The following is a 108,404-nucleotide window of genomic DNA, read 5'->3' as shown; positions in this document are numbered from 1 at the left end:
GCGACGCTGCAGGTGATCGCCACCGTGACCATCGCCTCGTACGCCGGTCTCGGCGGTCTCGGACAGATCATCAGCAACGGCATCGGCCTCAACGACTACGACCGCATCCTCGGCGGTGCCCTGCTCGTCATCGTCCTCGCCCTCGGCGTCGACGCACTGTTCGCGCTCGCCCAGCGGCTCACCGCCACCCAAGGACTCACCGACCACCGCCCCGCGACCTCAGGTCGCTCCTCAAGCCGGTCCGCCGGACCGCACGCGTCCACCGGCGCGTGACTCGAAAGGGAAAACCATGTCAACCACTCCACGCCTCATCCGCCTGAGCGCGGCCGCACTCGGCCTGGGCCTGTCCTTCGCCACCCTGGCCGCCTGCGGGTCCAGCGACCCCACCGCCTCTGAAGGCTCGAAGAGCGGCGACACGGTCGTCGTCGGCTCGTTCGCCTTCCCCGAGAGCGAGATCCTCGGCGAGATCTACGTCCAGGCCCTCGAGGCCAAGGGCGTCAAGGCTGAGAAGAAGTTCAACATCGGCCCGCGCCAGCAGACGATCCCCGCCCTCCGCGACGGCTCGATCAACCTGATCCCCGAGTACAACGGCAACCTGCTCGCGTACTACAACGAGAAGTACACCGAGCGGACCACCGACGACGTCGACGCCGCCCTGGTCGACGCGGTGGCCAAGGACAAGCTCAAGGTCCTCGACTCGGCCGAGGCCGAGGACAAGGACGCCTACGTCGTCACCCGCAAGACCGCGGAGGCCGAGGGACTGAAGACGATCGGCGACCTGTCCAAGCTGGTGCCCTTCTCGCTGGGCGCCAACCCGCAGTTCGGTGACCTCGGCTACGGGATCCCCGGGCTCGAGAAGGTCTACGGCGTCAAGGCCAGCGACGTGAAGTTCAAGCCCATCGAGGACTTCGGTGGCCCGGACACCGTCAAGGCGCTCGTCGACGACTCGGTGCAGGTGGCTGACATCTACACGACCTCGCCCGCGATCAAGACCGAGGATCTCGTGGTGCTCGAGGACCCGAAGAACATGATCTCCTCGCAGAACATCATCCCGCTCATCTCCGACGCGGTGGACAGCGCGAAGATCAACGACGTGCTGAACGCCATCTCGGCCGAGCTCACGACCGACGACCTGATCGCCCTGCGCGACCGGGTCGAGGGCAAGGAGAAGGCCTCGGCCGCCGAGGCGGCCAAGGACTGGCTCGCGGACAAGGGCCTCAGCTGACCTGCTGAACCGACTCCCGAAGGGCCCCGAGCAGCAGAAGCGCTGCTCGGGGCCCTTCGTCATGGGGCCGAGCCGGCCACGGAGTGGTGTCGTGCGGACGGTCTCACTCCCGACGACGGCGAAGGACCGGCGGTGGGGCGCTGCGGTACGTGTGACCGGTGGGTGTGGTCCAGGTGCCGTCGCGTCGGACCGACCACCCAGGAAGGTGCTTCATGAGGTGGTTGGTGACGCAGAGACCCTGACCGTTCTCCTCGGTGGTGGCGCCGCCGTGCTCGTGGGCCTGGACGTGGTCGATCTCGGCGATGGGCGCGTCGCAGGCCGGGGTGCGGCACCGGCCGTCGCGGTAGCGGACGTGACGGGCGAGCGGGCCGGTGAAGAGGCGGCGCCGCGGGTCGCTGTGGAGCAGGGTCCCGTTCACCGGGTCGGTGATGAGGCGGCGGTAGAAGACCTGGTCGGCGTCGTCGATGAGCTGGTCGACGACGACAGGGGCGACGGGTCCGTGGCCGACGAGCTCGGCCGGGGTGTCGTCGAGGCCGAGCAGGTTGTCGGCGGTGAGGACGATCCCGAGCTCCAGGACCCGCTTCACCGGCAAGGAACGGTCCGGACCGGCGACCACGGACGCGTGGAGCGACTGGAACATGACCTGCCCGCGGGTGCGGTGGTCGGTGGGGTCGTTCTTGGCGCGTCGGGCGTGCCCGAGGAGGAGCTCGCGGATCTCGTGGATCCTCTCGGCCGGGCCGCGGGAGACGAGGGTGGCCACGCCGTCGGTCTCGTCGACGACGAGCACGTACTGGTCGTCACGGACCTCGACGGCCTTGCGGTCGGCCTCGTCGGGGTCGATCTCCAGGGTCAGGGACCGGGTGAGCTCGGCGGCGGCACGAGGGGTCAGGCCTGGGAGGTGCGGGGCGATCTCGGTCTCGAACAGCGCCATGGACTCGGCATCCAGGCTGGGCAGGTTCTTGACGATGGCTCGGACGGTCACGCCCGAGACCAGCCCATCGGCCCAGGCGGCCTGGACGGCCGGGAGCCGGCTCAAGGTGATGGCGGTCTCCAGCTGGGTGATGCCCGCGCTCGGCGACATCCCACGCGCCAGTGCCGTCTCCCCGGCCGCCGACAGGAACGCCTGGCGGCCCTCCATGAGGGGCTCGCGCTCGGCGAGCAGCATCCCCGCGTGCTGGGCCTGGATGGCCTCGGCGGCGCGGATGACCTGCTCGCAGGCGCTGATGGTCTCGATGAGATGGGCACCGGGCAGCTCGTCGGGGTCGGGCTCGACCACGACCACGGACCGGACGACGTCGGCGAACGAATACGCTGGCGTTCCAGGGATATCGGTGAGCTCTGCTGCCATGTCCCTGAACCTAGGGGCACCCTCTGACAGCCCGGAAAGTACCGATTCGTGACCGAGTACGGGTCAGGAAGCGAAGCGGTCCGTGGCCTCGATGATGGCGTCGAGGATGCCCGGCTCGGTGAAGGCGTGTCCGGCGTCGGGGATCATCCTGAGCTCGGCCTCCGGCCACGCGCGGTGCAGGTCCCAGGCCGTCACGGCAGGGGTGCACATGTCGTAGCGGCCCTGGACGATCACGGCCGGCACGTCCTTGAGGGACGAGGCGTCGCGGATGAGCTGGCCGTCCTCGAACCAGCCGCCGTGCATGAAGAAGTGGTTCTCGATCCGGGCGAACGCCACGGCGAAGGCGTCCTCGGTGAAGTGCTCCACGAGGCTCTCGTCGGGGAGCAGCGTGATGGCCGAGGACTCCCAGCGCGACCACGCCTTGGCCGCCGGCACATGCACGGCGGGGTCGGGGTCGTTCAGCAACCGGCTGTAGGCCTCGACGAGGCGTCCGCGCTGCTCGGGCGGCACGGGGGCGACGAAACCCTCCCACAGGTCGGGGTAGACGGACGCGGCACCGCCTTCGTAGAACCAGTCGAGCTCGCTCGGGCGGAGCGTGAAGATGCCGCGCAGGACCAGCTCGCTGACGGCCGCGGGGTGCTTCTCGGCATAGGCGAGGGCGAGCGCCGACCCCCACGACCCGCCGCAGACCAGCCAGGCCTCGACATCGAGGTGTCGGCGGAGGGACTCGATGTCCTCCACGATGTGCCACGTCGTGATGCTGGTCAGGTCCGCCTCCGGCGCGCTCGCGTGCGGCAGGCTCTGGCCGCACCCTCGCTGGTCGAGCAGGACGATGCGGTACTTCTCGGGGTCGAACACGCGCCTCTGGTCGGGGCTCGAGGCACCACCGGGACCTCCGTGGAGGTACACCGCGGGCTTGCCGGCGGGGTTGCCCGAGACCTCGTAGTAGATCTGGTGACCGTCGCCGACGTCGAGGAGTCCGGTCTCGTGGGGCTCGACCTCGGGGTAGAAGGAACGCATGCTGCCAGCCTAGGAGGCGGTCCGGGCGGTCCTCAACGGGTGTGCTCGGCGTAGCCCTCGCGGTAGGTGGGGAAGCGCGGGGCCCAGCCGGTGGCGCGGAGCCTGGCGTTGGACAGCCGCTTGCCTCGTCCCTGCGCCGGGTTCGCGGCCTGGGGGGCAGGCGCGCCGAGACGCGCGGCGACGAAGGCTGCGACGTCGCCCAGCTGCGACGGCTCGTCGTCGGTGCCGAGGTAGAGCGGCTCGGGCTCCTGCTCCATCGTGAGGAGGTGCAGGATCGCGTCGGCCGCGTCGTCGCGGTGGATGCGGTTGGTCCAGCGGTCGGGGTCCCCGACCGCTCCGCGTCGCACCTGGTCGACGAGTCGTGGCTCGCCGTGGCCGTAGAGGCCGGACAACCGAAGGACCGTTCCGTGGGGGAGGCGCTCGGCGAACAGCTGTTCGCTCTGCAGCAGCATCTCGGCGGGTGGGTCACGAGGGTCCGGAGCGGTGGTCTCGTCGAGGAGGGCCTCGACCGGCCCGTCGGCCATGACGCCGGTGGACGAGACCAGCACGGCGCGGCGCGGGCTCAGACCCGCTGCGGCGACCGCGTCGAGGGCCCGTCCGAGGCCGTCGACGTACGTGGCGCGGTACGAGTCCTCGCTGCGCGGGCGGGCGGTGAGGGCCACGACGAGCAGGTCGAGGTCGAGCGAGGGCAGCATGGGCGTCTGGCTGGTGAGGTCGGCCGACAGCCCCTCGATCGGGGCCGGAACCAGCTCGGCGCGGCGTCGGATCCCCACGACCCGTCGGCCCTGCTCGGCCAGCCGGAGACCCACGGCGGCGTTGAGGTCGCCGCATCCCACCAGCAGCACGTCGGAACCCATGAAAGGAGCGTACGCACCAGGGGCCACGCCTTGGCAGCAGCCCGAGGGGATGTCAGGGTGGCCAGATGGACCACGAGGGAGAAGCAGGCAACGACAGCGGCGACGCGGCCGAGCCCCGGCGCTATCCCGCCCAGGCCCGACCCGAGCAGCCCATGCACGTGCCGCAGTCGCCGTGGCCGTGGGTCGTGGGGCTCCTCGTGGTGGCCGGGGTGGTCTTCGGCGGCCTCCTGCTCTGGGTGATGTACGAGATCGGCTCCAACGCCGGTTGAGCCGCACCTGCCGCCGAGCAGGTCGGACCGAACGGGCCTAGCGTGACGTCACATCCAACATCCGGAGGAAGCATGAGCATCCACGTCGTCGCCGTCATCACCGCCAAGCCGGGCTCGGAGGACGCCGTCCGCGAAGCCATGCAGGGACTCGTGGAGCCCACGCGGGCCGAGGACGGCTGCATCGCCTACGACCTCTCGGAGTCCGCAGCCGCCGCCGGCACCTTCATCACGGTGGAGGAGTGGAACGACCCGGCCGACCTCGACCTCCACATGGCCACGCCGCACATCCAGTCCGCGCTGTCCGTGCTGGGCACCGAGCTCGCCGCCCCGCCGGCCATCCACCCGCTGAAGCCCCTGATCGTCGGCTAGTCCGTCAGGCGCGGAGGCGCTCGGGCAGCCCGAACCTGGGCAGCTGGTCGGCGTGGAAGGTCGTGATCTCGGCGATCTCACCGCCGACGACCCGCAGGACGTCGAGAGTGAGCGGCAGGTACGCGCCCTCCTGCTCGTTCCAGAGGTAGAAGGCCGCGGCGGGCTGCCGGTTCGCCGACGTCGCGATGCTGCGCATCGCGCCCAGCCCCTCGAAGCCGTCGGCCTGCCAGTCGCCGACGACGTTCTCACGGCCCACGAAGAGTCCGGGGGTGGGCGGCATCGAGAAGCGGACGTCGTGCCGCAGCATGGCTGCGAGTCCGCCGAGGTCCTTGTTCACGCTCGCCTCGGTGAAGCGCCGCACCACCTCGCGGGTCTCGGCGTCCTCCGACCCGGACACCCAGTCCTGCCGCTCCGCCGGGAGGTGCTCACGCATGCCGGCGCGCGCCCGTTGCAGGGCGCTGTTGACCGAGGCGACCGAGTCGCCGAGGAGGTCGGCGACGTCCTTGGCGGGCCAGCCGACGACGTCACGCAGGATCAGCGCGGCCCGTTGGCGCGGCGCGAGGTGCTGCACCGCGACGAGGTAGGCCAGCTCGATGGTCTCCCGCGCCTCGGCGACGGCCTCGGGCTCGTCCTCGGCGTCGGTGGACAGCTCGTCGAGCATCCGGTCGGGGTACGGCTGGAGCCAGAGGACCTCGCCGGAGGCAGCCTTGGGGCGCTTCTTGTCGAGCAGGTCGAGGCTGGCGTTGGTGGCTATCCGGTACAACCAGGCGCGGAAGGTGGAGCGTCCTTCGAAGGTCTCGCGACGCCGCCAGGCGCGGAGGAACGTCTCCTGCACGGTGTCCTCGGCGTCCTCGAACGAGCCGAGCATCCGGTAGCAGTGCACGTGCAGCTCGCGTCGGTGCCGCTCGGCCAGCACTGAGAAGTCAGCCTCGTCGATCTCCAGCAGGCTGCTCATGCTGCACCCCTCCAGTCCCGTGTCCACGCTCATCACATCATCCCTTCGTCGTCTGGTGGCCCTTCTCCACGTATGACGTCCAGGAGGAAGGAACCTCATCGGTCTGAGGCCCGGAAGGCGGCTCGTGCCAGAGTGGACCCGACCCGAAGGAGACCCTGTGAGCCAGAGCCTGACGCTCGCCAACCTCGACTACGCCGTCGCGGACCACGTCGCAGAGATCCGGTTCAACCGGCCTGACAAGCGCAACACCTTCACGCGTCAGATGGCCGTCGACATCGTGACGGCGATGGAGGCCGCCGATGCCGATGACGACGTGCGCGTCGTCGTCGTGACCGGGAGCGGCGGCCACTTCTGCGCCGGAGCTGACCTCGAGGCAGCCATGTCGGGGCCGCCCGACCTCGGCGACGCCTACGGCGTGGCGGCGGGCGACATCCAGGGTGTCGAGCGCGACTCCGGCGGGTACGCAGCGCTCGCCTTCGCCCAGTCACGCAAGCCGGTGATCGGTGCCGTCCAGGGCTCGGCCGTGGGCGTCGGCGCGACCATGACCCTGCCCATGGACGTCCGCGTGATCGGGGAGTCCACGCGCTACGGCTTCGTGTTCAACCGCCGCGCGCTCGTGCCCGAGGCCGCCTCCACCTGGTTCCTGCCGCGTGTCGTCTCGCCCGGCAAGGCGCTCGAGTGGGTGCTCACCGGCCGACTCATCGACGCCTCGGAAGCACTCGCGGCCGGACTGGCCAACCACGTCGTCCCCGACGACGAGGTGGAGTCCAGAGCGCGTGGGATAGCCCGGGAGATCGCCGACACGACGGCCGCGGTCTCCGCCTCGCTGGCTCGCCAGATGATCTGGAGTGGGCTCGAGGCCGGCTCGCCGTGGCAGGCGCACGCCGCCGAGTCGCGGGCTCTCGCGGAGCGGTTCACGAGCGCGGACCTGCTGGAGGGCATCACCTCGTTCTTCGAGAAGCGTCCACCGTCGTTCCCCATGAACGTTCCCGGCGACGTCGCCGACGGTCTCGTCGAGCGTCCGGCCCAGCGCCCCGAGGGGCTCTAGGCCTGCTCATCCGGTGGATCGTCCGAGTCGCCGAAGGATCCACCGGGTGGCCACGGGGACGGACATCTGCGCGGAGTTGGTCTGCGAGTGGCCGGCGAGCCAGCGGCCCACCTCGACGTCGAGGCCCTGCTTCTCATAGCTCCGGACGAGCAGCTCGGTGAAGGGCAGCGGGGCGACCTCGTCGAGGAGTCCCTCCTCGATCCGCACGGGAACCGGGCGGAGCCGCAGGGCACGGACGTCGTCGTCAGCGAGCGAGTCGAGGACGGTGCTCAGGAGCTCGTCGCCGCGTCCGCCCAGGAGCTGCGCCGGAGCGAGCCCACCCCAGGAGTCCTGGAGTGCGAGGTCGCCGAGGCAGCGTTGCTCCAGGTGCGCCCACAGTGCGGCGGCGCGAGGGCTCAGCCCGCCCTCCAGCGCGAGCCTCTCGACCTCCGGGTCCTCCACCGCGATCCCCTTCACGATGAGTCCCGCGAGGGCCACGAGGGTGCCGGTGACCGGCTGGACCGGCACGGGGACCGGGCGGAGCAGCCGGATCAGGACGTCCATGCGTGTCACAGGGGTGATGGCGTGGACGCCACGAAGGCTCATCCCCTTGACGAGCGCCTGCCCTCGATCAGCGACGTTCAGCGCGGCCACACCGCCCTCGGAGTGTCCGGACGCGACCCACCGGCCGTTCAGAGGGATGACCTTGCGGGCGGCAGCGGCCATGTCGATCATCGACCGCCCCAGCGAGGCACCTCGCAGATAAGGGTGTCCGCCGGGGGAGCCGAGCCCTTCGTAGTCGGGCCTCGCGACGGCGACCCCGGCGGCCAGCAGGCTGCGGGCGAGGTCGTCCCCCTGCTGCATGCGTCGTAGCTCCGTGCTCCGCGGCGTACCGCGCGTGGGAGCGCAGACGTCGGCCGCACCCGTGGTCATGTGTCCGTAGACGACGAGGGGCCAGCCGGCGCGCGGCGCGCGCCCCTGAGGGACCAGGACGAGTCCCGTCGCGGGGACGATCCGGCCGCCCCCGGTGCTGGTCCGGTAACGCACGAGGACCGACCTGGCCGCCCCGTCCACGCGGCTCGTGGCACCTGCGGCTCCGGTCGAGATCACGTCTCCGCGCCGCTCGGAGGTCGACGAGGTTCCCGCCGCCTGCGCCGGTGCACCGGTCAGGAGCCCCGTCGTGATCGCGACGCCCACCAGGCCGCTCACCGGCCGCAGGCCGAGGTGGCGCCTCACTTCTTGAGCCCGAGGAGCGAGCCCTGACCGATCGTGGTGCTGGCCGTGGCGTCCAGCTTGTCGAGCATGTCGGCGAAGAACAGGGCGACGGGACGGAGCTGGGTCTGGTCGATCTTGTCGATCGTGTCGGCATCGTCGTACATGTACAGCGGCCCGGCGATGAGGCTGATCGTGGGGACGCCTGCCTGGAGCACGAACGACGCGTCGGTGGGGATGCCGCCGAGGAGCTTGGACGGCAGGGTCGAGTTCAGGACGGCCGTCGTGTGAAGGTTCCGCCGCACGATCGCAGCGTCGAGAGCGATCTTGAGCGGCACGCTCAGGTTCTCGAAGATGCCGCGCGGCTCGTGGTCGTCGTGGACCCTCAACCGGCCGTCCTTGTCGACGGTGGCCCGCTTGCCCACGTGCTCGATCGTGGCGTTGGCGACGATGTTGTAGGGCGTGGCGCGGTCGGTGATGTACTTCTTCACGAAGGCCTGGTGCTGTTGGTATCCGGTGAAGTGCGTGTCGAAGGTCGCGAACATCATGGTCTTCTGGCGGGCCTTGTAGCCGCGCTTCTTGGCCTGGGCGCCGTAGTAGTCGGCCAGCGCGATGACCTCCGACGTGCCCGTGGCGTCCTCGACGGCGCCCGGACCCTGCGAGTCGTGGTGCGACTGGACCATGAGCGTGTCCTTCGAGCGACCGGGCAGGAAGCCGACCACCGTGCGCGCGGTGACGGCCGATCGCGTCGTGGTCAGCCTCATCGTCGCCTTCGAGCTCGTCGTGAGGCGGGAACGGACCTCGGCGCCGGCCTTCCTGGTGATCCACATGCCGGGGATCTTCATGGGTGAGCGTCGGTAGTACTCGTTGCGGTACCGGTTGGAGTCGAAGTAGTCCGACAGCACGCCGATGACGCCGACCGCGCCGGCCTTCGTGGCCTGGTCGGTCACGGTGGCCTGGTTGGTCAGGTACGGGTTGGCTGCGAACAGCGCCTCCGTGTTCAGGATCCGGAAGTACGGGTCCCACAGGAAGGTCGTGAAGGGGATCAGCGCGGCCAGCGGGAGCTCGAACTTCAGGTCGAACAGGACCCACTTGCCCCGGACGTCCGTCGACCCGATGCCTCGTCCGCCGACGTCGACGATCCCGGCCGTGCGTCCCTTCGGACCCAGCGTGCGGGTGCCGGTGGCCGTCGGACCCGCGATGAGGGAGTGGGAGACCGGGAACGAGGGAACCGTGCGCCCTGCGACGCTCAGCGAACTGTCCTTCGCGGCCCAGGCGTAGGAGGTCGCCGTCTCGAAGTGGACGTTGCTGAGTCCCGCGGCCCGGAAGCGGCGTGCCACGTAGTCGGCGGTCCGTCGGCCGCCGACAGAACCGGTCGAGCGAGGAGCGAAGCCGATGACGTCCCGGATCGTGTTCATGAGCTGAGTCGTCGACGCCAGGCCCGGCCGCGGGTCTGCCGACTCGGCGGAGGCCGCCGTGGGCGAGATCGCCGTGAGGACGAGCGCTGTCGCGAGCGCCACGGTCCGTCGTCGAACGGTGCGGGGTCGGTCGTGGGCGGTGTGGTGCATGGTTGCTCCTGCTGTCTCGTAGTGAGGTAACGCACGTTACTCCACTCGTGACCCGCGGTGGTCGAGATCGCCGAGATCGGTTCGGCTGACATGATGAGGCGATGACGACCGACGACGACGCAGGCCTGGTGCTGAGCGTCGCCCCGACCGTCGACGGCGTCTTCTTCACCCGTCCCGGGCCGTTCCCGCGGGGCAAGCACGGGCTGACCCGCGACGACGTCCTCGCGATGCAGCGGGAGCGGCTGATGATCGCCTCGACCGAGCTGCTCGCGGGCCGGGGCTATGCCGGTGTCCGGGTCCGTCAGGTGTGCGAACGCGCCGGGATGTCGCTGTCGGCGTTCTACGAGTGCTTCGACTCGCGCGAGGACGTCATCCACGCGGCGTACGACCGGTTCATCGACGTGCTGCTGCGGCGGCTGCTCGCGGTGCCGGGACAGGACACCACGTGGGAGGCCTACGTCGAGGACGTCATGACCGCCTACTTCGGCGCGCTCCAGGTCGACCTGGTCGTGGCACGGGCCTTCCAGGTCGAGATGGACGCCATGGGCTGGGCCGCGCGCGACCGCCGCCGGGAGTCGCTCGGGATCCTGGCCGAGATCCTCCGTCAGAAGCACGTCGAGTGGGACCCTGCGGCCTCGGAGCGGATCCCTGCACCCGTCTACCTGACGGCCGTCTACGGTGTGCGGCAGCTGGCCTCGGACGCTCTCGACCGAGTCCCGGGCTCGCCGGACGAGGACGACGAGGCCGTGCGCTCGAGCATCGAGCGCGTCCGGCTCGACGCGATCGGCTGGGTCACGCTGCTCTTCGCGAGCCCAGCCGACCCCTAGACCGTCGGCGTCACGGTCACACGCTGATGACGAGGTCGTCGATCAGTCCGTCGGGACCGAGGGTGAAGGTGTTCCGCAGATCGACCTGACCACCCGGGAAGCTCCCGGTGAGGCGGACGACCACCGTGGTGACCGGACCGTCCTGATCGACCGACAGCTGCGTCGACGTCGTCTCGTACTGGCTGGCCGGCCCGGTCAGCCACGCCAGGATCTCGTCGTGTCCGCGGTGGGTGTGTCCGTCGTCGGTGACCTGGGCGTCGGCGCTGAACGCGCGGATCGCCTGAGCCGCGTCGTCGTCGATCAGGGCGAGGTAGTCGCGCACGGCGGTGGGCAGGACAGGTGTGCTCATGGGAATTCCTCTCGTGGGGGTGGTTCCCTCCACGCTGGGCCTTCCCCCCAGGTCAAGGTCAAGCCTGTCTCGTCCGCGGGCCGATGGCCTGGACCTTCCCCCTGGGGCAGGGGTGAGGATGGAGCGGTGACGACCATGACCATCGGTGACTTCAGCCGGGCCACGCTTCTCAGCGCCAAGGCACTTCGGCACTACCACCGGCTCGGCCTCCTCGAGCCGGCGACGGTGGACCCGGGCACGGGCTACCGGACCTATGGCGTCGAGCAGGTCCCCGACGCTCAGCTGATCCGGCACTTCCGGTCGCTCGAGATGCCGCTCGACGTCATCGGGCAGCTGCTCCGCGCCGAGGACGCCGAGCGGACCGCGCTGATCGCTGCGCACCTGCAGCGCATGGAGGATCGTCTGGCCGAGACGCGCGACGCGGTGACGGCGCTCCGCGGCCTGCTGGCGTCGGAGGGTCCGACGGTCGTCGTCCGGCGCACGGTCGAGGCGACGCCGGCGCTCGTGCTGCGAGACGTGATCGCCCTCGACGACCTGGGGGAGTGGTTCGCTGCGGCCCAGGCGGAGATCGACGAGGCGCTCACGGCGAGCGGAGCCACCCCGTCCGGGCCGCTGGGTGGGCTCTGGTCGTCCGAGCTCATCCTCGACGAGGGCGGCGAGGTGGCGCTGTTCCGCCCTGTCGCGGCCGCCGACGGGCTGCCCGGGCTCAGGCGGGTCAGGTACGAGGTCCTGCCGTCGGCGACCTTCGCGGTGGCCACGCACCGAGGCCCTGAGGCGACGGTCGCGCAGGTGTACGCCGAGCTGGGCCAGCACGTCGCGCGGCACGAGACCGGCCTCGCGGGGCCGGTCCGAGAGAGCTATCTCTCCGGGGTGCCCGGGGTGGAGGGGGTCACGGAGATCGGCTGGCCGATCGCCTAGCGGCTCAGCGGCGCAGGCCGTCGACCAGGAGGTCGATCATGGCGGGACGTCCGGCGAGGGCGCGGGCGGCGTCGATCAGCTCGTCGGCGCCGACGTCGTCGCGGATCTCGCCCGACGCGACCGCGGTGTCGAGCAGACCGGAGAGGGCGGGCTTGAGCCGATCGGAGAAGTAGGCCGGTAGGGGAGCGAGGGCGGGGTCGCCGGAGTAAAGGACTGCGCTCAGGCCCTGCTTCGTGGCCACGAACTGCTCGAAGCGGTGCAGCCATGCGGCCACTGCCTCGACGGGCGGGTGCGCGGCGGCCAGCTCCTCGGCAGCGTCGGCGCAGGCGTCGACGGCGTCGCGGAAGACGGCGACCACGAGGTCGACCCGCTGGGGGAAGTGGCGATAGAGGGTGCCGACACCCACGCCGGCTCGCGCTGCGACCTCGCGCACCGGCGCGTCGACGCCCTGCTCGGCGAAGACCAGGGCGGCAGCCTCGCGCACGCGCTCGACGTTGCGCAGCGCGTCGGCACGGAGCGGGCGGACCTCGGTCTCGGCCATGACTGGCCCTCCTCGCACGTCGGGTTGATAAGTGGAACGATGTTCCGTATGGTCGAAGTGGAACAGCGTTCCGTTCAAGACTACCCTCTCCAGGAGACGACATGCAGCACCGACCGCTGGGTCGCACCGGCATCCACGTATCGCCCTATGCCTTGGGCACCATGATGTTCGGCGCGATGGGCAACCCCGACCACGACGAGTCGATCGCGATGATCCACCGCGCGCTCGACGCCGGGATCAACTTCGTCGACACGGCCGACATGTACTCCGCCGGCGAGTCCGAGGAGATCGTCGGCAAGGCGTTCAAGGGGCGACGCGACGACGTCGTGCTCGCGACCAAGTTCTTCAACCCCATGGGCGACGACCCCAACCGTCGCGGCGGCTCGCGCCGCTGGATCACCCGGTCGGTCGAGGACTCGCTCCGACGTCTGCAGACCGACCACATCGACCTCTTCCAGATCCACCGTCCGGACCCGCACACCGACATCGACGAGACGCTCTCGGCGCTGAGCGACCTCGTGCGCAGCGGCAAGGTCCGGGCCATCGGCTCGTCGACGTTCTCGGCGTCGCAGATGGTCGAGGCCAACACGGTGAGCGACCTGCGCGGACACGAGCGGTTCCGCACCGAGCAGCCGCCGTACTCGATCCTCGACCGAGGAGTCGAGAAGGACGTCCTGCCGACGGCACAGCGTCTCGGCATGGGCACGCTCGTCTGGAGCCCGCTGTCCGGCGGCATGCTCACGGGCCGGTACCGCAAGGGCGATGTCCCCGACACGATGCGGGCCAACCGCTTCGCGCACATGCGCGACGAGCGACGCCTGGACGCCGTCGAGGGGCTCGTCCAGCTGGCCGACGAGAGCGGTCTGCGGCTTCCGCACCTCGCCCTCGCGTTCGTCATCGCGCACCCGGGCGTCACGTCGGCCATCATCGGGCCGCGCACGCCCGAGCAGCTCGACGACCTGCTGGCCGGCGCCGACGTCACCCTGTCCGACGACGTCCTCGACCGCATCGACGAGATCGTCCCGCCGGGCGTCGACGTCTCGCCCTTGCCGCACGCGTACCAGGAGTTCTCGCCGGCGGACCGCCGACGTCGTCCCCTGGCGGAGCGCGTCGCCTCCGCAGGCTGAGGCCGACCCGGTCGGCAGGACGGCTCAGCGGGCCGTGCTGTCGACCGGGTGCACCCGGCCCGTCTCGTCGATCCGGTGACCCTCGGCCCGCAGGAGCGGCGCGGCCACCTCGCGGTGCTGGTGGTAGAGCCGTCCGCCCTCGGGCAGGACCCGCCACCAGGGCAGGCCCGGGACCCGGCGCAGCACGTTGGCCACGGCCTGGGCGGCGCCCGGGTGGCCCGCCTCCAGAGCCACCTCGCCGTACGTGACGAGCTCGCCGGGGGCGATGGCCTCGACCACCTCGACCACGTGCTGCTGGAAGGGGGAGAGCCGGTCGGGTGGCTCGGCGTGCCCGCCGCCGGGCAACGGCAGGGTGGAGGACTCGTCGGGCACGAGTCCAGTCAACACGGGCCCGCGAGTGGCGCAAGGCGGGTCCCGAGTGGCGCAGATTGGTCCGACACGCCGTCTCGGAAGTGCCGATCTGCGCCACCCGCGGGATCGCGAGGACGGGGGAGGTGGGTCAGTCGGCCAGCGCTGCGGCAGGCGCACCCGTGGGCGGGGCGACCTTGTTGACGCGGATGAGGCTCAGCGATGCCACGAGGGCCAGGACCATGACCACGAGAGCCGCGTGGAAGGCGTGCTCCTGGCCGACCACGAAGACGTCGGCCTGACCGGCCTTGCTCGCCGCGCCGGCTCCGAGCTCGGCGGCCCGGTCCTTCGCGGCGTGCGAGAAGACGGTGCCGAAGACGGCGAGACCGATTGCGCCGCCGACCTGCTGGCCGGTGTTCAGCAGCGCCGAGGCGATGCCGGTCTCGTGCGGGGCGACGCCGTTGACCGCGGTCATGGTGAGCGGCACGAAGCTGCAGCCCATGCCCAGGCCCAGCAGGAGCAGCGAGCCGAAGAACGGCCAGTAGCTGCTGCTCGCGTCGAGCTGGGAGAAGCTGAACATGGCCGCGATGGCCAGGATCGGACCCGCCGTCAGGAACGGACGGATGCCGATCTTGGGGATGAGGCGACGGACCACGACGATCGACATGAACATGATCGTGACGGGCATGGGGAGGAAGCCGACACCGGTGCGGAGCGGGCTCCAGCCGTGCACGTTCTGCTGGTACTGCGCCAGGAAGTAGAACGTGACGAAGAGGCCGCCCGCGAGGAACAGCATGATCAGGTAGGCGCCGGTGCGGTTGCGGTCCTTGAAGATGCGGAACGGCATGAGTGGGTGCTCGGAGCGGAGCTCGATGAGCACGAAGGCCACGAGCAGCGCCACCGCGACGCCCAGGGTCACGATGGTCGTGGTGGACGTCCAGCTGTCCTCGGCCGCCTTGGTGAGGCCGTACACGAGCGTCGACATGCCGGCGGTGACCGTGATGGCACCGGGGAGGTCCAGCTTGGTGCGGTTGCCCTGCGACTCGTCGAGCACGCGGGGAGCGAGGAACAGCACGAGCGCGCCGATGGGCACGTTGATGAAGAGGGCCCAGCGCCAGCTGGCGTAGTCGGTGAGCACGCCACCGAGCAGCAGGCCGAGGGCGCCTCCGGAGGCGGCCATGGCTGCGAACAGGCCGAAGGCTCGGGAGCGGGCCGCGGGCTCGGTGAACGTCGTGGCGAGCAGGGCCAGCGCGGTGGGCGCGGCGATGGCGCCACCAGCACCCTGGGCGGCGCGAGCCGCGATGAGCATCGCCTCGTTCTGTGCGAAGCCGCCGACGAGCGAGGCCGCCGCGAAGAGCCCGATGCCGATCATGAACATGCGACGTCGGCCGAAGAGGTCGCCCGTGCGGCCACCGAAGAGCAGGAGCCCGCCGAAGGCGAGGGAGTAGGCCGTGACGACCCAGGTGAGGTTGTCGAGCGAGAAGTCGAGGTCGCGGCGGATGCTCGGCAGCGCGACGTTCACGACGGTGGCGTCGAGGACGACCATGAGCTGCGCCACGCAGATCACGGCCAGGGCGAGCCCTCCGTTGCGCTCGGCGTGCGGGTGCGCCGCCTCCGCGTGGGGGTGGGTGGCTTCGTCAGTCATGAGGGGTTCTCCGTGTCAGCGTCGGTCGTGGGGGTCGAGAGGTTGCGTGGGGGACGTCCGAGGACGGGGAGCAGCACGGTGCCCACCACCTTCTGGGCGTAGGCGAGGCCAGCGGGCTGGCCCGTCATGAGGGCGCGTTGGAGCATGAGCGACGGCACGAGGCTCGCGGCCATGGCCACGTCGACCTCGGGGCCGAGCTCGTCGCGGGACCGGGCCCGCTCGAGCATGGCCGTGATGCGCGCGATGCGGGGCTCGGTGAAGCGGGTCTTGAAGGCCTCGAGCAGCTCCGGCTCGCGGGGCAGTGCGGAGCAGACGCTCACCATCACCTGGGCGAGTCGCTGCGTGTGCGGGCTGCACGACGACGCGATCATGAGCTCCAGGTCGCCGTCGAGCGACCCGCTGTCGATCGTGTCGATGGCCGGCTTGAGCGTGGCCATGGCGTCGATGACGAGCTCGGCCTTGCTGCCCCAGCGGCGGTAGACGGTGGCCTTGCCGACGCCGGCCGCAGTGGCCACGCCCTCCATCGAGAGGCGGTCGTAGCCCTCGAGCACGAGCAGGTCGATCGTCGCGTCGATGATCGCCTCGTCGCGCGCGGGGTCGCGAGGACGGCCCCGGCGGGGCTCCTCGGCGAGAACAGGATCGTTGCTTGACACAACGAGAACGCTAGCACGAAACGGAACAGGTCCGTTTCGTAATGTGGATCACGTGGCGCCGTCGGAGCATCCGTAGACGCGGGGCGTCGCGCGCCGGACCTGAGGGGAGGTGTCGCTCAGGTGGTGGCCTCGGCCCGCGCGGCGCGCGTGGCGGTGTTGATCTGCTCCATGAGCACGGCGGTGCGGGCCAGCTCGGCCTCGTCCTGGTCGTCGAGGACGGCGCGCAGGTGGCGGGCGAGGATGGCGAACATCGAGCCGCCCACCTCGAGGGCCTTCTGTGTGATCTCCACGCGGACGCCACGGCGGTCGGCCTCCGAGCGCTCACGGCGCACGTGCCCGGCCCGCTCGAGGCGCTCGAGCATGGCGCTGGTGGCCGAGGGGCTGAGGCCCAGGCCTTCGCTGATGTCCTTGGGGGACGTGTCCTCGCGGTCCATGACGAACGCGATCGCGGCGAGGTCGGTGCGGTGCATGGAGTGCTCGTGGCTCATCTGCAGGACGTAGCGCTCGATCTCGCCCGCGAAGATGCGCAGCTCGCGCACGAGGTCGTCGGACGCCGCGGAGCCCCGGTCGGCCCGATTGGCGTTGGTCATGACGACATCGTACTGTTTCCATCGTGGAATCATTCGATGATGGAACTAAAAGCTCCCGCGGACGCAAGAACCGCCTGACCGCCCTGGCCGTGACGCTGCTGTTCGTCCTGCTCTCGGGCGCCGTGTTCGCCCTGGCACCCGAGGCCAAGGAGTCGAACGCACCCACGGCTGGGCTTCCCGACTCGGCCGACTCGACCACGGTGGCACGGATCCAGGCCACGCTGCCCTCGAGCGACGTCTCGCCCGCCATCGTCGTGCTGACCGCCGACTCCGGCACCCTCTCCAGTCAGGACGAGAAGGCCGTCGACCGCCTTGCCGAGGGGCTGCAGCGGTTCTCCGTCAGCGACCGCGCCCTCACCCCTGTGTTCTCCCAGGACAGGACCACCGGCCTGGTCGCGGTCCCCCTCGAGGCCGCGACGGGATCGTCCGACGTCGACGACATCCGGTCCGCGGTCGAGGACGCCTCGATCGACGGGCTCTCCGCCGAGGTCACCGGCGGACCCGCGTTCCAGTCCGACATCGAGGACGTCTTCGCCGGCGCCGACGTCCGGCTGCTGGTCTCCACGGCGCTCGTCGTGGCCCTCCTCCTGCTCATCACCTACCGCAGCCCGTGGCTGTGGCTCGTCCCGCTCGTGGTGGTGGCCCTCGGCGACCGCGTCGCAGCACTCGCCGTCGCGACGGCGACCCAGGTCTTCGGCTACAGCGTGGACGGCTCCACGACCGGCATCACCTCGGTCCTGGTGTTCGGCGCCGGGACCAACTACGCCCTCCTGCTCATCGCCCGGTACCGCGAAGAGCTGCGGCGTCACGAGGACCGGTTCGTGGCCATGCGCGCTGCGTGGCGTCAGGCCGCCCCGGCGATCCTGGCCAGCTCCGGCACGGTGGCGCTCGCGCTCCTCACTCTGTCGTTCGCCGACACGCCCTCCAACCGCGCGCTGGGCTGGTCTGCCGCGATCGGCATCGTCGTGGCCGTCCTGTTCGGGCTCGTGGCCCTGCCGGCCGCCATGCTGCTCTTCGGGCGGGGGCTCTTCTGGCCGTTCGTCCCGAGGGCGGGACAGGACGACCCGTCCAGGACCGGCATCTGGGCCAAGGTCGGTCGCACGGTCGTGGGTCGGCCCACGTCCTTCGCCGCCGGCGCGCTCGCGCTCCTGGCCCTGCTCGCCGTGGGCGCGTCCGGCCTGCAGGTGGGACTCACGCAGAACGAGCGCTTCCGCGAGGTCCCGGAGTCGGTCTACGGCCAGGAGGCTCTCGCCAAGGCGTTCCCGGCCGGCTTCGCCGAGCCCACCGTCGTCCTCGCCGAGCCCGACGAGGCCAAGGCCGTGGCGGCGCGCATCAAGGACGTCGAGGGCGTGTCGTCGGTGACCACCGGTCCGGCCTCGGACTCCTGGGCCGAGCTCGACCTCGTGCTCGACAGCGACCGGGGTTCCGACCGTGCCGCAGCGACGATCGAGCGGCTCCGTGACGACGTGGGGTCCAAGGCCCTGGTCGGTGGGCCCGACGCCCAGGACCTCGACGCGAGCGCCGCCGCCTCCCACGACCGGCTGCTGATCATCCCGCTCGTGCTGGTCATCGTGCTCGCGATCCTCCTCGTCCTGCTGAGGTCCGTGGTGGCTGCCGTGGTGCTCGTCCTCACCGTGGTGGCGACGTACCTGACGGCGCTGGGCGCGGGCTGGTTCGTGTTCACGCACTGGTTCGACTTCCCGGCACTCGACCTCCCTGTGCCTCTGTTCGCCTTCATCTTCCTGGTGGCGCTGGGCGTGGACTACAACATCTTCCTCGCGACGCGAGCCCGGGAGGAGGCGGCGGACCAGCCGGTGGCAGGTGCCATGGCGACGGCCGTCGCCGTGACGGGCGGCGTCATCACGAGTGCCGGAGTGGTCCTGGCGGCGGTCTTCGCGGTGCTCGGGGTGCTGCCCCTGGTCACCCTCACGCAGATCGGCGTCGTGGTGGGGATCGGCGTGCTGCTCGACACCCTGGTGGTGCGCAGCGTGCTGGTGCCGGCCCTGGCCACGCTCATCGGCGAGCGGTTCTGGTGGCCGAGCCACCCCGGCGAGGGGCGACACGCTGGGTAGATGATCCGGATAGGGTCGACGCGTCGAGGAGGGAGCAGCAGGTGCCGGACGTGAGCAAGGGCTCCCCGGTCCGGGTCGACCGCCGGAAGGCGCGCACCCGGGCCGCTCTCATCGCTGCTGCGCGCACGCTCATCGTCGAGGGGCGCTCGGAGACGGCCAGCATCCAGGAGATCGCCGACCGCGCGGACGTGGGCTTCGGCTCGTTCTACAACCACTTCTCGAGCAAGGTCGAGCTCTTCCGGGAGGCCACGACGGCCGTCCTCGACGAGTGGGCCGCGATCATCGAGCACGCCGTCGAGGGCACGGTCGACCCGGCAGAGCGCTTCGCCACGTCGTTCCGCATCTCGGCCCGGCTGGCCTGGAGCCACCCCGAGCTGGCCGGGGTGCTGAACGGCTTCGGTCTCGACCTCCTCGACCTCGACGAGGGGTTCGGGCCGCGGGCCGTCCGCGACGTCACGGCCGGGATCGACCAGAGCCGCTTCACCGTCACCCACCTCCCGGTGGCCATGAGCACGATCGGCGGATCGCTCCTGGGCTTCCTGCGCCTCAAGGTCGGCCGCCCCGACCTGGTCGAGCCGGAGGCCGTCGAGGACCTGACCGCTCAGCTGCTGCGCATGCTCGGCGTCGACGAGGCGGAGGCCCGCCGCCTGTGCTCGCTGCCGGTTCCCACGCTGTGACCTGAAGGGCGTCCGGGCGCTTGACACGTCCGCGCACAAAACTGATGATGTTATCCAATAACGCATTAAATCATCAGGAGAGACGTGAAGGTCCACGACGTCCGCTACGAGCACGACCTCTACTCCGACGCCGCCATCGGCGACCCCTACCCGCACTACGCCGCCCTGCGCGAGCTGGGTCCGGCCGTCTGGCTCACCGCGCACCGGTGCTTCGCCGTGGCCCGGTACGCGGACGCCCGGGAGGTGCTGACGGACGACGTGACGTTCGCGTCGGGGGAGGGCGTCGGGCTGAACCCGGTCGTCAACCGGTTGTCCCGCGGGACCACGCTCAACAGCGACGGCGACGAGCACGCGGCGCGCCGACGCCTCCTCGCCCACCGTCTGACGCCTCGGGCCCTGCGCTCGATGGCCGACGACGTGGCGTCACAGGCCGAGGCCGTGGTCGCGGCGGCCGTGGCGACGGGGGAGGTCGACGGCGTCAGGGACCTGGCGCAGGCCCTGCCCCTGTCGATCGTCCCTGACCTCGTTGGGTGGCCTGAGTCGGGTCGCCAGCACCTGCTGCGCTGGGCGGGCGCCACGTTCGACGCGCTCGGTCCACTCAACGCGCGCTCGGCGCGGGCCACGCCGGCGGCCCTCGGCATGATGCGGTTCTCGCGGAAGGTCGTCCGGGAGCGCTCGACACTGCCGGGCAGCATGGGATCCGACGTCCTGGCCGCCGCGGACCGAGGCGAGCTCGACCGCTCCGCGTGTCCGGCGCTCATGATCGACTACCTCGCGCCCTCGCTCGACACCACGATCAGTGCCATCTCCAGCGCCCTGGTCCTGCTGGCCCGCCATCCGCAGCAGTGGGACCTGCTCCGAGCGGATCCCTCGCTCGTCCCCAACGCGGTCAACGAGGTCGTGCGGCTCGAGTCGCCGTTGCGAGCCTTCTCGCGGGTCGCCACGACGAGCACCAAGGTCGGTGGCCAGCCCGTCCCGGCCGGGTCACGGGTCCTCGTGCTCTACGCCTCGGCCAACCGGGACGAGCGTGAGTGGGACAGGCCGACCGAGCTGGACGTGACGCGGGATGCTTCCCGCCAGCTCGGCTTCGGGTACGGCACGCACGGCTGTGCCGGTCAGGGACTGGCCCGCCTGGAGACGCAGTCGCTGCTCACGGCGCTCCTGCGCCGGGTGGAGCGGCTGGAGCTGACGGGTGATCCCGTGCCCGCCATGAACAACATCATCAAGGGCTGGTCGAGCGTGCCGCTGCGGCTGGTCCCCGACGAGAGGAGGACGGACGCATGAGGATCGACATCGACGAGGCCCGCTGCGAGGGGCACGGACTGTGCGAGGAGGCGGCACCCGAGGTGTTCAGCCTCGACGACGACGCGATGGTCGTGGACGCCTTCGGGGGCGGAGAGGTCCCGGACGGGCTGGCTGCCGCCGCGCGGGCGGCGATCGCCTCGTGCCCGGTGGCGGCCCTGCGCGAGCGGACGTGAGCCGGCCGCGGTCCGTGGTCGTGGTCGGTGCGTCCACGGCCGGGCTGGCAGCGGCTCGCGAGCTGCGGCGTCGAGGCCACACCGACGCCATCACGGTGATCGGCGGTGGGGAGGAGCCGTGCTCGCGTCCGCCCCTCTCCAAGCAGGTCCTCAAGGACGGCTCGGCCGACGGCACGGTCAGCATCCCGACCGCGGACCTCGGGCTCGAGGTCGTCCGGTCCCCGGCGGCGCACCTCGACCCCGAGCGTCGGCGCGTCACCACGCGGGACGGGCACGACGTCCCCTACGACGCGTTGGTCGTGGCGACCGGCTCGGCTGCGCGCAGGATCGCTGCCCCTGGCCAGTCGGGTGAGCTCGTGCTTCGCACCCTCGACGACGCACGCACCCTGAGGACGAGGCTCGGACGGGCCGACACCGCGGTCGTCGTCGGAGCCGGGTTCCTGGGGATGGAGGTGGCGAGTGCCTGCGTGCACCACGGCGTCTCGGTGACTGTCGTGGACGTCGCTCCTCCCCTCGAGCGGGTCGTGGGGACGTTCGTGTCCGCCGTGCTCGTCCGACGGGCCAGGTCCGTCGGGGTCGAGCTGGTGCAGAGCGAGGGTCCGGTGTCCCTCGACGGCGACCCCGTGACGGGGGTCCGGCTGGGCGAAGGGACCGTCCTGAGGGCCGACCTCGTCGTGACCTGCGCCGGGGACGTGCCCGTCACGGACTGGCTCGACGGCCACGCCTGGGCCGGGCCCCAGGGGGTCGAGATCGATCATGGCGGTCGCACGCCGCTGGAGGGGGTGCTCGCGGCCGGCGACGTGGCCGCCGTGCGCGAGGAGGCATGGCTGCGGCGCAGGCCGTTCTGGTCCAACGCGGTGGCCCAGGGCAGGCTGGCGGCCGCCACGCTGCTGGGTGACGAGCCCGGCGGTCCGGTGTGGGACGACTACTTCTGGTCCGAGGTCTGCGGGCACTCCCTGAAGATGGTCGGGCCGGTGCCGCGCGGTGAGCCCGAGGTCCTCGCGGGTGACCCCTGCACGGGATCGGCCCTGCTGAGGTGGTGGGACAGTGACGTCGCGACCGTCGTGGCCGTCGACCACCGCATCCCGGTGCCGCGTCTGCGCGCCCTGGCACTGGAGCGCGAACGGGCCTGACCGCGGGCGGCTCGCGCGTCGATCTGCCGCGGGTCCCGACGTGCAGGAGGCCGCGTCAGGCCTACCGTGGGCGGGTGAGCGCCGGCCGTCCGACATCCGTGGGCAGAGCACTCGTCCGTGCGTGCCACCCGGAGCCCAGCGGCGCCGTGACGGTGGCCGTCGTGCTGCTCGCGCTCCACTGGGGTGCTTCGGCCGGAACCGCTGTGCTCGTCGGGGTCGCCGCCCTCACGGGCCAGCTGTCGGTGGGGTGGAGCAACGACTACCTCGACCGGGAGCGTGACCGCATCTCGGGTCGCCGGGACAAGCCCCTCGCGACCGGCGCGCTGGGCGTCGGGACGGTCCGTGTCGCGATCGTCGCGGCTGCTCTGGTGACGGTGGCAGCCTCCCTCTGCCTCGGGGTCCGGGCGGGAGCGCTGCACCTCGCGCTCGTGGCCATGGCCTGGGGGTACAACCTGGGGCTCAAGAGCACGATCCTGTCGTGGATGCCGTACGCCGTGTGCTTCGGCGGGCTGCCCGCGGTGGTGTCCCTCGCCGTCCGCGACGACGCGGGACCCCCGTGGCTGGTGGTGGCGGGGGTGCTGCTCGGCACGGGCGCCCATCTCGTCAATGCCGTGCCGGACCTCGAGGACGACCGGCGGACCGGGGTCCACGGTCTGCCACACCGCCTCGGTGCCCGCGGTTCCGTGGACCTCGCGACCGCCCTGCTGCTGGCCGGCACGGTCGTGACGGCCGTGGTCCCCGCCGACGGGCTCGACCTCGTGGCAGTCGTCGCTCTCTCGGCGTGCGCGGTGCTGCTCGTCGTCGGCCGCGTCGCCCCGGGACGTGGCCCTTTCCTGGCCGCCGTCGGCATCGCGCTCGTGAACGTGGTCTCGGTCGTGGTCCGCACCTGAGGGATCGTCGTCTCGACGACCAGCCTTCAGCCGAGCATCACCACAGCACCTCGTTGACGGGGGCGACGGCGTCGGGTGCGTCGGTGCCGATCATCTCGAGGAGATCGATCTCGATGGTGCGGCTGATCGCCGTCATGGGGACGTCGTGCACGCCGTCACGGAACGGCTCGGCGAGGTCGCGACCGACCTGGACGGCGAGGAGGAACATCATGCCCACGAGCCCCGACCCGATGGGCGTGAACCACATGAGGTCCTTGTAGATCGCGAACGGCAGGATGACGCAGAAGACCCGGGCGAAGAACGAGGGCAGGAAGCGGTACTGCACCGGCAGCGGGGTGCGCTTGATGCGCTCCAGCCCGCCCTGGGCGTCGGTCAGGACGCCGAGCGTGGAGCTCACCTGGACGCGGGCGATGTCATCGACCATGCCGCGTCGATGGGCCTCGCGCACGAGCTGACCGATGTGCACCAGGATCGCGGCCGGCGTGTTGGTCGCCGCCGTCACGCGGCGCAGGGCGGCGTCGTCGAGGTAGACGTCGATCTCCGTGGGGTCGGCCTGCTCTCGCAGCGACGTCCGGAGAGCATGGACGTAGGCGATCTGGGCCCGGACGATGGCCGGGATGATCGCGGGCCGGGCGTCGGGCACCGAGTCGTCGAGCAGTGTCGTGGCCTCCCGCGCGAGGTTGCGCGAGTGGTTGACGATGCTGCCCCAGAGGGTCCGCGCCTCCCACCAGCGCGCGTAGGAGGCATTGACCATGAAGCCCAGGAACAGCGCGATGGCAGTGCCGTAGAGCGTGTACTGGATCGTGATGCCGCGGAACTCGACCCACCCCAGCTGGAAGGCCAGCGTGACGCCGACGTCCCACGCCAGCAGCACCACGAGGGGCACGAGGAGGGGGCGCCAGGCGGACGCGGTGCGTGGCAGGCGCGAGGTGATCATGGGTCAAGAGTGACGGGTGATCCGGCTCAGCGCCCAGGACGTGAAGCACCTCACGTCGCCCGGGCCACGGCGCGCCTGAGATAGGGCGCGGTGATGCTCTCGGCGACGTCGAGCAGACCGGTCGGCGTGGTCTCAGCCACCACGGTCCCGCCGCGGTCGCCGCCGCCCGGGCCCAGCTCGACGACCCAGTCCGACGCGGCGACCACCTGCATGTCGTGCTCGACCACCACGACGGTGTCGCCGGCGTCGACGAGTCGCCCGAGCACCCGGACGAGGTCCCGGACGTTGACGGGGTGGAGGCCGCCGGTGGGCTCGTCGAGGACGAAGACCGTGCTGCCGCGCCGCGGACGCTGCAGCTCGGTGGCGAGCTTGATGCGCTGCGCCTCGCCGCCGGAGAGCTCGGTCGCGGGCTGGCCGAGGGTCAGGTAGCCGAGACCGACGTCGAGCAGGGTCGTGAGGGCGCGGTGCACGGCCGGGACGTCGTCGAAGAACGTCGCGGCCTCCTGGACGGTCATGGACAGCACCTGGCCGACGTCGCGCTCGCGGTAGAGGACCTCGAGCGTCTCGGGGTTGTACCTCGACCCGCGGCACGTCGGGCACGTGGAGTAGCTCGTGGGGAGGAAGACCAGCTCGACGGCGATGAACCCCTCGCCCTCGCACGTGGGGCAGCGCCCTGCTGCCACGTTGAAGGAGAACCGCCCGGCGGCCCAGCCTCGCGCCTTCGCCTCGTCGGTGGACGCGAAGAGCCGGCGGACGGCGTCGAAGAGACCCGTGTACGTGGCGAGGTTGGAGCGGGGGGAGCGGCCGATGGGTCGCTGGTCGATCGAGACGAGGCGGTGCTCCGCGGTGTCGTCGGTCTCGAGCCGCTCGACGACGGCGGTGAGGAGGGAGGACTTCCCCGAGCCGGAGACCCCCGTGATGGCCGTCATGACGCCCATCGGCAGGCGGATGCTCACGTCCTGCAGGTTGTGGAGGGTGAGGTGCTCGAGGTGGGTCCAGGAAGCCGGCTCGCGCGCCTCGAGTGCGGGGCGGTCGACCCGGTCGAACATGAAGTCGGCCGTGACGGAGTCCGTGACATCGGTCAGCTCGTCCGGGGGTCCGCTGTGGACCACCCGTCCGCCCAGGACTCCGGCGCTGGGTCCGACGTCGACCACCCAGTCGGCGTTGCGGGCGATGGAGAGGTCGTGCTCGACCACGAACAGGGAGTTGCCCGCAGCGACCAGCTCGCGCAGCGCCGCGTACAGGGCCTCCGAGTCGGCCGGGTGCAGGCCGGCCGACGGCTCGTCGAGCACGTAGAGGACGCCGAACAGGCCGGCCCGCAGCTGACCGGCGAGCCGGACGCGTTGCAGCTCGCCGGGGGAGAGGGCCGTGCTGGAGCGGTCCATGGAGAGGTAGCCCAGCCCGAGCGCGATGATCGACTCGACCCGCGCCGCGAAGTCCTTCACGAGCGAGCGCGCCGCCGAGGACGCGGCCGCTCCGTGCCGGTCGGTGCCCCGGGCCTGCTGCTCCAGCCCGCTGTCGAGCAGGGCGCAGACCTCGGAGAGCGGCAGCGCGGACATGGTGGCGATGTCGACGTCGGCGAACCGCACGGCGAGGGCCGCGGGACGCAACCGCTTGCCGTCGCACGTGGGACAGGGGCCCTCGGCGATGAACGCCTCGAGCTTCTCGCGCTGCGTGGGCGACTGGGTCTTGGCGAGGTTGCGCAGCAGGAACTTCTCGGCTGACGACCAGTGCCCGTGGTACTGGCTGGCCTCACCCTGCTTGTTGCCCTGCAGCAGCATGCGGGGCTCCTCGTCGGTGAAGAGGAGCCAGGTCCGGTCGGCCTGCGGCAGCGTGTGCCACGGGGCATGGATGTCGATCCCCAGCTTGGTCACCATGCGACGCACGTTGAGACCCACCCACGCCTTGTTGGCCCACACGCCGATCGCGCCCTCGTCGATGGACAGGCCGGGGTCGGGCACGAGGAGCGCCTCGGTGGTGCGGCGTGCCACTCCGCTGCCGTGGCAGGTGGGGCAGGCGCCGACCGCCGTGTTGGGGGAGAAGGCCGATGCCGGCAGGTGCTCGGCGCCCTCGGGGTAGGTGCCCGCCCGGCTGTAGAGGAGGCGCAGCACGTCGGAGAGTGAGCTGAGGGTCCCGAGGGTCGAGCGCGCGGTCGCACCGCCTCGGGCCTGCTGGAGGGCCACGGCCGGCGGCAGACCATCGATCGTGTCGATGGCGGGCGCTCCGACCTGGGCCATGAGGCGCCGCGCGTACGGGGCCACCGACTCGAAGTAGCGGCGCTGCGACTCCGCGAAGATCGTCCCGAAGGCGAGCGAGGACTTGCCGGAGCCGGAGACACCTGTGAAGACGACGAAGCAGTCGCGGGGGAGGTCGAGGTCGACGTCGAGCAGGTTGTGCTCACGCGCCCCACGGACCCGGATCCACCCCGACGAGCCCTCGGGGGGTGCGTGGCCGAGGAGGTCGGTCCCGGCGCTGGAGGTCATCCCCTCAACCTAGTGGCGGCGCCCGCCGGCTGCCTGTCCGCGAGCGTCGGCGTCGGTCCGCTGTCCGTGGCTGTCACGGGTGGCAGCGCCGTGACAGCGCCGTGCCAGCGCGCGGGAGAAGCATGGCCGTCATGACCCCACCTTCTTCCGCTGCGACCGCGCGGCACACGTACACGTCGGTGCGCGCGGCGTGGATCCCCATGACGGCGCTCTGCCTCGCCTTCTTCGTCGAGATGGTCGACAACACCCTGCTCTCCGTCGCTCTGCCGACCATCGGTCGCGACCTGGGCAGCGGCACCACGGCCCTGCAGTGGGTCACGGGTGCCTACTCGCTCACCTTCGGCGGACTGCTCCTGACCGCCGGCTCGATGGCCGACCGGCTCGGCCGCCGCCGGGTGCTGCTCGTGGGCCTCACGGTGTTCGGGGCACTGAGCTTCTGTGCCGTCTGGGTGAGCACGGCGGGCGAGCTGATCGCGTTGCGCGCCGCCCTCGGCCTGGCCGCCGCGGCGATGGCGCCCATCACCAACTCGCTCGTGTTCCGCCTCTTCGACGACAAGGCGCTCCGCATGCGCGCCATGACCGTGATGATCCTCGTGGGGATGTCCGGGTTCGTGCTGGGTCCGTTGCTCGGCGGCACCGCCCTCGCCCACGTCCGCTGGGAGTGGCTGCTCGTGGTGAACGCCCCGATCGCGCTCGTCGCGTTCATCGGCGTGCGCCTCGGGGTGCCGCCCGACCGTCGCGAGGACCTGACCGACGACGTGCTCGACCTGCCCGGCGCGTTGCTGAGCATCGCCACGATCGGCTTCGCCTGCTACGCCATGACGAGCGGCGTCGAGCACGGCTGGCTGTCCGCCGTCACGCTCGGCTCGGTCCTCGCCTCCGTGGCGGCCGGCATCGCGTTCGTCCGGCACGAGCGCCGTGCGGACTCGCCGATGCTCGACCTCGGGCTCTTCTCGAACGGCACGGTCCGCGGCGCCTCGATCGCGCAGGTCGGCACCGCCATCGCGATGGCCAGCGTGATGTTCGGCCTGATCCTGCACTTCCAGTTCGCGTACGGCTGGAGCCCCGTGCGGGCCGGCCTCGCCAACCTGCCGATCATCGTGACGATGATCGCGGCGTCGCCCTTCTCGGAGTGGCTGGCCAAGCAGTTCGGCCACCGCATCGCGTGCCTCGTCGGCGCTGCCTTCCTGGCCGGCTCGCTCGCCGGTCTCTCCTGGGGCGTCGACCACGGCTACGTCGCGATCGCGATCTCGATGGTCGCGATGACGATCGGTCTCCGCACCGTCATGACGATCTGCGCCGTCGCCCTCGTCGACGCGATGCCGGCCAACCGCACGTCCATCGGCACCGCGCTCAACGACACGGCCCAGGAGATCGGCACGAGCGTCGGCACCGCGGTCGTCGGCACGCTGATCGCCGCCATGGTGACGACGCAGCTGCCCGCCGGGACCTGGAGCAGCGACCTCGTCGCGTCGTTCTTCCACGGTGAGCGCGTGACCTACGGGATCCTCGCCGTCGTCGTCGGCGTGGTGGTCGGCTGGGGCGCGCTGACGCTCACCGACTCCCGCTCCGTCGAGGAGCACCCGGAGGAGGAGCTCACGGGTGACCTCGCGGAGCGGACCGCCTGATCGTCCCTCAGTCGGAGGCGGCGCGCCGGAGCTCGGGCAGCTCGCGCGTCGCCTCCGGTCCTGATGTCAGGCGCGACGCGATGGACTGGACCACGGGGAGCGCGGCGATCCTGGTGCCCCACTTGAGGGCCTGGACGCCGACGCGGGTCGAGGGTGCGGCGAGGCGCGGGACGCCGGGCGGCAGGTCCTGGGCCTTCTCCACGAGGGGCCGCATCCACTCCTCGTACCGGGCGAACGCCTCGACGTGGTCGGTGCTCCCGTCGTCGGTGCCCTGCGACAGGAAGGCGGCCAGGACGTAGGCACCCGTGATGGCGAGCGACGTCCCGCCGCCCCCGATCGGGGTGACGCACCAGGCGGCGTCGCCGAGCAGGACGACCCTGCCGCGGTGCCACGTGGGGCAGACGACCTGGCGGAGGTAGTCGACGTAGAGGTCGTCGGAGGCGTCGAGCCCGTCGAGGATCCGCGGGACCTGCCACCCGAGGCCGGCGAACCTCTCCCGCAGCGCGGCGAGGACCTCCGAGTCGTCGAGCCCCTCCAGCACGGGGGAGTCGGCGAGGAAGCTGAGCATGGCGCGGGTGGTGCCCTCGTCGTCGGGGCGCAGACCCACCTGTCGGGCTCCTGGGACGATGAGCCAGCTCCAGAAGTCGTCGTCGTCCGGCGTCCGGTCGATCGTCCCGTACGCGGTGTACATGCCGAGGGGCTTCTCGCGCGGCTCGTCGCCGAGCACGAGAGCCCGCGTGTGGGAGCCGACGCCCTCGGCGACGACGACGAGGTCGTACGCCTCCCGCGAGCCGTCGGAGAGCTCGACCTCCACGTGGTCCTCGTGCTCCTGGACCGAGACGACGTGCTGCCCGAAGACGTACGGCACGTCCTCGGGGCAGGCCTCCACGAGGATCTGCGACAGCGCGCCGCGGAGGATCTCCAGCTCGGCCGTCGGTCCGTCGCGGCCCTCGCCGTCCTGGACGGCGAACTCGGAGACGACGGAGCCGTCCTCCGCGAGGAACCGGGTGCCGATCTCGCCCGTGTTGCGGGCGCGGACGGCGTCCTCCAGGCCCATGAGCCGCAGCACCTCGCGCCCGCTGGCCCGCACGTCGATGTTCTGGCCGCCGGGACGCAGTGCCGGGGCGCGCTCGACGACCGTCACGTCGTAGCCGACCCGGGCGAGCCAGAACGCGGCTGCGGGACCGGCCACGCTCGCGCCGGTGACGAGGACGCGTCGGGTGTCCGTCATGAAGGTCCTTCGATGGGTGGGCAGTCCTTCCTGGGTACCCCGATCGGTCCGGCCGAGCGACTCCGGGTGAGCGACTTCGCGGAACATGGCTCCGGTCGGCCGCCGTGCCGGGCCTCGGACGTCGGGTGCAGGTCTCGATTACCGTGATCCTGAGCAGGGACCTCGGAGTCCCGACTCCCGTGCAGAAGGAGACCCTCATGGCGCGCCCCGAAGATCTCGACACCACCGTCCCACCGAGCGGCGAGGGCTGTGTGGAATGTCTGGCCGACGGCGGCTGGTGGTTCCACCTGCGGCGGTGTGCGCGGTGCGGGCACGTGGGCTGCTGCGACTCGTCGCCGGGACAGCACGGAAGCGGTCACGCCGCGGCGGCCGGGCACCCCCTGGTCCAGAGCTTCGAGCCCGGCGAGGAGTGGTTCTGGGACTACGCGTCCGAGGACTACTACGACGGCCCGGCGCTGGCGCCCCCGCACGAGCACCCTGCAGGTCAGCCCGTCCCCGGCCCGGCCGGTGCCGTGCCGGCCGACTGGCAGGACCACCTGCACTAGGCGTGCCCGGTCGGGATCGGCCGATCGTCCTCGGCGAGCACGGTCCGGCGGGTCGTCATGCTGCTCGGTCGTACTCGTTGATCACCACGCCCGACGCGTAGGGCGTGGAGGCGGTGAGCGTGAAGGTGCGCGGGTCGTACCCGGCGCCGTCGAACAGCGGCTTGCCGGCCCCGAGCACGACGGGATTGACCTTCAGGACGAGTCGGTCGATCTCGTCCCGGAGGGACGAGGCCAGCAGGCCGCCGCCGCACAGCCAGATGTCGCCGCCGTCCTCGCTCTTGAGGCGGGCCGCGACGGCGGCAGGGTCCTCGTCGGTGAGCGTGATGCCGGCAGGCACCGTCCGGGACGGGGCGCTCCGGGAGAAGACGGTCTGCTGCAGGTGCGGGTAGGGGTCATCGGTCGTTCCGAGGCCGGCCGCGTAGGTGTTCCACCCCATGAGGACGGCGTCGAAGCGGGAGCGGTCGGCCTCCAGCCCGAGCGCCTCCAGGCCGACGGCCGGGATGGTGTCGGTCCAGTCCCGCAGGATCATGTCGATGTGGTCGCCCTGCTGAGGGAACATCTCGAACGTGTCGTGGGGTGAGGCGATGTGGCCGTCGAGCGAGACCGCGACGTAGTAGACGAGCTGGCGCACGGGTCCTCCGAGTCATGTACGACGGATGTAGTGGTTTCTTCGAAAGTACTACAGGTGTCGTGATCGCGCTAGGCTGGCGTCATGGCGCGCAACGACGACCGCAGGCGGGACCTGGCCGACGCTGGCCTCGCCGTCCTGGCCCGCGAGGGCGCGCGGGGGCTCACGCACCGCGCCGTCGACCGTGAGGCTGGAGTCCCCACCGGCACGGCCTCCAACTACTTCAGGCGACGCGAGGCTCTCGTAGGGGCTCTCGTCGAGCGGATCGGCCAGCGGCTCGCGCCCGACCCGCGCACGCTCGACGAGCTGGGCAGTCAGCAGCCGAGCCGAACCCTGTTCGCGGAGTACATCCGCGACATCGTGCGACGGCTCACCGCTGAGAAGGAGGTGACCTTGGCCCTGTTCGAGCTGCGGCTCGAGGCCGCACGTCGGCCCGAGGTCGCCGAGGTCATGGGGGAGTGGCTGCGCACCGGGTTCGCGGGCGACGTCGAGTTCAACCGGGCGGCGGGCCTGCCGGGCGGTCGCGAGGAGATCGCGCTCTTCCACTACGCGATCGACGGCCTCCTGCTCGACCGCCTCACGCTCTCGATCGACCCGGCGACCCCCACCGACGACGTGGTGGAGGCCCTGGTGCGGCGGCTGCTCGGCGACTGATCGTCCTTGACGAGCGGGACTAGGGTGAGGGCAAGCCCGCAAGTCGCGCGGCCCCGGCGCGGACTCCGCGCCCCAGGGCTCCAGCACGGCAGCGGCCATCGAAGGCGTGAACGCCATGGGCGACAAGTCACCCCGTCAGAGCATGACCAAGAAGTCCGGCAAGTCCATCAAGGAGAAGCGCGCCGAGAAGCGCAAGGGCGCTGCCGAGCCGCCGTCCATCATCACGGGGAGCAAGAAGAAGGGCTGACCGCCCCGACGCCTCAGACGTCGGAGAGGTCCAGGACGAACCGGTAGCGGACGTCGTTGGCCTGCAGGCGGCTCAGGGCCGTCTCGATCCGGCGCGAGGGGAGCACCTCGACGTCGGCCACGATGCCGTGCTCACCGCAGAAGTCGAGCAGGTCCTGCGTGGCCGGTCGCCCGGCGCTGCCCGAGGACGAGTAGCGCTTGCGACCGATGGCGACCGCCATGGTCTGCAGCTCCACCGGACCGAGGTTGCCCACGGAGCACAGGGTCCCGTCGAGGGCCACCGTGGCGAGGTACGGCTCGAGGGCGTGCGGACCGGAGACGGTGTCGATCACGAGGTCGAGAGTGTCGGCGAGGGCGGCCATGGCGTCGGTGTCGGTCGAGACGACGACGTGGTCGGCGCCGAGCGCGCGGGCGTCGTCGGCCTTGTCGGCCGTGCGGGTGAAGACGGTGACCTGGGCTCCGAGCGCGTGGGCGAGCTTCACGGCGAGGTGACCCAGTCCGCCGAGGCCCACCACGCCGACCGCCGTGCCGGGGCCGACGCCCCACGCGCGCATCGGCTCCCAGACGGTGACCCCGGCGCACATGAGCGGAGCCACGGCGGCAGGATCGAGGTTCGCCGGGCGGTGGTAGACGAAGCCCTCGCGGACCACGTACTCGGTGCTGTACCCGCCGAGGGTGGTGGAGCCGTCGTGCCGGTCGGTCCCGTTGTACGTGAGGGTCGGGACGTCGTTGCAGTAGTTCTCCTGGCCCGCGAGACACATGCGGCACGTGCCGCACGAGTCGACGATGTTGCCCACGGCGACCGGGTCTCCGACAGCGAAGCGCGTGACGTCGGAGCCGATCTCGACGACCTCGCCGACGAACTCGTGGCCGGGGACGACGGGGAAGGCTTCAGGGCCGCCGGCCAGGGCGTGGAGGTCGCTGTGGCAGACGCCGCAGAAGGTGACGCGGACGGCGACGTCGTCGGGGCGCAGGTCGCGTCGCTCGACGTCGACGAGGGTGGGGACGGTTCCGGGGCGGTCGGCGCGGTAGGCCTTCGTGGGGCGCATGGGTCTCCTCAGGCTCGCTGATGCAAACCTACTAGTTGGTCTGTTTGGAGCCTAGACCCTGGCGGCACTCGCGGCAAACCGACTGGTTGGTATTTCTGGTTGATAGTCTGTCGGGCATGACGGAAGGACCGGTGCTCAACGCGCGAGGCGAGGCCACGCGCCGGCGCATGCTCGAGGCGGCCACGGCCGAGTTCGCCGAGCACGGCATCGCGGGGGCCCGGGTCGACCGCATCGTGGCGGCGGCCCAGAGCAACAAGGCCCAGCTCTACGCCTACTTCGGCAGCAAGGACGCGCTGTTCGACACGGTCTTCGACGCGTCGATCGATCGGATCCTCGACGTCGTCCCCATCAGCGCGGACGACCTCGCCGACTGGGCGGTCCGGCTCTACGACGACTACCTGGTGCGCCCGGACCTCATCCGTCTCGCCACGTGGCGCCGGCTGGAGCGCCAGCCCGTGGGGCCTCTCCTCGCCGACGCCGAGGGTCGGCACGGGGCGAAGCTGGAGGCCATCGCCGCAGCGCAGGCGCGCGGCGAGGTCGCTTCGGGCGAGCCGTTCGACATCATGGCGATGGTGATCTCGATGTCGATGGCGTGGTCGCCCGTGAGCAACGTCTACGCCGCGAGCAGCGACGAGGCCGTCGCCGAGCACGAGCGCCGGCGCGCGTTCCTGCGCGACGCGGTGCAGCGGGTGGTCGCGGCGCGCTAGTCGGCCGTGGCCTCGTCGGTGCCCTCGAGGTCGACGACCGCGCCGTCGTTGCGCTGGACGTCCTCGGTCTCGTCGTCGCCGGCCGCGTGGCGGACCTCGTCGGGCAGGGCGTTCACGGCGAGCGCGTCCTCGGGGTTCAGGGACGAGCCGTCCTCGGTGGTCTTGGCGGGGCTCTCGGGCGTGGGTTCGGTCATGCTCGTCAGGTACCCCGCCGGCCGGGCACCAAGCGTCGCGGCTCAGCCGCCGGAGGGATAGGGGCGGTCACGCAGCAGCCGGGCCAGGTGCGCGGCGTTGGCGGCAGCGGCTGAGAGCGCCGAGGCCGTGGCCTCGGGCGTCTCCTCGAGCTCGTCGTAGTCGGTCGTGTGCATGGCCTCGCCGTTCCAGTACGTCCCGCCCTGGGCCGGGACCGTGAAGCCGGCGTCGTCGAGCGCCTGGTAGAGGTCGGCGGTGATCTTGTGGGCGCCGTCCTCGTTCCCGACGACACCCACCACGGCGACCTTGCCGTACATGAGCGGATTGCCGTCCTCACGGGTCTCGGAGATCTCGGCGTCGAGCCGCTCCAGCACGCGCTGGGCGACGCTCGACATGTGACCCATCCAGGTGGGGGTGACGACCACGAGGACTTCGGCGGCGACCACCTGGCTGCGGATCGTGGGCCAGGCGTCGCCGTCACCCATGTCCCTCTCCACGCCGGGCCTCACGTCGTGGTCGACGACGCGGACGAGCGAGCCGGAGACGTCGTGCTCGGCGAGGGCGTCGAGGTACTGCTGCGCCATGAGGTCGCTGCTCGAGGACGAGGGGCTGGGCTTCAGCGTGCAGCTGAGGGCCACGGCGGTCAGAGGTGTCTCGGTCATGTGTTCCTCCCGGAGGTCGTGTGCCAGAGAGGGGTACCCGGCTCGTCAGGCGTCACGCTCCGGGGGGCCGATCGGGGTCGAGGGAAGCGTCGAGCACCGCTCGGCGTTGTGCTGGTCGTGAGCACACCTGAGTTCGGCATCGACACCTTCGGAGGGGTGACCCTCGACGTCGAGGGCCGGCCCGTCCCGCACGCGCAGGTCATCCGCGACCTCGTGGACCAGGCCGTCCTGGCCGACGAGGTCGGGCTCGACTTCTTCGGCCTCGGCGAGCACCACCGCCCCGACTTCGCCGTCTCCAGCCCGGAGATGGTCCTGGCGGCCATCGCGTCGCGCACGAGCCGGATCCGGCTCGGGTCGGCCGTGACGGTGCTCAGCTCGGACGACCCCGTGCGGGTCTTCGAGCGGTTCGCCACGCTCGACGCCGTCTCCGGCGGACGCGCCGAGATCGTGGCAGGGCGCGGATCCTTCATCGAGTCGTTCCCGCTCTTCGGCTTCGACCTCGCGGACTACGAGGTGCTCTTCGAGGAGCGCCTCGAGCTGCTCGCCGCGCTCCTGAAGGAGGAGCCCGTCACCTGGTCGGGAACCACCCGCGCGGCGCTGCAGGACCAGGAGGTCTTCCCCCGCACGGAGAACGGCATCACGGCGTGGGTCGGCGTGGGCGGCAGTCCCGAGTCGGTCGTGCGCGCCGCCCGCCACGGCTTCGGCCTGTTCCTCGCCATCATCGGGGGCCCGGCCGACCGGTTCGCCGGCTACGTCGACCTCTTCGAGCGGGCGCAGGACCAGCTGGGCACGCCGCGCCGACCCGTGGCCGTCCACTCGCCGGGACTCGTGGCCGACTCCGACGAAGAGGCGCGCGACGTGGTGCGCGCGGGCTGGTACGCCATGCGCACCCGCCTCGGCCAGGAGCGGGGCTGGCCCCCGCCGCGCCCGGGCGACTTCGAGCGCGAGATCGCCGGCGGCGCCCTCTACGTCGGCTCGCCGGAGACGGTGGCGCAGAAGATCGCCGGCACGGTCCAGGTGCTGGGGGTCGACCGGTTCGACCTCAAGTACGACCAGGCCCAGGTGCGCTCGCAGGACCTGCTGCGCTCCATCGAGCTGTACGGATCCCAGGTGGTGCCCCGCGTGAAGGAGCTCCTCGCGGGCTGAGTGATGTTCCGTCCCCGCGGTGCGATCAGGCCGTGGTGGCGGCAGCGACGTCGGGGAACAGCGGGAAGACCTCGTGCATGCCGGTGAGCCGGAACACCCGCTCCACGGCCGGGAGAGCGCCGGCTACGCGCAGCTCGCCCGTGTCGCGCAGGATCTGCCAGCCGCCCACCAGCGCGCCCAGGCCGGAGGAGTCCATGAACTCCACGCCGGACATGTCGACGACGACGCGCGACGCCGGGTCGGTCACGTGCTCGATGAAGTGGGCGCGCAGGTCGCGAGCCGTCTCGATGTCGATGTCTCCCGTCAGGGTGATGACGTGGAAGTCGCCGTCGTGGCGGTCGTGGATGCTCAGGCTCACGCGCGAGATCCTTTCGGTCGGAGGGCGACGATGGTGAGGTCGTCGTCAAGAGTGCCAGGAACGGTGGTGAGGAGCGCGTCGACCCAGCCCTCGAGGTCGGCGCCCGCGGTGGTGCCGGCGGCCGACCGCAGCTGCTCGATGGAGACGTCGAGCTCCACGCCCCGACGCTCCACGAGCCCGTCGGTGTAGAGCACGAGGGTGTCACCGGGATCGAGCACGAGCTCGTCGGTGCGGGCCGCGCCGAAGCCGATGCCGAGGAGCGGCCGCCCGGCCTCCGGCAGGACCTCGGCCTGCTCTGGCCGCACGAGCAGCGCAGGGAGGTGCCCCGCACTCGCGAGACGCACGGCGCCGGTGTCGGGAGAGATCGTGAGCACCACGACGGTCGCGGTCTGGCCGGGCAGCAGGGTGCGGGTGAGCACGTCGAGGCGGTCGACGCACGCGGCGGGGGACTGCCCGTCGATCATGTAGGCCCGCAGGCCGGTCCTGATCTGGGCCATCGCGGTGGCGGCGGAGACTCCGTGGCCGGCGACGTCACCGACGGCCATCACGACCGTCCCGTCAGGCAGCGAGAACGCGTCCCACCAGTCGCCGCCCAGCTGGCTGCCCTTCGCGGGACGGTATCGGGCGAGGACCTCGAGGCCGTCGAACGACGGCGCCTCGTCGAGGACGAGCGTGCGCTGGAGCGACTCGGCGAGGGTGGTGTGCTCGTGCGTGCGGCGCAGGAGCTCGGCGGAGAGGTGCTGGCGCAGGTTCTCGACGACCTCGAGCTGCCAGGACTCCCACGGCAGGCTCTGTCCGCGGACCACCTGGCGCCACTTGGCGAAGGACTTGCGCGGGCTGAGCCGCACCGACGGGTCCTCGGTGGCGGCGATGAGCTTGTTGGTGGGGTCGCCGCCCCAGTCGACGGTCTTCTCGATCTCGGGCCGCAGCCAGAGCATCCAGCGGTCGGGCCCGTTGCCGATGTGGAGGGCGCCGGCGGCCAGGTGGGCCCACTCCGCCAGGTCCGGCGAGAGCCCGGCCAGGTGGTTGGTGGCCGTGGCCTTGCCGTCGGCGGCGCCGACCCGGGCAGCGATGTCGTGCAGGACGGACGCCGGCGGGACCTCGCCCAGCGTCAGGAGCTGACCGTCGGCGAACAGCGCCGTCCCGTGCGCCCCGACCAGGGAGAGGAGGCGCTCGTCGGAGTACAGCGCGTCGTAGACGGGGCGCGGATCACCCGCGAGCGAGGTGGTGATGCCGCCGAGCAGTGCGCTGGAGCGTCGCTCGTCGGCGTGGTGGTCGGCGCGCTCGCGGTCGTCGATGAGGTGGGAGGCGGTCTGGCCGAGGAACTCCGCCGCGGAGCGCGCGTCGAACGGCACGCGAAGGGGCCCGGAGTAGTGGTGGCACGCCACGAGTCCCCACAGCGCGCCGTCCTTCACCATGGAGACCGACATGGAGGCCGAGACACCCATGTTGGACAGGTACTCGATGTGGATGGGCGAGACGCTGCGCAGCACGGAGTGCGACAGGTCGAGCGGGGCGCCGCTGGCCGGGTCGAGCACCGGCTCGAGCGGCACCGGCTCGTACGCGATGTCGGCGATGAGGCGCGTCCAGTTGACGGTGTACAGCCGGCGGGCCTGCGCCGGGATGTCGGTGGCGGGGTAGTGCAGACCGAGGAACGGGTTCAGGTCCTCCCGACGGTCCTCGGCCACCACCTCGCCGTTCCAGTGCTCGTCGAACCGGTAGACCATGACGCGGTCGAAGCCGGTGACCTGACGGATCTCGGTGGCGAGGCGCTCGCACAGCTCCGCCGTGGTCTCGGTCTCGGTGAGCCGGGCGACGGCCGTGCGGGCCGAGCGGTACGACACGGTGGCGGACAGCTGGGGGGACTCGACGGGCTCCAGCTCGACGACGGTGCGACCACCGGACCGGTGGACCACGAGGTCGACGTCGCAGGAGCTGAGCGTGCCGTCGTTGGGGTCGAGCCGGATGCGGATGGGGGACAGGAGGTCGCCGTCCTCGAGCGCGAGGTCGAGTGCCGCCGTGGCACTGGGCCCCAGGACGTCGGTCAAGGAAGCGCCCAGGACGTCGGCGGTGCGGTGCCCCACGAGCCGTTCGATGTTGCGCGAGGCGGTGACGATGCGCTGCTCGTCGTCGAGGGCCACGAGCAGACCGTGCGGCTGGATGGCGCCCGGCACGTGGATGGGCTCCTGGTCGCAGCTCTCCAGGTCGGGCGGCGGGTACGCCGGCGTGTGGTTGAACGGGCGAGCGTGGATCGGCGCAGCATCGAACGCCGGGGAGGTGGACGGGAGGACGTCGGACGACTCAGCGGAGTCAGGACTCACGACACACCTTTCCCGTCGATGGCGCCGCCTGACTGCACAACCGGCACCGCCACCCTAGCCGTTGCAGGACGCCCGCACCGACCGGCACGTCGGCGCTCTGGCAGGATTCGAACAGGTTCGAGGATGCGCGCGAGAGGGTTGGACGGATGGACTTCGGGTTGAGGATCGACTGGAGTGACGACACGACGGTCGTGAGCCCGTTCGGGGAGGTCGACATCGACACGGCCCCGCGCGTTCGTGAGGCGGGCGCGACGGAGCTGACGCGCGACGTCGGGCTGCTCGTGCTGGACCTCCTGGGCGTCACGTTCATCGACTCCACCGGGCTGGGTGCGCTCGTGGCCCTGCGCAAGGAGGCGCTGCAGGCCGACGTGCCGTTGCGGCTGGTCTCCGGCCGCCGGACCGACGCGATCCTGAAGATGTCGGGGCTGGCCGAGGCGTTCGAGGTGTACGCGAGCCGCGCGGCGGCCATGGGGCACGTCGACGACATCGCGTAGGGCCACCGCCGGGCCCGGCTCAGTCCCTCGTCTCGAGAGCGGCGGCGAGCCGGCCGGCCACACCGCTGGCACGCGCCGTGCGGTGCTCCACGGCGCGGCGCACCGTCTCGGGCCGGGCCACCACGGTGAGGCTGGACCGCGTCCGGGTGACAGCCGTGTAGAGGAGCTCGCGGGAGAGGACGAGCGACTCCTCGTCGGGGAGCAGGAGCGTGACGTGCTCGAACTCGCTTCCCTGGCTGCGGTGCACGGTGCTGGCGTACGCGCTCTGGACGGACGCGAGACGGGCCGCGGACACCACGAGGCCCGTGTCGAGATGCGCGACGAGACGGTCGGCGTCGTCGAGGGTGACGCCGACGTCGCCGTTGTTGACCCGCAGGGTGGCGTCGTTGCGGGTGACGAGCACGGGCCGGCCGACGTACCAGGGACGCTGGGCGTCGGGGTACGGGCGGACCTCGCGCTCGAGCTGCTCGTTCCAGTGGCTCACGCCGGCCGGTCCGTCGCGGTGGGCGCAGAGCAGCCGGTGCTCGGCCAGCAGCGCGAGGGCCCCCGCCGCGTCGCCCTCGGACGCGGCCCGGGCGATGGCCCTGGCCTGCTGACGGGGCCGGGCGTCGATGACGGTGGAGACGTCCTCCGGCGCGACGAGGCGGACGTGCTCGTCGGGACCGGTGAGCACGGCGAGGGCACGGTCGGCGTCGCCCTCGACCACGGCCTCGGCGAGGTCGCTCACGGCGCCGTCGAAGCGGTGCCCGCGGCTCAGCCGGGTGACCCAGGGGGATGCGAGCCCGCCCAGTCCCTCCACGACGTCGTGCAGGACGGCCCCCGCCTCGACCGAGGCGAGCTGGTCGGCGTCGCCCACCAGGACGAGCCGGCACGAGGCGGGCACGGCCTGCACGAGCCGCTCCATCATGAGCAGCGAGACCATGGACGTCTCGTCGACGACGATGACGTCGTGGGGGAGCTTCTGCCCCGCGTGATGACGGAACGCCGTGCGGTGGTCGGGCCGGGCCCCGAGCAGCCGGTGCAGCGTGACGGTCTGCAGGCCCTGGAGCCAGGCACGCTCCTCGGCGGAGAAGGCTGGAGTGTCGGTGGCCGCGCCCACGAGCGCCTCCCGCATGCGGGCCGAGGCCTTGCCCGTGGGGGTGGCCAGGCCCACGCTCAGGGGTCGGGTGGACCCGGAGGCACGGTGCTGCGACTCCAGGGCGACCAGCAGCCTGGCGATGGTGGTGGTCTTGCCGGTTCCAGGGCCGCCGGTGAGGACCGTGGTCCAGGAGCGGGCCGCTGCGTCGGCTGCCGCGCGCTGCTGCTCGAAGCCCGGCTCGCCGAAGAGCCGGTGGAGGTCGTGGCGCAGCAGCGCCTCGTCGACCTTCGGCGGGGTGGGCGTGAGACGACCGACGAGCCGGTCGCACAGCGAGACCTCCAGCCCGTGGTAGCGCGCGAGGTACAGGAGTGGACCTTCCACCACGAGGACACGGTCGGTCCCGGACGCGACCGGGCTCGACGACACCCGCGCGAGCCAGGCCACGGGGTCGTCGACGAGCGTGGGCCACGTGACGTGGGGCAGCTGGAGGCGCAGGTCGGCCACGACGGAGCCGAGGTGGACGCAGGACGATCCCAGCCGGACCCCCCTGACGGCGAGGGAGATCGCGAGCAGGACGGAGTCGTCCTCGTCCTGGGCCAGACGGCAGATGGTGCGGGCCACGTGGACGTCGGCCGGCTCGAGGACGCCCCAGGTGTTGAGGTGACCGAGCAGCCCGTCGGCTCCGCGGACCGACTGGCGGCTGAACGGGTCGATGGGCTGGGGCTGCTCGGCGGCGAGGTCGGCGGACTCGGCTGTCATGCGGGCCTCCTGGTGGCGGACCCGTCGAGCAGGTCGCTCAGGGCGAGCACGAGGGCGGAGGGCGGACGCCAGGCGAAGACGCCGTACGGCGTTCCGTCGGCGCCGCGAGGGACGTCGGGCCCGGTCATGCCGCGCACGAAGAGGTAGAGCACGCCTGCGAGGTGCTCGTCGGGCTCGTAGCCCCGGAGCCGCCACCGCAGGAAGCGGTGCTGGGCCACGGCGTACAGCAGGGCCTGCAGCGGATAGGTGGTGTGGAGCATGGCGTCGGCGAGGTGCTCGGGTGCGTAGGCCTCCAGCCCGCCGTCCGGTCCCTCGAGGCGGTTGGTCTTGTGGTCGACGACCAGCGAGCGGCCGCCCTCGAGTCTCAGGAGGAGGTCGATGGACCCCGTGAGGTAGCCGCGCAGCGTGCGACCCCGCAGGGTGGGGTCGCGCAGCTGGGAGGCGAACGGCCGCAGCGGGTCGTCGGCGGGCAGGTGCTGCTCCATCAGGTCGGCCACGTGGGCCAGGGTGCCGGCGCGGCGCGCAGGCCCGCCGCCGATGCGGTCGCGATCGCCACCGGCGAGCGGCAGCTCGAAGTCCATCTCACGGAACGGTCGGGCCGCCAGGGCCTCCGCGAGGGTGAGCCCGTCGGCGAGCGGTCCGAGCGGAGTGCGGAGGACGTCGACGAGCGCCGGGACGAGGACGTCGGGCTCCACCGCCAGGGGTCGGCGGGCGAGCTGCTCCTCGAGGCGCTGGTGCACCTCGGCCGCGAGGTCGGGCCGGTCGACGTCGACGTCCTCCAGGACGCCGTGCACGAGGGTGCCCAGCTCGGCGCTTCCCGCGATGCCTCCCCACGGCGAGGGACCCAGACCGGCGTCGGACTCGTCCTGCACGACGACGTCGACCTCGTCGCCGGGGCCGGTCTCGACCGGCTCGCTGCCCACGGACCGGCTCTCGTCGCGACGCACGAGCGAGGTGTAGGAGGTGCGGGTCCACGTGGTGTCGACGGTGCGGGTGAGCGCTCGGGCGGAGAGCTCGACGGTGGGGGCGGGCCGTTCGAGGGGCTCGGTGGGAACGGTCTGCATGCGCTCCACCGCCGGACCCCCACGTGCCTCCCAGGCCCGGGCCCGGGCGACGGCGTCGGTGTCGGTGGGCGGGACCCACTCGTCGGGGACGTGCGCCGCATCCGGCTCAGGTCGGAAGAGCATGCGCGTGAGCGCCGCGTGGCGGCCGTTGGAGGTGGGGACCCAGTGCATGACGAGACGGGACTGGGCCCGGGTCATGGCGACGTAGAGCAGCCGCAGGGCCTCGCCGGCCAGCTCGGCCCGGGCCACCCTGGTGTGGACGTCCCAGGACGGGCCGCTGCCTCCGACGTCGAGCGCGCGCCGGCCATCGGCGTCGTGCAGCCGCGGGTAGGTGGCGCGGCCGACGTAGCGGTCGAACAGGAACGGGGCGTAGACCACGGGGTACTGGAGCCCCTTGCTGACGTACGTGGTGACGATCTGGACGGCGTCGGCGTCGCTGTCGAGCCGGCGGGACCGGTCGCCCACGGGACCGTCGGTCCGGTGCTCGGTGAGCCAGCCCAGGACGCCGACGAGACCGAGACCGGTGTCGTGCGCCGCCTGCTGCAGCACCTGCCCGACGTGCTCGAGGTCGGTGAGCAGCCGACGCCCGCCCTGGACCCGCAGGATGCGCTCGACCACGGCAGCGTCGCCCACGAGGGTCTCCACGAGCTCGGCCGTGCTGCGGTCGCGCTGGATCTCGGTGAGGTCGCGCAGCCGGGCGGCCACGACGTCGGTGACCTGGTCGTCGGAGTCGGAGGCCAGGTCGGCCGCGGAGAATCCCAGGAAGGGGCCCAGGGCGGCTGCCCGCACCAGTCCGCTGCGGTGGGGCGCGGCCATGGCGGCCAGGAGCGTGAGCCAGTGGTCGGCCGCGGGGCTCTGCAGGACGTCGGTCCCGCTGCCGCGCACTGCCGCGACCCCCAGGCGGGCGAGGGCGTCCTGCACGAGCTCGGCGTCGGCGTGGCGCTCGACGAGGACGGCGACGTCGCCGGGACGGACCGGCCGGGCACCGTCGCCGGGGTCGAACGTGGCGCCACCGGCCAGGAGGGCGTTGACGTCGGCGGCCACGTCGGCCGCGACCAGGCCTCGTGCCGTGCCGACGGGGACGTCCTTGCCCGGCGAGGCCTCGGCGTCCTCGCGGGTGAGGACCCGCAGGCGGAACGGCTCCGACGTCCGGGGGTCGTGGAGGCGGGAGCCCTCGCGGGCTGCGCGTGCCGGACGCACCACGATCTCCTCGTCGCCGAGCGCCGCTCCGTGCATGAGGGCGTCGACGCGCGCGACGAGCGGGGCGTCGCTGCGGTGGTTGACGACGAGCGTGCGTCGCGCCTGCGCGACGGCTGCGGCATCGAGGTAGGTGCGGACGTCGCCACCGCGGAAGGCGTAGATGGCCTGCTTCGGGTCGCCGACGAGCACGAGGGTGGAGTGCCCCACGAACGCGCTCTCCAGGATGCGCCACTGCACGGGGTCGGTGTCCTGGAACTCGTCGACGAGGACGATCTTCCAGCGCTCGCGCATGACCGTGCCGGCGGCCGACCCGGGATCCTCGAGCGCCTCGGCCAGGCGCTGCAGGAGGTCGTCGTACGACAGGGTCCTGGCGGCGAGGCGTCGACGCGCGGACTCCTCACGCACGGCGGCGGCGAACCGGCGACGCAGGTCGGGCACGGAGTCGGGCTCGGCATCGGTGGGCAGCAGGTGGGCGGCGGGGTCCTCCACGGCCTTGCGGCCGAGCGTGCGGGCCTCGTCGGGGGTGAACGGAGGCGTCGCTCCCAGGCCGACCGCGCGGAGGTAGAGGTCGGAGACCACCTCGTCGACGATCTGGAGGTCGTCCTCGACGAGCGCCGAGCCCGGCTCGACGTCTCCGGTGGTGCCGAGGCTCCTCAGCACGGCGTGGCAGAACCCGTGGGTGGTGGTGATGGTGGCCTCGTCGAACTGACCGATGGCGCGGCGCAGACGTCGGGTGCGGGCAGCGCGCTCCACGTCGTCGACGCGCACCAGCAGCATCAGCAGCGCGTCGTCGGGCGGAGGGGGCGACTGTCCCGACAGGACGGCCTCGGCCTGGACGAGCCGTTCTCGCACCCGGTCCTGGAGCTCGGCGCTGGCGGCCCGCCCGAACGTGACGACCAGCAGGTCCTCCAGGCGGGCCCGGTCCTCGGCCACGAATCGCGTGACCAGGGCGGCGATGGCCCACGTCTTGCCGGTGCCGGCGCTGGCCTCGAGCAGGAGCGTGCCCGTGGGCAGCGGGTCCTCGATGCGGAACTCCTGAGGAGCCTCGGGCGTGGTCATGCCGGGCTCCCCACGTGGTCGAGCAGGGGGTTCCACAGGCGCGGCGCCAGCTGGTGGAGCCCCAGGCCTGCCACCTCGAGCCGCACGAGCCGGGCGAACGAGGTCCCGGCTCCCAGCACCTGCACGTGGTACGGGTCGGCGTCCTCGCCGTCGATGTCGTGGTTGCGGTTGCCGACCCACTCGGGCTCGGCGATGCGCTCGGCGTTGCCCACGGTGGTGCGCCGCAGGGCCTCGGCGAAGGCGTACGAGGTCTTCACCGGCAGGGGCAGCGGGGCGGTCATGCCCAGCTCCCAGAGGTCGAGGAGGTCGGTGAGGTGCCCGAGGACGTCGGGGGCCTCGGGCGGTCGGAGGCTGCGCACGCCGGCCCGCGTGGTCCGACCCTCGCGGACCCGGCCGACCACGTGGACGGGGACCGCGGCGACGTGGGGGTCGGCCGCCAGGGCGAGGACGTCGATCCAGGCGGCCGCCAGGTGCTTGGGACCGATCCGCGACGGGGTGACCACGAGGCCGTGGCCCTCGTGCTGCCCGGACACCGTGCCCACGAGCCGGCGGCCGTCGGGCAGCGCCAGGTCGACGTCGACGCTGCGGGCCTCGTCGGTGCGCCACGGGTCCGCCACGGCGTAGATCCCGGAGATGGTCTCGCGAGCCGAGCGCAGGACCTCGTCGGCCAGGGCGCCGGGGGGCAGGACGCCGCTGCGTCGGGCGTCTGCCTCGGCCTCGTGGCCCGTGACGCCGCCCAGGACCTCGTCGAGGATCTCGGCGTTGAGCTGCCACTGCTGCAGGTGGTCGAGCCCGAGCGGGATGGCGTCGCTCACGGGCTCGGCCTCGCGCTGGAGGGTCACGCCGAGCACCTCGCGGACGAACGAGCGGACCGGGTGGGCGACGAGGCCGCGGAGCTGGTCGAGGGTGACGACCTCGGTGGACCGCGGCGGCACAGGGGCGGCGAGGAACGGCGGGGCCGGCTCCGGCGGACGTTGCGTGGTCCGGGCTCCCGCCAGGGCGGCGGTGTCGAAGCTGAACGGCCCGGGTCCGAGGACCGCACCGGGGGTGAAGGATCGTGCGTCGAACGACTGCAGGGGATGACGCGTGACGACGTGATGGCGCACGTCGAGGGAGGGCGCCGTGCGGGCGAGCTGGTCGAGCAGCTCCCCGACGGGCGTGGCGGGCGGGAGCTCACGGCCGGTGTGCTCGCTGGCGCCGGTGTAGGTGATGACGAGGTGCTCGGTGGCCGACAGGATGGCGTCGAGGAAGAGCTGACGGTCCTCCGCCGCGGCGTCGCGCTCGCCGACCAGGGGGTGCCTGGCCAGGACGTCGTCGCCCAGGGGCGTGGGGGTGCGGGGGAAGGTGTCGGACTCCAGGCCCAGCAGGCACACGACCCGGTGCGGCACCGAGCGCATGGGCACCATGGTGCAGACCGTGAGCGACCCCGTGCGGAAGCTCGTGCGGGTGGGACGGGGCGCGAGGAGGTGGGCCAGCACGGCCTCGACCTCGACCACGCCCAGGGTGCCGCCCGGGCGTCCGGAGGACTGGTCGGCGACGAGTCCTGCGAGGGCCCGCACGACCTGGTCGACCTGCCAGGACTCCCGGGCCGGGGTGCTGGTGAGCGCCTGGACGGCCTCGGTGAGGAGGGCCACCCACTGGGAGAGGTCGAGCGGGCGGGACGCCGCGTCGAGCACTCTCCCGAGCCGCGAGGTGGCCTCGGTGACCCGTCCGACCAGCTCCACGACGCTGCTGCCGAGGTCGTCGACGGGCAGGACCCCGCCCAGGCGGCTGCCCTCGCCCGGCCGACCCGGCTCGGTGGCCACGCTGAGCGCGAGGCGGTCGAGGCCCGCGGCCCACGTGTTCTGGGCCAGCCCGCCGAGTCCCCACCGGGACCGCGCCTGCGCGTCGACGCCCCACCGCACCCCCGTGGTGGTGACCCACGTGCCCAGCTGGTCGAGGTCGTCGTCGGAGAGCGCGAACCGGTGCCGCACGGGCGCGAGGGACAGGAGGTCGAGCACCTCGGTGGCGGAGGTGCGGCCGCCCGCAGCGATGGACACGAGGCGTTGCAGCACCTCGGCGACCGGGTTGACCGATCCGGTAGCGCGATCGGCGAGCCGCACGCGCAGCTGGTGACCGGGGTGCTCGACGCCCTCGACGTCGTCGAGCCCGAACGCCGCCTGGACGAGCGGTGCGAACGTCTCGACGTCGGGGCACATGACGAGGACGTCGCGCGGCTCGAGGGTGGGGTCGTCCTCGAGGAGCCCGAGCACGACCTCGCGCAGGACGTCGACCTGGCGGGCCGCGCCGTGGCACGCGTGGACCTGGACGGATCGGTCGTCCGCCGCGACCTGGCGCTCGGACGGCTCGCCGGGCTGCGCCGGACGGTCCGCGACGAGGTCGGACTGGAGCAGCCCCAAGAGCGAGGAGGGTCGCGCGGGCGGCTCCAGGTGCTCGACCTCGAGGTCGACCTCGAGGCCCAGGAGGCCGATCTCCAGCTCGGCGGCGTCGCGCGCGCACGTGGTGAGCAGGGTGTTGCCGGTCTCGGGAGGGTCGACCTCGGCGCGGGCCGGCCGGGTGCCCCACGTCGGCACACGGTCCTCGACGAGCTGCCACCGGGGCCGGGACGGGTGGGGGAGCCACAGGTGCACCTGGCGGTGGGTGGACAGGGCGGCCACGACGTCGAGCTCGGCGGCGGGCATCCGGGTGTGCCCGAAGAAGGAGAGGCGCTGCGGCAGGCGCGGCTGGAGGGAGCCCTCGCGCAGCCCCGTGGCGGTGGCGGCAAGCCGGGCGTCGGGGGAGGGGTGGCGATCCAGCGCCGCCTCGACCCGCCGCCAGGTCTCGGCCTGCCACCGGCACTCGGCGGGCAGGTCGTGGCCCTGTCCGTCGACGTCGTGCCCTGCGGACCAGGCCTGCACCATCCAGGGGCGCTGCAGTGCGTAGGCGTGCAGGAGCGAGGCCGTGCGTCGGGCGGTGGAGTACCGGCGGCCGCGCCGGAGGGCCTCCTCCGCGGGCCTCATCCCGTGTCCGACGTGGCGGGCCACGACCTCGAGCCACGGCTCGTGGAGCGCGTCGTCGATGACCTCGAGCACCGTCCACGCCAGACGCTCGGGGGACCAGGGGTCCTGGAGGTCCTTCTCGGTGAGCTCTGCGAGCAGGCGTGGCGGGCGCACGAGCTCGATGCCGGCGCAGATGCCGTCGTCCTGCCCCGGTGCGGTGCCGAGCCGGTGGCTCAGCGTCTGGGCCAGCCAGCGCTGCACGCCCTCGGCCGCGACCACCACGAGATCACGCTCGAACGGGTCGTCCGGCGGCTCCGAGAGCAGCCCGGCCAGGCCGTCGGCGAGCACGTCGGCCCGGTCGGCGCGGTGGACGATGAGAGGCACGGTCCGAACCTAGACGGTCGCGGGGACAGGGTCACGGCGGCCGGGTGCAGCGCCTACTTCGGCTTCTTGCCCTTGCCACCCTTGCCGGGGCCGCCGCCCTTGGTCCTGCCGGAGTCCTCGGGGGTGCTGGGGTCCGCGGTGGCCGCTGCCGTGGGAACCGGCGGGGCCACCGCGACGGAGAGCACGACGGTGCTGCCGTCGGCGACGCGTCCGGACTGGCTCAGGGCCACGACCGTCCCGGCGCCGCCTGTGCGCTGCACGGGGCGACGCTCGACGACGAGGCCGAGGTCCTCCAGCCGCGACGCGGCCTCGTCGTAGGGCGAGCCCAGGACGGAGTCGGCCGAGAAGCGGACCTTGCCGGAGGCGACCTGGACCGTGACCCGGCCGTCCTCGGGCGCAGTGGTCCCGGCTGAGGGTGACTGCTCGACGACGTCGCCGGCAGCCTTTCCCGGCACGTCGACGGTGGACCTCTGGAGCGTCAGGTCCTCTGCGCCGGCCGAGCGCGTGGCCTCGGCCAGGCTCATGCCCACGAGGTCGGGGACGGTCCCGGGACCGCCGGAACGGAGCCGGTCCACCCCGAGCACCACCAGGAGGGCGAGCACCAGACCCAGTGCAGCCAGGAGGGCAAGACGTCGACGGGGCTGGGGCGCCGCGACGGCCGGCGCGAGCGGCAACGCGGTCGTCGGCGGCTGGCTGGTGGCGGGCCCGGTGCTCGAGGAGGCCGGCGCCGCGGGGGCGACCATCGTGGCGAGGGGCGTCTCGAGCGTGGGAGGCAGGTCGATGGTCGGGTCGGCACCGACGGCGGCGGCCAGCCTGGACACCTCGGCGGCGCCCTGCGGCCGGTCCTCGGGCTGCTTCGCCAGGAGGCGGGACACGAGCTCGCGGGCAGCGACCGGGACCGACGGGTCGAGGGCGGGCGGCTCGTCCTGCAGGTGCGCGACGGCGGTGGAGATCTGGCTGTCGCGCCGGAACGGTGAGGTCCCGGTGAGGCAGTGGTGCGCCACGACGCCCAAGGAGTAGAGGTCGGACAGCGGGCCGGCGGTGCGACCGGCGGCCTGCTCGGGACTCAGGTAGTCGGCCGTGCCGATGAGCGTTCCGGTGGCCGTGAGCGGCTCGTTGGCGTCGGACCAGGCGATCCCGAAGTCGACGAGCACGGTCCGACCGGCGGGAGTCAGCATGATGTTGGCGGGCTTGACGTCGCGGTGGACGACGCCGGCGGCGTGGGCGGCCGCGAGCGCGTCGGACACCTGCACGAGCACCGACATCACCTGCTCGACGGGCATCGGACCGGTCTCGCGCAGCAGCTCGGCCAGGCTGTGTCCCTCGACGTGCTCCATGACGATGTAGGCGAGGCCCTCGACCGACTCGCTCGTCTCGACGTAGTCGAAGACCTGCGCCACCCCGACGTGGTGGAGGGAGCCCGCGAGCCGGGCCTCGGTCCGCATGCGGGCCCGCGCCAGGTCGTCGGTGGCGGTGTGGGGGAGGACCTTCACCGCCACGATCCGCTGCAGCCAGGTGTCCTCGGCCCGGTGGACCGCACCCATGCCGCCGGAGCCAAGCACCTCGTGCAGCCGGTAGCGGCCGTCGAGGAGCTGGCCGGTCAGGTCGGCGGCAGGGTGCGGAGCCACGGTCGGGTCAGCGGGGCGGGAGGTCGTCGCGCCGCGTGGTGCGCGAACGGGCCGAGTTGGCCGCGACGAGGCTCAGCACGATGCCGAGTGCACCGGCCGCCATGAGGATGTAGCCGACCATCACGAGGTCGACGCCCGAGATGGAGTCCTGCACGGCAAAGGACAGGATCGCGCCGAGCGCGATGAGGGCGATGGAGCCTCCGAAGTACATGGTGCTGCCTTCCGTCGGGGGGCCCGTGGCAGCTGCCACGGACGGTGTACGTCCGCCATGGTCACACCGAACGGCCGACCCCGCACTGTGGGCGCGGGGTCGGACGGTGGGACGGACGGGACGGCTCAGTCGTCGTCGGAGGTGCTCCGACCCGCCGACTCGCGGAGCTCTCGACCGTCGGCGACGTCCTTCTGGTGCTTCTTCTCCGCCTTGTCGCTCGTGCGCGTGTCACGCGGGGGGAGCTGGATCGTCTCCTCGGCCGCGATGCCGGCCTGGAGCTGGCGCCCACGCTCCAGCTCGGCGTCGAGCTCGGCACCGAACAGCAGCGCCAGGTTGGTGAGCCAGAGCCACAGCAGGAAGACGATGACCCCGGCGAGGGAGCCGTACGTCTGGTCGTAGCTGGAGAACATCGCGACGTAGAGGCCGAAGGCCGCGGACGCGAGGATCCAGACGACGATCGCGAACAGGGCACCCACACTGATCCAGCGGAACTTCGGCTGCTTCACGTTGGGCGTGGCGTAGTAGAGGATCGCGACGATCACCACGACCACGGCGAGGAGGACGGGCCACTTGGCGACGTCCCAGACCAGGATCGCGGTGGACCCCAGCCCGACCTGGTCGCCCACGGCCTCGGCCACCGGCCCGGTGAGGACCAGCGACGCGGCGGCCACCGCCACGAGCAGCAGCGAGACGAGCGTCACCAGGAGCTGCACGGGACGGAGCTTCCAGATCGGCCGTCCCTCGTCGATCTCGTAGACACGGTTCATGGCCCGGCCGAACGCGCCGACGTAGCCCGAGGCGGACCACAGGGCGCCGAGCAGACCGAGCACGAGGGCGAGGCCGGCGCCCTGCGCCGAGCTGAGCCGCTCGATGGTGGGCTGCAGCGTGTCGACGGCCGACGACGGACCGACCTGGTCGACGATCGCCAGGAGGGAGTCCACGGTCTTGGGCCCCTGCCCGAAGACCCCCAGCAGCGACACCAGGGCCACGAGGGCCGGGAACAGGGCCAGCACCGCGTAGTAGGTGAGGGCTGCTGCGAGGTCGGTGCACTGGTCCTGGGAGAACTCCCGGACCGTCTTGCGCACGACGTACGTCCACGACCGCCGGTGCAGGTCGGACGGGGAGTCCGGCTTGCGGTCGTCGTCGGGTGCGGGGGCGTGGCGCCCGCGGATGGAGGTGGACGTCGACATCAGAGCTTCTTCCAGGCGATCACGACCGCCACGGCCGTCGTCACGACGACCGCGATCTCCTGCCAGTGCGACGTGGCCTTGGACTTCACGTCGAGCTTGTGGCCCAACGCGTCGATCGTCTCGGTGAGCTGCTCACGCGTCTGCTCGATGTCGGTCTCGATCTCGGAGATGCTGGGTCCGCTCATGACCGGGCTCCCTTCACGGCGGCGACGTCCTGCTGCACGTTCTCGATGGCCCGCTCGGGTCCTCCGACCTGCGAGACCTGCTTCTTCCCGACGAGTGCGGCGACGCCGGCCACGACGAACAGGCCCACGGCCACGAGGAGCGCGGCGAGCCACGTGTCCACCACGAGGGCGAGGCCCGCCACCGCGGAACCGACGAGCGCGATGACCCCCAGGAGGGCGAAGAAGCCGGCGCTGCCGAACAGTCCGGCCCCGATCCCGGCGTGCTTCACGCTGGCCTGAAGCTCGGCCTTGGCCAGTGCCACCTCGTCGTGGACGAGGCGGCTCGACTGCTCGCTCAGCCGCCCCACCAGCTCGCCGAGGCTCGCCTCGTCGGCGGGCGTGGTCGGTCGCGGGTCAGCCATGCTTGGGCTCCTCCGGGACGTCGGAGGCGGCGGCCACGAGGTCGATGCCCTCGAGGTGGTCGTCGGTGGACTGACCATCCTTCGACGGGGCCTGGCCGCTGTCCGACGACGGTGCCTTCTCCGCGACCTTGGACCGCGCCTGGTCGGCTGCCTCCTTCGCCGTGCCGGTGGCCCGGTGGGCTGCGGCCGTCGCCTTCTCCTTCACGACGGGAGCCTTCTCCGCAGCGAGGTCCTGGGCGTCGGAGGCGACCTTCTGCACGGTGGGGCTGCTCCAGACCTTGTCGGCCTGGGTCTTGATCTGCTCGTAGCGTCCGCGGCCGGCGCGGGTGCCGAGCACGTAGCCGCCTACTCCTGCGGCCAGGACGAGTGCCTTCTTGATCATGGGTCCCCCTCGGTTCGTGGGTGCGACCCGCACGGGCCGCACCGGTGTTCATCGGTTCGGTACCCACGACGCTACGTCGCATTCCCGGGGCCGCACGTCGTGCACGCGGGCGTTCCGACGTGTACGGGAGTCGGATCGGGGTACTTCTCCAGCGAGATCTCTCGTCAGGAGCCCCATGCCGGAAAACTCGCTCCGCGACCGTCTGCGTCACGCGACGGCGGAGCCTCTTCCCCTGCCCGGAAGCGGTCGGACGTGGGCGCGGTGGTCGGCGCTCCTGGAGCTCGGCGCGGACGACCTCGCCCTGGCCAAGGTCGTCGAGCCGCACCACGACGCGCACGCCGTCCTCGTCGACCTCGACGGTCCCTGGGACGCCGACGGCACGTGGGCGGTCTGGGCGGCCGAGCCGCCGTTCGCGGTGACCAGGGCGACGCGTGACGAGGACGGCTGGGTGCTCGAGGGCGTCAAGGCGTTCTGCTCCGGTGCGGACCTCGTCGACCGCGCGCTCGTGACGGCGCTGGACGAGGGCACGAGCCGGCTCTTCGCGATCAGCTTCGAGGTCGGCTCCCTCCCGCCCGTCCTTGACGCCCCGGGGTGGGTGGGCCCTGGCATGGCTGCGGCCGGCACGCGCACGGTGGACCTGCACGGACGGCGCGCGCAGGCCGTGGGGGAGCCGGGCGACTACGTCGACCGTCCCGGGTTCTGGCACGGCGCCATGGGGGTGGCGGCCTGCTGGCTCGGCGGCGCCCGGGCCGTGGCGGCGCCCCTGGAGCGGGCCGGCCGGCTGGACGACCACGGACTGGCCCACCGGGGACAGGTCCGGGTGGCGCTGCACCAGGCCGAGACCGTGCTCCGTGATGCCGCACGGCGGGTCGATGCCGACCCGGTGGCCCCGGCCGAGCACCTCGCGCACTGCGTCCGGGCCACCGTGGCCGACTGCGTCGACACGGTGGTGCGTCACGTGGGCCGTGCCCTGGGCCCCGGCCCCCTGGCCTTCGACGAGGCGCACGCGCGGCGCGTCGCCGACCTGGAGGTCTTCGTGCGCCAGCACCACGCGGAGCGCGACCTCGCCCGGCTCGGCTCGCTGGACGCCCCGTGAGCGGCTCGACGTCGTGGCGCGAGCGGCTCCCGGAGCTGTCCCTGCCACGTGCGGTGGATCCGGGCGGACCGCTCGTCGTGGTCTCGGCCCATCCGGACGACGAGGTCATCGCCCTCGGTGCCTGGCTGTGCGGCCAGACCGATCGCGACGTGCTGTTCGTGACGGCCACGGACGGCGAGAGCTCCCACCCCGGCAGCCCGACCGTGACGCCGGACGACCTGCGCAGGCTCCGGCCGCCGGAGCTCGTGGCCGCCCTGACGCTGCTCGGTCACGTGGGGCCTCGCGTCGAGCGGCTCCGGCTCCGGGACGCCGACCTGCCCGCCGACGCGGCCGCCCTCGCAGCGGCGCTCGAGCCGCTGCTCGCCCACGCCTCCCTGGTGGTGGCACCGTTCCACGAGGACGGCCACGCCGACCACGACGTGGTGGGGGCCGTGGTGCGCGCCGTTGCACCTGCCACCGCGACGGTCTGGCACTACCCGGTGTGGCTCTGGGAGTGGACCGAGCCCGGCGCGGTGCCCTGGCTCGACCGCGCTGCCACGCTGTCCGCCTCGGTCGACGACGACGTGGTGGCGCGGGCCCGCAAGGCGGCCGCGCTGCAGGCCTTCGTCACGCAGGTGGAGGCGCTCTCGCCGGCGCCGGAGGACCAGCCTGTGGTGGGCGCGGGCCTGCTCAGGCACGCCCTCGAGGCGCCCGAGGTGGTGATCACATGACGGACCCCGGCTACTTCGAGGACCTGTACCGGACCGACCCGGACCCGTGGCGGCTCGCGTCGGCGCCCTACGAGACCCGGAAGCGGGCGCTCACGCTCGCGTCACTGCCCCGGGAGTCCTACCGGCGGGGCTTCGAGCCGGCCTGCGCCGGCGGTGAGCTCACCGCGCTCCTGGCCGAGCGGTGCGAGGAGCTGGTCGTCTCCGACCCGGTCGCCGTGGCGCTCGAGCGGGTCCGCTCCCGCGACCTGCCCGGTGTCGAGGTGCGTCCGGGCGCCCTCCCGCACGACTGGCCCGAGGGGCCCCTCGACCTCGTCGTCATCTCCGAGGTCCTCTACTTCCTCGACGAGGCCGACCGTGCCCTGACGTGCCGTGCCGCTGCCGAGCGGCTCGAGCCCGGCGGCCACCTCGTGGCCGTCCACTGGCGGCACGACTTCGAGGAGGCGGCCTCTCGTCCCGACGAGGCCCACGCTGACCTCCCCGCCACGGGACTGCATCGGGTCGTCCTGCACGAGGAGGCCGACTTCCGGCTCGAGGTGCTCGAGCGTGCCTGACGTCCGGCGTGTGTGCGTCGTGGTGCCCGCCCGCGACGAGGAGGACTCGGTCGGTGCGTGCCTGGACCATCTCGCGCGCGCAGCGATGCGCGTCGAGGTCCCTGTCGAGGTGGTCGTCGTCGTGAACGGCTCCCGCGACCGCACGGCCCAGGTGGCCGAGGAACGCGGGGCGCGCGTGGTGACCCTGCGGCCCGCCAACGTCGGGCTCGCCCGGCACGCGGGCGTCCTGGCGCAGGACGAAGCGCACGCCCGGTCGGGATCGGACGCCACCTGGCTCGCGTTCACCGACGCCGACAGCCTCGTCCCCGTCGACTGGCTCGTCACCCAGCTCGCGTGCGCGCGCGACGGCGCTGATGCCGTGGTTGGCACGGTCGTCCTGCCGACCGAGGCCATGGCGGAGCACCCGGACTGGGTCGCCGCGTACCGGCGACGGGTCCACGGGACCACGCACCGGCACGTGCACGGAGCGAACCTCGGCGTGCACGGCTCCGTCTATCGCGACGTCGGCGGGTTCCGACCGCTGAGGCTGCACGAGGACGTCGACCTCGTGGCGCGGCTGGAGGCGCACGGGGTGCGGGTGGTGCGCACCGTGGCGTCCCCCGTGATCACCTCGCCGCGCACGGTGGGCCGGCTCCACGGCGGTGTCGCCACCGACCTCGCAGCCCTCGAGCAGCCGCCGGCCTGAGGCTCAGGCGACCTGCAAGGAGGCCACGTGCCGTCCGGCCACCGAGCGGATGCTGCCGACCTCGAAGCCCGCGTCGCCGGCCACCATCTCGATCGCGTCGAGCCCGACGACGGCCCAGGCGAAGGGCGAGGAGTACCGGCCGTCGACCCAGAGCCGACGCTCGTCGCGGATGATGCCGATGCCGCGCGGCGACACCTCGGCCAGCACGTTGCCACCCGGGCTCAGGAGGTCACGGACCCGACCGAGGAGCCGGACCGGGTCACCACCGATGCCGATGTTGCCGTCGGCGAGGAGCACGTGGTCCCACTGACCGGCACCCGGCACGGGGTCGAAGACGTCGAGCCGCAGCGCCGCCGCGCCCCGGCTCCGGGCCTGGCGCACGGCCTCCCGGGACTCGTCGATCCCGAGGGCTGGGAGGCGGCGGGCCAGGTCGGCCACGAGCCGACCGGGTCCGCAGCCGACGTCGAGGGTGGGGCCGGTGCAGGAGTCGAGGAAGAGCCGCCGGTCGGCGAGGTCGGGGTCGCCGGCCCACTGGTCGACGTCGAGCTGCTCGGTGCGGCCGTCCGGCCGCACGAACCGGCCGGAGCCCACCGTGAACATGTGGTCGAAGACGCTCGGCCGCTCGGGGCTCCGCAGGTCCAGCGCCGGGGGCACGTCGAAGACGCTGCTCATGCGGCCACCTCCGTGACGGCGGCCGACAGGTGCGAGCCGGGGAGGACGGAGGCGACGGCCACGACGTCGGCCCAGGAGTCGAGGTCGGTGAGGGTGCGGAGCGTCTCCACCCGGCCGCCTAGGGCCTCGACCGTGCGATCGGCGGTGTCGGGGCGCGACATCGCGACGTCGGCCAGGGCGGCGGCGTCCGATCCGCGCCGGACCCCGAGAAGCCACCAGCCGCCGTCGCTCGCCGGACCGACGACGGGGAGGCCGTCGGTCATCAGCCGCCACGCCTGGAGGTAGTCGTCGATGGTCACCTGAGGAGTGTCCATGCCCACCTGGACCACGCCGTGGCCGGCGTCGGCGTCGAGGTGGGCGCGGGCGAGCCGCTCGCCGAGTCCGTCGCCGTGCTGAGGGACGACGCGCGTGCCCTCGAGGGCGGCCTCGATCTCCTCGCGCCGGGCCGCGCGGGTGAGGTCGCCGGTCATCGCGACGACCACCGGCCACCCCACGTCCGTGGCGGTGGCGAGGGTGTCGAGGAGGGAGGCCGCAGCGATCTCGGCGGCCTGCTGGTGGCCGCGCTCCATGCCGATGCGGGTCTTGGCGAAGCCCGCGACGGGGGCCTTGGCCACGACGAGGAGGGTCGGGCTCATCGCAGCACCCCTGCGAAGTCGTGGATGACGCGCGCGGTGCCGCGCACCGAGCCCGAGACCTTGGAGCGCGTGCCGGCAGCACGGGGGAGGTAGCGGACGTCGAGCTCGCGGACCGTCCAGCCCGCTGCAGCCGCCTTCAGCATCATCTCCAACGGGTACCCGAAACGGCGGTCCTCGACACCGAGGGCGAGCAGGTCGTCGCGGCGGCAGACCCGCATGGGCGCGAGGTCGTGGATGGGAAACCCGCTGCGGCGCCGGATCATCGTGGCGAGCGCGAGGGTGCCGGCGCGCGCGTGCCAGGGCCAGACGCCGCGCGATACGGGCCGACGTCGGCCGACCGCCATGGTCACCTCGCCGGAGCTCACGAGGTCGAGCATGGGGACGAGGTCGCGCAGGTCCATCGAGGCGTCACCGTCGATCACGGCCACGTGCTCGGCCGTCGCGGCCAGGAGGCCCGTGTGGACGGCGGCGCCGTACCCGGGGAGCGGCTCGTGGACGACGCGGGCGCCGAGGGAGCGGGCCACGTCGGCCGTCCCGTCAGTGGAGCCGTTGTCGACGACGATGACGTCCCAGCCCTCCGGGACGTCGGCGAGGACGATCGGAAGAGCCAGCGCCTCGTCGCGACACGGGATCACGACGTCGCAGCTGCTCACACCCATGGTTCGAAACTAGAGGGCCCGGGTCTTGGTCGCCAGGGCGACCAATCCGAGCAGGCCCGGGTGGCGCCGCTCACGTCGCCGATCGTCCGGCGGCGGTGGGGCCGTCGCCCTAGGGTGGTCGACGTGCCCGACCTCCTGAGCTCCCGTCGCGCCGCAGCCTGGTCGGCCGCCGCAGGAGCCGTGCTCGTGGTGGCCGCGATGGTGGTGCCGAGGGTCTTGGGCGAGGACGTCCAGGTGAACTGGCCGCCGCTGCACGCCGACTGGGACCCCCGCCTGGGCTGGCTCACGCTGCCGGCCGTGCTCCTGGGGGCCGTGCTGGTCCTGGCGCTGCCCCGGCTCCTGGCCACGTGCTCCTGGCGGGCCGTGCTCGCCCTCACGTACGGCACCACCTGGCTCTGGACCATGACGGTGGCGATGACGCAGGGCCGGGACGGGCTGGCCCGGGTCTTCGAGCGCTCGGGCGAGTACGTCCACGACGCCCAGCACGTCAAGGCCGTGGGCCCGATGCTGCGCACCTTCATCGAGCACATCCCGATGGACTCCACCGACAACTGGCACACGCACGTGGCCGGGCATCCTCCGGGAGCGCTGCTGTTCTTCGTGCTGCTCGACCGCCTGGGCATCACCGACCCGTTCACGATCGGTGTCGTGGTGGTCACCCTCGGCAGCTCCGCCGCCGTGGCCGTCGTGCTGACCCTCAAGGTCCTGGCCACCGAACGGCTCGCCCGCGGCGCCGCGCTGTGGATCGTCCTGGCGCCCACCGTGGTGTGGATGGGCGTGAACGGCGACGCCCTCTTCACCGCCGTCGCGGCGTGGGGCTTGTGCCTGCTGGCCGTGGCCACCCGCAGCGGGGGCGTGCGGACCGCCGTCACCGGGGTCGGCGCGGGCCTGCTCCTCGGGCTCTGCGTCTACCTGTCCTACGGGCTGCCGCTGCTCGGCGTCCTGGCCGTGACGATCCTGTGGGTGGGGTCCTCGTGGCGGCCCCTGCCGTGGGCCCTCGGCGGGGCGCTCGTCGTGGTGGCTGCCTTCACGGTGGCGGGGTTCTCGTGGTGGGAGGCCTACCCCGTGCTCCGCGAGCGCTACTACGACGGCATCGCCTCGGAGCGGTCCTTCGCGTACTGGGTGTGGGCCGACGTCGCGGCGTGGACCTTCACCGTGGGCCTCGCCGTGTGGGCCGCGTTCCCCCGGGCGCTCCACGTGGCTCGTCACGCGCCCGACGCCGCTCAGGCCGTCCTGGCGCGGCTCGCCTGCGGCGGGGTGGTCACGATCCTGCTCGCCACCCTCTCTGGCATGAGCAAGGCCGAGGTCGAGCGGATCTGGATGCCGTTCACGATCTGGGTCGTCGCCCTCCCGCTCCTGCTCCCCGAGCGGTGGCACCGCCCCCTGCTCGCGTCCCAGGTCGTGCTGGCCCTGCTCGCGCAGACCCTGCTCCTCACCCGCTGGTGACCCCCCCAGGACGGTTTACCACGGTATCTATGCAAACTTTCCTTCCCTAGGCAACCTGACCCATACCTCTGGAAGCTTCCGTAGGGATGGGTCGGTTTACCAACCCCCCGTGGTAAACCGGGTCAGCGGGTGCGGAGGGGGTCGTGGGCGAGGCGGGCGAGGCCGTCGTGGGGGGCGACCTCGGCGGTGAACCCGAGACCCTCGCGGGCTGCCGCGGGGGAGGCGACGACGTGCCGGACATCGAAGCGGCGGTAGTCGCCCGTGAGCACGGGGGCCTCGCCGCCCGCTGCCCGGGAGAGGGTCGCGGCCATCTCGCCGATCGTGAAGGTGTGGCCCGACGCCACGTTGTACGCCGTGAGACCGACGGGGTGCGAGGTCACCTGCTCGATGGCCAGCACGTTGGCCCGTGCGACGTCGTGCACGTGCACGAAGTCGCGCACCTGCCGGCCGTCCTCGAACACGCGCGGTGCCTCGCCACGCGCGATGGCGGAGCGGAAGATCGCCGCCACCCCCGAGTACGGGGTGTCCGCGGGCATGCCGGGGCCGTAGACGTTGTGGTACCGCAGCGCGACGGCGCGACCGGACTGCAGCGTGCACCATGCGGAGGCGTAGTGCTCCTGCGCCACCTTGGACGCCGCATAGCTCGTGCGCGGCAGGAACGTGGTGTCCTCGTCGATCTCGCGCCACGTGATGTCGCCGCCGCACACGGGGCAGCGCGGGTCGTACCGGCCGGCCTCGAGGTCGTCGTCGCGACGCACCGCCGGGGGGACGTCGCCGTCGGTGGGGCACGTGTAGCGCCCGTCGCCGTAGACGACCATCGACGACGCCATGACGAGGTCGCCCACGCCGGCGCGGGCCATGGCGGCCAGCAGGCGGGCCGTGGCCGCGTCGTTGTTCTCGGCGTAGGCGGGCAGGTCCTGGGCGTCGACGCCGTTGCCCACCATGGCGGCCTGGTGGCACACGACGTCGATGCCCTCGAGCAGGTCGTCGACGTCGTGGGTGCGCAGGTCGCGACGGACGATCGCGGGGTCCGGCGCGACATCGGGACCGTGGGCGGCCTCGAGGTAGGCGTCGAGACCGACGACCTCGTGCCCACGCTCACGGGCGATCCGCCCGATGTGCGTCCCGATGAACCCGGCGGCGCCGGTGAGCAGGATCTTCACGGCAGCTCGAACGGCAGTGTCATGTCGTCGACGGCTGCACCGCACTCGCACGTGCGCTCGCCGAGCCCGCCGACCACGGAGCGCAGTGCGCCCTTGAGCGTGTCGGTGTGGGACGCGAAGACCTTGAACACCTCGTCCATGCTGACCGACGAGTCGGAGTCGACGCCCGCGTCGTGGTCGGTCACCAGCGCGACCGTGGCGTAGCAGAGCGCCAGCTCTCGGGCGAGGACCGCCTCGGGATGCCCCGTCATGTTGATGACGGACCCACCCTGGGCGGCGTACCACTGGGACTCGGCCCGGGTCGAGAAGCGCGGCCCCTCGATGACCACCATGGTGCCGCCGTCGACGGGGTCCTGGCCGGCGAGTCCGTCGACGAGATGGGTGCGCAGGCGGGGGCAGTACGGGTCGGCGAAGGACACGTGTACGGCGCCCTCGTCGTAGAAGGTCTGGGTGCGTCCCGACGTCCGGTCCACGAGCTGGTCGGGCACCACGAAGGTGCCGGGCCCCAGCTCGGGGCGCAGCCCGCCGACCGCGCAGGGCGCGAGCACCTGGCGCACGCCGAGGCTGCGCAACGCCCAGAGGTTGGCGCGGTAGGGCACGCGGTGCGCCGGGAACTGATGGTGCGGCCCGTGCCGGGGCAGGAACGCCACCGTGCGTCCGTCGACCGTGCCCACCGCCACGGGAGCCGACGGCGACCCGTAGGGGGTCTCGACGTCCACGGTCTCGGGATCCTCGAGGAAGGTGTAGAAGCCGGATCCGCCGATCACGGCGACATCGGGACGGTCGTGGCTCGTCATGGCCACGATCCTCTCAGGCGGGCGGCGGCTCGGCAGGTGCGGCGTGCCGCACCCGTCGGCGGCGCCGGGCGGCGATCACGGCCGATCCCGCCAGGACGCCGGTGAGGACGAGCCAGCTGAGCAGGTAGGGACGGCCGAGGATGGTGTCGTTGTCGGGCTTGCCGCCCTGGCCGCTCAGCACGGGCACGAACACGACCGTGAGGGTGGCCCACAGCAGGAACGCCAGGCTGGTGGCGGCGCGGAAGTGACCGGGGAGCAGGCGCGACGCGGCCAGGCCGAGGCCCACCGTCACGGGCGCCAGGATGGCGTCGTGCAGGACGATGCCGCCCGCGAGCCACGTCCCGGTGGAGATGAGCTGCTCCGACGTGAAGTCGCGCATGAGCCACAGGCCCCAGAGGCCGAAGCCGACGCCGACGGCGATGAGCAGTCCACGCAGCGCCGTGGTGGACGACGTGGAGGAGGAGGCGGGCTCGCTCATGCCTTCACCTCCAGGCGCTGGACCCACTTGGTCTGGAACACGCCGGGCCGGTTGGGCGCGATGATGCGGCACGGGTAGCCGTGGTCGAGGCTCAGCGTCTCGCCGTTGAGCTCGAGGGCGAGCAGGGTGCGGTAGTCCTCGACGTACGCGGCGGGGAGTCGCGAGACGCCGAACGCGCCGCGGGTCTGCAGGGAGCGGATGGTCACGTCGGACCCGGGCTCGCCGCCGGCCAGCGCGAGGAGGTCACGGAGGGCCGGGCCGGTCCAGGTGGCGCTGCGGCTCCAGCCCTCGACGCACGCGATGGGCAGGCGGTGGGTGCGCTGCGGCAGGGCCAGCAGCTGGTCCCGGTCGAGGGTGACGGTGCGGTCGCCCACGACGACCTCCAGCACGAACGCGGGGTCCTGGGCGGCCTCGGCGGCGCCGGCGGCCTTGGCGGTGCGGTTGATGGGCAGCCCCTGCGGACCCTGGCCGTCGCGCACGGCGAAGACCGAGAACCGGCGCAGGAACGGGACGGTCTGTCCCGCGGTGAGGACGACGGCGAGGCCTGCGGCGGCGAGTGCGCCGCGCAGCACGGTGCGGCGGCTGATGGCGTCGGGGTCGAGGTGCGCCTCGGGGTGCTCGATGGAGGCGGTGTACGCGCGCTGGATGACCGGGAGCTTCACCGCGATGTGCACGATGAGCGAGCCGATGGCCACCCACGCGACCGCCTCGTGGGTGCGGCGGAAGCTGAACTCCCACGGGTACCACTGGGCGATGTTGAGCAGCCCGCTCGCCAGCATGAAGACCGACGAGCCCACGAGGGCGCCGATGGAGGCCCGCTCCAGCACCTCGATCACGAGCTCGCGGGCCGAGGAGGTGGGGGGCCGGATGAAGAGGCGGGGGAAGACCGACCACAGCTTGACGAGCAGGAGCGGGATGGCCGCGATGCCGGAGAGCACGTGCGTGCCCTGCGTCAGGCGGTAGAGCTGCGTGGGCTGGGGTCCGATGGGCAGCCACCCGGGCTGCGTGTACTGGACGTGGCTCCACATCCCGGTGAGGAAACAGATGCCGAAGGCGATGCCGAGGGCGGTGCCGACGCGAGCCGTGAGCTCCGTGCCCCGGGCGCGGCTCTCGAAGTCCTCAGGACGCGGGATCCGCTTCTCGATGTCCTCGACGGTGGGAAGTCTCATGCTCGACCACCTGTCCTTGCCTCGGGGGAGTCCCGGGGTCAGTGTGACCCCTTCGGCCGCGAGAAGCGACCTGCCGTGCCGGTCGTACGGGGTGGAGCTGGTGGGGTGAGTCGTGGTGCCGGGTGGAACCGGCAGTGCCCCGCTCCTCCCACCGGGAGAGCGGGGCACTGGTCCGTGGGGGTGCAGTGGGCGCGGCGTCGTCCGAGCACCGGTGGGGTGCCACCGCCGCGCCCACTGCGTCAGCCCCGCCGCGGAGGAAGAGTCCTCCGGGGCGGGGCCGACCGCCGGCTCAGGAAGCAGGCGTGGTGTTGACGGTGATCTTCGCGACGCCGACCAGGAGCTGGTCGGTGACGGCGTCGGTGCCGAACGTGTCGTTCAGGAGGCCGGCGGCGACGGGCGAGATGAAGACCTTGGTGCCCTCGAGGATGGCGGTGTCACCCTCGGTCTGGAGCGGCTTCAGCGTGGCGCCACGGAGCTGGAACAGGAAGGCGCTGGTGGCAGCGACCTTGCCGTTGACCGAGACGTCGCCGTAGACCCGCGAGATGCCGGGATCGACGTTGAAGTTGGTCAGCTCGACCTTGGTGTCACCCGCGGTGAGCGACAGGCCCGAGCCCTCGTGCTGGACCTGGCCGATGACGTACGGCTTGGCCGTGCCGGGCTTGAAGTACGTCACGTTGCCGCCCGTGATGGGGAAGACGAGCGAGCCGTCCGTGAGCTTCGCGGTGCCGACGACGCCGGGCGTGAGCTTCAGCGAGGTGAGGGCGTCGGTGAAGCCCTTGTCCAGCGCGATGGCCGTGTCCTCGCCCGAGAGGGCGTTGATGCGAGCCAGCGGCTTCGCGACCTCGGTGCTGCTGCTGTCGGAAGAGGAGTCGTCCGTGGACGAGCAGGCCGCGAGCGGGAGGGCAGCTGCAGCGGCGAGGGCGAGGCCCGCGATGACCTTACGGTGCTTGATGGCGCTCATGTGAAAGTCCTTCGATTTGTTTTCGGTGGGTTTTTGCTTGCACTGGTCATTCGCCACGGGGTGGGAACCGGATGGGTCCGATTGGTGAACGTTTGTTGCAAAACGTCGGAAACCGCTGCGGTCGCAGCGAATAAATAGTGGGAACTTTTTCCCGTCCGAGCGGTATTGCTCCCACCACGGTGCTCGGTCGCCTAGGATCTGGGCATGAATGACAGGATCCTGGCCGAACGGACAGGTCGCGGCTGGTCACAGGCCGAGCTGGCGCGCCAGGCCGGGGTGACCCGACAGCTCGTGGGGGCCATCGAGGCAGGGCGCCACGCCCCGGGCGTCACGGCCGCCCTGGCCCTGGCCCGTGCCCTGGAGACGTCGGTCGAGCAGCTCTTCGGCGCTGCGGGAGGGCAGGAGTCCCGCGACGTCCTGGGTCGGACCGCGCCCCCGGGGACGACGGTGGGCGCCGGACGGGTGGGGGAGCGGCTCGTCACGACTCCGCTCACGTTCGGGGCCGACGGGTCCGACGGATGGGCGGCCGCGGACGCGGTCGTGACGGACGCCGGCCTCGAGTGGCTGCCGGGCTCCAGCGCGGCGGGCCTCGTGCTCACGGGCTGCGACCCCGTGCTCGACCTGGCCGCCGACCTGCTCGCCCGGTCCGGTCGCCGGGTCCTCGCCGTCCACGCCTCCACGGGTCGTTCGGTCGAGGCCCTCGGAGCGGGACTCGTCCACGGCGTGCTCGTGCACGCCCGGCCGGGCGACCTGCCCGAGCCGCCCGTCCCGGTGCGCCGGTGGCACGTGGCTCGTTGGCAGGTGGGACTCACCGCTCCGGCGGGCGCGGTGCCGAGCATCGACGAGCTGGCGTCCCGACGTCCCGACGTCGTCCAGCGCGATGCGGGGGCGGGCGCGCAGAAGGCACTGGTCCGGGCGCTCCGCGCGGCCGGTGCCGACGTCGACCTGCCCGGGCCGGTCGGCCACGGCCACGTCGACGTCGCGCGGAGGGTGGCGCACGGCGGAGGCGCCGCAGGCGTGGTCATGGAGCCTGCCGCGCACTCCCTGGGCCTGGGCTTCGTGGCGCTGGAGGAGCACACGGTCGAGCTGTGGTTCGCCGAGGAGTGGACCGGGCTGCCGGCCGCCCAGGCCTTCGTCGAGCTGCTGGGCAGCCCGGCGCTCGCGCGCCGCTCCACGCTACTGCCCGGCTACGACCCGACCGACTGCGGCACCGAGCTCCGCACGGCATGACCCCGGACCCTCCCTTCCACCCAGATCGTCGAGAGGCACTCATGTCCCACACCTCCGCCGTCGGCCTTCGCCGCAGGCTGGTGGCCCCGCTGGCCCTCACGCTCCTGGCGGTCGCCGCCTGCGGGTCCTCCGGCGACCAGAAGGGCGGCGGGAACGGTTCTGAGCCGGTCACGATCACGGTGCTCGCGGCGGCCTCGCTCACCTCCTCCTTCACCGAGATCGCGCAGGACTTCGAGGCCGAGAACGACGGCGTGACCGTCAGGCTGAGCTTCGGGGGCTCGTCCGACCTCGTCGAGCAGATTCGCTCCGGAGCCCCCGCCGACGTCTTCGCGTCAGCCGACTCCACGACCATGGACCAGCTCGGCGCCGACGCCGTGGATCCCGCGGACTTCGCCACCAACACGCTCGAGATCGCGGTCCCGCCGGGCAACCCGGCGAGGATCTCGGGCTTCGCCGACCTCGCGAAGAAGGGCCTCGACCTCGTCGTCTGTGCACCACAGGTCCCGTGCGGCAGCGCCACCAGGACGGTCGCCGACGTCACGGGCACGAAGCTCTCACCCGTGAGCCAGGAGCAGTCCGTCACCGACGTCCTCGGCAAGGTGACGTCGGGCGAGGCCGACGCCGGACTCGTCTACGTCACCGACGTCGAGGCGGCCGGCGACGACGTCGAGGGCATCACGTTCCCCGAGTCGTCCGAGGCCGTGAACACCTATCCCATCGCGACGCTGAAGGACTCCGACCACACGACCATCGCCCGGGCGTTCGCCGCGTACGTGCTGGGCGCGGAGGGTCAGAAGGTGCTGCGTGCTGCCGGGTTCGGGCGTCCGTGACGGGAGAGGCCTCGTGATCGGGGTTCCGCGCTGGATCTACGCGCCGGCGCTGCTGGGCGTCCTGTTCGTCCTGCTCCCGCTCGTCGCGATGGTGAGTCGGGTCGACTGGGCCGACTTCGTCTCGCTCGTGACGTCGGAGTCGGCCCGAGACGCCCTGTGGCTCAGCCTGCGCACGAGCACGGTGAGCACGGTGCTGTGCGTCGTCCTGGGTGTGCCCATGGCCGTGGTGCTCGCGCGCACGAGCTTCCCGGGCCAGGGGGTCCTGCGCTCCCTCGTGCTGCTGCCGCTCGTGATCCCGCCCGTGGTGAGCGGCATCGCCCTGCTCTACACGTTCGGTCGCAAGGGGCTGCTCGGCCCGACGCTCGACGTGCTCGGCGTTCAGGTGGCGTTCTCCACCGCGGCGGTCGTCATCGCGCAGACGTTCGTGGCGCTGCCGTTCCTCGTCATCTCGCTCGAGGGCGCCCTCCGCACGGCCGGCCACCGCCACGAGCTGGTGGCCTCGACCCTCGGCGCGTCGCCCAGCACGGTGTTCCGTCGCGTGACGGTCCCGCTCGTGCTCCCGGGCCTCGTGAGCGGCGCCGTCCTGGCCTTCGCCCGGGCGCTCGGCGAGTTCGGGGCCACCATCACCTTCGCGGGGTCGCTCCAGGGCACCACCTCCACCCTGCCCATCCAGATCTACCTCGAGCGCGTCACCGATCCCGACGCCGCCGTGGCGCTCTCCCTCGTCCTGGTGGTCGTGGCCGTCGTCGTCATCGGCGTGGCGGGCCCCGGCCAGGGGACTGACCTCGGGGCCCGGCGACGTCGCGGACGTCGCGACGTCCCGCCGTCCGCCGAGCCGGAGCCCGGCTGGACCGATGACGAGGTGCGACTCCCGGGAGGTCACGATGCTCCAGCGTCCGCCCCGGCGACCGGTTCCGCGCCGCTGGCCCTCGACGTGACCGTCGCGGAGCGGGAGGTCGCGGTGCGGCTGTCCGTCGCGGCCGGGGAGACGGTGGCGCTGCTCGGGCCCAACGGCGCCGGGAAGTCGACGGTCCTGGAGGTCGCCGCGGGTCTCCTGCGACCGTCGTCCGGGGCGGTCAGCCTCGGCGACCGTTCCTTGGACGACGTGGCCCCGCACGACCGCCGGGTCGCCCTGCTCGCCCAGGAGCCCCTCCTGTTCCCGCACCTCGACGTCCTCGACAACGTCGCCTTCGGTCCGCGGTCCGCCGGGGCCGGACGCTCGGCGTCGCGAGCGACTGCGCGTCGGTGGCTGCAGCAGGTGGGGGTGGCCGACCTCGCCGAGCGTCGTCCCCAGACGCTGAGCGGTGGCCAGGCGCAGCGCGTGGCGGTGGCACGCGCCCTCGCTGCGGAGCCGGACCTCCTCCTCCTCGACGAGCCCATGGCGGCCCTCGACGTCGCGGTCACCCCGGCCCTGCGGCACACGCTCCGAGCGGTCCTCGCCGACCGCACCGTCCTGCTCGTGACCCACGACGCGCTCGACGCCCTGCTGCTCGCCGACCGGGTGGTGGTCGTCGACGGCGGCCGGGTCGTCGAGGTGGGCCCGACCCGCGAGGTCCTCGCCCGACCGCGCAGCGCGTTCGCCGCCCAGGTGGCCGGCCTCAACCTCGTGAGCGGGACCTGGGAGGGCGCGGCCGTCGTGAACCCCTCGCTCACGGTCCGGGGCCTCCCGACGAGCGCCGTCGCAGCGGGGGCCGAGGTCGTCGCGGTCTTCTCGCCATCGGCCGTCGCGGTCTTCCCGCAGGCTCCCGCAGGCAGTCCCCGCAACAGCTTCGAGGCGACGATCACCGACGTCGAGCCGCTCGGGGACCGGGTGCGGATCAGGACCCTCGCGGGCAGCCAGGCCGTGGCGGCCGAGGTGACGCCCGGTGCTGCCGCCGACCTCGCGCTCGTGCCGGGGTCCCGCGTCCACCTGCTCGTGAAGGCCGTCGAGGTGGCGGTGCACCCCACCGGCTCGTGAGCCCCGCGGCGGTGACGTTCTGAGAGACTCGGGACATGACGTTCACGCACCTCGACGACTCCGGTCACGCCCGCATGGTCGACGTGACGGCCAAGACGCCGACGGTCCGCTCGGCCACCGCGCGCGGCACAGTCACGGTCGCAGCCGACGTCGTGGAGCGGCTCCGGGCCGGCGACGTGCCCAAGGGCGACGTGCTGGCGGTGGCGCGGATCGCCGGCATCCAGGCCGCCAAGCTGACGCCCACGATCCTTCCGCTCGCGCACGTCATCGGCATCCACGGGGCGAGCGTCGACCTCACGGTCACCGACACGGGCGTCGACCTCGAGGCCACGGTGCGCACGGCGGACCGCACGGGGGTGGAGATGGAGGCGCTCACGGCGGTCACGGTCGCCGGCCTCGCCGTCATCGACATGGTGAAGGGGCTCGACCGGGCCGCCACCCTGACCGACGTGCGCGTCGTCGCCAAGTCGGGCGGGCGCTCCGGCGACTGGGAGCGTCCGGGGGAGTCCGCGTGATCGAGGTCCGCTTCTTCGCCGCGGCGCGCGACGCCGCGGGCGTCTCCTCCGAGCGGCGCGACGAGGCCACGGTGGGCGAGCTGCGGTCGGCCCTCGTGCGCGACCATCCCGCCCTCGGTGCGGTGCTGGGCCACTGCGCGCTGCTCGTCGACGGCACCCGTCGTGGCGACGACCACGGCCTGGCCGACGCGGAGCGGGCCGACGTCCTGCCGCCGTTCGCCGGCGGCTGAGCTCAGAGGCCCTTCCAGGCGGCGGTGCCCGAGTCGTCGGTCTGCCGCTTCCACACCGGCAGGTCCGTCTTCACGGTCTCGATGAGCGCGCGGCACACCTCGAAGGCCTCCGCCCGGTGGGCGGAGGAGACCGCCACGACGACGGCGAGGTCGCCCACGCGCAGCGAGCCGGAGCGGTGGCTCACGGCCACCTGCACCGCGTGGTCGGCGGCGACGCGCTCGGCGATCTCGCGCAGCACCGTCCCCGCGTCGGGGTGGGCCTCGTACTCCAGGAGCGTCACCGTGCCGGCGACGTCGGGGTCGTGGTCGCGGACCTGGCCGATGAACGTGGCCACGGCACCGGCGGCCGGGTCGTCGACCGCGGCGAGGTGCGCCGCGACGTCGAGCCGCTCGTCGGTGACGGCCGTGAGGCGGACGTCGGCCATCAGTGGTCGCCGCCCTCGAGCTGGGCGATCACGTGGGTGGCCACCGAGAGCACGATCGGTACGGCCGAGGTGACCGCGGCCGTGGAGCCCGGCAGGTTCACGACGAAGGCGCCACCACCGTCCTCGGGCCCGCCGGTGTCGACCACGCCCGCGACGCCGCGGGAGAGCATCCCGCCGGGCTTCTCGAGCGCCGCGGCTCGGCGGATCTCCTCGACGACGCCGGGCAGGAGTCGGCTGATCACCGGGACGGTGCCCTCGGGTGTCTCGTCGCGGGGACCGACCCCCGTGCCGCCCGTCGTGATGACGAGGCGCGCCCCGGCGTCGATCACCGAGCGCAGGGCGTCCTCCACCGACGCGGCCCCGTCGGGGATCACCACGGCGTCGTCGCACGCGAAGCCCGCTCCGCGCACCAGGTCCACGGCGAGGGGCCCGCTGCGGTCGGCGGCCCGTCCGGACGAGGCGCGGTCGGACACCGTGATGACGGCGGCCCGGAGGTCCGGGTCGGGGACGGGTTCGGTCATGTCACCAGCATGACATCGACGAGCTGGCCGGCCTCGACGGAATCGGCCCCGGCCGGGACCACGGCGTAACCGTCGGCGAGGGCGAGCGAGCCCACCAGGTGGGAGCCGGAGTGCCCCGACGACGCGGGCCGGGCCAGCCACGCCGCAGGGTCGGAGACGTCGAGCGACACCGGCACGTACTGACGGCGGCCCACGGGGGAGCGCCACCCGGTCGCGGCCCTCACGCGGACGACCCGACGGTGGAGGTCGGTGCGACCCTGCAGGGCCAGGAGCGCGGGGCGGACGAAGACCTCCCACGACACGGCCGTGCTCACCGGGTTGCCGGGCAGCCCGAGGAGGAGTGGTCCGGACGCGGGCGCGCCGAAGCCCTGCGGCTTGCCGGGCTGCATCCGGACGTGGAAGAACTGCATGAGGCCGGCTCCTCCGAGCGCGGACTTCACCGCGTCGTACGCGCCTGCACTGACGCCGCCGGTGAGCACCACGAGGTCGGCGTGCGCCAGGCCCCGGACGGTGTCCAGCACTGCTGCGTCGTCGTCGAGGACGGCCTCGACGGAGACCACCTCGGCGCCGGCCTCGACGGCGAGAGCGGCCAGCATCGCGCCGCTTGACTCCGGGACCTGGCCCCGCGTGAGGGGCTCGTCGCCGCGCACCAGCTCGCTGCCGCTCGTGATGATGGCGACGCGGGGACGGCGCACGACCTCGAGGGTGGTCACGCCGGTGGCCAGCGCCGAGGCCACCTGCCGGGGACCCACGACGGTCCCCGCGACGAGGACGCGTTCGCCGACGGCGAGGTCGTCGGCCCTGGCCCGGACGAAGGCGCCCTCGCGGCCGGGGGCCGCGACGACCGTGACGTGCGGCGGCACGTCGGGGGTGAGCCCTTCGAGCGTGTCCTCGAAGGGCACGACGGTGTCGGCCTCGGAGGGCAGGACGGAGCCGGTCATGATGCGGACGGCCTGGCCGGGGGCGAGAGCGGGGTCGAGCGCGGAGCCGGCGGGGACGTCGGCCACGACGACGAGGCGGACCGGGCGCTCTGCCGAGGCCGGGGCGACGTCGGCGTGCCGGACGGCGAACCCGTCCATGCTCGAGTTCTCGAACGCCGGCACGTCGTGGACGGCGGCGGCGTCGGCGGCGAGCGTCCGACCGACGGCGTCGCGCACCGCCACCCGCTCGCTGGCGAGCCGCGGCGTCGCCGCCAGGATCCGCGCCAGGTGCTGCTCGACCTCGATGACGTCCGCCATGGGGCGAGCGTAGTCACCGGTCCGCGGGCCCCCGCCGGAAGTCGGGGACAGGATCCCCCGCACGGCCGATGCGTCCGCCGGCTCGGCCCCGCGAGACTGGCCCCATGGACGTCTCGCCCGCCCAGCTGAGCACTCTTCTCTTCCTCGCTCTCGTGGACTCGACGAGCGTGGGGACCCTCGTGGTCCCGCTGTGGCTCCTTCTGGCACCCGGCGCCACACGCGTGGGCCGGATGGCCGTCTACCTCGGCACCGTCGCCACGTTCTACCTCGGCGTGGGGCTGCTGCTGCTCGCGGGCGTCGACGTCGCGTCCGGCCTCGCTGGTGGTCTGGCCGACCAGCGCTGGCTGCGGTGGGTGCAGCTCGTCGCGGGCGCAGGGCTGCTCGGGTGGGCCGTGCTGTGGACCCGTCGGCCGGACACGGGGTCGCCGGGGCGTCTGCGGCGGTGGCGCGAGCGCGTCTCGGCGGACTCCTCGGCGCGCGGACTCGTGGGTCTCGCGCTCGTGGTCACCGTCATCGAGCTGGCCATGATGCTGCCCTACCTGGCCGCGGTCGGGACCATCTCGGCCACGGACGGGTCCTGGCCGACGAGGGTGCTGCTGCTCGCCGCCTACTGCCTCGTGATGGTGCTGCCCGCCCTGGTGCTCACGGCGGCGCGCGTCGCCGCCCGGAGACGGCTCGACCCGCTCCTGGTCCGCGTCGACGGATGGATCACCCGGGCCGCAGGGGAGACGACGGCCTGGGTGGTCGGGATCGTCGGCTTCCTCCTGCTCGGTGACGCCTACCAGGCCCTTTCCTGATCCTGGACGGGCGTGGGGGAGGGCACGAGCGGTGTGTCCTGGAACGCGCTCCGTGGTGGTGGGCGGGGTGGTCCCTCTCCGCGTAGCCTGAGGACGTCTCGTCGGCACGACGCGGGACCTGCACGATGCCGCACGCTCCTCGATCCTCAGGCGGACGCTGATGACCTCAGAAGCACTTCCCGGCACCTCGGCCCGCCCCGGAGCGCCCGGCTCGCCCTACGTCAGCCACTTCACCGACCTCATGGCCGAGGTCAGGGACGCGGGACTGCTGGAGCGTCGGCACGCCTACTACGCGTTCCAGATCGGCGTGCACGTCGCTGCGTTCCTCGGGATCTGGGTCGGCTTCTTCCTGCTCGGGAACTCCTGGTTACAGCTGGTCCTGGCCGCGGCCCTCGGCGTCGTGGTGACGCAGTTCGGCTTCCTCGGCCACGACGCGGCGCACCGGCAGATCTTCGCCTCGTCCGAGCGCAACGCCTGGACGGCGCGGATCCTCGCCGGCGCCTTCGCCGGCCTGAGCTTCGCCTGGTGGCGCGCGAAGCACAACATGCACCACCGCGGCCCCAACCTCGAGGGCTACGACCCCGACATCGGCCCTGGTGCCATCGCCTTCACGCCGGGCATAGTGGCCGAGCGCCAGACCGGGTTCGCCGGCTGGTTCGTGAAGCGTCAGGGCTGGCTGTTCTTCCCGCTCCTGACGCTCGAGGGCCTGAACCTCCACGCCGAGAGCATCCGTGCGGCGCGCGACAAGACGTCCACCCAGCCGTGGCGACGCACCGAGCTGTTCCTCGTCGTCACCCGGCTCACGGTGTACGTCGCGATCCTCCTGGCGTTCCTGCCGCTCGGCAAGGCGCTGGCGTTCTTCGCGCTGCAGATGGCGGTCTTCGGGTTCTGCCTCGGCGCCTCGTTCGCGCCGGCCCACAAGGGGATGCCAATCATCCCGCCGGACATGAAGCTGGACTTCCTGCGCCGTCAGGTCATGGTCTCGCGCAACGTGCGGGGCAACCCCGTCGTCGACTGGGCCATGGGCGGCCTCAACTACCAGATCGAGCACCATCTCTTCCCGAGCATGCCGCGCTGCAACCTGCGCAAGGCGCAGCCGATGGTCAAGGCGCACTGCGAGCGCGAGGGCATCGACTACATGGAGGTCGGGCTCTTCCACTCCTACGCCATCGTGGTCGACTACCTCAACAACGTCGGCCTGCGGGCGCGCGACCCCTTCGACTGCCCGCTCGCCGCCCAGCTCCGCGACGGCAGCGCCCTCACCCCCCAGCGCTGACCTCCCCGCGCCCCGCGCCCGCGCCCGACCAAGGATGAGGGTTCGTGGTCGTCGGGACGACCCGGATCCCTCGTCGTTGGTGCTGGGCGGACGAAGGATGAGGGTTGGTGGTCGCTGGGACGACCCGGATCCCTCGTCGTTGGTGCTGGACTGACGAAGGATGAGGGTTGGTGGTCGTGCCAGCGACCCCAACCCCTCATTGTTCGTCCTCCGGCGGACGAAACCGGCAGATCAGGCCGTGGCGAGGACCTCGATGCGGCGCAGCGCCGCTGCCAGCACGGGCAGGTAGGCCGGCGCCCACACCGGGGCGCTCATGGTGAGCCGGGTCCCGGACCCCTCGGGCGACACCCCGTGGTCGGTCGCCGGCACGCCCGCCACCGACCACGCCCAGCGTCGGCCCGGCTCGAACGACGTCACGACGAACGGCAGCGGCACGCCGACGGGCGTCCACACCCGTCCGCGCGAGCCGACGCCGAGCTCGCCTCCGTGCTCCAGCTCGGCCCGTCGCACCGTCGGCCCCCAGCGGGGCCACTCGCGCAGGTCCACGAGGAGCCTCCACACGACGTCGGTGGGGGCGTCGACGTGGCGGTGGACGGTCAGCACGTCATAGATTCTCGACCACGTCGTGCTCGCCGCCGTCGTAGGGCTGCCCCGTCACCTTGGACTTCACCAGGCTGATGACGCTGGAGACGCGTCCACCCGGGTTGTCCCAGTACTCGGCCGTCTTCGCGTCGACCTTGATGAGCACCGCGTTCGGGTCCTCGGGGCCCTCGGGGATCCAGGCCTCGGCGAACGTGCTCCACAGCTCGCGGAGCCGGTCGAGGTCGTCCACCACCTCGGCGTGCCCGGCGAGGGAGACCCATGAGGTCTCGCTCGAGAACGTCACCGAGACGCCTGGACGCGCGGCGATGTGGCGGGCCTTGCGGGAGTCCTTCGTGGCGATGAACCACAGCACCACGTCGAGGTCGACGTCCTGCCGGGCCATCGGGCGGCTGACGAGCGTCCCGTCGTCGTCCGTCGTGGTCAGCATGCAGAAGCGGGAGTCCTTGGTCAGGTCGACGAGCTTGGTGATCTCAGAGTCGGTCATGGCGACGGGGTACCCGTGCCGGCCCGGCCGAACCGTCCGGTGCGCGCTTTCGTGCGCGCTTCGGGCCTCGGGCCGGGGCGCAGCGCACGCCCCGCTCGTAGGCTGGGTGCATGAGCGCCGTCGAGAACCTGAGAAGCCAGCTCGGGGCCGCCCTCTTCGAGCGCGTCGCCGGGCCCGACGGGCCCGCCCACCGCGACCGGATCCACGGGCGCGAGGGCGCGCGCTGGTTCGAGCCGGACAGCCCCATCGTGCGGGTCCACGCCGACGCCTCGATGTTCGTCGGCGGACTGCGCGCCCTGCTGCTGCAGACGCTGCACCCCGCAGCGATGATGGCGGTCCACCAGCACTCGGGCTACCGCGGCGACATGTGGGGCCGGCTCAACCGCACGTCCCACTTCCTGGCCGTCACCACCTTCGGCACCGCCGACGACGCCGAGTCCGCCGTCCGCGCCGTCCGTCGCATCCACGAGCGGATCGTCGGCACGATGCCCGACGGTTCCCCCTACGCCGCCTCCGACCCGCACCTGCTGGAGTGGGTGCACGTCGCCGAGGCGGCCTCGTTCCTCAAGGCCCACGAGGTCTACGGCGCCCAGCAGCTCACCGCCGAGGAGCGCGACGAGTACGTGGCCCAGGTGGGCCAGGTGGGGGAGCGGCTCGGCGTGGTCGACCCGCCGCAGACCTTCCAGGAGCTGCAGGACCGGCTGGCCGCGTTCCGACCCGAGCTCCGCGGCACCCCGGAGGCGAGGGAGGCGGTCCGGCACGTCCTGCTCCGACCCCCGCTCCCTCTCCCGGCGCGGCCCGCCTACGGGGTCATCGGCGCTGCGGCCGTGGGACTCATGCCCGCCTGGACGCGGCTGCCGCTGCGCCTCCCGTGGCTGCCCGTCTCGGAGCGCACGACGGTCCGCGTGCTGGGCGGTCTGGCCACCGGCACGATCCGCTGGGCCATGACCCCCGCGCCCTCCGCCACGGCCTGACACCCTCCGGGGCGTGGCGAGGGTCACGTGCTGCGGGCCCGTCATGAAGAGGCCGAGACCCCGTCTCACCGTCATGGTTTCCCACGAGGATCACGTGAGCAGCCAGGCCGAGCGCCTGGTCCGACCCGAGGAGCGCGGCGACGGGGCCGAGGTCCCCGTCGGTCGGCGAGTGGCCACCGGCACGACGAAGGGTCGCTCGTTCTTCCGTCGGCGCGAGGCCCGACCCAGGCACCGGCGCCCCGGCCCGGCGGTCGACTGAGGTCGGCTCGCCGTGGCGGGTCAGGCCTGAGGGATCGTGACGACCACGGCCACGACGTCGTCGTCCATGCCCGCGAAGGTGTCGCGGAGCCGGTCGACGAGAGTCTGTGATCCGCCCGCGCCGTGCACCTGGACGAGCTCCACGAGCCGGTCCGTCTGGTGCTCGGGATCCACCGAGACGGCGTCGGTGACCCCGTCCGTGTAGAGGACCAGCACCGAGCCGGCCTGGAGCACCAGGGCGTGGTCCTCGCGAGGCTCGACCAGCAGGTCGTGATGGCCGAACATCATGTCGTGCTGCCTGAGCACCTGCACCGTCCCGTCGGGACCCACCACGACCGGCGGCGGGTGTCCGGCGTTGGTCCAGGTGAGCTGCCACGTCGAGTCGTCCGGCGACGGCGTGAGCCGGGCCAGCACGGCGGTGCCGGTGGCGGGAAGACCGAACCGCTCGCACGAGCGCTCGAGCCGCCGGAGCAGGGCCGAGGGCTGCTCGTCGGGGTGGTCCGACGCCGTCTGGCGCAGCATGGCTCGTAGCTGACCCATCACGGTGGCCGCCGTGATGTCGTGGCCCGTCACGTCGCCGACGGTGAGCAGGACGGGGGCGCGTCCCCCCGTGGCCTCGTGGAGGACCAGGGCGTCGTACCAGTCGCCGCCCACGCGCTCCTCGGCCTTGGCGGGGACGTAGCAGGCGGCCAGGTCGAGGCCTGAGTCCCGAGGCAGCTCGCTCAGCATCGCGGCCTGCATCTGGTGGGCGACCGAGATGCGGTCCTCGAGGAGGATGGCGCGCTCGAGGGCCTGGGACGCGTAGGCGCTGAGCGCCGCCGCCATGACGTGCTCGTCCTCGTCGAGGCGGCGCGGAGCCTTCCAGAGCAGCTCGATGACGGCGGGGTGCTCGCCCGACCCGTGCACGGGGAGGTAGCCGACCGCCTGCGCGCCCCGCGCCCGCAGCTGCTCGACGGCCCGCGAGGACAGGCCGCCCGTGTCGTGCTCGAGGTCCTCGACGAGGAGGACGTCGCTGGTCCCCGGGGCGGGGCGCGTCGGGAGCGACGGCCGCGACTGCGACGGCAGGTGCAGCACGGCGTCGAAGAGACCGGTGGAGTCGTCGACGAACCCGGCCAGCACCTGGCGCAGGTCGCTGATGGTGCGGCACGTGTTGAGCGCCTCGGCGATCCCCAGCAGCCGGATCGCGCGGGCGGCGGCCAGCTCCAGGCCCGCCTGGGCGGCGTCGCGGCGCTCCCGCTCCCGGTCGGCGTCGAGCCGCGAGAGCCGCAGTCGGATCTCGTGCATGCAGTCGAGCGCGACGTCCTGCAGGAGCGCGATCTCCTCGGGGGTCCAGGAGCGTGGCTCGGTGTCGATCGCGCACAACGAGCCCAGGACGTGGCCGTCGTCGTCGGTGAGCGGCATGCCGGCGTAGGCCACGACGGAGAGCTCGCTGACGGCAAGGTTGTCCTGGACCAGCTCCTCGGAGCGTGCGTCGTCGATGACGAGCGGCTGTCCGGACGTCACGACGTGCTGGCAGAACGAGTGGCTGAGCGGCGTGGCGCGCCGCGAGGCCCACGGGTCGGGGAGCCCGCACATGCCCGGGAACACCTGCTGGTCCGCCTGCACGAGCGAGACGAGGGAGACCGGGACGCCGAGCCGGTCGCGCACGCGTTCGGCGTAGCGCTCCATGCCGGGGTCGGAGGCCTCCGTGAGGCCGAGGTCGGACAGCGCCTGCAGACGAGCCTGGTCGAGGAGGGCCCAGGCGCCCGGGGGACGCATGGGTCGATCCTAGTAGGCCGCATCCCGACGTGCCGGGGTCGCGGTCACCGCCGGACCCGGGTCCGGGACGGAGAGACGGCTCCGCCCGGCCCCCGAGAGGGCCGGGCGGAGCCGCGCGCAGCGGGTCAGGCCGCTGCTGCGACCTCGACGTCCGCCGGAGCGGCCGTCTTGGGCTTGGGCGTCGGGAACGACAGGCGCACGATCTTGCGCGCCACGGAGAAGAGCTGCTTGCTGAGGCGACCGGTGTTGTACTCGATGCCGTAGCGGTTGCAGATCTCCTTGACCTCGACGGCGAGCTCGGGGTAGCGACGCGCCGGGATGTCGGGGAAGAGGTGGTGCTCGATCTGGTGCGAGAGGTTGCCCGACATCGTGTGGAAGAGCTTGCCTCCGGAGATGTTGGCCGAGCCGAGCAGCTGGCGGTAGTACCAGTGCCCGCGCGACTCGTCCTCGCACTCCTCCTCCGTGAAGGTGGCCACGCCCGCGGGGAAGTGTCCGCAGAAGATGATGTTGAAGGCCCACACGTTGCGCACGAGGTTGGCGGCGGCGTTGCCGGCGAACGTGAGCGGGAAGAACGGGCCGGTCAGCGCGGGGAAGATCAGATAGTCCTTGAGCGCCTGACGCTTGACCTTCTTCATGATGCCGGCGTGGAGCTGCTTGTTCTCCTCCATCTTGCGGGTGCCCTTCACGATGTTCTCGACCTCGAGGTCGTGCATCGCCACGCCCCACTCGAAGAACGTCATGAGCAGCAGCGCGTACACCGGGTTGCCCAGGTAGTACGGGTGCCACTTCTGGTCCTCGTCCATGCGCAGGACGCCGTAGCCGATGTCGCGGTCCTTGCCGAGGATGTTGGTGAACGTGTGGTGGATGTAGTTGTGGCTGTACTTCCACTGCTCACCGGGGCACACGTTGTCCCAGTCGTAGATGCGCGAGTTGAGCTTCGGGTCGCCGAGCCAGTCGTACTGGCCGTGCATCACGTTGTGCCCGATCTCCATGTTCTCGAGGATCTTGCTGACGCTCAGGGCGGCGACGGCGAGCGGCCACGCCGGCGGGAAGTAGAACATCGCGCGGCCGGCGACCTCGAACTGCTGCTGCTTCTTCACGACGCCGCGGATGTAGTCGGCGTCGGCCTGGCCGAGGTCGGCGATGACGCGCTGACGGATCGCGTCCATCTCGGCGCCGAACTCCTCGAGCTGCTCGGGCGTCAGGTTGGGGATCTTGGGGTCCGAGGCGCGGACCGTGTTCTTGCGGGGGCGGGCGAACGGGAGCGTGGTCATGGTGTTTCCCTTCGGGAGTCGGTGGAAGCGCTGGTCGGGCAGGGGTGCCGGGCCCTGGGCGGCTGACGGGCTAGAGGTCGACGGAGCAGGAGCCGACGGGGGCGGACACGCAGATGCGGATGTCCTCGTCGGGGAGCGAGGACGTCTCGCCCGTGAGGATGTTGCGGACGGTTCCCTCGGTCTTGCGCGAGGTGCAGGAGAAGCAGATGCCCATGCGGCAGCCGTACTCGGGCTTGAGGCCGGCTGCTTCGGCCTGCTCGAGGATGCTCTCGCCGGTGTTGGCCGCAGCCTCGCCCGAGCGGGCGAACGCCACGGTCCCCTCGGCGTCGCCGTCGACGGCGAACGCCGGCGGCTTGAAGAACTCCACCCGCAGGCGCGGTGAGTCGGCGTAGGCCTCCTGGACGAGCTCCACGAGACCACCGGGACCGCAGACCCAGGTGTCGAGGTCGCGGAAGTCGCCCACGATGCGCTCGAGCTCGTCGGCGTCGAAGAAGTGGTTGCCGTACCGCAGGTGCACCGTCACGCCGTTGTCGGCGGCCGCGATCTCGGCCAGCTCCTCCGCGAAGATCTGGTCCTCGGGCGAGCGGGCGTAGTGCAGGAAGGTCACCTTGCGGTTGGCGTGACCGTCGTACCCGTCGCGCAGCAGCGTGCGCACGTGGGACATGACGGGCGTGATGCCGGAGCCGCCGGAGATCATCAGCAGGTGGTTGTTGGTGGGGGTCGCGGCGCTCTCGTGGAGCGTGAACTCGCCCTCGGCCTGGCTCAGGTGGAGGATCAGGCCGGGCTGGGCCTCGCGGACCAGGTACTTGGAGACGATGCCCTCCTCGTGGGCGCGCACCGTGATGGAGAAGCGCTCGCCGGGCAGGGAGGCGCCCGAGGAGATGGAGAAGCAGCGCGTCGTGCGGCGTCCGCCCTCGAGGTCCACGCCGACCTGCACGTACTGGCCGGAGCGGTGCCCGCGCCACGTGCTCGTGGGCTGGAGGACGAGGGTCGCGACGGGGTGCTCCCCGGTGGTCTCGCGCGTCACGGAGACGACGCGGGCGCGGACCTCGGTGGCGGCCCACATGGGGTTCATCTGCTCGAGGTAGCGGTCGACGCCGTGCGGCGACGCGAGGGCTGCGAGGACCCGGGACCCGAGGACCCGCTGGGTGATCGTCATGACTTCCCCTTCGATGATGGCGGTGGTGAAACGGTGGACACCTGTCCACCAACCATCGGTGCATACTGCCGGTATGGTCAACCCGGAATCACTGTGAGCGCAGCCACGTTCCACGTTTGTGCAGGTCACGCGGTGGTCAGGTGTCCACGAATCGGTAGGGTGTGATCGTGAGCACGCCGGAAGAGCCCGAGCTGACCCGCACGGAGCGCAAGGAGCGCACCCGTCGGGCGATCCTCGACGCCGCCCTCGAGCTGTCGGAGCAGGGTTCGCTGTCGGCCCTCTCGCTGCGGCACGTGGCCCGCGAGGTGGGCATCGCCCCCAACGCGTTCTACCGGCACTTCGCCTCGGCCGACGAGCTGGGTCTGGCGCTCGTCGACGAGCTCTTCGGGACCCTGCGCCAGCTCCTGAGCGACGTCCGCTCCGCCCGGCCCATCTCCGACGGCGCGATCGTCCCGTCCCTCGGGGTGCTCGTCGACCGTGTCCACACCGAGCGGCTGCAGTTCGTGTTCCTGACCCGCGAGCGCGTGGGCGGCTCCGCGGCGGTCCGCACGGCCATCCGCCGCGAGCTCGAGCTGTTCGAGGCCGAGATCGCGCTCGACTTCGCCCGGATGCCCGGTGCGGTCCAGTGGTCGAGCGAGGACCTCCGCGTGTCGGCCAACCTCATCGTGACGGCCCTCGTGGCCGCAGTGGAGCGACTCCTCTACACACAGGACCGCGACGGCGAGCAGGCCATCGTGGCGGCCACCGAGAAGCAGCTGCGGATGCTCACGATCGGTGCTCGCACCTGGAGGTCGCGACCGCGGTAGGGCCGGTGCATGACGCACCAGGACGTGGGTACGACAGGACGGAGTGCAGCCGGTCGCTCGATGAACGTCGTCGAAAGGCCCCCATGACCCTCGCCCCGTCCGCGCGCGCCACGATCCGGGTCGCGTCCGTCCCCTCCTCGCACGTCTACGTGCGGCACCTGGCCGTCGACGGGACGGAGGACGTGGTCCGTCTCCCGGACCCACGGCCGCGGGACGCCGGACCGGCCGCGGCCCGGTGGTGGCCGCCACGGATGCTGGAGGCGCAGTGGGTCCAGGACGAGCGCGAGGCGTTCGACCTCTACCACGTCCACTTCGGGTTCGACGCGCGCTCGGTGGAGCAGCTCGATGAGCTCGTCCAGACGCTGCGGCGCCACGGGAGGCCCCTCGTCCTCACCGTCCACGACCTGCGCAACCCGCACCAGCGGGACCGCGCGGCGCACGACGCGCAGCTCGACGTGCTGGTCCCGGCCGCCGACGACGTCATCACGTTGACACCCGGCGCCGCCCGGGAGGTGGAGGAGCGATGGCACCGCTCCGCCACGGTCCTGCCGCACCCGCACGTGCTCGAGCCGGAGGACATGGCCCGGTGGCAGGAGCGACATGCGGCGCGGCCCCGCGACACGTTCCGGGTGGGACTGCACGCCAAGAGCCTGAGGCCGTCGATGGACCCCGCCGCCATCGTCCCCGCCCTCGCGGAGGCGGTCCGCGAGGTTCCGGGAGGTGTCCTGCAGCTCGACATGCACACCGACGTGGCCGATCCCACGGGTCGTCACCACCACCCCGCGCTGCTCGAGGCGGCGCGGCGCGAGAGCGACGTGGTGGAGCTGCACGTCCACGACTACTTCTCCGACGACGAGCTCTGGGCCTATCTCGCCGGGATCGACGTCTCCGTGCTGCCCTACCGCTTCGGCACGCACTCGGGCTGGCTGGAGGCGTGCCGGGACGTGGGCACGGCCGTGGTCGCGCCCACGTGCGGCTACTACGCCGAGCAGGGGCCCGTGGAGTCCTACGTCATGGACGAGACGGCCTACGACCCGGACTCGCTGGTCGAGGCCGTCCGCCGGGCTCGCCTCGCACCGCCGCCCCCGGTCTCGGTGGCGGAGCGCCAGCGCCAGCGTCACGAGGTGGCCGTGGCCCACCAGGCGATCTACTCCGAGGTGCTGGGCCGATGAGGGTCTGCCTGGTCGCCTCGTCCCGGTTCCCCATCCGCGAGCCGTTCCAGGGTGGCCTGGCGGCGCACACGGCGATGCTCGCCGACCGCCTCCGGCAGCGCGGGCACGACGTGAGCGTGTTCGCCGCCCCCGGCTCGCACCCGAGGTTCGCGGCCGGCGCGCTCGACGTGCAGGGCTTCGAGCCGAGCGAGACCGCCCGCGCCGACGTCGGTGCGATGCCGGCCTCCTGGATGCGCGAGCACCACGCCTACCTGAGCCTCATGCTCGACCTGGCCCGGACCGGGAGGCGTCGGTTCGACCTCGTCCACAACAACTCGCTGCACCACCTCCCCGTGGCCATGGCCTCCATGACCGGTCTTCCCACGGTGACGAGCCTGCACACGCCGCCCATCGCGTGGCTCGAGTCGGCCATCGCCCTGGCCGGCGACTCGGTCCGGTTCACCGCGGTGAGCCGGCACACGGCGGCGGCCTGGAGCCACGTCACCGATGCCACCGTCGTCTCGAACGGCGTGGACACCGACCACTGGCGGGCCGGGCCGGGCGGGGGACCCGTCGTCTGGACCGGTCGTCTGGTCCCGGAGAAGGCGCCGCACCTCGCGGTCCTCGCGGCCCGGGCGGCCGGGCTGCCCATCGTGCTGGCCGGACCCGTCCTGGACACCACGTACTTCCGCGACCAGGTGCAGCCCCTGCTCGGGCCGTCGGCCACGTGGGCCGGGCACCTCGGCGGCCGCGCGCTGGCCGACCTCGTGGGCCGGGCCTCCGTCGCCGCCGTCTCGCCGGTCTGGGACGAGCCCTTCGGCCTGGTGGCCGCGGAGGCCATGGCGTGCGGCACGCCCGTCGCGGCCTTCGCCCGGGGTGGCCTGACCGAGGTGGTCGCTCCGGGGACCGGGGTGCTGGCCGCGCCCGACGACCCCGACGCTCTCGCCGAGGCGCTGCTCGGGGCCAGGCGGCTCGATCGTGCCGACGTCCGCGAGCACGCCGTCCGTCACCTCGGCGTGGACGCCATGGTGGACGGGTACGAGCAGGTCTACGACGAGCTCACCGGCCTGAGGGCCGCAGCATGATCGGCTACTACGTGCACCACCACGGGCGCGGACACCTGCAGCGGACGCTCGCCGTCGCGGCCCGCACCGGCCCCGGCGTCGGGCTCAGCTCGTTGCCCCGCCCCGCCGAGTGGGTGGGTCACTGGATCGAGCTGCCGCGTGACGACGACGAGGACGTCTCGCGGGACCCCACTGCGGGCGGACGCCTGCACTGGGTGCCGGAGCGGCACCGCGGGCTCAGCCGACGCATGGCCGAGATCTCCAGCTGGATCGACGACGTGGACCCCGAGCTCATGGTGGTGGACGTCTCCGTGGAGGTCGCGCTCCTGGCGCGGCTCCACGGCGTCCCGGTGGTCACGATGGCGCAGCCGGGGGACCGGCGGGACGCGCCGCACGCGCTGGCCCACGGGATCGCCCGGTCCGTGGTGGCCCCCTGGCCCGAGCACGCCCACGGCGTCCTGCGCAGCACCGTGGACGACCGGCTGGTCACGGTAGGTGCGTTCTCGAGGTTCGACGACCGCCCGCCGGTGCCACGCCCACGCGGCGACCGGCGACGCGTCCTGCTCATGCTCGGGGCCGGGGGCCACGCCGTGACACCGGCCCAGGCGGAGGCCGCGAGGAACCAGACACCCGACTGGGACTGGCGCGTGCTCGGCGGCGACGAGGGCCCGTGGGTCGAGGACCCGTGGGACGAGCTGTGCGCGGCGGACGTCGTGATCACCCATGCCGGCCAGAACGCCGTCGCCGAGGTGGCCGCGGCCCGTCGGCCGGCGGTGATCGTTCCCCAGGCCAGGCCGTTCGGCGAGCAGGACGCCCTGGCCGCTGCGCTCGCCCTGCTCCAGCCGTCCCCCGCCGTGGTGCGCAGCGCCTTCCCTCAGGACGGCTGGGCCGACCTCCTCGAGGAGGCCGACGCCCACGACGGTGAGGCCTGGATCGCTTGGAACGACGGTCAGGGCGCGGAGCGCGCAGCCAAGGTCCTGCACGAGGAGCTGGCCCGACGAGGTCCGGTGTCGCGGTGAGCGGGGGAGTCGTCGTCGTCACCGTGGTGCACGGCCGACGCGACCACCTCGCCCGCCAGCGCCGGGGCCTCCTGCGCTCGAGCCGCCGGCCCCTTGCCCACGTCGTCGTCGCGATGGACGACCCGCTCACGGTGGACGAGCTCGTGCTGCCCGGGCTGCCGACCGCGCTGGTGCCGGTCTCGCGGGATCCGCTGGGGCTGCCGCTCGCCGCCGCCCGCAACCGGGGTGCCCGGGAGGCGATGGGCCTGCGTCCCGACCTCGTCGTGTTCCTCGACGTGGACTGCATCCCTGGTCCGGGCCTGCTCGAGTGGTACGACCGGGCTGCCCGGCAGCACGCGGGAGCGCTGCTGTCGGGGCCGGTCACGTACCTGCCGCCGGTGGGCGCACAGGGGTACGACCTCGACCGTCTCGCGGACCTGCGATCGCCCCACCCGGCCCGGCCCGACCCCGTCGTCGGTTCCGTCGAGCCGAGCGACGACCACCGCCTGTTCTGGTCCCTGTCCTTCGCCGTCACACCGGCGACCTGGGACCGGATCGGTGGTTTCGACGAGGCCTACGTGGGCTACGGCGGGGAGGACACCGACTTCGGCCAGCGGGCGCGCTCGGCAGGCGTCCCGATGGCCTGGGTGGGCGGCGCGGACGCGTTCCACCAGCACCACCCGGTCAGCCGACCGCCGGTGGAGCACGTCCAGGACGTCGTCCGCAACGCCGAGGTCTTCGCCCGGCGGTGGGGCTGGTGGCCCATGGAGGGCTGGCTCGAGGCCTTCGAGGAGCGCGGACTGGTCGCTCGGAGCGGCGACGGGTGGGCGCTGGTTCCTAGTGGTTCCGCAGCTCCTTGATGAGCTCGGACTTCTTCTTGTCCGAGTAGCCGGAGAGCCCGAGCTCCTTGGCCCGGCCCTTGAGCTCCTTGACGGTCCAGTCCTCGTAGTCCCCGGACTTCCCGCCCTTGCGGCCCACGGAGGACCGGCCTCGGGCGGCGGCGGCGTTGGAGATGCGCGCGGCCTTCTCCTTCGACGCGCCGTCGTCGCGCAGCTCCTCGTAGAGCTCGGGGTCCTTGACGGAGCTGTTCTTCCTCGATGCAGGCATGTTTCCTCCTCGTTCTCACGTGATGGTCGGGGTCATGCGTGGTGGTCGAGCTCCTGCTCACCGACGTCCTGGCCGACCTTGGCGCGGGCGATCGTGCTGCCGACGGCGACGAGCGCCGCCACCAGCGCCAGGGCGGTGAAGGCGATGACGCTGTAGCCCTGGTGCTGGTCGTTCGTGGCCAGGCCCCAGACGGACAGGGCCACCACCAAGGCACAGATCACCAACGTCGCGGCGTAGCGGTGCCGCAGGTGCTGCAGGCGCGATCGGCGCGCCCCTCGAGTCGCCATCAGGCGGCCTCGGCGCCACCGACCGCCTCGCGCAGGCCGGTCAGCAGGGAGGACAACCGACGCGACACCTGCATCTGGCTGATGTGCAGACGATCGGCGATGTCCTGCTGGGTCCTGTCCTCGACGAACCTCCACTGCAGGAGCTGACGCTCCTGCGCGCTGAGGCCCTTGCTCGCGGCGCAGAAGGTGACCCACTCGTCGACCTGCTCGAGGCGCCCGTCGACCTCCCCTCGCTCGTGCCCGGCCTCGAGGGCGAGGTCGAGGGAGTCGGGGGAGTAGCAGCCGCGGGCAGCGGCGGCCTCCTTGACGTCCTTGGGGTCGGCGCCCAGCCGGTCGGCGAGCTGCGTGACGTTCGCCGAGGTCACGTCCCCGCTGTGCTCGGCGCTGAGCTGGGCCTGCAGCTCCTGCAGACGACGAGGCGGACGGACGCCCCAGGCACGGTCACGGAAGTGTCGCTTGATCTCGCCGCGGATGGTCGCGGTCGCGAAGGCAGCGAAGGCCCCACGCGACTCGTCGAAGCCGGCCGCAGCCTTGACGAGCGCGAGGTTGGCGACCTGCTCGAGGTCGTCGTCCTCCACGCCGCGCCCACGAAAACCACGAGCGAGGCGTCGAGCCAGGCCCAGGTGGGTGATGATGAGGTCGTGCTGGATGCTGGTCGCAGCCATGGTTCCCCCCGGTGTTGCTGATGGTGTGCACGGCTGCTGCTCAACCTCTTCCCACGGTCACACTGCATCGCGAGGGACGCAACCGGACGGGAGCATCGATCGTTCGGTATTTTCTCCTCACGGGGGCCTTCCCGGCCTCGTCGCAGAAAGGAACGACCCCATGACGACCCTCCCCCCTCCTCCTGCGCCAGGGCCCACGGGACGTCCAGGACCCCACCAGGGCCTGGACCTCAGCGAGATCGCTCTGGCGCTGCATGAGTCGGCCGACAGCGAGCAGACGGTGGAGCGCGTGGCGGAGTTCGCCCGCTCGGCCGTCGGGTGCGACGACGCCGGGGTGCTCCTGGTCCAGGCACGCAACCGCATCGAGACCGCCGCCGCCACGAGCGGTCCTGTGGCGCGCGCCCACGACCTGCAGGTCGAGCTCGACGAGGGACCATGCCTCGACGCGCTGGAGAACCGCGACACCATCTACCAGATCGAGGACCTGACCTTCGACGACCGCTGGCCCCGGTGGGGTGCCGCCGTGCTCGAGCTGGGCTACCGCAGCGTCGTGAGCGTGCCGCTCGCCACAGCCGCGCGTCGTTACGGCTCGCTCAACGTCTACGCGTCCCGCCCCCACGCGTTCGACGAGGACGACGTCGCGGTGGCGTCGATCCTCGCGCGCCATGCCTCGCTCGCGCTGGCCTCCAACCGCGACCTCGAGGGACTGCGCAAGGCGGCCGACGCCCGCAAGGTCATCGGCATCGCCATGGGCATCGTGATGGAGCGCTACGAGGTCGACTCCGACCGGGCGTTCGAGGTGCTGCGGCGCTACTCCCAGGACCACAACGTGAAGCTGCGCGACGTCGCCCGTCAGGTGGCCGAGATCCGGGGCCTGCCCGAGTAGGCTGACGCGACGGGCCAGCGTCTGATGCTTGGGACCGGGCAGGACCGGGTACCCCCGACCGGCGTGGCCCTGTTGAGCACCCAGCGGGGTCGCGCGCCCCGTGCGACCCGACATCGGCTCCTCCGAGCCCGTCGCTAGGCTGTCGCGCGTACCGCTGAGGCAGTCGGCGGCGCGGACCTCCCCGAAGGACCTCCCGCCGCGTGAGCGACCTCATCAGAAACTGCCCGGAGTGCGGCCAGCACACTGCCATCCGTCTCGGCGAGGGCCAGGGCCTGGCCCTCTACTCGTGCGTGGCCTGCGACGCGGAGTTCACCGAGTCCGAGCCCGAGTCCGACCGAGCCGACGAGTGACAGGACCGGCCGTGGGTACGTGGACGCCATGATGCCCTCGTTCCGTCCTGACCACGGCCCCGGCCGCTCCGGCAACGCCCCCGTCGACCCGTCCGTCTCGCCGGACACGGAGCCTGACACCGACGAGCCGCCCACGGAGCCCTCGCCCTCCGCCCCGGCGCACCAGGACGGTCAGGACGACGAGGGCCCGGCCGAGGCCTGACTCAGGCGAAGGCCCGCCGCGCTGCAGTCCGGTGGACGTCGCGAAGCCGCTCGACCTGGTCCTGACCCTGCGCGAGCAGGCGTCGGACCTTGTCCCGGTCCACTCGCGGGTCATCGACCTCCTGGAGGGCGGACCAGCCGGCGACCAGGCCGCACGCCACGTCGTGCATGGCCTCCAGGTCGACCACGTCGGTGAGCGGCGTGCGGTGCACGAGGCTGCCGTTGGGCTTGAGCCGGCCGAGACGCTCGCCCGCCCTCGCCGCGAGGGCGGGGAGGCGCGGCTCGGAGGCGCCGATGCGCCGCGCCACCAGGCGGAGGGCCTCCCGCTGCTCGACGAGCTGGTGGCGGACGTCCGTCGCGAGCTTCCGGGCCTCCTCGTCCTCGATGCCTTCGCTGCGGCCGAACAGGTCGATGCCGGCGGACATCGCTGTCAGGTGGAGCCGGACGTAGTGCTTCAGCAGGTCCATGGGCCTCCTGTACCCGGGGGTGGTCGTCCCATGCGGGCGCTTGGATCGCCTGCCGTGGGGTACCCATCAGACGGACCTGACCGACCCCGCCGCTCGACCCCGCGGCCCCTCACGACCACGAGACAGGAGACACGATGAGCGACGACAGCTTCCCCGAGCAGCAGCAGGAACCGCCGGGATCCACCGAGGCGATGGACCCCGTCCCCGACCACGGCGAGGAGTCGTACCGCGGCGACGGACGTCTCGAGGGCAAGGTCGCGCTGATCACCGGTGGTGACTCGGGCATCGGCCGCGCCGTCGCTCTCGCCTACGCCCGCGAGGGCGCCGACATCGCCTTCACGTATCTCTCGGAGGAGCGCGAGGACGCCGACACGACGGCCTCGCTGGTGGAGTCGGCCGGACGGCGGGTCGTGGCCCTCGAGGCCGACCTGCGCGAGAGCTCGGTGTGCGACGAGGTGGTCCGGCAGACCGTCGAGCAGCTCGGCGGCCTGGACGTGCTCGTGAACAACGCGGGCTACCAGATGGCACGCCAGGAGAGCATCCAGGACATCACCGACGAGCGCCTCGACCGGACGTTCAAGACGAACCTCTACGCGCTCTTCTGGCTCGTCCGTGCGGCGGAGCCGCACCTCAAGGAGCGCCGCGGCTGCATCATCAACAACGCCTCCATCCAGGCGTACGAGCCCTCCACGTCGCTGCTCGACTACGCCTCGACGAAGGCCGCGATCAACAACGTGACCGTCAACCTCGCCGCCCAGCTGGGTCCGGACGGAGTCCGGGTCAACGCGGTGGCGCCGGGTCCCATCTGGACGCCGCTCCAGCCGGCCACCCAGCCGGCCGAGAAGGTGGCGGCCTTCGGCGAGGACACCCCACTGGGGCGGGCCGGGCAGCCGGCCGAGGTGGCGCCCGCGTTCGTGTTCCTGGCCTCGGAGCGTGACGCGAGCTACGTCTCCGGCACCGTCCTGGGGGTGACCGGTGGCAAGCCTGTCTTCTGACCCGGACGTGGCGCCGTCGCCGACCGAGGTGACGATGCCGTTCGGCCCGATCGACGTCGTGTTCGACGAGCACGTCCTGGTCCCACGTCCCTGGACGCTGGCCCAGTCCGCCTGGGGCACCGAGCTCCTCGGGACGCTTCCGGAAGGACGGGTGCTCGAGCTGTGCAGCGGGGCCGGCCAGATCGGCCTCGCCGCCGTGGTGGGCACCGCACGAGCGATCGTGCAGGTCGACCGCAGCGAGGCCGCGTGCGGGTATGCCCGTCGCAACGCGGCCGCTGCGGGGGTCGAGGCAGACGTCAGGTGCGGGTCCATGGACGAGGCGCTGGCCGACGGGGAACAGTTCATCCTCGTCGTGGCCGATCCGCCGTGGGTGCCCAGCACCGACGTCCCGGGCTTCCCCGAGGACCCCGTGTGGGCCATCGACGGGGGAGGCGACGGGCTCGACGTCGCCCGGCGGTGCCTCCAGGTGGCCGGCACGCACCTCGCGCCCGGGGGTGCCGTCCTGCTCCAGGTCGGGACGTCGGAGCAGGTGGAGCGGCTCGCCTCGGAGGCGCTGGCGTGGGGTCTCGAGATCGCGGAGGTCCGCACCTTCGAGCGCGGAGCCGTCGCCCTCCTGAGGCACGCCGAGGGCTGAGCCGCCGGGCTCGGCCGTGGGAGGGCCTCGACGCCCTACGATCGGGGCATGGCCCACCTCGTCGCCGCCTGTGTCGTGCACCAGATCCTCCCCGACCCCGGGATGGTGGGCACCACGGCCATCGACAAGCGGCCCGTCCAGGGCCCGGTGAAGGTGGGCCCGTACGGCCTCTACGCCGACGTGCAGGCCGACCGAAAGTTCCACGGGGGCCTGGACAAGGCGGTCTACCTCTACGGCGAGGACGATGCGGCGCACTGGAGCCGCGAGCTGGGACGCGACCTCACGCCGGGCTGGTTCGGCGAGAACTTCCGGGTCCAGGGTCTCGACCCGAGCGCCGCGCGTGTCGGCGAGGTGTGGCGTGTGGGCGCGGGTCCCGACGCGGTCGAGATCCAGATCACGGGACCGCGCACACCGTGCCAGACCTTCGCCCGCTGGGTGGGCGGCGACGACACCCGGGGCTGGGTCAGGCGCTTCGCCGTGGAGGGGAGGGTGGGCGCCTATGCCCGCGTGGTGAAGAACGGGCGGGTGAGCGCGCTCGACCCGGTCGAGGTCGTCGTGCCGCGTCCTGAGGCACCCACCGTCCTCGACGTGTTCCGAGGAGCCTGAGCTCAGGCGGGGCGCTGCTCGGGCGGAAGCAGCTTGTGCGTGCCGTCGCACCAGGGCGACGTCGCTGACCGCAGGCACCGGCACACGGCCGACACCGGACGGGTCGTCGCGTGGCCCACGCCGTCGGCGTCCTGCACGACGTGGTCGCCGCGCAGCAGCATGGGGCCGCCGGGGCACAGGATGACGTCGGGCCGGGGCTCGGGTCCCTGGCTCATGCCGACCACTCCTCGAGCAGGTGCTCGGCGAGGTCGGCCTCGAGGGCCACGCAGACCGCCGCACCGAGGAGGACGTCGCCCGCGAGGTGCGGCTCGCCCTCCACGAGCGGGGCGCAGATCTCGCGGATCGCGAGCTGCTCGTGAATGGCGTCGGCCTCCACGTGCTCGAGGTAGTAGTCGGCCATCTCCTGGGGCAGGCCGAGCCGCTGGATGCCGCGGGCCATCCGGCGCGACGGCACTGAGCTGGTCGCCTCGAACGCTGCCAGGTGTCCGAGGGAAGCGCCGCGGAGCCGGCGATGGAGGCCGAACAGGGACAGGGCGTTGTTCTGGCGCAGCACCTGGACGGGCGCCTCGTCGACGAGCCGCCGCGAGGCCGGATCGATGCCGCAGGCCTGCAGCCCCCGGGCGAAGAGGTCCTGGTGGACGCGGTCGGGCCGTCCGGCGCCGAACTCGTCGTACTGCAGCTCCACGAGGGCGGCCCTGGCTCGACCGGTGAGACGCGGCAGCGTCCAGGTGGTGGGGTCGGCCTCCTTGAGGTGGTAGACCGACCGCATGCGCAGGAGCTGGAGCACCTGCTCCTTCGTGGCCTTGCGCTGGACGTGGTGCGCGAGGCTGGGCCCGTCGTCGGACTCGGCGATGTCGAACAGGGCCGTCACGACGTCGTCGGTCTCGGGCTGCGTGCACCGGGCCCGGAGCTCGGCCTCGAAGACCTGCTCCAGGTCGCGTCGGACCCGCAGCAGGTCGGGGTCCCACTCCATGGCGTCGTCCACGTCGTCGAACCCGCGGTACGCGAGCTCGTAGACGGTCCACAACGCGAGCTGGAGGTCCTCGTCGTGGTCCAGGACCTCGAGGGGGTCGGCGGGCAGCGGGGCCCGGTCGACGAGGTGATCGATCACGGCCTCGCTCAGGCGGCCACGGGGCTTGGGAGTCAGCACGTGGGACAGGTACCCCGGCGGGCGGCCTCGAAACGCTTCGGGGCGCTCCCCGGAGGGGGCACGTCTAGTGGGTCGAGGGTGTCCCGAGGAAAAGTCGCCGTTCGACGTCATGAACCCGTTCCTGGGACGTCCCTTTCACACCGCAGACGATCATGCGAAAGCGCGGATCAGCCAGTCACCGCAGTTGGAACGGGGTCGAGTCAGACATGAGCACCACGATGGGTCGTGCACAGGACGCACGTGCACAGGGCGACGGCAGGTCGACCCGACCGCCGGCCTTCACGATCATGAACACGCTGGCCGGTCGTCCGGCGTGGTGGTTGCACGCTGCCGGCGGGTACCTCGTGGCGTGGTCCGGAGCCCCGCTCGACTCCGACGACGCGGCCCGGGAGGCTGCCGAAGCCTTCAGGGCCCGGGCAGAGGAGTCGAGGTTCGAGGTCTACGTCGACGCGGGAGGCAAGTTCCGCTGGCGGGCCTGGAGCCGAGCCGTGCGGGTGGCCGAGTCGGGCGAGTGGTTCGTGAGCCGGTCCGAGGCCGCTCGCGCCGCCGACGAGGTCCGGCTCGGCGTCGCCGTCTCGGAAGGGCTGTGATGGAGCCGCGCTGCAAGCCCGTCGTGGGGGCCCCGAGCCAGCAGGCGCCCCGCGAGGGCCTCTGCACCGATCAGCACCGCTCCACCTACTCGTACACGTGGCGATCGCTCGTGCGCGGCCAGGCGCTCAACGGCCACCGCGACCCGATGGAGCACGACTTCGTCCGCCTCGTCGACTCCCGCCCGTGGGTCGGATCGGTCGGTTGTCGCCGTCACGCGCCCAGCCACCCCGCGGCGCTCCAGCGTCCGTCGGGACGGCGGGACCACGGTCTGACCCGCAGCTGAGGGCTGCAAGGATGACCGTCCACGACGAAGGGACGGTCGATGACCCAGTCCGAGCCCCTGGGCCTGGAGACGCGCGTCGAGGACGGCCTGGGACGGATCGTCCTCGACCGTCCGCGAGCGCTCAACGCGCTGACGCTCGCCATGGTGCGGCACCTGCGCGACGTCCTGACGGACTGGACGTCACTGGGCCTGCGGGCCGTGACGGTGGAGAGCGCCTCCGAGCGGGCCTTCTGTGCGGGTGGTGACATCCGTCAGGTCCGCCAGGACTCGCTCGCGGGTGAGCACGAGGCCAACGAGGCCTTCTTCGCCACCGAGTACGAGGTGAACCACCTCCTCGGCACCTACCCCGTGCCGGTCGTGGCCCTCGTCGACGGGATCTGCATGGGCGGCGGCATCGGGTTGTCGGTCCACGGCCCGTTCCGCGTCGTGACGGAGCGCGCTGTCCTGGCCATGCCAGAGACGGCCATCGGGTTCTTCCCCGACGTCGGCACCACGCACGTCCTGCCGCGCCTGCCCGGCGCGGTCGGGACGTACCTCGGGCTCACGGGCGCGAGGCTCGACGCGGCCGACGCCCTCCACGTCGGCCTCGCCACCCACCTCGTCGGGTCGGAGGACCTCGCCCAGGTTCCGGGGCTCCTGGCCGCCGACCCTCGCCCGGTCGAGCAGGTGCTCCGCTCGGTGGCCCTGCCCGCACCGGGAACCTCTGTCCTGGGCGAGCACCGCGAGGCGATCGACCGGGTGTTCTCCGCCCCCGACGTCCCGGCCGTGCTGGCCCGGCTGCGTGAGGAGACCACGCCCTGGGCCGCCTCGACCCTCGAGCTGCTCGAGTCCGCCTCGCCCCAGAGCCTCTCCGTCACGCACGACCTCCTGCTGTGGGGTCGTCAGCGCGACCTGCGCGCCTGCCTCGACGCCGAGCTGGCCGCCGGACGCCTCGTCAGCACCTCGCCCGACTTCGTCGAGGGCGTGCGCGCCGTGCTCGTGGACAAGGACCGGTCCCCGCGCTGGGGGGAGTCGCTCTACCGCGGCACCGGTCCCGACGGTCGGCTGCTCTGGGCCTGACCTTCGGCTGGGCCGGTCCGGAGCAGCGCCGGAGATCAGCGCTCGACGACGTGACCGGCCTCGGTCAGCGCCGTCACGGCGAGGTCCAGCTGGGCCTCGGCCACGTGGACCAGGTCGGCCCTCGAGGTCGACGTGACGAAGACGCCCACGTCGGCCGCAGCAAGCGGGACGAGGAGCGACGCCGTCATCCCCGCCGTCTCCAGCCCGTGCGCGCTGCCGTGCGAGGAGATCGCGCGCCACGTCTCCTCGCCTGCTCGCGCCTCGCGCACCGTGGTGGGGTCGTCGGGGGCGTCGACGAAGGCGGCCACCTCGTCGCCCTGGCTCGGACGGCCTGCGACGATCGCGTGACGTCCGGGCAGGACGCGCAGGATCTGGGGTGTGATGGTGACGCTGTACTCGCGGGGCACGAGGACAGTCTGGCGCTGCGGAGGCGGTGGCGCGGAGCCGGTGGCAGCATCGGCGTCGTGGGACAGGTGACGTGGGACGTCGACGACCGACCGATGACCCTGGCCGCGCGGCTCTACGTGCTGGGCATGCGCCTGATGCGCGACAAGGAGGCGTTCGAGGGCGAGGAGCGGACGCTCGAGAAGGCGCGCGACCGCCAGCGCTCGGGCAACCGGCCACCCACAGTGTGGACGCGGCGCCGTTGTCGCGTCTCGTCGCGCACGTCCCACGACATGACGGTCTGGACCGTCGGACCGCGTCGTGCGGGTGCCACCTCACGGATCGTCTACCTGCACGGCGGCGGCTACGTCCATCCGTTGACCGTCGACTACTGGCGACTCGTCCGCAGCCTGGCCTCCGCGGGGTCCGAGGTCGTCGTGCCGGCCTACCCGCTGGCGCCCGAGGCCACGGTCGACGACGTGCTGCCGCTCCTCGAAGGCCTGGTGGCCGACGTCGCCACCGCTGGACCGACGGTGCTCATGGGCGACTCCGCGGGTGGTGCGCTCGTGCTCGTCCTGGCCCGGCGGATGCTCGAGCTCCCGGACGCTGAGGTGACCGGCGTGGTGGCGCTCTGCCCCTGGCTCGACGCCACCCTCGACGAGGCCGGTGTCCGCGGGCTGGAGGCCACCGACCCCATGCTGGCCGAGTCCGGCCTCCGCGCCGCGGGGCGATGGTGGGCGGGCGAGCGCGACCCGGCGGACCCCGTCGTGAGCCCCGTCAACGGCTCTCTCGACGGACTGCCGCCGGTCGACGTGCTGATCGGCGACCGCGACATCCTGCGTCCCGCGGTGGACGACCTCGCCGCCCGGGCGGAGCACGCCGACGTGAGCCTGCACGTGCACGAGGTGTCGGCGATGTTCCACGTCTGGATGACCCGGCTCCTCCCGGAGGCGACCCGGACGAGGCGACTGCTGGCCGAGATCGTCGGCGCCCGCGCCTGAGTCTGCGGGGTCGACGCGTTCCGCGGCAGGGCCTGGCCGTGCGGTGGAGCGGCTGACTCGGCATACTGAGCCTCGCGTGCAACAAGCCGCGCGGGTCGTTCGACCTCGCACCACCTCCCGCAACTGCGACAGGGACGTCGATGGAACGCAGCTGGTCGAGCAGCGAGGTCGGTCGAGACCTGTCCGTCGTCGACTGGGCCGCCACGACCCTGGGCCCATCCGAGGGCTGGTCGCAGAGCCTCAAGACGGCGGTGCGGATCCTGCTGTCCTCCAAGTTCTCCATGTGGATGGCCTGGGGTCCCGAGCTGACCTTCTTCTGCAACGACTCCTACCGGCGCGACACCCTCGGCAAGAAGTACCCGTGGGCGCTCGGGCGTCCCGCGAGCGAGGTCTGGTCGGAGATCTGGGACGACATCGCGCCGCGCATCGACACCGTGATGACCACGGGCGAGGCCACGTGGGACGAGTCCCTCCAGCTCCTGCTCGAGCGCAGCGGGTTCGTCGAGGAGACCTACCACACGTTCTCCTACAGCCCCCTCGCCGACGACGACGGCCACGTGGAGGGCATGCTCTGCGTCGTCAGCGAGGTGACGGACCAGGCCATCTCCACACGCCGCATGACGACGCTGCGTGACCTCGCCGCCCGGACGTCGGGCCACCTCACCGAGACCGAGGCGGTCGCTGCGGCGGTCGAGCAGATCGAGACCGACCCGTTGTCCCTCCCGTTCGCCCTCGTCTACCTGCGCGACGGCGACACGGTTCGGCTCGCCGGCACGGCAGGAACGCCCGAGGGGCACCGGCTCGCGCCCGTCCGCATCGCCCTGGACGACCCGGCCTCGCCGTGGCCGCTGGCCGAGCCGCTCGCCGGCCGGACCGTGCTCGTCGACCTGCCGGACGACGCGCCGCCTGGTCCGTGGGACCGTCCGCCCACGCAGGCCGTGGCGGTGCCGCTCGCCGGTGCCGCGTCGGAGGAGCCCTACGGGTTCCTGGTGGCCGGGCTCAGTCGGTACCGTCCGCTCGACGAGACCTACGGGGGGTTCGTCGACCTCGTGGCCGGCCAGATCGCCGGCAGCATCACGGCGGCGCGCACGTTCGAGGGGGAGAAGCGCCGCGCCGAGACGCTCGCCCGGCTCGACCAGGCCAAGACCGACTTCTTCACCAACGTGAGCCACGAGTTCAGGACGCCGCTCACGCTCCTGCTCGGTCCCACCGAGGACGCCCTCCGAGACCCGGCCCTCGACCCGGACGATCCGCAGAGGGGCCGCTTCGAGGTCATCGAGCGCAACGGGCAGCGCCTGCTTCAGCTCGTCAACAGCCTGCTCGACTTCTCCCGGCTCGAGGCCGGCGGCATCACCTCGCACTTCGAGCCGGTCGACCTCGGCCGAGTCACCGAGCCGCTCGTCGCGATGTTCGAGTCTGCCGCCACCCAGGCCGGGCTCACGCTCACGGCCGACCTCGAGCCTCTGCGGGGCGAGGCGTACGTCGACGTCGAGCACTGGGCCAAGATCGTGCTCAACCTGCTGTCCAACGCCTTCAAGTTCACCTTCGAGGGCGGCATCGCCGTGACGTTGCGTGAGGAGGACGGCGAGGCCGTGCTCACCGTCGTCGACACCGGGTGCGGCATCTCGGCCGTCGAGCTGCCGCACCTCTTCGAGCGCTTCCACCGCGTCCGTGGTGCCGTCGCCCGCACGCACGAGGGGTCGGGCGTCGGCCTCGCCCTGGTGGCCGAGCTGGCCGAGCTGCACGGCGGTTCCGCGAGCGTCGAGAGCACGGTCGACGTCGGCACCGCCATGACGGTCCGCATCCCGCTCGGACGGGGCCACCTTCCGTCCGCCGAGGTCGTCGAGAGCCCAGAGCCGCGGACCGACATCGGGGCGGCCCCGGCCGGCATCGTGTCCGAGGTGTGGCGCTGGATCCAGCCGGCGATCGACTCCGCGACGCCCCAGACCGTCGTGGCGGACTCCAGCCGTCCACGCGTCCTGGTCGTCGACGACAACGACGACATGCGCTCCTACGTGGCGGGACTGCTGAGCGACCTCTACTCGGTGTCCTCGGCGGCCGACGGCCTCGACGCGCTGGAGCAGATCCAGCAGTCCCCGCCCGACCTGGTCATCTCCGACGTCACCATGCCGCGGCTCGACGGGTTCGGGCTCCTGGCCCGGCTCCAGGCCGAGCCGCGCACCACGAGCATCCCGGTCATCATGCTGAGCGCGCGCGCCGGCGAGGAGGGCACGGTCGAGGGCCTCGAGGCCGGCGCCGCCGACTACCTCGTCAAGCCCTTCGCAGCCCGCGAGCTCCTGGCCCGGGTCCGGGTCAACCTCGAGCTCGACCGGGTCCGGCGCATCCGTGCCACCCTCGAGCGCAGCGAGGCGCTGCTCGACCAGGCCCAGCGCCTGGCCAAGGTGGGCAGCTGGGAGGTCGACCTCCGACTCCGGACCGTCACCGGGTCCGACGAGCTCCTCCGCGTGCTGGGCTACACCCGTCGCGAGTTCGAGGAGCTGGGCTATCCCGGCGTGCTCACCGGCGTCATCCACCCCGACGACCTCGAGCGGGTCGAGGGGGAGCTGGCGGCCCTCGAGGTGAACGACGTCACGGCGTACGACATGCGGGTGGTCCGTCGCGCCGACGGCGTGGAGCGACACGTCTCGGTGCGTGCTGCCCTCGTGGGCGACGAGGACGGCGAGGCGGTCGTCCTGCAGGGCTCGCTCCAGGACGTCACCGAGCAGCGAGCGGCCGAGCAGGCCCTGGCCGCCGCGCGGGCCCGCGAGGAGGCCGCGCAGCGTGAGCACTCCATCGCCGAGGAGCTCCAGCGCAGCCTGCTGCCCGCCGACACGTTCGACCTCGAGCACCTCGACGTGGCCACGTTCTACCGCGCCGGCGTGGAGGGCACGTACGTCGGAGGCGACTGGTACGACATCATCGAGCTCGCCGACGGCCGCACCGCCTTCGTCATGGGCGACGTCATGGGCCGCGGCGTCCGGGCCGCCTCCGTCATGGGGCAGCTGCGCTCGGCGGCCCGCGCCTACGCGAGCCTCGACCTCGCGCCGCACGAGGTGCTGACCCACCTGGACAAGCTCGTCGAGGAGCTCTCGGGCGATCAGATCGTCACGTGCGTCTATGGGATCTTCGACCCCGCCGAGGAGACGCTCTGCTACGCCAACGCCGGGCACCTGCCGCCTCTCCTCGTGGGGCGCGAAGGCATCGTCCGGCGGCTCACCGAGGGCGGCCCGCCGCTCGGGACGGGGTACGCCGACGGCAGGTCCGAGCCGGTGGCCGTCGACACCGGTTCCCTCATCGTCTTCTACACTGATGGGCTTGTGGAGCACCGCGGAGAGAACATCGACGACGGCATCCGCCGCCTCGAGCGAGAGCTCGACCGCCGCGGGCGCGAGTCGATCGTCGGCCTGCCCGAGGCCGTCGTCGACGCCCTTTTGCCCGACGGACCCGACGACGACGTGGCCATCCTCATGGCCCGCGTGGGCCCGGCCGACCTCGTCGCCACCCTGTCGATGCTGCGCGAGGGGGTCACGCTGAGCGTGGCCGACGCGCGGGCGTTCGTCATGAGCCAGCTCGACGCGTGGGACGTCCCGGAGGACGTCGTGCGCGACCTCGCGCTGGTCTCGAGCGAGCTCGTCACCAATGCCCTCGTGCACGGAGGGGACCACGTCCGGCTCCGGCTGGAGCGGACCGGCGCCCGAGTGGTGGTGCTCGTCGACGACGACGCCGAGGAGCGCCTGCCCACGTCGCGCGACCCGTCCGACGACGACGAGAGCGGACGGGGGCTCCACATCGTGGAGGCGCTGTCCGACGAGTGGGGCATCAGGCCGACCGGCCGAGGCAAGAGCATCTGGAGCGCACGGACCTGGCGGTCCACGGAAGGAGATGGACGATGAGCGACCTGACGTTCGGGAGCGACGTGCAGGAGGACCGCACCGTGCTCACGGTCGCGGGCGAGATCGACATGCAGTCAGCGGTGTCGCTGCGTGCGCAGGTCGACCACCTCGACATCGGTGGGGGAACCCTGGTCCTCGACCTCGAGGGCGTCGGCTTCGTCGACTCCAGCGGGCTCGGTGCGCTGCTCGGCATCAAGAAGCAGCAGGACCGCTCCGGCGGGCGGCTGCAGCTCGGTGCCATCTCGCCGCCGGTCCAGCGCATCTTCGAGATCACCAAGATGCTGCACGTGTTCGAGCGCGCCGAGGCCTGACCGCCTCCCTGCGTCCAGGCGCGCCTCACACTGCGGGGGGCTGCGTCGTCGAAGGAGCATGAACACGTTCCTGCGACGAGCCGTCCTCGTCATCACCGCGGCCCTGGGGCTGTACGTCGGCCTGTGGGCGGCTGCCGCGCCGCGCTCGTTCTACGACTCCTTCCCGGGCCTCGGGCACCTGTGGGTGGCCGTGGACGGGCCGTACAACGAGCACCTCGTGCGCGACGTCGGCTCGCTCTACGTGGCGCTGGCGGCAGCGAGCCTCGTCGCGGCGGCGTGCCGCCGAGCGGAGCCCGGTCGCGTCGTGGGCGTCGCGTGGCTCGTGTTCTCCGTCCCACACCTGGGCTACCACCTGGCGCACCTCGACGGCTTCGACGTCGTCGACGCCGTGGGCCAGGTCGTGTCCCTCAGCCTCACGATCGTGCTGGTGGTGCCGCTGCTGGTCCCGCCGCGTCCACGATCCGGGAGACTGGCCAACGAGAGGAAGAACCCATGAGGATCGCAGTCGCCGGTGGAACCGGCATGGTCGGCCGTCACGTCGTGCAGGTCGCGCAGGAGCGTGGACACGACGTCCTGGTCCTGTCCCGGGGCGAGGGGGTCGACCTCCTCACGGCGGAGGGGCTCGTCGACTCGCTGGCCGGCGTCGAGGTCGTGGTCGACGTGACGTCGGTCCAGACGCAGCGGACCGAGGAGTCGGAGGCGTTCTTCGGGACGGTCACGCGTCACCTCCTCGCGGCCGGTGCCGAGGCCGGGGTGACCCACCACGTGGTCCTCTCGATCGTCGGCGTCGATGCGGCGCCCGAGGGCTACTACGCCGGGAAGGTGCTGCAGGAGCAGCTGGTCCTCGACGGCCCCGTCCCGTCCACGGTCCTGCGGGCCACCCAGTTCCACGAGTTCGCCCAGCAGCTCCACGGCTCGTTCGCCTTCGGCCCGGTCATGGTGGTGCCGCGCATGCGGAGCCAGCCCGTCGCCGCTCGCGAGGTGGCGGAGCGGCTCGTCGACCTCGCCGTCGGGCCGCCGGCCGGCCGGACGACCGACCTCGGCGGCCCGGCCACCCTGCGCATGGTCGACATGGTCAGGGCCTACGGCCGGGCCGTGGGCGACCGGCGCCGCGTCGTCGCCGTACCGCTGCCCGGCCGGTTCGGACGGGCCATGCGCGACGGCTCGCTCGTCGCCGACCAGGACGCCGACCACGGGACGCAGACCTTCGAGCAGTGGCTCGGGGGCGTCGAGTCGCCATGACCGAGCCCGTCCCGTCCATCGGTCAGGCGCTCGAGGAGCGGAGCCGGCTCCTGGCCACCGCGTTCCGTCTCCTCGGCACCACCGCCGAGGCCGAGGACGCCGTGCAGGAGGGCTACGCCCGGTGGTTCCGCCTCAGCGAGCAGGAGCAGGCGGAGATCCGGAACCCGGGGGCCTGGCTCACCACGGTGGTGAGCCGCGTCTGCCTCGACGTGCTGGGATCCGCCCGGGCGCGGCGTGAGCAGTACGTCGGTCCGTGGCTGCCCGAGCCCCGGCCGTCCTCGATGCTGCCGTCCGCCTCGTCACCGGCCGACCCCGCGGAGCGTGTGACGCTCGACGACGAGGTGACGTCGGCCGTGATGGTGGTGCTCGACTCGCTCACGCCGGCCGAGCGGGTCGCGTTCGTGCTGCACGACGTCTTCGGGCTGACGTTCGCCGAGGTCGCACAGGTCGTGGGTCGCACCCCTCAGGCCTGCCGCACGCTGGCCTCCGCCGCCCGGCGGGACGTCCGCGAGCGGCGGAAGCGTGAGGCCGCCACCCCCGCAGACCACCATCGCGTCGTCGAGGGCTTCCTCGCCGCGTGCGCCACAGGAGACCTGCTGGCGTTGCTCCCGCTCCTCGATCCCGACGTCACGGTGAGCAGCGACGGCGGGGGAGTGGTGCGGGCTGCCCGCAACGCCGTGCACGGCGCCGACCGGGTCGGCAGGTTCGTCCTGGGCCTGCTCGCCAAGGATCCTTCGCTCACCTTCGACGACGAGCTCGTGGAGGGGCGGACCGGGCTCGTCCTGCGTCGCGCGGGCGAGGTGGCTGCGGTGGTCACCTTCGGCATCGCGGCAGACACGGTGAAGGACATCTGGATCGTGCTCAACCCCGCCAAGCTCACGGCCTGGCGGTAGCCCCGCTCAGGACAGGGACGTGGGGACCGCGCTGCTCAGGGGGGCGGCGGCGAGTGCGGCGGACTCCTCGGCCGGCAGGCCCAGGGCCACGAGCACGGCAGCGGTGACGTCGTCGACGGTGGCGGCCTCGTCGCGGTCGGGCTGGTCGTGCAGCAGCTGCCCCAGGGCGATCGTGGCCCCGGTGACCATGACCATGGCCACGTCGAGGTCGGCGAACGTGAAGCGCCCCGCGTCGCGGGCCGCCTCCAGGTCGCGGCGGGCCCGCGGGGCGAGCCCCTCGTCGGACGTGGCGATGCGGTGGCCCTGGCGCAGCAGCAGCTGGCTCAGGCTCGGACGCACCCGGTGCAGCCGGCCCATGAGACGGAAGCTCGTGCAGAACACCTCGGCGGGGTCGTCGTGCCGACCGCCGGCGGAGTCCAGGAAGGCGCCGAGCGTCTCCAGGGCGTCCTGGACCGCGGCCTCGAACAGCTCGTCCTTGCTCGCGAAGTGGTTGTAGAAGCTGCCGAGCCCCACGTCGGCGGACTCGGTGACCTCCTGGATGGAGACGTTCGTGAGGCCCTGGGCCAGCAGCTCCTGCGCGGCACCCACCAGCGCGGCGCGGGTGCGGGCCTTGCGACGGTCGAACCGGGTCTCCTGGGTGGTCACGGCTCCGATCATGCCAGGACCTCGTCGCGCGGTGCGGACCTCGTGACCGGGTGGGGCGACGTCGCCGGACGCAGCGTGGAGAGGACGGCCGAGACAGCTTCGGACGGGCTGCCGAACGAGGCCATGACGGCGCCGTCGGGGCGGACCACGGCGGCTGCGACCCCACCCTGGTCGAGCCAGGACCGCAGCCCGCTGGCCTCGGCCTCGACGACGCACACGTCGAGGCTCTGCAGTCGCTCCCGGTCGCTGGGGGCGAGGGGCACGAGCGTGACCAGCGCCCAACGACCGCCGAGGTGGTCGTCGAGCCGTGCCCCCGCCCGGTCGGTGGACGGGAGGGGCAGGTTCGGGACGAGGCTGCCCGCGAGGCGGTCGCCGCGGCGCAGGAGTCCTCGGCCGGCCACGAGCGGCGAGGGCACCAGGGGCGGGGTCGTGCTGTCGCTCACCTGGTGCCTGATGCCCGGCACCAGTCCGAGGGCGGGGATGACGGCCTTGCGGGCCACGTCGCCGACGCGTCCGCCGCTGGTCATGGCCAGCCCGACCCGCAGGGCCAGCTCCACCAGCGCGCGGGCGTGCGCCGACCGCTCCGTCTCGTAGCTGTCGAGCACGTCGGAGGCCAGGCTGCCGGTGAGCACGCCGGAGAGCTTCCACGTGAGGTTGGCGGCGTCGCGCACCCCGGCTCCCAGCCCCTGGCCGATGAACGGCGGCGTGAGGTGTGCGGCGTCGCCGAGGAGGAAGACGGGTCCGGAGCGCCAGCGGTCGGCCAGGGCGGCACGGAACGTGTACGGGGTGACACGCACGAGCCGCAGCTCCTCCACCGGGACGCCGGCGGTCCAGGGGGAGAGGAGCGGCAGGACCTGCTCGATCGTCGCCAGGTCGTCGGGCGACTCGCCCTCGAGGAGCCGGAGCTCCCAGCGGTACCGGGTCGCGCCGATGCGCATGAAGGTGGCGGCCCGTCGGGAGTCACACACCTGCTGCACGCCGTCCCACTGGCGCAGGTCCACCGAGGTCTCGACGTCGAGCACGAGCCAGCGCTGCTCGAAGCCGAGGTCCTTCATCGCGGCGCCCATCGATGTCCGCACGGTGCTGTTGGCGCCGTCGCACCCCAGGACGAACCGCGCCTCCAGCCGCTCGTCGACCTGCGTCGCGACGTCGCGCAGGTGGACCGTGGCGGACCCGGGCGAGGTCGGCTCGACCGTCGTGACCTCCACACCGCCGCGGAGGGTGATGAGGGGGAGTGCAGCCATGCGGGTGCGGAGCACGCGCTCGAGGTCCGGCTGGTCGTACATGTTGGCGCGCGGGTATCCGTTCGTCTCCGAGATCCCCGCGCGCTCGTAGCTGCCCATCACGCGAAGTCGGTGGTCGACGAGCCGGAGCCCGCCGCCGGGGCGGGAGATGGCCGCGAACTCCTGCGCCACGCCCATCGTGGCCAGGATGCGGTGCACCTCGTCGTCGAGGTGGACCGCCCGCGGCTGCGGGTAGATGTCGGCCCACCGGTCGAGCACGACCACCGGCACCCCGCGCTGCGCGAGGAGGATGGCCGCGGAAGCGCCGACGGGGCCGGCGCCCACCACGACGACGGGCCGGTCGGCCAGGCTCACCGGGTCCATCGCACGGTCGTGCGCTGCGTCCCGAGGTCGAGCGACCGGTCGGGCGTGGCGATCTCCAGCTCCATGAGGTCGCCGTCCTGGAGGTAGCGCGGGTTCTTGGCCTGGCCCTTGAAGAACGCCTTCCACTTCAGGGCCGGGGGCAGGAGGTGGCCGATGATCTCGATCGGCTTCGGCGGGGCGCTCAGGGCGGTGCCGACCGGGGTCCCGGTGAGCACCAGGTCGCCGACGTCGAGGTGCTGGAAGCCGCTCAGCGTCTGCAGGGCCTCCAGCGGCTTGTAGATCATGTCGGTCGCGGCCGTGTCCTGGCGGACCTCGCCGTTGACCCACAGCCGGAGGACCAGCTCGCCGAGCCGGTCGAGCTCGTCGTCCTCGAGCAGGACGAGGGCGGGTCCGACGGGGGTGAAGGTCGGGTAGGACTTCGCCTCGTAGAACTGTGTCTTCGGCAGCTGCAGGTCGCGCGCGGAGACGTCGTTGGTGATCACGAGCCCTGCCACGAGCCCGCGGAGGTCGGCGGCCGTGACGGTCGTGCCCACCGGCAGCTCGCGGCCGATCACCAGCCCGATCTCCACCTCGTAGTCGAGCAGGGTCACGTGCGCAGGACGGACGACGTCGTCGAACGGTCCGCTGATGGAGCCCGAGGACTTGCGGAAGAAGGCCAGCGGGAGCGTCGAGGGGTCGAGTCCCGCGTCCTTGGCGTGCGAGACGTAGTTGGCCATCTGCGCCACCACGCGGCACGGTCGCGTGACGGGCGAGACCAGGTTCAGCGACTCGACGGGCACGGTGTCCGTGGACGAACGAGCGGCCTCGACCGCCGACCGGTCGGCCAGGAGCTCGCGGGTGGTCTCGGCCGCGGTCTCGATGCGGGCCGCGGCTCCGTCGACGAGCTGGAGGTACCAGGCGGAGGTCCCGGCGGTGGGGGAGGTGCGGAGGACGGTGAGGCTCATGAGCGGGCCACTTTCATCAGGCCGAGGAGGCGGTTGAGGTCGATCTCGGAGTCGTTGCGGACGGCGGGAATCATGGCGAGGGCCTCGCGCAACGACTCCTTGCCCGGCGCGATGCCGAGGAAGTCGGGCGTGGCGGGCGGTCCCCACTGGGCCAGGTTGGAGGCCGTCATCTCGCCCCAGCCCGGCTCGAGGGAGCAGTCGAACCTGTCGCCGTCGGTGAAGTGCTCCACGAGGAAGCCGTCGGGGTCGCGCCAGTAGTCGAAGATCTGGCTGCCCTGGATGTGCCGGCCGATGCCCCAGGAGTGCTGGTAGCCGAGGTCCCTGAGGTGCTCGCCGCCTGCGGCCAGCGCGTCGAGGTCGCTCACCTGGTAGGCGGAGTGCACGTAACGGTTCCGCGGGCCCAGCGTCAGGGCCAGCGTGTGGTGGTCGGCCGGCTGGTCGCCGCGGTCGCAGCGGATGAAGCTCATGGTGGGGCCGCGCTCGCGCTGGCCGGGGAAGAACAGGAAGTCGCTGACGATGAGCCCGAGGTGCTCGAGGTACCAGTCCAGGGACTCCCGGTACCGCGTGGACTGCAGGACCACGTGGCCCAGGCGCTGGACCACGGCCGGTCGGCGCGGCGGCCGCTGCGGGGCATTCGTGCGGCGGAGGTCGTGCCCGACGTTGAGCGGCAGCGGCTCCTGGGAGGGGAGCGCCTCGTGGTCGAGGGTGTCTGCGACGACCCGTACGAGCGCGCCGGCGGGCTCGCGCACGTCGACGCTGAGTCCGCCCAGGTGCTCGGGCAGCCGGCGCACCGTGCTCCCGGTGGCCGCGGCGAGACGGACGAGGTCGGCGGCGTCGGCCGCGCGGAACGCCGGACCCACGAACCGCGAGCGTCCCTTGCGGATGATCACGCAGGGGGCGCCGGGGTCGGAGCCGCGCAGGTTCAGCTCGCTCGCCGACCGGTAGGTGGTGGTGAAGCCGAAGGCGTGAGCGAACACCTCGGCTCGCGCGAGGTCGGGCTTCTCCAGCTCGAGCCAGGCGATGTCCTGGACCTTGATCACCGGCTGCTGGGCGCGACCGGGGTGCTCGCCGGCCAGGGCGCCTTGCTCGTGATGCAGGTCCTCGTGGACGTCGGTCATCTCGAACACTCCTTCATCTCTGAATCAATCGTCAGACAAGGAGTCGCCGGCGTCAAGGCTTTGATGATTATTTCATCAGTGATGATGCTTTGTGCCATGAAACGTGAGCGGACCCCTCCCGTCGTGGGAGGGGTCCGCCGGAGGTGGTGCTGCGAGAGCTACCGGACGAGCTTGATCGGCTCGAGCGAGTTGCCCGGCGCGATCTTGCCGCAGCTGCTCGGTGCCGGGAGCCCGGCGAAGCGAGCGGTGAGCCAGGCATAGGCGGACGGCAGCCACTGCGCCACCGAGGTGAAGTGCGAGAGCAGGTACTCGTCGTACTTCACGGTGACCCCGCGTGAGCAGTAGGTGCGGGCGAGCGAGCGCACGTCGCCGGCGATCATGACGCCGTCGCCGGCGCCGTACGTGGCGCTGGGCTGGGTGCCCTCGAGGTAGCCGCCGGTGCCCTGACCGATGAACAGAGGAGCCGAGGGCGTGCCGCCCGTGCTCATGATGAGCTGGTTGGCGACGTCGACGTAGGCCTTCACCGACTCAGGGGTCTTGAACTCGGGCTTGGCGATCTTGGCCCACGTGAGTCCGGGGTAGGCGCCCAGGACCTCGGCGATGGAGGCCTTCTGGAGCTTCGTCAGGATGCTCTTGCCGTAGTCGTTGGCGTAGACGGAGAGATCGATCCCGAAGCCTCGTGAGATGCCCACGAGGGCCATGGGCAGCACGCCTGCCCACACCGTGGAGCCCTCGACGTAGTGCAGGTTGTGACCCGGGTGCACGAGGACGCCGCCGATCGCGGTGCCGACGATCCGCTTGCTGACCGCGGGTGCGTAGGAGGCGGCCAGCTCGGCGGCCCACTCCGAGCCGATGGCGCCACCGGAGTACCCCATGAGCCCGATCTTCGACGTGGTGCCCACGCCGGCCGCCGGCGACTGCGAGATGGCGCGGAGCGAGTCGAGCGTCGTGTAGCCGTACTCGGGGCCTGCGGCGAAGTCGGCCGTCTGTCCCTCGGTGTCGGGGATGTTGATGGTGTATCCCGCCAGGAGGGCGGGCGCGAAGACGAGGGTCTCGATGTTCGCGATCGCCTTGCCCAGGCCCTGGCCGCCGGCGATGGCGGCGGACGGCTGGTCCTCGGGATTCAGGGAGTCGTAGAACGACTGGTACGAGAGGACCTTGGGGCGCAGGCTCAGGGACAGCAGCGGACGCACGACGGTGGTGGCGTTCACGACGGCCTCGCCGCGCTGGTTCCGGGTGCGGTACAGGACCTGGACGGCCTTGATCGGCAGGGGCAGCCCCTGGATGGAGTAGGGGACGGTGCGGGTCTTGAGCACCGTCCCGGCCGCGACGTCCTGGAGCGGCGTGCTGCCCGAGTACGTGTAGAAGGGGTCGTCGAGCGGCGACGTCGCGGCGCTGGCTGCCTGAGGTGCGAGGCCGGCCAGCAGGCCGACCAGCATCAGGACGGCCGAGGCCAGGATCGTCGGACGAGCGCGTCGCGCCATGGTTTCTCCCTCGATGGTGGCCGTCTCGGCCGTGGTGGCCGTCACACTGTTGCACAATGTTACGTTCCGTCACAACGAAGAACGGCATCGTGTCAGTGGCACTGTCGGGGTCGGCATACGCGCGAGTAGCCCCAGGTGAGAACGTTGTCCCCATGCGCATCGCGATGCTGTCCTACCGCAGCAAGCCCCACGTGGGAGGGCAGGGCGTCTACGTCCGCCACCTCACGCGCGAGCTCGTGCGGCTGGGCCACTCCGTCGAGGTGTTCTCCGGTCAGCCCTACCCCGTGCTCGACGAGGGCGTCCTGCTCACCGAGGTGCCCAGCCTCGACCTCTACCGCGAGCCCGATCCCTTCCGTGTCCCGCGCCTGAGCGAGTTCCGCGACCTCGTCGACGTCCAGGAGTTCGCCATCATGTGCCTGGCCGGCTTCCCGGAGCCGCGCACGTTCAGCAAGCGCGTCCGCACGGTGCTGGCGGAGCGGGCCGGCGACTTCGACGTGCTCCACGACAACCAGGTGCTGGGGCACGGGATGCTCGACCTCGAGAAGGTCACGGGCGCTCCGCTCATGACCACGATCCACCACCCCATCACGTTCGACCGCCGCATCGACCTCTCGCAGACCCGCAACCTGTGGCGCCGGGTCACGCTCAACCGGTGGTACGGCTTCCTGCGCATGCAGAAGCACGTGGCCCGCCGGGCCCGGTGGATCCTCACGCCGTCGGAGGCCTCCAAGCGCGACATCGCCGCCGACTTCGGCGTCGACCCCGCCCGCATGCAGGTCATCCTGCTCGGCGTGGAGGAGTCGTTCGTGCCGCCCACCGAGCCGCGGGTGCCCGGTCGCATCCTTGCCATGGCCAGCGCCGACGCCCCCATGAAGGGCGTCTCCACGCTCCTGGAGGCGTTCGCCAAGCTGCGCACCGAGCGCGACGTCGAGCTCGTGCTCGTCACCAAGCCGGCCCAGGGCGGCAAGACCGAGCGCCTCATCGAGCGGCTCGGCATCAAGGACTCCGTCCGGTTCGTGAGCGGCATCTCCGACGCCGAGCTCGTCGAGCTCATGGGGTCGGCCGAGGTGGCGTGCGTCCCGTCGCTCTACGAGGGCTTCTCGCTCCCCACCGCCGAGCTCATGGCGTGCGCCACGCCGCTCGTGGTCTCCCGCGCCGGGGCCATCCCCGAGGTCGTGGGCCCCGACGGGCTGTGCGCCGACCAGGTCACGCCCGGCGACGTCGGTGAGCTGCTCACCGCGATCGAGAAGATGCTCGACGACCCCGAGCGCCGCGCCCGCATGGGTGCGGCCGGCCGGGCCCGCGTCGAGGAGCTGTTCAGCTGGCACGCGGTCGCCGTCCAGGTGGCGGGCGCCTACGAGAAGGTCATGGCCGACTTCGCGGCCGAGAGAGGGAACTGATGCTCACCGTTGACTTCGACCGCCTGGGCCTGCGCCCCGGTGACCGTGTCCTCGACATGGGGGCCGGTGCCGGTCGCCACAGCTTCGAGATGTACCGCCGCGGCGCCGACGTCGTCGCGTTCGACCAGGACGCCGAGGAGCTCTCCGGCGTCCAGGACCTCTTCGTCGCGATGCGAGAGGCCGGCGAGGTGCCCGAGGGCGCCGAGGCCGACGTCAAGCAGGGCGACGCCCTGGCGCTTCCCTACCCCGACGGCGAGTTCGACCGCATCGTCGCCGCCGAGGTGCTCGAGCACATCCCCGCCGACATCCAGGCCATCGAGGAGCTCGCCCGCGTGCTGCGCCCTGGAGGCACGCTCGCCGTCTCGGTGCCCCGCTGGTTCCCCGAGGTCGTCAACTGGAAGCTGTCGGAGGACTACCACAACACCCCCGGTGGCCACATCCGCATCTACACGCGCGAGGAGCTCACCGACAAGGTCGTGAAGCGCGGCCTCGAGCACGTCGGCACCGGCTACGCGCACGGCCTGCACTCGCCGTACTGGTGGATCAAGTGCGCCGTCGGGGTCGAGAACGACTCCCACCCGCTCGCCAAGGCGTACCACCAGATCCTGGTCTGGGAGATCATGAAGCAGCCCAAGGCCCTCCAGCTCGCCGGCCGGGTCCTCGACCCCGTCATCGGCAAGAGCATGGTGCTGTACTTCCGCAAGCCCGAGTGAAGCCCGTGACCCAGCAGCTGCCGTTCGTCGACGGCGTCCTGAGCGCGGACCAGGTGGCCGAGACCGCCGCGTCCATCGCGCGCATGCAGGAGCCCCGCGGCGCCATCCCGTGGTCGGTCGGCGAGCACGTCGACATCTGGAACCATGTCGAGGCCGCCATGGCGCTGCTCGTCGGTGATCAGGTCGAGGCGGCCGAGCGCGCCCTCGACTGGGTGCCCACGATGCAGCGCGAGGACGGCTCGTGGCCCATGAAGATCGTCGACGGCGAGGTGGAGGACCCCCGCGGCGAGGTGAACATGTCGGCGTACTTCGCGGTCGGCGTGTGGCACCACTGGCTCGTGCGGCGCGACCTCGACGCGGTGCGTCGGTGGTGGCCCTCGGTGCGGGCCGGGCTCGACTGGGTGGTCTCGCTGCAGGCGCCGTGGGGCGGCATCCGGTGGACGCCCGTCGACGACATCTGCCTGCTGACCGGCTGCTCCAGCATCTACCACTCGCTGCGAGCCGGCGTGGCGCTCGCCGACCTGCTCGACGACCCCCAGCCGGAGTGGGAGCTCGCGGGCGGACGCCTCGGCCACGCCCTGCGGCAGCACCGCGACCTCTTCGCGGACAAGTCGACGTTCTCCATGGACTGGTACTACCCGGTGCTCGGCGGTGCGGTGCGGGGAGCCGAGGCGAACGAGCTGCTGGCCACCCGCTGGACCGACTTCGTGGTGCCGGGTCTCGGGATCCGCTGCGTCGACACCAACCCCTGGGTCACGGGCGCCGAGACGTGCGAGCTGGTCATGGCGCTCGACGTCGCGGGCGACCACGAGCGTGCGCTGCGGCTGCTCACCGACGTCCAGCACCTGCGCCACGAGGACGGCTCGTACTGGACCGGTTGGGTCTACGGAGACCAGGACTTCGAGACCGGACCGTCGGGCGAGGTGGAGCCGCGCAACGTGCACTGGCCCAACGAGCAGACCACGTACACCGCGGCGGCCGTCATTCTGGCGGTCGACGCGCTGGGCGAGATCTACGGCCACGCCACCCCGGGCTCGGGCATCATGCGCGGGACGTCGCTCGCCCCGCACTTCCAGGAGCTCGCCCTCGAGTGCCCCTGCACCAGCACCCTCGTCGACTGACCCCCGCCCGCCCGCCTAGCCCGCGCCCGCGCCCCCGCCCCGCGAGCGGCGCAGATTGGCACTTCCGAGACGGCGTGTCGCGCCAATCTGCGCCACTCGGGAACCGCTTTGCGCCACTCGCAGGCTAGGTCCGCTGCAGCACGCGCACCGAGCCGTGTGCCTCGACCTCGATGAAGAGTCCGCTCCGCAGCGCCGGGAGGTAGATCTCCTCGTACGGGGGGCGGCCTCCATCGGCGGGGTCGGGGAAGACGTCGTGGATCACGAGCATCCCGCCGGGCATCACCCAGGGCGTCCACGACGCGTAGTCGTCGCGCGCCGGCTCCACGCCGTGGCCGCCGTCGATGAAGAGCATCGAGAGCGGCGTGCGCCAGTGCCTGGCCACGGTGGTGGAGGCGCCGATGATCGCGACGACCTGGTCCTCGAGACCGGCCTGGGCGATGGTGCGCCGGAAGCGGGGGAGCGTGTCCATGCGGCCGACCTCGGGGTCGACGAGAGAAGCGTCGTGGTGCTCCCAGCCGGCCTGGTTCTCCTCCGACCCCCGGTGGTGGTCGACGGTGAAGACCGTGCCGCCCACCTCGCGCGCAGCCGCGCCCAGGTAGACCGCGGACTTGCCGCAGTAGGTGCCCACCTCGAGCACCGGACCGTGGGGGAGTCGCTCCCGCGCGACGCGGTGCAGCACCTCGCCCTCCTCGGGCGGCATGAACCCCTCGGCCGTGAGGGCGAGCTCCAGCAGGTCGGGCGGCATCGTCACCCCCCGATCCTGCCAGCCACCCCCGCCGAGCGGTGACCCACCATCCGTGCGCCCCGCCCCGCCTGGTGGGCGGTGACTTGGCGTCCGTTTGATCGGTCGGGCCTGGTGGGCGGTGGGTCCGCGTCCGTTTGAGCCCAGTCCGTGCGGT

The 108,404-nt window shown here is 72.4% G+C and carries 117 protein-coding genes (1 of these 117 running past the window's edge); 58 read left to right on the top strand and 59 right to left on the bottom strand.

The window, feature by feature from the left end:
• Both ASD11_RS10225 and ASD11_RS10220 read left to right on the top strand, forming a co-directional pair.
• Window positions 1-273: the end of an ABC transporter permease gene (locus tag ASD11_RS10225; protein WP_056286675.1), read on the top strand. Its footprint begins 489 nt before the window's first position; the window shows 273 of its 762 coding nt (coding positions 490-762); its start codon lies off the left edge, out of view; its stop codon occupies window positions 271-273.
• A 16-nt stretch (window positions 274-289) separates the two neighbouring features.
• The gene (locus tag ASD11_RS10220) at window positions 290-1,225 is read left to right on the top strand and encodes an ABC transporter substrate-binding protein (RefSeq protein ID WP_056286672.1); all 936 of its coding nucleotides are present in this window, start codon (window positions 290-292) and stop codon (window positions 1,223-1,225) included.
• 103 nt (window positions 1,226-1,328) lie between these two features.
• On the opposite strand, the gene ASD11_RS10215 is transcribed toward ASD11_RS10220, so the two are convergent.
• The 3 genes from ASD11_RS10215 to ASD11_RS10205 form a co-directional block, all read right to left on the bottom strand.
• A complete protein-coding gene (locus ASD11_RS10215) occupies window positions 1,329-2,573 on the bottom strand; it encodes an HNH endonuclease (protein ID WP_082554280.1) in 1,245 nt (414 codons plus the stop codon).
• 63 nt (window positions 2,574-2,636) lie between these two features.
• Window positions 2,637-3,593, bottom strand: coding sequence for a prolyl aminopeptidase (gene pip, locus ASD11_RS10210; protein ID WP_056286667.1), 957 nt, complete (start codon window positions 3,591-3,593; stop codon window positions 2,637-2,639).
• Window positions 3,594-3,625: 32 nt separating this feature from the next.
• Window positions 3,626-4,450, bottom strand: coding sequence for a hypothetical protein (locus tag ASD11_RS10205; protein WP_056286665.1), 825 nt, complete (start codon window positions 4,448-4,450; stop codon window positions 3,626-3,628).
• Window positions 4,451-4,515: 65 nt separating this feature from the next.
• Here ASD11_RS10205 and ASD11_RS10200 point away from each other — a divergent pair, with 65 nt between their 5' ends.
• Entirely contained in the window at window positions 4,516-4,719 is a 204-nt protein-coding gene (locus tag ASD11_RS10200) for a hypothetical protein (protein WP_056286662.1), read from the top strand.
• Window positions 4,720-4,791: 72 nt separating this feature from the next.
• Window positions 4,792-5,088 (top strand): putative quinol monooxygenase, encoded by a 297-nt coding sequence (locus ASD11_RS10195; RefSeq protein WP_056286660.1) that lies wholly within the window; start codon window positions 4,792-4,794, stop codon window positions 5,086-5,088.
• A 4-nt stretch (window positions 5,089-5,092) separates the two neighbouring features.
• Here the strand turns inward: ASD11_RS10195 and ASD11_RS10190 are convergent, their stop codons facing one another.
• The gene (locus tag ASD11_RS10190) at window positions 5,093-6,043 is read right to left on the bottom strand and encodes an RNA polymerase subunit sigma-70 (protein ID WP_200940116.1); all 951 of its coding nucleotides are present in this window, start codon (window positions 6,041-6,043) and stop codon (window positions 5,093-5,095) included.
• Between the two features lie 157 nt (window positions 6,044-6,200).
• Here ASD11_RS10190 and ASD11_RS10185 point away from each other — a divergent pair, with 157 nt between their 5' ends.
• Window positions 6,201-7,091, top strand: a complete 891-nt coding sequence (locus ASD11_RS10185) for an enoyl-CoA hydratase-related protein (protein WP_056286654.1) — start codon at window positions 6,201-6,203, stop codon at window positions 7,089-7,091.
• A 6-nt stretch (window positions 7,092-7,097) separates the two neighbouring features.
• On the opposite strand, the gene ASD11_RS10180 is transcribed toward ASD11_RS10185, so the two are convergent.
• Together ASD11_RS10180 and ASD11_RS10175 are read right to left on the bottom strand one after the other, a co-directional pair.
• Window positions 7,098-8,306 (bottom strand): lipase family protein, encoded by a 1,209-nt coding sequence (locus ASD11_RS10180; RefSeq protein ID WP_056286651.1) that lies wholly within the window; start codon window positions 8,304-8,306, stop codon window positions 7,098-7,100.
• On the bottom strand, window positions 8,303-9,850 hold the full coding sequence (locus ASD11_RS10175; RefSeq protein ID WP_056286650.1) for a M28 family peptidase: 1,548 nt from the start codon (window positions 9,848-9,850) through the stop codon (window positions 8,303-8,305). The genes ASD11_RS10180 and ASD11_RS10175 overlap by 4 nt, the downstream gene beginning before the upstream one ends.
• 101 nt (window positions 9,851-9,951) lie before the next feature.
• Between ASD11_RS10175 and ASD11_RS10170 the strand changes: the two genes are divergently transcribed.
• Window positions 9,952-10,677, top strand: a complete 726-nt coding sequence (locus tag ASD11_RS10170; protein WP_056286647.1) for a TetR/AcrR family transcriptional regulator — start codon at window positions 9,952-9,954, stop codon at window positions 10,675-10,677.
• 16 nt (window positions 10,678-10,693) lie between these two features.
• Here ASD11_RS10170 and ASD11_RS10165 read toward each other — a convergent pair whose 3' ends face one another.
• Entirely contained in the window at window positions 10,694-11,026 is a 333-nt protein-coding gene (locus ASD11_RS10165) for a nuclear transport factor 2 family protein (RefSeq protein WP_056286645.1), read from the bottom strand.
• Window positions 11,027-11,161: 135 nt separating this feature from the next.
• Between ASD11_RS10165 and ASD11_RS10160 the strand changes: the two genes are divergently transcribed.
• Window positions 11,162-11,944, top strand: coding sequence for a MerR family transcriptional regulator (locus ASD11_RS10160; protein WP_056288716.1), 783 nt, complete (start codon window positions 11,162-11,164; stop codon window positions 11,942-11,944).
• A 4-nt stretch (window positions 11,945-11,948) separates the two neighbouring features.
• Here the strand turns inward: ASD11_RS10160 and ASD11_RS10155 are convergent, their stop codons facing one another.
• Window positions 11,949-12,485 carry a TetR/AcrR family transcriptional regulator gene (locus ASD11_RS10155; RefSeq protein WP_056286642.1) on the bottom strand — a complete coding sequence of 179 codons (537 nt, stop codon included), beginning with the start codon at window positions 12,483-12,485 and terminating at the stop codon, window positions 11,949-11,951.
• Window positions 12,486-12,586: 101 nt separating this feature from the next.
• On the opposite strand from ASD11_RS10155, the gene ASD11_RS10150 reads away from it, so the two are divergent.
• Entirely contained in the window at window positions 12,587-13,612 is a 1,026-nt protein-coding gene (locus ASD11_RS10150) for an aldo/keto reductase (protein WP_056286639.1), read from the top strand.
• Window positions 13,613-13,636: 24 nt separating this feature from the next.
• Here ASD11_RS10150 and ASD11_RS10145 read toward each other — a convergent pair whose 3' ends face one another.
• From ASD11_RS10145 to ASD11_RS10130, 4 genes are all read right to left on the bottom strand, one after another.
• Window positions 13,637-13,984: an MGMT family protein gene (locus ASD11_RS10145; protein WP_056286636.1), complete on the bottom strand. Its 348-nt coding sequence runs from the start codon at window positions 13,982-13,984 to the stop codon at window positions 13,637-13,639.
• Window positions 13,985-14,111: 127 nt separating this feature from the next.
• A complete protein-coding gene (locus ASD11_RS10140; protein WP_056286633.1) occupies window positions 14,112-15,605 on the bottom strand; it encodes an MFS transporter in 1,494 nt (497 codons plus the stop codon).
• On the bottom strand, window positions 15,602-16,258 hold the full coding sequence (locus tag ASD11_RS10135; RefSeq protein WP_056286630.1) for a TetR/AcrR family transcriptional regulator: 657 nt from the start codon (window positions 16,256-16,258) through the stop codon (window positions 15,602-15,604). The genes ASD11_RS10140 and ASD11_RS10135 overlap by 4 nt, the downstream gene beginning before the upstream one ends.
• A 116-nt stretch (window positions 16,259-16,374) precedes the next feature.
• Window positions 16,375-16,848 (bottom strand): MarR family winged helix-turn-helix transcriptional regulator, encoded by a 474-nt coding sequence (locus ASD11_RS10130; RefSeq protein WP_056286627.1) that lies wholly within the window; start codon window positions 16,846-16,848, stop codon window positions 16,375-16,377.
• A gap of 23 nt (window positions 16,849-16,871) precedes the next feature.
• Between ASD11_RS10130 and ASD11_RS10125 the strand changes: the two genes are divergently transcribed.
• The 6 genes from ASD11_RS10125 to ASD11_RS10100 all read left to right on the top strand — a co-directional run bounded on the left by ASD11_RS10125 (window position 16,872) and on the right by ASD11_RS10100 (window position 23,098).
• Window positions 16,872-18,920 (top strand): MMPL family transporter, encoded by a 2,049-nt coding sequence (locus ASD11_RS10125; RefSeq protein WP_082554276.1) that lies wholly within the window; start codon window positions 16,872-16,874, stop codon window positions 18,918-18,920.
• Between the two features lie 50 nt (window positions 18,921-18,970).
• Window positions 18,971-19,597: a TetR/AcrR family transcriptional regulator gene (locus ASD11_RS10120; RefSeq protein WP_200940115.1), complete on the top strand. Its 627-nt coding sequence runs from the start codon at window positions 18,971-18,973 to the stop codon at window positions 19,595-19,597.
• Between the two features lie 84 nt (window positions 19,598-19,681).
• Window positions 19,682-20,881 (top strand): cytochrome P450, encoded by a 1,200-nt coding sequence (locus tag ASD11_RS10115; protein ID WP_056286622.1) that lies wholly within the window; start codon window positions 19,682-19,684, stop codon window positions 20,879-20,881.
• The gene (locus ASD11_RS10110; RefSeq protein WP_056286618.1) at window positions 20,878-21,075 is read left to right on the top strand and encodes a ferredoxin; all 198 of its coding nucleotides are present in this window, start codon (window positions 20,878-20,880) and stop codon (window positions 21,073-21,075) included. Before ASD11_RS10115 ends, ASD11_RS10110 begins: the two co-directional genes overlap by 4 nt.
• Entirely contained in the window at window positions 21,072-22,208 is a 1,137-nt protein-coding gene (locus tag ASD11_RS10105) for an NAD(P)/FAD-dependent oxidoreductase (protein WP_056286615.1), read from the top strand. Before ASD11_RS10110 ends, ASD11_RS10105 begins: the two co-directional genes overlap by 4 nt.
• Window positions 22,209-22,282: 74 nt before the next feature.
• Window positions 22,283-23,098, top strand: a complete 816-nt coding sequence (locus ASD11_RS10100) for a UbiA family prenyltransferase (RefSeq protein ID WP_200940114.1) — start codon at window positions 22,283-22,285, stop codon at window positions 23,096-23,098.
• Window positions 23,099-23,135: 37 nt separating this feature from the next.
• On the opposite strand, the gene ASD11_RS10095 is transcribed toward ASD11_RS10100, so the two are convergent.
• Window positions 23,136-24,035, bottom strand: coding sequence for a bestrophin family protein (locus tag ASD11_RS10095; protein WP_082554274.1), 900 nt, complete (start codon window positions 24,033-24,035; stop codon window positions 23,136-23,138).
• Between the two features lie 50 nt (window positions 24,036-24,085).
• Window positions 24,086-26,518 carry an ATP-binding cassette domain-containing protein gene (locus tag ASD11_RS10090; RefSeq protein WP_056286609.1) on the bottom strand — a complete coding sequence of 811 codons (2,433 nt, stop codon included), beginning with the start codon at window positions 26,516-26,518 and terminating at the stop codon, window positions 24,086-24,088.
• Window positions 26,519-26,649: 131 nt separating this feature from the next.
• Here ASD11_RS10090 and ASD11_RS10085 point away from each other — a divergent pair, with 131 nt between their 5' ends.
• On the top strand, window positions 26,650-28,146 hold the full coding sequence (locus tag ASD11_RS10085; RefSeq protein WP_056288709.1) for an MFS transporter: 1,497 nt from the start codon (window positions 26,650-26,652) through the stop codon (window positions 28,144-28,146).
• A 7-nt stretch (window positions 28,147-28,153) separates the two neighbouring features.
• Here ASD11_RS10085 and ASD11_RS10080 read toward each other — a convergent pair whose 3' ends face one another.
• On the bottom strand, window positions 28,154-29,377 hold the full coding sequence (locus ASD11_RS10080; protein WP_056286606.1) for an FAD-dependent monooxygenase: 1,224 nt from the start codon (window positions 29,375-29,377) through the stop codon (window positions 28,154-28,156).
• A gap of 197 nt (window positions 29,378-29,574) precedes the next feature.
• Between ASD11_RS10080 and ASD11_RS10075 the strand changes: the two genes are divergently transcribed.
• The gene (locus tag ASD11_RS10075) at window positions 29,575-29,922 is read left to right on the top strand and encodes a UBP-type zinc finger domain-containing protein (RefSeq protein ID WP_056288707.1); all 348 of its coding nucleotides are present in this window, start codon (window positions 29,575-29,577) and stop codon (window positions 29,920-29,922) included.
• 55 nt (window positions 29,923-29,977) lie between these two features.
• Here ASD11_RS10075 and ASD11_RS10070 read toward each other — a convergent pair whose 3' ends face one another.
• Window positions 29,978-30,553 carry a dihydrofolate reductase family protein gene (locus tag ASD11_RS10070; protein ID WP_056286605.1) on the bottom strand — a complete coding sequence of 192 codons (576 nt, stop codon included), beginning with the start codon at window positions 30,551-30,553 and terminating at the stop codon, window positions 29,978-29,980.
• An 81-nt stretch (window positions 30,554-30,634) separates the two neighbouring features.
• Here ASD11_RS10070 and ASD11_RS10065 point away from each other — a divergent pair, with 81 nt between their 5' ends.
• On the top strand, window positions 30,635-31,204 hold the full coding sequence (locus ASD11_RS10065; protein WP_056286602.1) for a TetR/AcrR family transcriptional regulator: 570 nt from the start codon (window positions 30,635-30,637) through the stop codon (window positions 31,202-31,204).
• Between the two features lie 115 nt (window positions 31,205-31,319).
• Window positions 31,320-31,451, top strand: a complete 132-nt coding sequence (locus ASD11_RS18815) for a hypothetical protein (RefSeq protein WP_268750700.1) — start codon at window positions 31,320-31,322, stop codon at window positions 31,449-31,451.
• 13 nt (window positions 31,452-31,464) lie between these two features.
• Here ASD11_RS18815 and ASD11_RS10060 read toward each other — a convergent pair whose 3' ends face one another.
• Entirely contained in the window at window positions 31,465-32,499 is a 1,035-nt protein-coding gene (locus ASD11_RS10060; RefSeq protein WP_056286597.1) for an NAD(P)-dependent alcohol dehydrogenase, read from the bottom strand.
• A 116-nt stretch (window positions 32,500-32,615) separates the two neighbouring features.
• Here ASD11_RS10060 and ASD11_RS10055 point away from each other — a divergent pair, with 116 nt between their 5' ends.
• The gene (locus ASD11_RS10055) at window positions 32,616-33,206 is read left to right on the top strand and encodes a TetR family transcriptional regulator (RefSeq protein WP_056286595.1); all 591 of its coding nucleotides are present in this window, start codon (window positions 32,616-32,618) and stop codon (window positions 33,204-33,206) included.
• Here the strand turns inward: ASD11_RS10055 and ASD11_RS10050 are convergent.
• Both ASD11_RS10050 and ASD11_RS10045 read right to left on the bottom strand, forming a co-directional pair.
• On the bottom strand, window positions 33,203-33,400 hold the full coding sequence (locus ASD11_RS10050; RefSeq protein ID WP_056286593.1) for a hypothetical protein: 198 nt from the start codon (window positions 33,398-33,400) through the stop codon (window positions 33,203-33,205). The genes ASD11_RS10055 and ASD11_RS10050 overlap by 4 nt on opposite strands.
• Before the next feature lie 42 nt (window positions 33,401-33,442).
• Window positions 33,443-34,060, bottom strand: coding sequence for an NAD(P)H-dependent oxidoreductase (locus ASD11_RS10045; RefSeq protein WP_056286589.1), 618 nt, complete (start codon window positions 34,058-34,060; stop codon window positions 33,443-33,445).
• 117 nt (window positions 34,061-34,177) lie between these two features.
• On the opposite strand from ASD11_RS10045, the gene ASD11_RS10040 reads away from it, so the two are divergent.
• Window positions 34,178-35,206, top strand: a complete 1,029-nt coding sequence (locus ASD11_RS10040) for an Atu2307/SP_0267 family LLM class monooxygenase (RefSeq protein ID WP_056288704.1) — start codon at window positions 34,178-34,180, stop codon at window positions 35,204-35,206.
• A gap of 25 nt (window positions 35,207-35,231) precedes the next feature.
• On the opposite strand, the gene ASD11_RS10035 is transcribed toward ASD11_RS10040, so the two are convergent.
• Complete coding sequence (locus tag ASD11_RS10035) at window positions 35,232-35,564, bottom strand: STAS domain-containing protein (RefSeq protein WP_056286588.1); 333 nt, start codon at window positions 35,562-35,564, stop codon at window positions 35,232-35,234.
• Window positions 35,561-37,885, bottom strand: a complete 2,325-nt coding sequence (locus ASD11_RS10030) for a SpoIIE family protein phosphatase (RefSeq protein WP_056286584.1) — start codon at window positions 37,883-37,885, stop codon at window positions 35,561-35,563. Before ASD11_RS10030 ends, ASD11_RS10035 begins: the two co-directional genes overlap by 4 nt.
• 146 nt (window positions 37,886-38,031) lie before the next feature.
• On the opposite strand from ASD11_RS10030, the gene ASD11_RS10025 reads away from it, so the two are divergent.
• Window positions 38,032-38,379 (top strand): STAS domain-containing protein, encoded by a 348-nt coding sequence (locus tag ASD11_RS10025; protein ID WP_056286581.1) that lies wholly within the window; start codon window positions 38,032-38,034, stop codon window positions 38,377-38,379.
• A gap of 19 nt (window positions 38,380-38,398) precedes the next feature.
• Here the strand turns inward: ASD11_RS10025 and recD are convergent, their stop codons facing one another.
• The 9 genes from recD to ASD11_RS09980 all read right to left on the bottom strand — a co-directional run bounded on the left by recD (window position 38,399) and on the right by ASD11_RS09980 (window position 50,898).
• Window positions 38,399-40,216, bottom strand: coding sequence for an exodeoxyribonuclease V subunit alpha (gene recD / locus ASD11_RS10020; protein ID WP_082554272.1), 1,818 nt, complete (start codon window positions 40,214-40,216; stop codon window positions 38,399-38,401).
• Window positions 40,213-43,539: a UvrD-helicase domain-containing protein gene (locus tag ASD11_RS10015; protein ID WP_056286580.1), complete on the bottom strand. Its 3,327-nt coding sequence runs from the start codon at window positions 43,537-43,539 to the stop codon at window positions 40,213-40,215. Before ASD11_RS10015 ends, recD begins: the two co-directional genes overlap by 4 nt.
• Complete coding sequence (gene recC / locus ASD11_RS10010; protein ID WP_056286577.1) at window positions 43,536-46,901, bottom strand: exodeoxyribonuclease V subunit gamma; 3,366 nt, start codon at window positions 46,899-46,901, stop codon at window positions 43,536-43,538. The genes ASD11_RS10015 and recC overlap by 4 nt, the downstream gene beginning before the upstream one ends.
• A 53-nt stretch (window positions 46,902-46,954) precedes the next feature.
• Window positions 46,955-48,529 (bottom strand): protein kinase domain-containing protein, encoded by a 1,575-nt coding sequence (locus tag ASD11_RS10005; protein ID WP_056286574.1) that lies wholly within the window; start codon window positions 48,527-48,529, stop codon window positions 46,955-46,957.
• Window positions 48,530-48,536: 7 nt separating this feature from the next.
• Complete coding sequence (locus tag ASD11_RS10000; protein WP_056286572.1) at window positions 48,537-48,740, bottom strand: DUF6458 family protein; 204 nt, start codon at window positions 48,738-48,740, stop codon at window positions 48,537-48,539.
• Between the two features lie 125 nt (window positions 48,741-48,865).
• Window positions 48,866-49,930, bottom strand: coding sequence for a YihY/virulence factor BrkB family protein (locus ASD11_RS09995; RefSeq protein ID WP_056286569.1), 1,065 nt, complete (start codon window positions 49,928-49,930; stop codon window positions 48,866-48,868).
• Entirely contained in the window at window positions 49,930-50,115 is a 186-nt protein-coding gene (locus ASD11_RS09990) for a DUF3618 domain-containing protein (RefSeq protein WP_056286568.1), read from the bottom strand. Before ASD11_RS09990 ends, ASD11_RS09995 begins: the two co-directional genes overlap by 1 nt.
• On the bottom strand, window positions 50,112-50,516 hold the full coding sequence (locus ASD11_RS09985) for a phage holin family protein (protein ID WP_056286565.1): 405 nt from the start codon (window positions 50,514-50,516) through the stop codon (window positions 50,112-50,114). Before ASD11_RS09985 ends, ASD11_RS09990 begins: the two co-directional genes overlap by 4 nt.
• A complete protein-coding gene (locus ASD11_RS09980; RefSeq protein ID WP_056286564.1) occupies window positions 50,509-50,898 on the bottom strand; it encodes a hypothetical protein in 390 nt (129 codons plus the stop codon). Before ASD11_RS09980 ends, ASD11_RS09985 begins: the two co-directional genes overlap by 8 nt.
• 175 nt (window positions 50,899-51,073) lie before the next feature.
• Here ASD11_RS09980 and ASD11_RS09975 point away from each other — a divergent pair, with 175 nt between their 5' ends.
• The 4 genes from ASD11_RS09975 to ASD11_RS09960 are packed head-to-tail and all read left to right on the top strand — an operon-like array spanning window position 51,074 to window position 53,940.
• Entirely contained in the window at window positions 51,074-51,994 is a 921-nt protein-coding gene (locus ASD11_RS09975) for a hypothetical protein (protein ID WP_056286561.1), read from the top strand.
• Window positions 51,991-52,704 (top strand): PIG-L deacetylase family protein, encoded by a 714-nt coding sequence (locus tag ASD11_RS09970; RefSeq protein ID WP_056286558.1) that lies wholly within the window; start codon window positions 51,991-51,993, stop codon window positions 52,702-52,704. The genes ASD11_RS09975 and ASD11_RS09970 overlap by 4 nt, the downstream gene beginning before the upstream one ends.
• Window positions 52,701-53,255, top strand: a complete 555-nt coding sequence (locus ASD11_RS09965; protein ID WP_056286555.1) for a class I SAM-dependent methyltransferase — start codon at window positions 52,701-52,703, stop codon at window positions 53,253-53,255. Before ASD11_RS09970 ends, ASD11_RS09965 begins: the two co-directional genes overlap by 4 nt.
• Window positions 53,248-53,940 (top strand): glycosyltransferase, encoded by a 693-nt coding sequence (locus tag ASD11_RS09960; RefSeq protein ID WP_056286554.1) that lies wholly within the window; start codon window positions 53,248-53,250, stop codon window positions 53,938-53,940. Before ASD11_RS09965 ends, ASD11_RS09960 begins: the two co-directional genes overlap by 8 nt.
• Window positions 53,941-53,943: 3 nt before the next feature.
• On the opposite strand, the gene ASD11_RS09955 is transcribed toward ASD11_RS09960, so the two are convergent.
• Genes ASD11_RS09955 through ASD11_RS09945 form a run of 3 tightly spaced genes read right to left on the bottom strand, consistent with a single transcriptional unit; the run spans window position 53,944 to window position 55,906 of the window.
• Window positions 53,944-54,612, bottom strand: coding sequence for a class I SAM-dependent methyltransferase (locus ASD11_RS09955; protein WP_235503292.1), 669 nt, complete (start codon window positions 54,610-54,612; stop codon window positions 53,944-53,946).
• Window positions 54,609-55,247, bottom strand: coding sequence for a TIGR04282 family arsenosugar biosynthesis glycosyltransferase (locus tag ASD11_RS09950; RefSeq protein ID WP_056286551.1), 639 nt, complete (start codon window positions 55,245-55,247; stop codon window positions 54,609-54,611). The genes ASD11_RS09955 and ASD11_RS09950 overlap by 4 nt, the downstream gene beginning before the upstream one ends.
• Window positions 55,244-55,906: a glycosyltransferase family 2 protein gene (locus ASD11_RS09945; RefSeq protein WP_056286548.1), complete on the bottom strand. Its 663-nt coding sequence runs from the start codon at window positions 55,904-55,906 to the stop codon at window positions 55,244-55,246. The genes ASD11_RS09950 and ASD11_RS09945 overlap by 4 nt, the downstream gene beginning before the upstream one ends.
• A 123-nt stretch (window positions 55,907-56,029) precedes the next feature.
• Between ASD11_RS09945 and ASD11_RS09940 the strand changes: the two genes are divergently transcribed.
• Window positions 56,030-57,352: a hypothetical protein gene (locus ASD11_RS09940; RefSeq protein WP_156464676.1), complete on the top strand. Its 1,323-nt coding sequence runs from the start codon at window positions 56,030-56,032 to the stop codon at window positions 57,350-57,352.
• 122 nt (window positions 57,353-57,474) lie between these two features.
• Here ASD11_RS09940 and ASD11_RS09935 read toward each other — a convergent pair whose 3' ends face one another.
• From ASD11_RS09935 to ASD11_RS09915, 5 genes are all read right to left on the bottom strand, one after another.
• A complete protein-coding gene (locus ASD11_RS09935; RefSeq protein ID WP_056286545.1) occupies window positions 57,475-58,515 on the bottom strand; it encodes an NAD-dependent epimerase/dehydratase family protein in 1,041 nt (346 codons plus the stop codon).
• Window positions 58,512-59,312, bottom strand: a complete 801-nt coding sequence (locus tag ASD11_RS09930; RefSeq protein WP_056286542.1) for an S-methyl-5'-thioadenosine phosphorylase — start codon at window positions 59,310-59,312, stop codon at window positions 58,512-58,514. The genes ASD11_RS09935 and ASD11_RS09930 overlap by 4 nt, the downstream gene beginning before the upstream one ends.
• Window positions 59,313-59,325: 13 nt before the next feature.
• The gene (locus tag ASD11_RS09925; protein ID WP_056286539.1) at window positions 59,326-59,790 is read right to left on the bottom strand and encodes a hypothetical protein; all 465 of its coding nucleotides are present in this window, start codon (window positions 59,788-59,790) and stop codon (window positions 59,326-59,328) included.
• Window positions 59,787-60,959 carry a molybdopterin-dependent oxidoreductase gene (locus ASD11_RS09920; RefSeq protein WP_056286537.1) on the bottom strand — a complete coding sequence of 391 codons (1,173 nt, stop codon included), beginning with the start codon at window positions 60,957-60,959 and terminating at the stop codon, window positions 59,787-59,789. Before ASD11_RS09920 ends, ASD11_RS09925 begins: the two co-directional genes overlap by 4 nt.
• Window positions 60,960-61,248: 289 nt before the next feature.
• Window positions 61,249-61,920, bottom strand: a complete 672-nt coding sequence (locus tag ASD11_RS09915; protein WP_056286534.1) for a hypothetical protein — start codon at window positions 61,918-61,920, stop codon at window positions 61,249-61,251.
• 204 nt (window positions 61,921-62,124) lie between these two features.
• Between ASD11_RS09915 and ASD11_RS09910 the strand changes: the two genes are divergently transcribed.
• From ASD11_RS09910 to ASD11_RS09890, 5 genes are read left to right on the top strand one after another with little or no spacing between them, the layout of a single operon-like run.
• Complete coding sequence (locus tag ASD11_RS09910; RefSeq protein WP_056286533.1) at window positions 62,125-63,150, top strand: substrate-binding domain-containing protein; 1,026 nt, start codon at window positions 62,125-62,127, stop codon at window positions 63,148-63,150.
• Between the two features lie 41 nt (window positions 63,151-63,191).
• The gene (modA, locus tag ASD11_RS09905) at window positions 63,192-63,980 is read left to right on the top strand and encodes a molybdate ABC transporter substrate-binding protein (protein WP_056286530.1); all 789 of its coding nucleotides are present in this window, start codon (window positions 63,192-63,194) and stop codon (window positions 63,978-63,980) included.
• Between the two features lie 13 nt (window positions 63,981-63,993).
• Window positions 63,994-65,937, top strand: a complete 1,944-nt coding sequence (locus tag ASD11_RS18660) for an ABC transporter permease (protein ID WP_235503291.1) — start codon at window positions 63,994-63,996, stop codon at window positions 65,935-65,937.
• A 35-nt stretch (window positions 65,938-65,972) separates the two neighbouring features.
• Window positions 65,973-66,452 carry a cyclic pyranopterin monophosphate synthase MoaC gene (gene moaC, locus ASD11_RS09895; protein WP_056286524.1) on the top strand — a complete coding sequence of 160 codons (480 nt, stop codon included), beginning with the start codon at window positions 65,973-65,975 and terminating at the stop codon, window positions 66,450-66,452.
• Window positions 66,449-66,682, top strand: coding sequence for a MoaD/ThiS family protein (locus ASD11_RS09890; protein ID WP_056286521.1), 234 nt, complete (start codon window positions 66,449-66,451; stop codon window positions 66,680-66,682). Before moaC ends, ASD11_RS09890 begins: the two co-directional genes overlap by 4 nt.
• Before the next feature lie 2 nt (window positions 66,683-66,684).
• Here ASD11_RS09890 and ASD11_RS09885 read toward each other — a convergent pair whose 3' ends face one another.
• Genes ASD11_RS09885 through ASD11_RS09875 form a run of 3 tightly spaced genes read right to left on the bottom strand, consistent with a single transcriptional unit; the run spans window position 66,685 to window position 68,866 of the window.
• Window positions 66,685-67,107, bottom strand: a complete 423-nt coding sequence (locus ASD11_RS09885; RefSeq protein ID WP_056286520.1) for a molybdenum cofactor biosynthesis protein MoaE — start codon at window positions 67,105-67,107, stop codon at window positions 66,685-66,687.
• Window positions 67,107-67,628, bottom strand: coding sequence for a MogA/MoaB family molybdenum cofactor biosynthesis protein (locus ASD11_RS09880; protein WP_056286517.1), 522 nt, complete (start codon window positions 67,626-67,628; stop codon window positions 67,107-67,109). The genes ASD11_RS09885 and ASD11_RS09880 overlap by 1 nt, the downstream gene beginning before the upstream one ends.
• Window positions 67,625-68,866: a molybdopterin molybdotransferase MoeA gene (locus tag ASD11_RS09875; protein ID WP_056286513.1), complete on the bottom strand. Its 1,242-nt coding sequence runs from the start codon at window positions 68,864-68,866 to the stop codon at window positions 67,625-67,627. The genes ASD11_RS09880 and ASD11_RS09875 overlap by 4 nt, the downstream gene beginning before the upstream one ends.
• 104 nt (window positions 68,867-68,970) lie before the next feature.
• On the opposite strand from ASD11_RS09875, the gene ASD11_RS09870 reads away from it, so the two are divergent.
• Both ASD11_RS09870 and ASD11_RS09865 read left to right on the top strand, forming a co-directional pair.
• Window positions 68,971-69,663, top strand: coding sequence for a GAP family protein (locus ASD11_RS09870; RefSeq protein WP_162246474.1), 693 nt, complete (start codon window positions 68,971-68,973; stop codon window positions 69,661-69,663).
• A 160-nt stretch (window positions 69,664-69,823) separates the two neighbouring features.
• A complete protein-coding gene (locus ASD11_RS09865; protein WP_056286507.1) occupies window positions 69,824-70,939 on the top strand; it encodes a fatty acid desaturase family protein in 1,116 nt (371 codons plus the stop codon).
• 231 nt (window positions 70,940-71,170) lie between these two features.
• Here ASD11_RS09865 and ASD11_RS09860 read toward each other — a convergent pair whose 3' ends face one another.
• Window positions 71,171-71,542 (bottom strand): SRPBCC family protein, encoded by a 372-nt coding sequence (locus ASD11_RS09860; RefSeq protein WP_056286503.1) that lies wholly within the window; start codon window positions 71,540-71,542, stop codon window positions 71,171-71,173.
• A 1-nt stretch (window position 71,543) separates the two neighbouring features.
• Window positions 71,544-72,026, bottom strand: a complete 483-nt coding sequence (locus ASD11_RS09855; protein ID WP_056286499.1) for a pyridoxamine 5'-phosphate oxidase family protein — start codon at window positions 72,024-72,026, stop codon at window positions 71,544-71,546.
• A gap of 110 nt (window positions 72,027-72,136) precedes the next feature.
• On the opposite strand from ASD11_RS09855, the gene ASD11_RS09850 reads away from it, so the two are divergent.
• Entirely contained in the window at window positions 72,137-73,000 is an 864-nt protein-coding gene (locus ASD11_RS09850; protein ID WP_056286495.1) for an oxygenase MpaB family protein, read from the top strand.
• Window positions 73,001-73,094: 94 nt separating this feature from the next.
• Complete coding sequence (locus tag ASD11_RS18140) at window positions 73,095-73,259, top strand: hypothetical protein (protein WP_156464675.1); 165 nt, start codon at window positions 73,095-73,097, stop codon at window positions 73,257-73,259.
• A gap of 20 nt (window positions 73,260-73,279) precedes the next feature.
• Here ASD11_RS18140 and ASD11_RS09845 read toward each other — a convergent pair whose 3' ends face one another.
• From ASD11_RS09845 to ASD11_RS09835, 3 genes are all read right to left on the bottom strand, one after another.
• Entirely contained in the window at window positions 73,280-75,016 is a 1,737-nt protein-coding gene (locus ASD11_RS09845) for a GAF domain-containing SpoIIE family protein phosphatase (protein ID WP_056286492.1), read from the bottom strand.
• 125 nt (window positions 75,017-75,141) lie between these two features.
• A complete protein-coding gene (locus ASD11_RS09840) occupies window positions 75,142-76,290 on the bottom strand; it encodes a fatty acid desaturase family protein (protein ID WP_082554269.1) in 1,149 nt (382 codons plus the stop codon).
• Window positions 76,291-76,360: 70 nt separating this feature from the next.
• Window positions 76,361-77,449 (bottom strand): ferredoxin reductase, encoded by a 1,089-nt coding sequence (locus ASD11_RS09835; protein ID WP_056286489.1) that lies wholly within the window; start codon window positions 77,447-77,449, stop codon window positions 76,361-76,363.
• Window positions 77,450-77,616: 167 nt separating this feature from the next.
• On the opposite strand from ASD11_RS09835, the gene ASD11_RS09830 reads away from it, so the two are divergent.
• The 5 genes from ASD11_RS09830 to ASD11_RS09810 all read left to right on the top strand — a co-directional run bounded on the left by ASD11_RS09830 (window position 77,617) and on the right by ASD11_RS09810 (window position 82,328).
• The gene (locus ASD11_RS09830) at window positions 77,617-78,255 is read left to right on the top strand and encodes a TetR family transcriptional regulator (protein ID WP_235503290.1); all 639 of its coding nucleotides are present in this window, start codon (window positions 77,617-77,619) and stop codon (window positions 78,253-78,255) included.
• 83 nt (window positions 78,256-78,338) lie between these two features.
• On the top strand, window positions 78,339-79,427 hold the full coding sequence (locus tag ASD11_RS09825) for a glycosyltransferase (protein WP_056286486.1): 1,089 nt from the start codon (window positions 78,339-78,341) through the stop codon (window positions 79,425-79,427).
• The gene (locus tag ASD11_RS09820; RefSeq protein WP_056286484.1) at window positions 79,424-80,491 is read left to right on the top strand and encodes a glycosyltransferase; all 1,068 of its coding nucleotides are present in this window, start codon (window positions 79,424-79,426) and stop codon (window positions 80,489-80,491) included. Before ASD11_RS09825 ends, ASD11_RS09820 begins: the two co-directional genes overlap by 4 nt.
• Window positions 80,488-81,489 (top strand): glycosyltransferase, encoded by a 1,002-nt coding sequence (locus ASD11_RS09815; RefSeq protein ID WP_056286481.1) that lies wholly within the window; start codon window positions 80,488-80,490, stop codon window positions 81,487-81,489. Before ASD11_RS09820 ends, ASD11_RS09815 begins: the two co-directional genes overlap by 4 nt.
• A complete protein-coding gene (locus ASD11_RS09810) occupies window positions 81,486-82,328 on the top strand; it encodes a glycosyltransferase family 2 protein (protein WP_056286480.1) in 843 nt (280 codons plus the stop codon). Before ASD11_RS09815 ends, ASD11_RS09810 begins: the two co-directional genes overlap by 4 nt.
• Here the strand turns inward: ASD11_RS09810 and ASD11_RS09805 are convergent.
• From ASD11_RS09805 to ASD11_RS09800, 3 genes are read right to left on the bottom strand one after another with little or no spacing between them, the layout of a single operon-like run.
• Window positions 82,306-82,575: a DUF7218 family protein gene (locus ASD11_RS09805; RefSeq protein WP_056286477.1), complete on the bottom strand. Its 270-nt coding sequence runs from the start codon at window positions 82,573-82,575 to the stop codon at window positions 82,306-82,308. The two genes, ASD11_RS09810 and ASD11_RS09805, sit on opposite strands and share 23 nt — an antisense overlap.
• 32 nt (window positions 82,576-82,607) lie before the next feature.
• On the bottom strand, window positions 82,608-82,862 hold the full coding sequence (locus ASD11_RS18135; RefSeq protein ID WP_156464674.1) for a hypothetical protein: 255 nt from the start codon (window positions 82,860-82,862) through the stop codon (window positions 82,608-82,610).
• On the bottom strand, window positions 82,862-83,527 hold the full coding sequence (locus ASD11_RS09800; RefSeq protein ID WP_056286474.1) for a sigma-70 family RNA polymerase sigma factor: 666 nt from the start codon (window positions 83,525-83,527) through the stop codon (window positions 82,862-82,864). The genes ASD11_RS18135 and ASD11_RS09800 overlap by 1 nt, the downstream gene beginning before the upstream one ends.
• Window positions 83,528-83,687: 160 nt before the next feature.
• Here ASD11_RS09800 and ASD11_RS09795 point away from each other — a divergent pair, with 160 nt between their 5' ends.
• From ASD11_RS09795 to ASD11_RS09790, 3 genes are all read left to right on the top strand, one after another.
• Window positions 83,688-84,413, top strand: coding sequence for a GAF and ANTAR domain-containing protein (locus ASD11_RS09795; protein ID WP_056286471.1), 726 nt, complete (start codon window positions 83,688-83,690; stop codon window positions 84,411-84,413).
• A 200-nt stretch (window positions 84,414-84,613) separates the two neighbouring features.
• Window positions 84,614-84,763, top strand: a complete 150-nt coding sequence (locus tag ASD11_RS18130; RefSeq protein WP_156464672.1) for a hypothetical protein — start codon at window positions 84,614-84,616, stop codon at window positions 84,761-84,763.
• A gap of 28 nt (window positions 84,764-84,791) precedes the next feature.
• Window positions 84,792-84,965, top strand: a complete 174-nt coding sequence (locus ASD11_RS09790) for a hypothetical protein (RefSeq protein WP_156464671.1) — start codon at window positions 84,792-84,794, stop codon at window positions 84,963-84,965.
• 1 nt (window position 84,966) lies between these two features.
• Here the strand turns inward: ASD11_RS09790 and ASD11_RS09785 are convergent, their stop codons facing one another.
• Complete coding sequence (locus ASD11_RS09785; protein WP_056286466.1) at window positions 84,967-85,431, bottom strand: hypothetical protein; 465 nt, start codon at window positions 85,429-85,431, stop codon at window positions 84,967-84,969.
• Between the two features lie 134 nt (window positions 85,432-85,565).
• On the opposite strand from ASD11_RS09785, the gene ASD11_RS09780 reads away from it, so the two are divergent.
• From ASD11_RS09780 to ASD11_RS09770, 3 genes are read left to right on the top strand one after another with little or no spacing between them, the layout of a single operon-like run.
• Window positions 85,566-86,426, top strand: a complete 861-nt coding sequence (locus ASD11_RS09780; protein ID WP_056286463.1) for a glucose 1-dehydrogenase — start codon at window positions 85,566-85,568, stop codon at window positions 86,424-86,426.
• Between the two features lie 7 nt (window positions 86,427-86,433).
• Entirely contained in the window at window positions 86,434-87,060 is a 627-nt protein-coding gene (locus tag ASD11_RS09775; protein WP_235503289.1) for a methyltransferase, read from the top strand.
• Between the two features lie 48 nt (window positions 87,061-87,108).
• The gene (locus ASD11_RS09770) at window positions 87,109-87,666 is read left to right on the top strand and encodes an MOSC domain-containing protein (protein ID WP_056286460.1); all 558 of its coding nucleotides are present in this window, start codon (window positions 87,109-87,111) and stop codon (window positions 87,664-87,666) included.
• Between the two features lie 2 nt (window positions 87,667-87,668).
• On the opposite strand, the gene ASD11_RS09765 is transcribed toward ASD11_RS09770, so the two are convergent.
• Both ASD11_RS09765 and ASD11_RS09760 read right to left on the bottom strand, forming a co-directional pair.
• Entirely contained in the window at window positions 87,669-87,881 is a 213-nt protein-coding gene (locus ASD11_RS09765) for a CDGSH iron-sulfur domain-containing protein (RefSeq protein WP_056288686.1), read from the bottom strand.
• The gene (locus tag ASD11_RS09760; protein WP_235503288.1) at window positions 87,878-88,816 is read right to left on the bottom strand and encodes an iron-containing redox enzyme family protein; all 939 of its coding nucleotides are present in this window, start codon (window positions 88,814-88,816) and stop codon (window positions 87,878-87,880) included. The genes ASD11_RS09765 and ASD11_RS09760 overlap by 4 nt, the downstream gene beginning before the upstream one ends.
• Before the next feature lie 206 nt (window positions 88,817-89,022).
• Between ASD11_RS09760 and ASD11_RS09755 the strand changes: the two genes are divergently transcribed.
• The 3 genes from ASD11_RS09755 to ASD11_RS09745 are packed head-to-tail and all read left to right on the top strand — an operon-like array spanning window position 89,023 to window position 90,749.
• Window positions 89,023-89,406, top strand: coding sequence for a hypothetical protein (locus tag ASD11_RS09755; protein WP_056286455.1), 384 nt, complete (start codon window positions 89,023-89,025; stop codon window positions 89,404-89,406).
• On the top strand, window positions 89,406-89,690 hold the full coding sequence (locus ASD11_RS09750; protein WP_056286451.1) for a hypothetical protein: 285 nt from the start codon (window positions 89,406-89,408) through the stop codon (window positions 89,688-89,690). Before ASD11_RS09755 ends, ASD11_RS09750 begins: the two co-directional genes overlap by 1 nt.
• Window positions 89,691-89,729: 39 nt before the next feature.
• Complete coding sequence (locus tag ASD11_RS09745; protein WP_056286447.1) at window positions 89,730-90,749, top strand: enoyl-CoA hydratase/isomerase family protein; 1,020 nt, start codon at window positions 89,730-89,732, stop codon at window positions 90,747-90,749.
• Window positions 90,750-90,784: 35 nt separating this feature from the next.
• Here ASD11_RS09745 and ASD11_RS09740 read toward each other — a convergent pair whose 3' ends face one another.
• Window positions 90,785-91,156 carry an ACT domain-containing protein gene (locus ASD11_RS09740; protein ID WP_056286443.1) on the bottom strand — a complete coding sequence of 124 codons (372 nt, stop codon included), beginning with the start codon at window positions 91,154-91,156 and terminating at the stop codon, window positions 90,785-90,787.
• A 57-nt stretch (window positions 91,157-91,213) separates the two neighbouring features.
• Here ASD11_RS09740 and ASD11_RS09735 point away from each other — a divergent pair, with 57 nt between their 5' ends.
• The 6 genes from ASD11_RS09735 to sigJ all read left to right on the top strand — a co-directional run bounded on the left by ASD11_RS09735 (window position 91,214) and on the right by sigJ (window position 98,473).
• On the top strand, window positions 91,214-92,134 hold the full coding sequence (locus ASD11_RS09735) for an alpha/beta hydrolase fold domain-containing protein (RefSeq protein ID WP_156464669.1): 921 nt from the start codon (window positions 91,214-91,216) through the stop codon (window positions 92,132-92,134).
• Between the two features lie 140 nt (window positions 92,135-92,274).
• Window positions 92,275-96,027, top strand: a complete 3,753-nt coding sequence (locus tag ASD11_RS09730; protein ID WP_056286437.1) for a SpoIIE family protein phosphatase — start codon at window positions 92,275-92,277, stop codon at window positions 96,025-96,027.
• Window positions 96,024-96,338, top strand: a complete 315-nt coding sequence (locus ASD11_RS09725; RefSeq protein WP_056286432.1) for an STAS domain-containing protein — start codon at window positions 96,024-96,026, stop codon at window positions 96,336-96,338. The genes ASD11_RS09730 and ASD11_RS09725 overlap by 4 nt, the downstream gene beginning before the upstream one ends.
• 58 nt (window positions 96,339-96,396) lie before the next feature.
• Window positions 96,397-96,834 carry a hypothetical protein gene (locus tag ASD11_RS09720; protein ID WP_056286429.1) on the top strand — a complete coding sequence of 146 codons (438 nt, stop codon included), beginning with the start codon at window positions 96,397-96,399 and terminating at the stop codon, window positions 96,832-96,834.
• A complete protein-coding gene (locus ASD11_RS09715) occupies window positions 96,831-97,580 on the top strand; it encodes an SDR family oxidoreductase (protein WP_056286425.1) in 750 nt (249 codons plus the stop codon). The genes ASD11_RS09720 and ASD11_RS09715 overlap by 4 nt, the downstream gene beginning before the upstream one ends.
• Window positions 97,577-98,473 (top strand): RNA polymerase sigma factor SigJ, encoded by an 897-nt coding sequence (gene sigJ / locus ASD11_RS09710; protein ID WP_056286422.1) that lies wholly within the window; start codon window positions 97,577-97,579, stop codon window positions 98,471-98,473. The genes ASD11_RS09715 and sigJ overlap by 4 nt, the downstream gene beginning before the upstream one ends.
• A gap of 6 nt (window positions 98,474-98,479) precedes the next feature.
• On the opposite strand, the gene ASD11_RS09705 is transcribed toward sigJ, so the two are convergent.
• From ASD11_RS09705 to ASD11_RS09685, 5 genes are all read right to left on the bottom strand, one after another.
• Window positions 98,480-99,130 (bottom strand): TetR/AcrR family transcriptional regulator, encoded by a 651-nt coding sequence (locus ASD11_RS09705; RefSeq protein ID WP_056286419.1) that lies wholly within the window; start codon window positions 99,128-99,130, stop codon window positions 98,480-98,482.
• Window positions 99,127-100,725, bottom strand: a complete 1,599-nt coding sequence (gene mhpA, locus ASD11_RS09700) for a bifunctional 3-(3-hydroxy-phenyl)propionate/3-hydroxycinnamic acid hydroxylase MhpA (protein ID WP_056286417.1) — start codon at window positions 100,723-100,725, stop codon at window positions 99,127-99,129. The genes ASD11_RS09705 and mhpA overlap by 4 nt, the downstream gene beginning before the upstream one ends.
• Window positions 100,713-101,669 carry a fumarylacetoacetate hydrolase family protein gene (locus ASD11_RS09695; RefSeq protein ID WP_056286414.1) on the bottom strand — a complete coding sequence of 319 codons (957 nt, stop codon included), beginning with the start codon at window positions 101,667-101,669 and terminating at the stop codon, window positions 100,713-100,715. Before ASD11_RS09695 ends, mhpA begins: the two co-directional genes overlap by 13 nt.
• Window positions 101,666-102,787: a VOC family protein gene (locus ASD11_RS09690; RefSeq protein WP_056288682.1), complete on the bottom strand. Its 1,122-nt coding sequence runs from the start codon at window positions 102,785-102,787 to the stop codon at window positions 101,666-101,668. Before ASD11_RS09690 ends, ASD11_RS09695 begins: the two co-directional genes overlap by 4 nt.
• Window positions 102,788-102,945: 158 nt before the next feature.
• Entirely contained in the window at window positions 102,946-104,316 is a 1,371-nt protein-coding gene (locus tag ASD11_RS09685; protein ID WP_235503287.1) for a lipase family protein, read from the bottom strand.
• 107 nt (window positions 104,317-104,423) lie between these two features.
• On the opposite strand from ASD11_RS09685, the gene ASD11_RS09680 reads away from it, so the two are divergent.
• From ASD11_RS09680 to ASD11_RS09670, 3 genes are read left to right on the top strand one after another with little or no spacing between them, the layout of a single operon-like run.
• Window positions 104,424-105,671 (top strand): glycosyltransferase family 4 protein, encoded by a 1,248-nt coding sequence (locus ASD11_RS09680; RefSeq protein WP_056286412.1) that lies wholly within the window; start codon window positions 104,424-104,426, stop codon window positions 105,669-105,671.
• A complete protein-coding gene (locus tag ASD11_RS09675; protein ID WP_056286409.1) occupies window positions 105,671-106,384 on the top strand; it encodes a class I SAM-dependent methyltransferase in 714 nt (237 codons plus the stop codon). Before ASD11_RS09680 ends, ASD11_RS09675 begins: the two co-directional genes overlap by 1 nt.
• 5 nt (window positions 106,385-106,389) lie before the next feature.
• Window positions 106,390-107,505, top strand: coding sequence for a prenyltransferase (locus ASD11_RS09670; protein WP_056288676.1), 1,116 nt, complete (start codon window positions 106,390-106,392; stop codon window positions 107,503-107,505).
• Window positions 107,506-107,629: 124 nt separating this feature from the next.
• Here ASD11_RS09670 and ASD11_RS09665 read toward each other — a convergent pair whose 3' ends face one another.
• Window positions 107,630-108,250 carry a class I SAM-dependent methyltransferase gene (locus ASD11_RS09665; protein WP_056288674.1) on the bottom strand — a complete coding sequence of 207 codons (621 nt, stop codon included), beginning with the start codon at window positions 108,248-108,250 and terminating at the stop codon, window positions 107,630-107,632.
• Window positions 108,251-108,404 lie beyond the last annotated feature (154 nt).

The organism is Aeromicrobium sp. Root495, from assembly GCF_001426755.1.
Lineage (GTDB): Bacteria > Actinomycetota > Actinomycetes > Propionibacteriales > Nocardioidaceae > Aeromicrobium.
The sequence above is the reverse complement of the archived record's forward strand: the minus strand, read 5'-3'. Positions and strand labels throughout refer to the sequence as shown.

Bases quoted from the DNA above. Each gene is read 5' to 3' on its own strand.
- ASD11_RS10220 (WP_056286672.1), top strand. From the start codon at position 290: ATGTCAACCACTCCACGCCTCATCCGCCTGAGCGCGGCCGCACTCGGC.
- ASD11_RS10215 (WP_082554280.1), bottom strand. From the start codon at position 2,573: ATGGCAGCAGAGCTCACCGATATCCCTGGAACGCCAGCGTATTCGTTC.
- pip (WP_056286667.1), bottom strand. From the start codon at position 3,593: ATGCGTTCCTTCTACCCCGAGGTCGAGCCCCACGAGACCGGACTCCTC.
- ASD11_RS10205 (WP_056286665.1), bottom strand. From the start codon at position 4,450: ATGGGTTCCGACGTGCTGCTGGTGGGATGCGGCGACCTCAACGCCGCC.
- ASD11_RS10200 (WP_056286662.1), top strand. From the start codon at position 4,516: ATGGACCACGAGGGAGAAGCAGGCAACGACAGCGGCGACGCGGCCGAG.
- ASD11_RS10195 (WP_056286660.1), top strand. From the start codon at position 4,792: ATGAGCATCCACGTCGTCGCCGTCATCACCGCCAAGCCGGGCTCGGAG.
- ASD11_RS10190 (WP_200940116.1), bottom strand. From the start codon at position 6,043: ATGAGCAGCCTGCTGGAGATCGACGAGGCTGACTTCTCAGTGCTGGCC.
- ASD11_RS10175 (WP_056286650.1), bottom strand. From the start codon at position 9,850: ATGCACCACACCGCCCACGACCGACCCCGCACCGTTCGACGACGGACC.
- ASD11_RS10170 (WP_056286647.1), top strand. From the start codon at position 9,952: ATGACGACCGACGACGACGCAGGCCTGGTGCTGAGCGTCGCCCCGACC.
- ASD11_RS10165 (WP_056286645.1), bottom strand. From the start codon at position 11,026: ATGAGCACACCTGTCCTGCCCACCGCCGTGCGCGACTACCTCGCCCTG.
- ASD11_RS10160 (WP_056288716.1), top strand. From the start codon at position 11,162: ATGACCATCGGTGACTTCAGCCGGGCCACGCTTCTCAGCGCCAAGGCA.
- ASD11_RS10155 (WP_056286642.1), bottom strand. From the start codon at position 12,485: ATGGCCGAGACCGAGGTCCGCCCGCTCCGTGCCGACGCGCTGCGCAAC.
- ASD11_RS10150 (WP_056286639.1), top strand. From the start codon at position 12,587: ATGCAGCACCGACCGCTGGGTCGCACCGGCATCCACGTATCGCCCTAT.
- ASD11_RS10140 (WP_056286633.1), bottom strand. From the start codon at position 15,605: ATGACTGACGAAGCCACCCACCCCCACGCGGAGGCGGCGCACCCGCAC.
- ASD11_RS10130 (WP_056286627.1), bottom strand. From the start codon at position 16,848: ATGACCAACGCCAATCGGGCCGACCGGGGCTCCGCGGCGTCCGACGAC.
- ASD11_RS10110 (WP_056286618.1), top strand. From the start codon at position 20,878: ATGAGGATCGACATCGACGAGGCCCGCTGCGAGGGGCACGGACTGTGC.
- ASD11_RS10095 (WP_082554274.1), bottom strand. From the start codon at position 24,035: ATGATCACCTCGCGCCTGCCACGCACCGCGTCCGCCTGGCGCCCCCTC.
- ASD11_RS10090 (WP_056286609.1), bottom strand. From the start codon at position 26,518: ATGACCTCCAGCGCCGGGACCGACCTCCTCGGCCACGCACCCCCCGAG.
- ASD11_RS10085 (WP_056288709.1), top strand. From the start codon at position 26,650: ATGACCCCACCTTCTTCCGCTGCGACCGCGCGGCACACGTACACGTCG.
- ASD11_RS10080 (WP_056286606.1), bottom strand. From the start codon at position 29,377: ATGACGGACACCCGACGCGTCCTCGTCACCGGCGCGAGCGTGGCCGGT.
- ASD11_RS10075 (WP_056288707.1), top strand. From the start codon at position 29,575: ATGGCGCGCCCCGAAGATCTCGACACCACCGTCCCACCGAGCGGCGAG.
- ASD11_RS10065 (WP_056286602.1), top strand. From the start codon at position 30,635: ATGGCGCGCAACGACGACCGCAGGCGGGACCTGGCCGACGCTGGCCTC.
- ASD11_RS18815 (WP_268750700.1), top strand. From the start codon at position 31,320: ATGGGCGACAAGTCACCCCGTCAGAGCATGACCAAGAAGTCCGGCAAG.
- ASD11_RS10060 (WP_056286597.1), bottom strand. From the start codon at position 32,499: ATGCGCCCCACGAAGGCCTACCGCGCCGACCGCCCCGGAACCGTCCCC.
- ASD11_RS10055 (WP_056286595.1), top strand. From the start codon at position 32,616: ATGACGGAAGGACCGGTGCTCAACGCGCGAGGCGAGGCCACGCGCCGG.
- ASD11_RS10050 (WP_056286593.1), bottom strand. From the start codon at position 33,400: ATGACCGAACCCACGCCCGAGAGCCCCGCCAAGACCACCGAGGACGGC.
- ASD11_RS10045 (WP_056286589.1), bottom strand. From the start codon at position 34,060: ATGACCGAGACACCTCTGACCGCCGTGGCCCTCAGCTGCACGCTGAAG.
- ASD11_RS10025 (WP_056286581.1), top strand. From the start codon at position 38,032: ATGGACTTCGGGTTGAGGATCGACTGGAGTGACGACACGACGGTCGTG.
- recD (WP_082554272.1), bottom strand. From the start codon at position 40,216: ATGACAGCCGAGTCCGCCGACCTCGCCGCCGAGCAGCCCCAGCCCATC.
- ASD11_RS10015 (WP_056286580.1), bottom strand. From the start codon at position 43,539: ATGACCACGCCCGAGGCTCCTCAGGAGTTCCGCATCGAGGACCCGCTG.
- ASD11_RS10000 (WP_056286572.1), bottom strand. From the start codon at position 48,740: ATGTACTTCGGAGGCTCCATCGCCCTCATCGCGCTCGGCGCGATCCTG.
- ASD11_RS09995 (WP_056286569.1), bottom strand. From the start codon at position 49,930: ATGTCGACGTCCACCTCCATCCGCGGGCGCCACGCCCCCGCACCCGAC.
- ASD11_RS09990 (WP_056286568.1), bottom strand. From the start codon at position 50,115: ATGAGCGGACCCAGCATCTCCGAGATCGAGACCGACATCGAGCAGACG.
- ASD11_RS09985 (WP_056286565.1), bottom strand. From the start codon at position 50,516: ATGGCTGACCCGCGACCGACCACGCCCGCCGACGAGGCGAGCCTCGGC.
- ASD11_RS09980 (WP_056286564.1), bottom strand. From the start codon at position 50,898: ATGATCAAGAAGGCACTCGTCCTGGCCGCAGGAGTAGGCGGCTACGTG.
- ASD11_RS09975 (WP_056286561.1), top strand. From the start codon at position 51,074: ATGCCGGAAAACTCGCTCCGCGACCGTCTGCGTCACGCGACGGCGGAG.
- ASD11_RS09965 (WP_056286555.1), top strand. From the start codon at position 52,701: ATGACGGACCCCGGCTACTTCGAGGACCTGTACCGGACCGACCCGGAC.
- ASD11_RS09955 (WP_235503292.1), bottom strand. From the start codon at position 54,612: ATGAGCAGCGTCTTCGACGTGCCCCCGGCGCTGGACCTGCGGAGCCCC.
- ASD11_RS09950 (WP_056286551.1), bottom strand. From the start codon at position 55,247: ATGAGCCCGACCCTCCTCGTCGTGGCCAAGGCCCCCGTCGCGGGCTTC.
- ASD11_RS09945 (WP_056286548.1), bottom strand. From the start codon at position 55,906: ATGGGTGTGAGCAGCTGCGACGTCGTGATCCCGTGTCGCGACGAGGCG.
- ASD11_RS09930 (WP_056286542.1), bottom strand. From the start codon at position 59,312: ATGACGAGCCACGACCGTCCCGATGTCGCCGTGATCGGCGGATCCGGC.
- ASD11_RS09925 (WP_056286539.1), bottom strand. From the start codon at position 59,790: ATGAGCGAGCCCGCCTCCTCCTCCACGTCGTCCACCACGGCGCTGCGT.
- ASD11_RS09920 (WP_056286537.1), bottom strand. From the start codon at position 60,959: ATGAGACTTCCCACCGTCGAGGACATCGAGAAGCGGATCCCGCGTCCT.
- ASD11_RS09915 (WP_056286534.1), bottom strand. From the start codon at position 61,920: ATGAGCGCCATCAAGCACCGTAAGGTCATCGCGGGCCTCGCCCTCGCC.
- ASD11_RS09910 (WP_056286533.1), top strand. From the start codon at position 62,125: ATGAATGACAGGATCCTGGCCGAACGGACAGGTCGCGGCTGGTCACAG.
- modA (WP_056286530.1), top strand. From the start codon at position 63,192: ATGTCCCACACCTCCGCCGTCGGCCTTCGCCGCAGGCTGGTGGCCCCG.
- moaC (WP_056286524.1), top strand. From the start codon at position 65,973: ATGACGTTCACGCACCTCGACGACTCCGGTCACGCCCGCATGGTCGAC.
- ASD11_RS09885 (WP_056286520.1), bottom strand. From the start codon at position 67,107: ATGGCCGACGTCCGCCTCACGGCCGTCACCGACGAGCGGCTCGACGTC.
- ASD11_RS09880 (WP_056286517.1), bottom strand. From the start codon at position 67,628: ATGACCGAACCCGTCCCCGACCCGGACCTCCGGGCCGCCGTCATCACG.
- ASD11_RS09875 (WP_056286513.1), bottom strand. From the start codon at position 68,866: ATGGCGGACGTCATCGAGGTCGAGCAGCACCTGGCGCGGATCCTGGCG.
- ASD11_RS09870 (WP_162246474.1), top strand. From the start codon at position 68,971: ATGGACGTCTCGCCCGCCCAGCTGAGCACTCTTCTCTTCCTCGCTCTC.
- ASD11_RS09865 (WP_056286507.1), top strand. From the start codon at position 69,824: ATGACCTCAGAAGCACTTCCCGGCACCTCGGCCCGCCCCGGAGCGCCC.
- ASD11_RS09855 (WP_056286499.1), bottom strand. From the start codon at position 72,026: ATGACCGACTCTGAGATCACCAAGCTCGTCGACCTGACCAAGGACTCC.
- ASD11_RS09850 (WP_056286495.1), top strand. From the start codon at position 72,137: ATGAGCGCCGTCGAGAACCTGAGAAGCCAGCTCGGGGCCGCCCTCTTC.
- ASD11_RS09845 (WP_056286492.1), bottom strand. From the start codon at position 75,016: ATGCGTCCCCCGGGCGCCTGGGCCCTCCTCGACCAGGCTCGTCTGCAG.
- ASD11_RS09840 (WP_082554269.1), bottom strand. From the start codon at position 76,290: ATGACCACGCTCCCGTTCGCCCGCCCCCGCAAGAACACGGTCCGCGCC.
- ASD11_RS09835 (WP_056286489.1), bottom strand. From the start codon at position 77,449: ATGACGATCACCCAGCGGGTCCTCGGGTCCCGGGTCCTCGCAGCCCTC.
- ASD11_RS09825 (WP_056286486.1), top strand. From the start codon at position 78,339: ATGACCCTCGCCCCGTCCGCGCGCGCCACGATCCGGGTCGCGTCCGTC.
- ASD11_RS09820 (WP_056286484.1), top strand. From the start codon at position 79,424: ATGAGGGTCTGCCTGGTCGCCTCGTCCCGGTTCCCCATCCGCGAGCCG.
- ASD11_RS09815 (WP_056286481.1), top strand. From the start codon at position 80,488: ATGATCGGCTACTACGTGCACCACCACGGGCGCGGACACCTGCAGCGG.
- ASD11_RS09805 (WP_056286477.1), bottom strand. From the start codon at position 82,575: ATGCCTGCATCGAGGAAGAACAGCTCCGTCAAGGACCCCGAGCTCTAC.
- ASD11_RS18135 (WP_156464674.1), bottom strand. From the start codon at position 82,862: ATGGCGACTCGAGGGGCGCGCCGATCGCGCCTGCAGCACCTGCGGCAC.
- ASD11_RS09800 (WP_056286474.1), bottom strand. From the start codon at position 83,527: ATGGCTGCGACCAGCATCCAGCACGACCTCATCATCACCCACCTGGGC.
- ASD11_RS09795 (WP_056286471.1), top strand. From the start codon at position 83,688: ATGACGACCCTCCCCCCTCCTCCTGCGCCAGGGCCCACGGGACGTCCA.
- ASD11_RS09790 (WP_156464671.1), top strand. From the start codon at position 84,792: ATGATGCCCTCGTTCCGTCCTGACCACGGCCCCGGCCGCTCCGGCAAC.
- ASD11_RS09785 (WP_056286466.1), bottom strand. From the start codon at position 85,431: ATGGACCTGCTGAAGCACTACGTCCGGCTCCACCTGACAGCGATGTCC.
- ASD11_RS09780 (WP_056286463.1), top strand. From the start codon at position 85,566: ATGAGCGACGACAGCTTCCCCGAGCAGCAGCAGGAACCGCCGGGATCC.
- ASD11_RS09770 (WP_056286460.1), top strand. From the start codon at position 87,109: ATGGCCCACCTCGTCGCCGCCTGTGTCGTGCACCAGATCCTCCCCGAC.
- ASD11_RS09765 (WP_056288686.1), bottom strand. From the start codon at position 87,881: ATGAGCCAGGGACCCGAGCCCCGGCCCGACGTCATCCTGTGCCCCGGC.
- ASD11_RS09755 (WP_056286455.1), top strand. From the start codon at position 89,023: ATGAGCACCACGATGGGTCGTGCACAGGACGCACGTGCACAGGGCGAC.
- ASD11_RS09750 (WP_056286451.1), top strand. From the start codon at position 89,406: ATGGAGCCGCGCTGCAAGCCCGTCGTGGGGGCCCCGAGCCAGCAGGCG.
- ASD11_RS09745 (WP_056286447.1), top strand. From the start codon at position 89,730: ATGACCCAGTCCGAGCCCCTGGGCCTGGAGACGCGCGTCGAGGACGGC.
- ASD11_RS09730 (WP_056286437.1), top strand. From the start codon at position 92,275: ATGGAACGCAGCTGGTCGAGCAGCGAGGTCGGTCGAGACCTGTCCGTC.
- ASD11_RS09725 (WP_056286432.1), top strand. From the start codon at position 96,024: ATGAGCGACCTGACGTTCGGGAGCGACGTGCAGGAGGACCGCACCGTG.
- ASD11_RS09720 (WP_056286429.1), top strand. From the start codon at position 96,397: ATGAACACGTTCCTGCGACGAGCCGTCCTCGTCATCACCGCGGCCCTG.
- ASD11_RS09715 (WP_056286425.1), top strand. From the start codon at position 96,831: ATGAGGATCGCAGTCGCCGGTGGAACCGGCATGGTCGGCCGTCACGTC.
- sigJ (WP_056286422.1), top strand. From the start codon at position 97,577: ATGACCGAGCCCGTCCCGTCCATCGGTCAGGCGCTCGAGGAGCGGAGC.
- ASD11_RS09705 (WP_056286419.1), bottom strand. From the start codon at position 99,130: ATGATCGGAGCCGTGACCACCCAGGAGACCCGGTTCGACCGTCGCAAG.
- mhpA (WP_056286417.1), bottom strand. From the start codon at position 100,725: ATGGACCCGGTGAGCCTGGCCGACCGGCCCGTCGTCGTGGTGGGCGCC.
- ASD11_RS09695 (WP_056286414.1), bottom strand. From the start codon at position 101,669: ATGAGCCTCACCGTCCTCCGCACCTCCCCCACCGCCGGGACCTCCGCC.
- ASD11_RS09690 (WP_056288682.1), bottom strand. From the start codon at position 102,787: ATGACCGACGTCCACGAGGACCTGCATCACGAGCAAGGCGCCCTGGCC.
- ASD11_RS09680 (WP_056286412.1), top strand. From the start codon at position 104,424: ATGCGCATCGCGATGCTGTCCTACCGCAGCAAGCCCCACGTGGGAGGG.
- ASD11_RS09675 (WP_056286409.1), top strand. From the start codon at position 105,671: ATGCTCACCGTTGACTTCGACCGCCTGGGCCTGCGCCCCGGTGACCGT.
- ASD11_RS09665 (WP_056288674.1), bottom strand. From the start codon at position 108,250: ATGCCGCCCGACCTGCTGGAGCTCGCCCTCACGGCCGAGGGGTTCATG.